General features: G+C 74.4%; 80 protein-coding genes and 1 pseudogene. 40 read left to right on the top strand and 41 right to left on the bottom strand.

Annotated features, from left to right (window positions below; all coding sequences use genetic code 11):
* Nucleotides 1–333 (bottom strand): hypothetical protein (locus ACFPZN_RS37830; protein ID WP_378287318.1); only part of this gene is annotated, 333 nt, incomplete at its 3' end.
* 478 nt (nucleotides 334–811) lie between these two features.
* Here ACFPZN_RS37830 and ACFPZN_RS37825 point away from each other — a divergent pair.
* Both ACFPZN_RS37825 and ACFPZN_RS37820 read left to right on the top strand, forming a co-directional pair.
* Nucleotides 812–2,368 carry a MutS-related protein gene (locus ACFPZN_RS37825; RefSeq protein WP_378287317.1) on the top strand — a complete coding sequence of 519 codons (1,557 nt, stop codon included), beginning with the start codon at nucleotides 812–814 and terminating at the stop codon, nucleotides 2,366–2,368.
* Nucleotides 2,365–3,867: a MutS-related protein gene (locus ACFPZN_RS37820; protein ID WP_378287316.1), complete on the top strand. Its 1,503-nt coding sequence runs from the start codon at nucleotides 2,365–2,367 to the stop codon at nucleotides 3,865–3,867. Before ACFPZN_RS37825 ends, ACFPZN_RS37820 begins: the two co-directional genes overlap by 4 nt.
* Nucleotides 3,868–3,890: 23 nt before the next feature.
* On the opposite strand, the gene ACFPZN_RS37815 is transcribed toward ACFPZN_RS37820, so the two are convergent.
* The 3 genes from ACFPZN_RS37815 to ACFPZN_RS37805 all read right to left on the bottom strand — a co-directional run bounded on the left by ACFPZN_RS37815 (nucleotide 3,891) and on the right by ACFPZN_RS37805 (nucleotide 5,476).
* Entirely contained in the window at nucleotides 3,891–4,316 is a 426-nt protein-coding gene (locus ACFPZN_RS37815) for a pyridoxamine 5'-phosphate oxidase family protein (protein ID WP_378287315.1), read from the bottom strand.
* 98 nt (nucleotides 4,317–4,414) lie between these two features.
* Complete coding sequence (locus ACFPZN_RS37810; protein WP_378287314.1) at nucleotides 4,415–5,095, bottom strand: CBS domain-containing protein; 681 nt, start codon at nucleotides 5,093–5,095, stop codon at nucleotides 4,415–4,417.
* Nucleotides 5,096–5,125: 30 nt separating this feature from the next.
* Nucleotides 5,126–5,476, bottom strand: a complete 351-nt coding sequence (locus ACFPZN_RS37805) for an STAS domain-containing protein (RefSeq protein WP_378287313.1) — start codon at nucleotides 5,474–5,476, stop codon at nucleotides 5,126–5,128.
* Between the two features lie 247 nt (nucleotides 5,477–5,723).
* On the opposite strand from ACFPZN_RS37805, the gene ACFPZN_RS37800 reads away from it, so the two are divergent.
* The gene (locus ACFPZN_RS37800) at nucleotides 5,724–6,770 is read left to right on the top strand and encodes an Acg family FMN-binding oxidoreductase (protein ID WP_378287312.1); all 1,047 of its coding nucleotides are present in this window, start codon (nucleotides 5,724–5,726) and stop codon (nucleotides 6,768–6,770) included.
* Nucleotides 6,771–6,808: 38 nt separating this feature from the next.
* On the opposite strand, the gene ACFPZN_RS37795 is transcribed toward ACFPZN_RS37800, so the two are convergent.
* Nucleotides 6,809–7,504, bottom strand: a complete 696-nt coding sequence (locus tag ACFPZN_RS37795) for a response regulator transcription factor (protein ID WP_378287311.1) — start codon at nucleotides 7,502–7,504, stop codon at nucleotides 6,809–6,811.
* A gap of 145 nt (nucleotides 7,505–7,649) precedes the next feature.
* Here ACFPZN_RS37795 and ACFPZN_RS37790 point away from each other — a divergent pair, with 145 nt between their 5' ends.
* Nucleotides 7,650–9,380 carry a sensor histidine kinase gene (locus ACFPZN_RS37790; RefSeq protein ID WP_378287309.1) on the top strand — a complete coding sequence of 577 codons (1,731 nt, stop codon included), beginning with the start codon at nucleotides 7,650–7,652 and terminating at the stop codon, nucleotides 9,378–9,380.
* On the opposite strand, the gene ACFPZN_RS37785 is transcribed toward ACFPZN_RS37790, so the two are convergent.
* On the bottom strand, nucleotides 9,377–10,345 hold the full coding sequence (locus ACFPZN_RS37785; protein WP_464044061.1) for a helix-turn-helix transcriptional regulator: 969 nt from the start codon (nucleotides 10,343–10,345) through the stop codon (nucleotides 9,377–9,379). The genes ACFPZN_RS37790 and ACFPZN_RS37785 overlap by 4 nt on opposite strands.
* A gap of 97 nt (nucleotides 10,346–10,442) precedes the next feature.
* Here ACFPZN_RS37785 and ACFPZN_RS37780 point away from each other — a divergent pair, with 97 nt between their 5' ends.
* Nucleotides 10,443–11,807, top strand: coding sequence for an FAD-binding oxidoreductase (locus tag ACFPZN_RS37780; RefSeq protein ID WP_378287307.1), 1,365 nt, complete (start codon nucleotides 10,443–10,445; stop codon nucleotides 11,805–11,807).
* A 26-nt stretch (nucleotides 11,808–11,833) separates the two neighbouring features.
* Here ACFPZN_RS37780 and ACFPZN_RS37775 read toward each other — a convergent pair whose 3' ends face one another.
* Nucleotides 11,834–12,526: a response regulator gene (locus ACFPZN_RS37775; protein ID WP_378287306.1), complete on the bottom strand. Its 693-nt coding sequence runs from the start codon at nucleotides 12,524–12,526 to the stop codon at nucleotides 11,834–11,836.
* Nucleotides 12,523–13,776, bottom strand: coding sequence for a sensor histidine kinase (locus ACFPZN_RS37770; protein WP_378287305.1), 1,254 nt, complete (start codon nucleotides 13,774–13,776; stop codon nucleotides 12,523–12,525). Before ACFPZN_RS37770 ends, ACFPZN_RS37775 begins: the two co-directional genes overlap by 4 nt.
* A 142-nt stretch (nucleotides 13,777–13,918) precedes the next feature.
* Here ACFPZN_RS37770 and ACFPZN_RS37765 point away from each other — a divergent pair, with 142 nt between their 5' ends.
* Together ACFPZN_RS37765 and ACFPZN_RS37760 are read left to right on the top strand one after the other, a co-directional pair.
* Nucleotides 13,919–14,845 carry an ABC transporter ATP-binding protein gene (locus tag ACFPZN_RS37765; protein WP_378287304.1) on the top strand — a complete coding sequence of 309 codons (927 nt, stop codon included), beginning with the start codon at nucleotides 13,919–13,921 and terminating at the stop codon, nucleotides 14,843–14,845.
* A complete protein-coding gene (locus ACFPZN_RS37760; protein WP_378287303.1) occupies nucleotides 14,842–15,711 on the top strand; it encodes a hypothetical protein in 870 nt (289 codons plus the stop codon). Before ACFPZN_RS37765 ends, ACFPZN_RS37760 begins: the two co-directional genes overlap by 4 nt.
* 92 nt (nucleotides 15,712–15,803) lie before the next feature.
* Here the strand turns inward: ACFPZN_RS37760 and ACFPZN_RS37755 are convergent, their stop codons facing one another.
* The 3 genes from ACFPZN_RS37755 to ACFPZN_RS37745 are packed head-to-tail and all read right to left on the bottom strand — an operon-like array spanning nucleotide 15,804 to nucleotide 19,892.
* Nucleotides 15,804–18,107, bottom strand: a complete 2,304-nt coding sequence (locus tag ACFPZN_RS37755) for an ATP-binding cassette domain-containing protein (protein WP_378287302.1) — start codon at nucleotides 18,105–18,107, stop codon at nucleotides 15,804–15,806.
* A gap of 40 nt (nucleotides 18,108–18,147) precedes the next feature.
* On the bottom strand, nucleotides 18,148–18,999 hold the full coding sequence (locus ACFPZN_RS37750) for an ABC transporter permease (RefSeq protein WP_378287301.1): 852 nt from the start codon (nucleotides 18,997–18,999) through the stop codon (nucleotides 18,148–18,150).
* The gene (locus ACFPZN_RS37745) at nucleotides 18,996–19,892 is read right to left on the bottom strand and encodes an ABC transporter ATP-binding protein (RefSeq protein ID WP_378287300.1); all 897 of its coding nucleotides are present in this window, start codon (nucleotides 19,890–19,892) and stop codon (nucleotides 18,996–18,998) included. The genes ACFPZN_RS37750 and ACFPZN_RS37745 overlap by 4 nt, the downstream gene beginning before the upstream one ends.
* 238 nt (nucleotides 19,893–20,130) lie before the next feature.
* Here ACFPZN_RS37745 and ACFPZN_RS37740 point away from each other — a divergent pair, with 238 nt between their 5' ends.
* The 3 genes from ACFPZN_RS37740 (at nucleotide 20,131) to ACFPZN_RS37730 (ending at nucleotide 22,344) form a co-directional block, all read left to right on the top strand.
* Nucleotides 20,131–20,934: a maleylpyruvate isomerase family mycothiol-dependent enzyme gene (locus ACFPZN_RS37740; protein ID WP_378287299.1), complete on the top strand. Its 804-nt coding sequence runs from the start codon at nucleotides 20,131–20,133 to the stop codon at nucleotides 20,932–20,934.
* Nucleotides 20,935–21,063: 129 nt separating this feature from the next.
* Nucleotides 21,064–21,720: a class I SAM-dependent methyltransferase gene (locus ACFPZN_RS37735; RefSeq protein ID WP_378287298.1), complete on the top strand. Its 657-nt coding sequence runs from the start codon at nucleotides 21,064–21,066 to the stop codon at nucleotides 21,718–21,720.
* Nucleotides 21,721–21,852: 132 nt separating this feature from the next.
* Nucleotides 21,853–22,344, top strand: coding sequence for an SRPBCC domain-containing protein (locus ACFPZN_RS37730; RefSeq protein WP_378287297.1), 492 nt, complete (start codon nucleotides 21,853–21,855; stop codon nucleotides 22,342–22,344).
* Between the two features lie 24 nt (nucleotides 22,345–22,368).
* Here ACFPZN_RS37730 and ACFPZN_RS37725 read toward each other — a convergent pair whose 3' ends face one another.
* The 3 genes from ACFPZN_RS37725 to ACFPZN_RS37715 form a co-directional block, all read right to left on the bottom strand.
* Nucleotides 22,369–22,731 (bottom strand): antibiotic biosynthesis monooxygenase family protein, encoded by a 363-nt coding sequence (locus tag ACFPZN_RS37725; protein ID WP_378287296.1) that lies wholly within the window; start codon nucleotides 22,729–22,731, stop codon nucleotides 22,369–22,371.
* 78 nt (nucleotides 22,732–22,809) lie between these two features.
* Nucleotides 22,810–23,955, bottom strand: a complete 1,146-nt coding sequence (locus tag ACFPZN_RS37720) for a winged helix DNA-binding domain-containing protein (protein WP_378287295.1) — start codon at nucleotides 23,953–23,955, stop codon at nucleotides 22,810–22,812.
* Nucleotide 23,956: 1 nt separating this feature from the next.
* Nucleotides 23,957–25,132: an epoxide hydrolase family protein gene (locus tag ACFPZN_RS37715; RefSeq protein ID WP_378287294.1), complete on the bottom strand. Its 1,176-nt coding sequence runs from the start codon at nucleotides 25,130–25,132 to the stop codon at nucleotides 23,957–23,959.
* Nucleotides 25,133–25,195: 63 nt separating this feature from the next.
* On the opposite strand from ACFPZN_RS37715, the gene ACFPZN_RS37710 reads away from it, so the two are divergent.
* Nucleotides 25,196–26,206: a helix-turn-helix transcriptional regulator gene (locus tag ACFPZN_RS37710; protein ID WP_378287293.1), complete on the top strand. Its 1,011-nt coding sequence runs from the start codon at nucleotides 25,196–25,198 to the stop codon at nucleotides 26,204–26,206.
* Here ACFPZN_RS37710 and ACFPZN_RS37705 read toward each other — a convergent pair.
* The 3 genes from ACFPZN_RS37705 to ACFPZN_RS37695 all read right to left on the bottom strand — a co-directional run bounded on the left by ACFPZN_RS37705 (nucleotide 26,193) and on the right by ACFPZN_RS37695 (nucleotide 30,540).
* Entirely contained in the window at nucleotides 26,193–27,110 is a 918-nt protein-coding gene (locus ACFPZN_RS37705; RefSeq protein WP_378287292.1) for an NADP-dependent oxidoreductase, read from the bottom strand. The two genes, ACFPZN_RS37710 and ACFPZN_RS37705, sit on opposite strands and share 14 nt — an antisense overlap.
* Nucleotides 27,111–27,186: 76 nt before the next feature.
* Nucleotides 27,187–29,931, bottom strand: a complete 2,745-nt coding sequence (locus tag ACFPZN_RS37700; RefSeq protein ID WP_378287291.1) for an ATP-binding protein — start codon at nucleotides 29,929–29,931, stop codon at nucleotides 27,187–27,189.
* A gap of 6 nt (nucleotides 29,932–29,937) precedes the next feature.
* Complete coding sequence (locus ACFPZN_RS37695) at nucleotides 29,938–30,540, bottom strand: TetR/AcrR family transcriptional regulator (RefSeq protein ID WP_378287290.1); 603 nt, start codon at nucleotides 30,538–30,540, stop codon at nucleotides 29,938–29,940.
* A gap of 84 nt (nucleotides 30,541–30,624) precedes the next feature.
* Here ACFPZN_RS37695 and ACFPZN_RS37690 point away from each other — a divergent pair, with 84 nt between their 5' ends.
* Nucleotides 30,625–31,665 (top strand): ATP-binding cassette domain-containing protein, encoded by a 1,041-nt coding sequence (locus ACFPZN_RS37690; protein ID WP_378287289.1) that lies wholly within the window; start codon nucleotides 30,625–30,627, stop codon nucleotides 31,663–31,665.
* Nucleotides 31,662–32,525: an ABC transporter permease gene (locus tag ACFPZN_RS37685; protein ID WP_378287288.1), complete on the top strand. Its 864-nt coding sequence runs from the start codon at nucleotides 31,662–31,664 to the stop codon at nucleotides 32,523–32,525. Before ACFPZN_RS37690 ends, ACFPZN_RS37685 begins: the two co-directional genes overlap by 4 nt.
* Before the next feature lie 13 nt (nucleotides 32,526–32,538).
* On the opposite strand, the gene ACFPZN_RS37680 is transcribed toward ACFPZN_RS37685, so the two are convergent.
* Nucleotides 32,539–33,345: a TetR/AcrR family transcriptional regulator gene (locus tag ACFPZN_RS37680; RefSeq protein WP_378287287.1), complete on the bottom strand. Its 807-nt coding sequence runs from the start codon at nucleotides 33,343–33,345 to the stop codon at nucleotides 32,539–32,541.
* Nucleotides 33,346–33,459: 114 nt separating this feature from the next.
* Here ACFPZN_RS37680 and ACFPZN_RS37675 point away from each other — a divergent pair, with 114 nt between their 5' ends.
* Nucleotides 33,460–34,407, top strand: coding sequence for an ATP-binding cassette domain-containing protein (locus tag ACFPZN_RS37675; RefSeq protein WP_378287286.1), 948 nt, complete (start codon nucleotides 33,460–33,462; stop codon nucleotides 34,405–34,407).
* Nucleotides 34,404–35,246, top strand: a complete 843-nt coding sequence (locus tag ACFPZN_RS37670) for an ABC transporter permease (RefSeq protein ID WP_378287285.1) — start codon at nucleotides 34,404–34,406, stop codon at nucleotides 35,244–35,246. The genes ACFPZN_RS37675 and ACFPZN_RS37670 overlap by 4 nt, the downstream gene beginning before the upstream one ends.
* 89 nt (nucleotides 35,247–35,335) lie before the next feature.
* On the opposite strand, the gene rsgA is transcribed toward ACFPZN_RS37670, so the two are convergent.
* From rsgA to ACFPZN_RS37655, 3 genes and pseudogenes are all read right to left on the bottom strand, one after another.
* Complete coding sequence (rsgA, locus tag ACFPZN_RS37665) at nucleotides 35,336–36,415, bottom strand: ribosome small subunit-dependent GTPase A (protein ID WP_378287284.1); 1,080 nt, start codon at nucleotides 36,413–36,415, stop codon at nucleotides 35,336–35,338.
* 223 nt (nucleotides 36,416–36,638) lie between these two features.
* The gene (locus ACFPZN_RS37660; protein WP_378287319.1) at nucleotides 36,639–36,944 is read right to left on the bottom strand and encodes a hypothetical protein; all 306 of its coding nucleotides are present in this window, start codon (nucleotides 36,942–36,944) and stop codon (nucleotides 36,639–36,641) included.
* 34 nt (nucleotides 36,945–36,978) lie between these two features.
* Nucleotides 36,979–37,434 (bottom strand): annotated as a pseudogene (locus ACFPZN_RS37655) (LLM class flavin-dependent oxidoreductase); the annotation flags it as partial.
* A gap of 276 nt (nucleotides 37,435–37,710) precedes the next feature.
* Between ACFPZN_RS37655 and ACFPZN_RS37650 the strand changes: the two are divergent.
* From ACFPZN_RS37650 to ACFPZN_RS37610, 9 genes are all read left to right on the top strand, one after another.
* The gene (locus ACFPZN_RS37650; protein ID WP_378287283.1) at nucleotides 37,711–38,709 is read left to right on the top strand and encodes a hypothetical protein; all 999 of its coding nucleotides are present in this window, start codon (nucleotides 37,711–37,713) and stop codon (nucleotides 38,707–38,709) included.
* 89 nt (nucleotides 38,710–38,798) lie between these two features.
* On the top strand, nucleotides 38,799–40,154 hold the full coding sequence (locus ACFPZN_RS37645) for a hypothetical protein (protein WP_378287281.1): 1,356 nt from the start codon (nucleotides 38,799–38,801) through the stop codon (nucleotides 40,152–40,154).
* Nucleotides 40,155–40,228: 74 nt separating this feature from the next.
* A complete protein-coding gene (locus ACFPZN_RS37640) occupies nucleotides 40,229–40,951 on the top strand; it encodes a response regulator transcription factor (RefSeq protein WP_378287280.1) in 723 nt (240 codons plus the stop codon).
* Nucleotides 40,951–42,426, top strand: a complete 1,476-nt coding sequence (locus tag ACFPZN_RS37635; protein WP_378287279.1) for a sensor histidine kinase — start codon at nucleotides 40,951–40,953, stop codon at nucleotides 42,424–42,426. Before ACFPZN_RS37640 ends, ACFPZN_RS37635 begins: the two co-directional genes overlap by 1 nt.
* Nucleotides 42,427–42,491: 65 nt before the next feature.
* Entirely contained in the window at nucleotides 42,492–43,811 is a 1,320-nt protein-coding gene (locus tag ACFPZN_RS37630; protein ID WP_378287278.1) for a bifunctional glycosyltransferase family 2/GtrA family protein, read from the top strand.
* Nucleotides 43,808–46,024: a glycosyltransferase family 39 protein gene (locus tag ACFPZN_RS37625; RefSeq protein WP_378287277.1), complete on the top strand. Its 2,217-nt coding sequence runs from the start codon at nucleotides 43,808–43,810 to the stop codon at nucleotides 46,022–46,024. Before ACFPZN_RS37630 ends, ACFPZN_RS37625 begins: the two co-directional genes overlap by 4 nt.
* 78 nt (nucleotides 46,025–46,102) lie before the next feature.
* Complete coding sequence (locus tag ACFPZN_RS37620; protein WP_378287276.1) at nucleotides 46,103–48,178, top strand: ArnT family glycosyltransferase; 2,076 nt, start codon at nucleotides 46,103–46,105, stop codon at nucleotides 48,176–48,178.
* Nucleotides 48,179–48,278: 100 nt separating this feature from the next.
* Nucleotides 48,279–48,578 carry a 4a-hydroxytetrahydrobiopterin dehydratase gene (locus ACFPZN_RS37615; RefSeq protein ID WP_378287275.1) on the top strand — a complete coding sequence of 100 codons (300 nt, stop codon included), beginning with the start codon at nucleotides 48,279–48,281 and terminating at the stop codon, nucleotides 48,576–48,578.
* An 18-nt stretch (nucleotides 48,579–48,596) separates the two neighbouring features.
* Nucleotides 48,597–49,070: a TIGR00725 family protein gene (locus tag ACFPZN_RS37610; protein ID WP_378287274.1), complete on the top strand. Its 474-nt coding sequence runs from the start codon at nucleotides 48,597–48,599 to the stop codon at nucleotides 49,068–49,070.
* A 64-nt stretch (nucleotides 49,071–49,134) separates the two neighbouring features.
* Here ACFPZN_RS37610 and ACFPZN_RS37605 read toward each other — a convergent pair whose 3' ends face one another.
* Both ACFPZN_RS37605 and ACFPZN_RS37600 read right to left on the bottom strand, forming a co-directional pair.
* Nucleotides 49,135–49,890, bottom strand: coding sequence for an ABC transporter permease (locus ACFPZN_RS37605; protein ID WP_378287272.1), 756 nt, complete (start codon nucleotides 49,888–49,890; stop codon nucleotides 49,135–49,137).
* The gene (locus ACFPZN_RS37600) at nucleotides 49,883–50,926 is read right to left on the bottom strand and encodes an ATP-binding cassette domain-containing protein (RefSeq protein ID WP_378287271.1); all 1,044 of its coding nucleotides are present in this window, start codon (nucleotides 50,924–50,926) and stop codon (nucleotides 49,883–49,885) included. The genes ACFPZN_RS37605 and ACFPZN_RS37600 overlap by 8 nt, the downstream gene beginning before the upstream one ends.
* 75 nt (nucleotides 50,927–51,001) lie before the next feature.
* On the opposite strand from ACFPZN_RS37600, the gene ACFPZN_RS37595 reads away from it, so the two are divergent.
* Entirely contained in the window at nucleotides 51,002–51,796 is a 795-nt protein-coding gene (locus ACFPZN_RS37595) for a TetR/AcrR family transcriptional regulator (RefSeq protein WP_378287270.1), read from the top strand.
* Here ACFPZN_RS37595 and ACFPZN_RS37590 read toward each other — a convergent pair.
* From ACFPZN_RS37590 to ACFPZN_RS37580, 3 genes are read right to left on the bottom strand one after another with little or no spacing between them, the layout of a single operon-like run.
* Nucleotides 51,793–52,611 carry an SDR family NAD(P)-dependent oxidoreductase gene (locus ACFPZN_RS37590; RefSeq protein WP_378287269.1) on the bottom strand — a complete coding sequence of 273 codons (819 nt, stop codon included), beginning with the start codon at nucleotides 52,609–52,611 and terminating at the stop codon, nucleotides 51,793–51,795. The two genes, ACFPZN_RS37595 and ACFPZN_RS37590, sit on opposite strands and share 4 nt — an antisense overlap.
* Before the next feature lie 10 nt (nucleotides 52,612–52,621).
* Complete coding sequence (locus ACFPZN_RS37585) at nucleotides 52,622–52,846, bottom strand: hypothetical protein (RefSeq protein ID WP_378287267.1); 225 nt, start codon at nucleotides 52,844–52,846, stop codon at nucleotides 52,622–52,624.
* Nucleotides 52,847–52,854: 8 nt separating this feature from the next.
* Nucleotides 52,855–54,744, bottom strand: coding sequence for a hypothetical protein (locus tag ACFPZN_RS37580; RefSeq protein WP_378287266.1), 1,890 nt, complete (start codon nucleotides 54,742–54,744; stop codon nucleotides 52,855–52,857).
* A 138-nt stretch (nucleotides 54,745–54,882) separates the two neighbouring features.
* Here ACFPZN_RS37580 and ACFPZN_RS37575 point away from each other — a divergent pair, with 138 nt between their 5' ends.
* Together ACFPZN_RS37575 and ACFPZN_RS37570 are read left to right on the top strand one after the other, a co-directional pair.
* Nucleotides 54,883–55,299 (top strand): cupredoxin domain-containing protein, encoded by a 417-nt coding sequence (locus tag ACFPZN_RS37575; protein WP_378287265.1) that lies wholly within the window; start codon nucleotides 54,883–54,885, stop codon nucleotides 55,297–55,299.
* A gap of 4 nt (nucleotides 55,300–55,303) precedes the next feature.
* A complete protein-coding gene (locus ACFPZN_RS37570) occupies nucleotides 55,304–56,671 on the top strand; it encodes a hypothetical protein (RefSeq protein WP_378287264.1) in 1,368 nt (455 codons plus the stop codon).
* Here the strand turns inward: ACFPZN_RS37570 and ACFPZN_RS37565 are convergent.
* Nucleotides 56,661–57,494 (bottom strand): hypothetical protein, encoded by an 834-nt coding sequence (locus tag ACFPZN_RS37565; protein ID WP_378287263.1) that lies wholly within the window; start codon nucleotides 57,492–57,494, stop codon nucleotides 56,661–56,663. The genes ACFPZN_RS37570 and ACFPZN_RS37565 overlap by 11 nt on opposite strands.
* 148 nt (nucleotides 57,495–57,642) lie before the next feature.
* The gene (locus tag ACFPZN_RS37560) at nucleotides 57,643–59,943 is read right to left on the bottom strand and encodes an ATP-binding cassette domain-containing protein (RefSeq protein WP_378287262.1); all 2,301 of its coding nucleotides are present in this window, start codon (nucleotides 59,941–59,943) and stop codon (nucleotides 57,643–57,645) included.
* Between the two features lie 63 nt (nucleotides 59,944–60,006).
* On the opposite strand from ACFPZN_RS37560, the gene ACFPZN_RS37555 reads away from it, so the two are divergent.
* Nucleotides 60,007–61,029, top strand: a complete 1,023-nt coding sequence (locus tag ACFPZN_RS37555; protein ID WP_378287261.1) for a helix-turn-helix transcriptional regulator — start codon at nucleotides 60,007–60,009, stop codon at nucleotides 61,027–61,029.
* Here the strand turns inward: ACFPZN_RS37555 and ACFPZN_RS37550 are convergent, their stop codons facing one another.
* Nucleotides 61,030–61,626, bottom strand: a complete 597-nt coding sequence (locus ACFPZN_RS37550; protein ID WP_378287260.1) for a TetR/AcrR family transcriptional regulator — start codon at nucleotides 61,624–61,626, stop codon at nucleotides 61,030–61,032.
* 195 nt (nucleotides 61,627–61,821) lie between these two features.
* On the opposite strand from ACFPZN_RS37550, the gene ACFPZN_RS37545 reads away from it, so the two are divergent.
* Nucleotides 61,822–63,216, top strand: coding sequence for an alkaline phosphatase PhoX (locus ACFPZN_RS37545; RefSeq protein ID WP_378287259.1), 1,395 nt, complete (start codon nucleotides 61,822–61,824; stop codon nucleotides 63,214–63,216).
* Here the strand turns inward: ACFPZN_RS37545 and ACFPZN_RS37540 are convergent.
* Together ACFPZN_RS37540 and ACFPZN_RS37535 are read right to left on the bottom strand one after the other, a co-directional pair.
* Nucleotides 63,194–63,751 (bottom strand): LysR substrate-binding domain-containing protein, encoded by a 558-nt coding sequence (locus ACFPZN_RS37540; RefSeq protein WP_378287258.1) that lies wholly within the window; start codon nucleotides 63,749–63,751, stop codon nucleotides 63,194–63,196. The genes ACFPZN_RS37545 and ACFPZN_RS37540 overlap by 23 nt on opposite strands.
* A gap of 283 nt (nucleotides 63,752–64,034) precedes the next feature.
* A complete protein-coding gene (locus tag ACFPZN_RS37535; RefSeq protein ID WP_378287257.1) occupies nucleotides 64,035–64,217 on the bottom strand; it encodes a hypothetical protein in 183 nt (60 codons plus the stop codon).
* 84 nt (nucleotides 64,218–64,301) lie between these two features.
* On the opposite strand from ACFPZN_RS37535, the gene ACFPZN_RS37530 reads away from it, so the two are divergent.
* A complete protein-coding gene (locus ACFPZN_RS37530; RefSeq protein WP_378287256.1) occupies nucleotides 64,302–65,426 on the top strand; it encodes an aminotransferase class V-fold PLP-dependent enzyme in 1,125 nt (374 codons plus the stop codon).
* 52 nt (nucleotides 65,427–65,478) lie between these two features.
* Nucleotides 65,479–66,153, top strand: a complete 675-nt coding sequence (locus tag ACFPZN_RS37525; protein ID WP_378287255.1) for a LysE family translocator — start codon at nucleotides 65,479–65,481, stop codon at nucleotides 66,151–66,153.
* A 61-nt stretch (nucleotides 66,154–66,214) separates the two neighbouring features.
* Here ACFPZN_RS37525 and ACFPZN_RS37520 read toward each other — a convergent pair whose 3' ends face one another.
* The 3 genes from ACFPZN_RS37520 to ACFPZN_RS37510 form a co-directional block, all read right to left on the bottom strand.
* The gene (locus tag ACFPZN_RS37520) at nucleotides 66,215–68,737 is read right to left on the bottom strand and encodes an FtsX-like permease family protein (RefSeq protein ID WP_378287254.1); all 2,523 of its coding nucleotides are present in this window, start codon (nucleotides 68,735–68,737) and stop codon (nucleotides 66,215–66,217) included.
* Nucleotides 68,734–69,504, bottom strand: a complete 771-nt coding sequence (locus tag ACFPZN_RS37515) for an ABC transporter ATP-binding protein (RefSeq protein WP_378287253.1) — start codon at nucleotides 69,502–69,504, stop codon at nucleotides 68,734–68,736. The genes ACFPZN_RS37520 and ACFPZN_RS37515 overlap by 4 nt, the downstream gene beginning before the upstream one ends.
* Nucleotides 69,505–69,671: 167 nt before the next feature.
* Nucleotides 69,672–70,250 (bottom strand): helix-turn-helix domain-containing protein, encoded by a 579-nt coding sequence (locus ACFPZN_RS37510; protein WP_378287252.1) that lies wholly within the window; start codon nucleotides 70,248–70,250, stop codon nucleotides 69,672–69,674.
* Between the two features lie 117 nt (nucleotides 70,251–70,367).
* Between ACFPZN_RS37510 and ACFPZN_RS37505 the strand changes: the two genes are divergently transcribed.
* The 4 genes from ACFPZN_RS37505 to ACFPZN_RS37490 all read left to right on the top strand — a co-directional run bounded on the left by ACFPZN_RS37505 (nucleotide 70,368) and on the right by ACFPZN_RS37490 (nucleotide 73,419).
* The gene (locus tag ACFPZN_RS37505; RefSeq protein ID WP_378287251.1) at nucleotides 70,368–70,568 is read left to right on the top strand and encodes a hypothetical protein; all 201 of its coding nucleotides are present in this window, start codon (nucleotides 70,368–70,370) and stop codon (nucleotides 70,566–70,568) included.
* Nucleotides 70,569–70,752: 184 nt separating this feature from the next.
* Entirely contained in the window at nucleotides 70,753–71,385 is a 633-nt protein-coding gene (locus ACFPZN_RS37500) for a TetR/AcrR family transcriptional regulator (protein WP_378287250.1), read from the top strand.
* A gap of 184 nt (nucleotides 71,386–71,569) precedes the next feature.
* Nucleotides 71,570–72,937, top strand: coding sequence for an aromatic ring-hydroxylating oxygenase subunit alpha (locus ACFPZN_RS37495; protein ID WP_378287249.1), 1,368 nt, complete (start codon nucleotides 71,570–71,572; stop codon nucleotides 72,935–72,937).
* An 11-nt stretch (nucleotides 72,938–72,948) separates the two neighbouring features.
* Nucleotides 72,949–73,419, top strand: coding sequence for a hypothetical protein (locus ACFPZN_RS37490; protein ID WP_378287248.1), 471 nt, complete (start codon nucleotides 72,949–72,951; stop codon nucleotides 73,417–73,419).
* A gap of 32 nt (nucleotides 73,420–73,451) precedes the next feature.
* On the opposite strand, the gene ACFPZN_RS37485 is transcribed toward ACFPZN_RS37490, so the two are convergent.
* Nucleotides 73,452–73,949, bottom strand: a complete 498-nt coding sequence (locus ACFPZN_RS37485) for an FBP domain-containing protein (protein ID WP_378287247.1) — start codon at nucleotides 73,947–73,949, stop codon at nucleotides 73,452–73,454.
* Between the two features lie 70 nt (nucleotides 73,950–74,019).
* Here ACFPZN_RS37485 and ACFPZN_RS37480 point away from each other — a divergent pair, with 70 nt between their 5' ends.
* Nucleotides 74,020–74,595 (top strand): TetR/AcrR family transcriptional regulator, encoded by a 576-nt coding sequence (locus ACFPZN_RS37480; protein ID WP_378287246.1) that lies wholly within the window; start codon nucleotides 74,020–74,022, stop codon nucleotides 74,593–74,595.
* A 24-nt stretch (nucleotides 74,596–74,619) separates the two neighbouring features.
* Here ACFPZN_RS37480 and ACFPZN_RS37475 read toward each other — a convergent pair whose 3' ends face one another.
* From ACFPZN_RS37475 to ACFPZN_RS37460, 4 genes are all read right to left on the bottom strand, one after another.
* Nucleotides 74,620–75,636: an SgcJ/EcaC family oxidoreductase gene (locus ACFPZN_RS37475; protein ID WP_378287245.1), complete on the bottom strand. Its 1,017-nt coding sequence runs from the start codon at nucleotides 75,634–75,636 to the stop codon at nucleotides 74,620–74,622.
* Between the two features lie 149 nt (nucleotides 75,637–75,785).
* On the bottom strand, nucleotides 75,786–76,196 hold the full coding sequence (locus ACFPZN_RS37470) for a VOC family protein (protein ID WP_378287244.1): 411 nt from the start codon (nucleotides 76,194–76,196) through the stop codon (nucleotides 75,786–75,788).
* A gap of 10 nt (nucleotides 76,197–76,206) precedes the next feature.
* Nucleotides 76,207–76,647, bottom strand: coding sequence for a helix-turn-helix transcriptional regulator (locus ACFPZN_RS37465; protein ID WP_378287243.1), 441 nt, complete (start codon nucleotides 76,645–76,647; stop codon nucleotides 76,207–76,209).
* Nucleotides 76,648–76,739: 92 nt separating this feature from the next.
* The gene (locus tag ACFPZN_RS37460) at nucleotides 76,740–77,774 is read right to left on the bottom strand and encodes a 3-oxoacyl-ACP synthase III family protein (protein WP_378287242.1); all 1,035 of its coding nucleotides are present in this window, start codon (nucleotides 77,772–77,774) and stop codon (nucleotides 76,740–76,742) included.
* 207 nt (nucleotides 77,775–77,981) lie between these two features.
* On the opposite strand from ACFPZN_RS37460, the gene ACFPZN_RS37455 reads away from it, so the two are divergent.
* The 3 genes from ACFPZN_RS37455 to ACFPZN_RS37445 all read left to right on the top strand — a co-directional run bounded on the left by ACFPZN_RS37455 (nucleotide 77,982) and on the right by ACFPZN_RS37445 (nucleotide 81,758).
* Nucleotides 77,982–79,058 carry an ACP S-malonyltransferase gene (locus ACFPZN_RS37455; RefSeq protein WP_378287241.1) on the top strand — a complete coding sequence of 359 codons (1,077 nt, stop codon included), beginning with the start codon at nucleotides 77,982–77,984 and terminating at the stop codon, nucleotides 79,056–79,058.
* A gap of 50 nt (nucleotides 79,059–79,108) precedes the next feature.
* Complete coding sequence (locus tag ACFPZN_RS37450; protein ID WP_378287240.1) at nucleotides 79,109–80,944, top strand: acyl-CoA dehydrogenase; 1,836 nt, start codon at nucleotides 79,109–79,111, stop codon at nucleotides 80,942–80,944.
* A gap of 238 nt (nucleotides 80,945–81,182) precedes the next feature.
* Nucleotides 81,183–81,758: a TerD family protein gene (locus tag ACFPZN_RS37445; protein ID WP_378287239.1), complete on the top strand. Its 576-nt coding sequence runs from the start codon at nucleotides 81,183–81,185 to the stop codon at nucleotides 81,756–81,758.
* 153 nt (nucleotides 81,759–81,911) lie between these two features.
* Here ACFPZN_RS37445 and ACFPZN_RS37440 read toward each other — a convergent pair whose 3' ends face one another.
* Nucleotides 81,912–82,343 carry a RidA family protein gene (locus ACFPZN_RS37440; protein ID WP_378287238.1) on the bottom strand — a complete coding sequence of 144 codons (432 nt, stop codon included), beginning with the start codon at nucleotides 82,341–82,343 and terminating at the stop codon, nucleotides 81,912–81,914.
* A 71-nt stretch (nucleotides 82,344–82,414) separates the two neighbouring features.
* Nucleotides 82,415–84,112 carry a class I adenylate-forming enzyme family protein gene (locus ACFPZN_RS37435; protein WP_378287237.1) on the bottom strand — a complete coding sequence of 566 codons (1,698 nt, stop codon included), beginning with the start codon at nucleotides 84,110–84,112 and terminating at the stop codon, nucleotides 82,415–82,417.
* 134 nt (nucleotides 84,113–84,246) lie between these two features.
* On the opposite strand from ACFPZN_RS37435, the gene ACFPZN_RS37430 reads away from it, so the two are divergent.
* Nucleotides 84,247–85,044: an HAD-IIA family hydrolase gene (locus ACFPZN_RS37430; protein WP_378287236.1), complete on the top strand. Its 798-nt coding sequence runs from the start codon at nucleotides 84,247–84,249 to the stop codon at nucleotides 85,042–85,044.
* Nucleotides 85,045–85,591: the final 547 nt, after the last annotated feature.

The following is an 85,591-nucleotide window of genomic DNA, read 5'->3' as shown; positions in this document are numbered from 1 at the left end:
GGTCATGTCCTTGTCCTTGCACTCCTCCACGGAGTACTTGGGCGGCTCGAACCGGTGGTCCCGGAACGACAGGGACATGGTCCCGGAGAAGTCCTCGATGGGACTGATCTCCTCGAAGATCTCCTCGAGACCCGACTGCGTCGGGACGCTCCTGCTTCCGGCCTGCTGGGCCGCCTCGACCCGGGACTTCCACCTCTCGTTGCCCAGCAGCCAGTCGAACGACTCTGTCTGCAGGGCGAGAAGGTCAGGGACTTCGAGCGGCTCCTTGATGCGCGCGAAAGAGACGCGACGGGGGCTGGCGGGTACTGCGGAGGCGTTGCGCGAGGCTGCCAACAAAAAGGTCCTTCCGAGGGATCGCGGCGGACTGACTGCGCGCGCCGGACGACGTCACTTCTACCTCGGAAGAGCGGGACGGCGAGGGTGCGCGCGGAAGGGCAGCTTAGTGCAAACAGATACAGATGTCCACGCGTACGACAGCGTCAAACCTCGATCCCGCAAGTAGGATCGCATGCCGGTGCGGAAAACGTCAAGCCGGATGCGCAAGGAACGTCCCTGCTGGACACCTTCTCCGGGCACATCGCGCCATGGAACCGGCCAAGCGCGAACACCTCTACGACGAGATACGGCGGCGTCTCGCAGCCCGCCCCGACGGGCGGCTCACGCGCCACTGGTCCGTCGTCCTCACCATCGGCCGCCGCCGATGACGCCTTGCCCCGGACGGCGACGGGCGCCCGTCTCTGTATCTTGATAACCGCCGAGGTGCGGCCGGGCGGGCTTTCCAGGTGAGCGCAGCGCGTCGAGGAGTGGGCGGATGGCCATTCGCAGCATCCTGTTCGGGACGTCCGACGGCGACGCCGGATCGGACGCCCGCGGAGAGCCGGAGCATTTCCAGGATCTGAACCTCGACCAGATCGTGCGGGCGGCGGCGAAGGCGGGCGGAGTGCCGGGGCTGCCCCGGTACTTCCACCGCCCGCTGCGCGATGCCGGCCTCGTCGGCTTCCGCCAGCAGATCTTCCGTGAGCTGGAGGACCCGGCGGTGCGCGAGGTCGCCGAGCGGTTCACCGCGTCGATGGCCGGGACGCGGCGGCGGCTGGAGGCGCTGGAGCGCAGGAAGCATCCGCCGCAGGCGCACCGCTGGTTCCTGGAGATCGTGCTGGACCACGCCGCGGCGGTGACCGGGCTCGTCGAGGGGCTGGAAGCGGCCGGGGCGACCGCAGCCGGTCTGCGGGCCCTGCGCGACGACGTGGCCGAGCACACCCGTACCGCCGCGTTCACCGGAGTCCGCGAGCAGGCGTTGCGGCTGCGCGAGCGGCTCGGCGAGGTCCGCTACGACCTGCTGGTTCGCGGCGACCGGATCACCGTCGCCGAACACGACCCGGACGGCCGCTTCGACTACGCCCAACGGGTGCTGGCGACGTTCGACCGCTTCCGGCAGCGGTCGCGGCAGGACCGGCGAGGCGAGCCGCGACCCGAGCCGGGGCTGGGGCTGGACTTCGTCGAGGCCGGCGTCCTGGACCTCGTCGTGGAGCTGTGCCCCGGAGTGTTCCGGGACCTCGCGGCGTTCTTCGAGGCCAACCGCGGCTTCGTGGCGGACGAGATCACCCGCGTCGATCACGAGCTGCGGTTCTACCTGGGCTACCTCTCCTACCTGGCGCCGCTGCGGGTGGCGGGGCTGCCGATCTGCTACCCGGTGGTGTCCGGGACCGACAAGACCCTGGTCGCGCGGGACGTCTACGACCTCGCGCTGGCCGCCAAGCTGACCGGGGAGGACGGGCAGGGCGGGCGGGTGGTGGGCAACGACCTGAGCCTCGACGCCGCCGAACGCGTTCTGGTCGTCTCCGGGCCCAACCAGGGCGGCAAGACGACCCTGTCGCGGGCGTTCGGCCAGCTCTACCACCTGGCCGCCCTCGGCTGCCCCGTCCCGGGACGCGATGTGCGGATCTTCCTCCCGGACCGGATCCTCACCCACTACGAGCGGGCCGAGCGGCACGACGCTCTGGCCAGCAAGCTGGAGGAGGAGCTGCTGCGCATGCGCGCGCTCCTCGACCGCGCGACCCCGGACAGCGTCATCGTGCTGAACGAGATCTTCACCTCGACGACCCCGGACGACGCCCGGGCGCTGAGCGAGCGGGTGCTCGCGGCGATCACCCGGCTCGACGTGCCGTGCCTGTGGGTGAGCTTCGTCGACGAGCTGTCGCTCCTGAGTCCCAAGGCGGTGAGCATGGTCGGCACCGTGGCCGACGACGGCCGGGCGACGAGGACGTACAAGGTGGTGCGCCGGGCCGCCGACGGGCGCGCCCACGCGCTCGCGCTCGCGGAGCGGCACGGCCTGACCTACGCGCAGCTGACGGAGCGGGTACGCCGATGAGACCTCACCTGATGTCCCCCGGCGACGACGCCCGCCCCGGGGAACCGCGGCAGGGGCTTCCCGGCGAGGTGATCGACGACCTGCGGCTCGAGCACCTGTGGACGGCCATGGCCCGTGGAGACGAACGCCTGCTGGCCGTGGCCCGGTCGGTGATCTCGGCGCCGCTCACCGACCCGGCCGCCATCGTCTACCGGCAGGAGGTGCTGGACGACTGCCTGCGCAACGCCTCGCCCGTCCGGGCGCTCTACGACCTGGCCGACGAGGCGGTCGCGGCGGAGGAGAAGATCTTCCGGAGCGGGGCGGCCGGGCGCCCGCAGGGCATGCTGAACCGGGCACTGCGCGTCCTGGAGGAGCTCTGCGACCATCTGCGCCGCCTGCGCGCCTTCGCGTCCGGGGAAGGACGGCGGTTCCGGTCGACCGGCTTCACCCGCCTGTTCGCGTCGATCCGTGCCGAGACGGACGAGGACTACCTACGCGAGGCGGAGGCGGTCGTCGAACAGTTGCGGTTCGAGCACGGCATCATCGTCAGCGTCCGCCTGGGGCCCGGGAACAAGAGCGTCGGCTTCCGGCTGCACGAACCTCCGGGGAAGGGCCGCTCGCCGTCCACCCGGAGGTTCCGCAGATCCGGACTGACCTACACTGTCCCGGCCGAGCACGAGGACAGCTGGCGTGCGATCGCCGCGTTCCGGGACCTCATCCTGGAGGACGTCGCCGGGGCCGCCGCCGAGTCCGCGGAGCACGTCCGCGACTTCTTCCTCGCCCTGCGGGACGAGCTGGGCTTCTACGTCGGCTGCCTCAACCTCGCCGAGGCCCTCTCCGGGGCCGGACTGCCCGTCTGCCTGCCCGAACCGCGGGCGCCCGCCGACCGCGCCCTCTCCGCGCGGGGCCTGTACGAGCCGTGCCTGGCGCTGTCGCTCGGCGGCGCGGTGGTGGACAACGACGTCGACGCCGACGGCGCCGGTCTGATCATGGTCACCGGCGCCAACCGGGGCGGCAAGACGACCTTCCTGCGCAGCGTCGGCCTGGCCCAGCTCATGATGCAGGGCGGGATGTTCGTCGCGGCGCGGAGCTTCGCCGCGTCGCCCGCCGACGGCGTCTTCACCCACTTCCGGCGGGAGGAGGACCGCTCGATGGCGCACGGCAAGCTGGACGAGGAACTGGCCAGGATGAGCTCGGTCGTCGACCGTCTGCGGCCCGGCGCGCTGGTGCTGTGCAACGAGTCGTTCGTCTCCACCAACGAGCGGGAGGGCTCCGACATCGCCGCCGAGATCCTGCGGGGGCTGGCCGAGGTCGGCGTCCGGGCGGTGTTCGTGACGCACCTGTACGCACTCGCGCACCGCGTGCACGCCGATCCGCCCGTCCGCTGCCTGTTCCTCACCACGGGGCGCGACGCCGGGGGCGAGCCCACCTTCCGGCTCGCCCCCGGCGCGCCGTCCCGCAGCGCGCACGCCATGGATCTGTACGCCCGCGTCTTCGGCGAGCCCGCCCGCGAAAACTGACGCTCTTCCGCGGAATGCGAGGCTCACACGGCTGGTGCGGAGTAGTCCGGGATGCGGCGGCCGGAGATCAGCTGGGGGTGGATGCGGATGAAGTGGTCGTGATCGCCGGGCGCCCAGGACCGCAGCGGCAGCGCGCGCAGCGCGGCCAGTTCGGCGCTGCCGGTGGCGGCGCGGGCGCGTCCGATCACGACCACGGACCAGCCGGTCCTGGACGCGGTGTCGAAGTCGTCGATCTCGAAGGCGACGACGGCGTCGCCCGCGGCGGTCGCGAGCCGGGAGGCGGGGGAGGTGCGGATGACCACGTCCCCGTCGGCGAGGACGTAGTTGACGGGCTGGACGGCGGGCAGCGCGCGGTCGGTGAAGACGATGCGCCCCAAGGGGGTGGTGGCGAGCAGGGACCGGCATTCCTCGGTGTCGAGGATCTCCAGCCCGCCATGGTCGAGTGGCATGGCCCCAGCCTGCCCGTCCTGGGATCCGCCCATCAGGGCCGAAAGTCCTCAATCCCTACCGGCCTGTTCTGCACGGCGCCGGGCCGCCGGGCCTTCCCTCACATGTACGGGTAGTGCCGGGTGATCAGGTCGTCGGTTCCCCATTCCAGGTGGGACTGCGCGGAGACGACCCCCTCGACGCGGCGGATGTCGTGCATCAGGGTCGGGATGCGCGAGCGGAGGTCGACGCTGCCGCGCACCTGAGCGCAGCCCTGCTCCACGGTGATCTCGAGCCGGGCCGGGTCGGGCCCGATGCTGCGGTCGGAGATCTCGGCGAGGATGTCGCGCCTGATCTCCTCGTCCGGGCGGTCGTACACGCGCAGCAGGTCCGACCGGGTCACGATGCCGGTCAGGGCGCCGGTGCGCGGATCGATCACGGGGAGCCGGCCGACCCGGCGGTGGCGCATCTCCCGGGCGGCGTCGCGGACGGTGACGTGCGGGCCGATGGTGTGCACGGGCGCGGTCATCAGCTCCGCCGCGGTCGCGGCCGCGCACTTGCGCCACTCGCGGTGCCGGCGCCTGGTGGCCAGCAGGTGCTCGCCCTCCGCGGCGGTGGGGTCGGCCTCTTTCAGGATCAGGTCTTCGGCGGAGACGATCCCGGAGACGCCGCCTTCGGCGTCGAGCACCGGAACCGCGTGCATGCGATGGTGGCGCAGTACCTCGACGATCTCCTTGAAGGAGGCCGTCTCCGGAACGGTCACCACATCGGTGGTCATCACTTTCTCAACGGTGGTCTCCATGGGCCCTCCTCCGGGCGGGTCCGGACCGGCTCAGCGCGGCGCGGAGCCGACGAAGCGCTCCTCCAGGCCGGTGATCTTCAGGATCTTCGTCACCAGCGGCCGTACGCGGGTCAGCCTGACCGTTCCGCCGCACGTCCCGGCGAGCGCGTCGGCCATCTCCAGGACGGCCAGCCCGTGGGAGTCGCAGAAGCGCAGCCGGGAGGCGTCGATGACGACGCTCGGCCGGTCGGGTGTGATCATGTCGGCCAGCAGGGCGCCGAACGCCCCGGCGGTCGCGAGGTCGAGCTCACCGTTCGCGCCCAGCCGCGTCACCGGGCCGCTCGAGCCCTTGATGGAGGCCGTCAGCTGCGGGAGCCCTCCCTGGGCGGCCGGTCGGGGCATGCTCATTGTCCTGCCTTCTAGGTGGAAATCCGTAAATCTCTCCATAACCTTCGTCGTCGTCACTCGCTGTGAGTAGGGACCAAGGTCCCGGTTGAGGCGTCCCAAGGTCGGTGGGCCGCCAGGACCGAGGTCGGGTCCCCGGCCATCGGCCGAGGCCCGCGTCCCGCGACAGAGGACCTTCGCCCCTGACCGTGCCCCGCGGCCGGGTGGTGGGCTGGTGGCAGGCCATCGAGGGGGAGGGATCGCCATGGGAACGGCCGACGTGGGGCGGGAGGCCGCGGAGGAGACGGCGCGGATCGTCCGGAAGGCGGTGGAGGCGGCGGTGTGGGCGCCGTCGGTGCACAACACCCAGCCGTGGACGTTCGGCGTGCGGGGTTCGCGGGTCAGCGTGCGCGCCGACGACGACCGCCGGTTGGGCGCCGCCGACCCCCGCGGCAGGGAGATGCTGATCAGTTGCGGTGCGGCGCTGTGCACGCTGCGGATCGCGATCCGGGCCCTCGGACGCGAGGCCGAGACCGACGTGCTGCCCGATCCGGACCGGCCCCATCTGCTGGCCGACGTCCGTCTGGGGACCAGAACCCCCGGCGACGAGCAGGACCTGAGGCTTTACGCGGCGGTCCACCGGCGCCGCGCCCATCGCGGGGCGTTCCGGGGCGCCGGGGCGCCGCCCTCGCTGCTGCCGGCTCTGAAGCGGGAGGTCGAGCAGGAGGGGGCGCAACTGATCCAGGCGGTCGAGACGCACACCCAGGAGGCGCTGGCCGGCCTCACCCGCGTCGCCGAGCACGTGCAGCGGCTCGATCCCGCCCATGCGGGCGAGGCGGCGCGCTGGGCCCCGGTGCCGGGCAGTGGACGCCGCGACGGAGTCCACGAGAGCGCCTATCCGGCAGGGTCCCCGCGGACCGAGCCGGACTTCCCCGGCCGCGACTTCGCCCGGGGGCACGGCTGGGGCGCCCAGGACATCGCCGATGAGGTTCAGGAGGTTCATGAGACCGGTGGGACACGGCCCGGGACCGGGGTCATCCTCCTGATCACCACGCCGGGCGACACGCCGCGCGACTGGATCCGGGCCGGCCAGGCTCTCCAGCGGATGCTGCTGCGGGCCGCCTCCGACGAGGGCCTGGCGGCCGCGTTCCACACTCAGGCGCTGGAGATCCCCGAACTGCGCGACTTCATCCGCGCCCGGTTCTGCAACGGGCGGTATCCGCAGATGCTGCTGCGGCTCGGCGTGCCGCTGGGCCCCGAGCTCGACTCGGTCCGGCGCCCGGCGGACGCGGTGATCAGCGAGGAGTTCTGAGCCTTCTGGCTTGATCTCCAGCCGGTCGCCCGGCCCGGCTAGCGTTCGTGATCGTCGCGTTTGGCCCGCTGGGCCTTGAGCTGGGCGGCGTAGGCGGCGGCCTGGGTGCGGCGGCTCATGCCGAGCTTGGCGAAGAGGTGGGAGATGTAGTTCTTGACGGTCTTCTCCGCCAGGAACATGCGTTCGCCGATCTGCCGGTTGGTGAGCCCTTCGCCGATGAGCTCGAGGATCTGGCGCTCCTGGCCGGTGAGGGCCTCGAGGGGGTCCTTGCGCTCGTCGCGGTCGCGGATGCGCTGGAGCATCCGGGCGGTGGAGCGGGGGTCGAGCAGGGACTGGCCCGAGGCGACGGTGCGGACGGCGCCGACCAGGTCCGAGCCGTGGATCTGCTTGAGGACGTAGCCCGCGGCGCCCGCCATGACGGCGTCGAAGAGGGCGTTCTCGTCGTCGAAGGAGGTCAGCATGAGGCAGGCGACCTCCGGCATGGCGGAGCGGACCTCGCGGCAGACGGTCACGCCGTCGCCGTCGGGCAGCCGCACGTCCAGGACGGCGACGTGGGGCCGGGCGGCGGGGATCCGGGCCAGGGCCTGCTCGGCGGTGCCGGCCTCGCCGACGATCTCGATGTCGTCCTCGGCGGAGAGCAGCGCGGCCACGCCGCGCCGGACGACCTCGTGATCGTCCAGCAGGAACACCCGGATCACGTCGCCGCCCTCCGTCCGCCGCCCTTCGGTGCCCACCGTTCCCCCCGATCTTGATCGGTGATGGAATTGACGTTAGCGGGCGGGGCGGCGCGCAGGAAGGACCGTGGGCCCCGCCGGCGGCGGGACCAAGGTCCCGGATCCGGTGAGGGGACGGCCGAGGGCATGTGAAGGGGTTGGGCCGGTGGCGCAGGAGCGGCGTTCGGGCGACGAGCGCGCCAGGGTGATCCTGCCGCAGATGCGGCTGGACGATCTGCTGGCCGAGCTTCAGTCGCGGCTGGAGGCGGCGCGGGGGACCCGTGACCGGGTGCACGCGCTGCTGGAGGCGGTGGTGTCGATCGGCGGCGAGCTGGATCTGGAGACGGTGCTGCGCCGGATCACCGAGGCCGCCACCACCCTGGTCGACGCCCGCTACGGGGCGCTGGGCGTGATCAGCGAGGAGGGGGAGCGGCTGGTCCAGTTCATCACGGTGGGGGTGGGCGAGGAGGAGATCGAGGCGATCGGGCACTGGCCGCACGGACTCGGGATCCTGGGCCTGCTGATCAAGGATCCGCGTCCGCTGCGGCTGCCGGAGATCGCCGATCACACCGAGTCGTACGGCTTTCCCGAGGGGCATCCGCCGATGCACACGTTCCTGGGCGTGCCGATCCGGGTGCGCGAGGAGGTGTTCGGCAACCTGTACCTGACCGAGAAGGCCGGTGGCGGGCGGTTCGAGGAGGAGGACGAGGTCATCGTCACGGCCCTGGCCACCGCGGCGGGCGTGGCGATCGAGAACGCCCGGCTGTACGAGGAGACGCGGCGGCGGGAGCGGTGGCTGGAGGCCTCCGCGGAGGTGTCGACCGCGCTGCTGTCGGGCACCGACCCGCACGAGGTGACCGCGCTGGTCGCGCAGCGGGCCCGGCAGATCGCCGAGGCCGACCTGGCGATGGTCGCCCTGGCGGAGGGGCCCGGGGGCGAGTTCGTCGTGGCGGGCGCCGACGGCGATCGCGCCGCCGAACTGGCGGGACTGCGCATTCCGATCGACCACGCCATCGCCGGGCACGTCTATTCGGGGGGATCGGCGGTGCGGCTGGAGGACGGCCGGGGCGTGGCGGAGGGGGTGCCCGCGCTCTCCGACCCGGAGCTCGGGCCGCTGCTGGTGGTGCCGCTCGGGCTGGGGGCCTCGGCGCGCGGGGTGCTGTCGGTGGTCAACCGGCCGGGCGGGGCGGTGTTCAGCGGTTCGGCGCAGCGGCTGCTGGAGGCGTTCGCCGCGCAGGCCGCGGTCGCGCTGGAGCTGGCCGACCGGCGCCGGGACGCCGAGCGGCTGGCCCTGCTGGAGGACCGCGACCGGATCGCCAAGGACCTGCACGACACCGTGATCCAGCGGCTGTTCGCCACCGCCATGACCCTGATGTCGGCGATCAAGATCACCGAGAAGCGGGACGTGGCGGGGCGCATCCAGCGCTCCGTCGACGATCTCGACGAGACCATCCGGCAGATCCGCTCCACCATCTTCGCCCTGCAGACCACCGCCGACGACCGGCAGAGCGTGCGCAGCCGCCTGCACGGCATCGTCGACGACGCCGCCGAACGCCTGGGCTTCGCCCCCTCCCAGCGCTTCGACGGGCTCCTGGACACCGACGTCCCCGAGGACATCGCCGAGCATCTGCTCGCCGTGGTCCAGGAGGCGCTGTCCAACGTCGCCCGGCACGCCCGTGCCACGCGGGCGGCGGTGACCGTCCACGTCGGCGGCGACGAGCTCGTCCTGCGGGTCGAGGACGACGGCGTGGGCGTCCCCGAGGACGTGCGGCGCAGCGGCCTGCGGAACATGGAGGAACGCGCCCATGGCCTGGGTGGGGCGTTCAGCATCGAATCCCGCTCCGGGGGCGGCACGGTGCTGCGCTGGAGCGTCCCGCTGAACCGGGACGCCCTCTAACCGGAGGATTCCTCTTCCGGCAGCCGGCTCCGGAGGCCGCGGAGCCGGGCGATGACCTCTTCGGAGGCGTCCTCCAGCGTGACATCGGCGTCGAGCGCGGTGAGCGCGGCGACGTACTGGGCCACGAGTTCGGCGGACTCGGCGCTGAGCCGGACGGTGCACGCCTCCCGCCCGCGCGGTTCGATCTCGCCGGGGACGTGGGCGAACAGCCGGACCCGCAGTTCCTCGGCGCCGAGCCCGACGGCGAGCCGGGCCGAGTACCGGTACGCGGCCGCCGCCAGCGACCGGGTGAGGTAGGCCGCCGCGTCGGGCGCGGGCAGGTCGCGTGGCGCGAAGCGGCCGTGCGCGGGCACGGGGCTCCCGATCCGGTCGACGCGGAAGGTGCGCCAGTCCGCGCGGCCGGGATCGTAGGCGATCAGGTACCAGCGTCCCTGCAGGGTCACCAGGTGGTGCGGCTCGACGCGGCGTGCGCTCGGCTCCCCGGCCCGGCTCAGGTAGTCGAAGATCAGCGGCTGCCGGTCCCGGCAGCACGAGGCCAGGACGGCCAGCACCCCGGGATCGACGCGGGGCGCGCCGCGCGCGGGGATCGCCTCCGCGGCGCCGCCGAGGGCCGCCAGCCGGGGGCGCAGGCGCGCGGGCAGGACGCGTTCCAGCTTGGCCAGCGCCCGCATCGAGCTGTCCTCGATCCCGGCAACGCTGCCGCCCGCCGCCGTGACCAGGCCGAGGGCGACGGCGATCGCCTCCTCGTCGTCCAGGAGCAGCGGCGGCAGGTTCCGGCCGGACGCCAGCCGGTAGCCGCCCGCGGTGCCGGTCGTGCTCTCCACCGGGTAGTCGAGCGCGCGCAGCCGGTCGATGTCGCGGCGCACCGTGCGGCCCGTGACGCCGAGCCGCTCGGCCAGCTCGGCGCCCGACCACTCGCGCCGGCTCTGCAGCAGCGACAGCAGGCGCAGCAGCCTCCCGGGCATGTCCTTGCGGGCCGAGTCCCTTTCCGCGTCCATGCCGTCCAAGAATGCCAGCCCTTGAGGACAAGATGTGTCCTCAAGGGCTCCTAGCGTGGGGCGCATGAACGACACGACACAGCGACTCGCCGCGCGCACCCGGGGCCCCGTCCACGCGCCGGGCGCCGACGGATACGACGAGGAGAGGATCGGCTTCCAGCTCCTCGACCCGCACCGACCCTCGGCGGTCGTGGCCGCGGCCGGCGAGGACGACGTCCGCGCCGCGGTCGCGTTCGCCGCCGAGCACCGCGAGCCCCTGGCGGTGCAGGCCACCGGCCACGGCCTCGCCCGCCCCACCGGCGGCGTGCTGGTCAGCACCCGCCGCATGACCGCCGTCCGCGTCGACCCCGAGGCCCGCACAGCGTGGTTCGAGGCCGGGGCGACCTGGCGGGACGTCATCGAGGCGGCCGCGCCGCACGGCCTGGCGCCGCTGTCGGGCAGCTTCCCCGGAGTCGGCGCCGTCTCCTACACGCTGGGCGGCGGCGCGGGTCTCATGGCCCGGCGGTACGGCTTCGCCGCCGACCACGTCCGCCGCGTCGACCTGGTCACCCTGGACGCCCGGCCCCACCGGGTCACGTCGGACTCCGACCCCGACCTCTTCTGGGCGCTGCGCGGGGGCGGCGGCAACCTCGGCGTGGTCACCGGCATGGAGATCGACCTCATGCCGGTCGACCGGATCTACGGCGGCGGCCTGTTCTTCGACACCGGGCAGGTCCCCGAGGTTCTGGACGCCTGGCGGCGCTGGACCGCCGGGGTCCCCGAGGAGATGAGCTCGGCGGTGTCGATGCTGCCCTACCCGGACCTGCCGATGCTGCCGGAGCCCCTGCGCGGACGGCACGTCGCCCAGATCCAGATCTCCTACCTGGGCACCGAGGACGAGGCGCGCCGCCTGGTGGAACCACTGCGCTCCCTCGGCCCGGTCCTGCGCGACACGCTGCGCGTGCTGCCGTACACCGAGTCCGGCGCGGTGTTCGACGAGCCCGACCAGCCGCACGCCTACCGTTCGCGGAACCTGCTGGTGCGCGATCTCGACGCCGGGGCGCTGGCCGGGCTGACGAAGGCGGCGGGCCTGGCGGCGCCTGTCATGTCCGTGGTGGGGCTGCGGCATCTGGGCGGCGCGCTCTCCCGCGCGCCGCGTACCGCCAACGCGGTCGGCCACCGGGACGCGGCGTACTCGGTGATGATCCTGTCGCCGGTGGAGCCGGGCGAGGAGCAGACTGTGCGCGGCCACCACGACGACGCGCTCGCGCCGTTCGCCCCGCACGCGCTCGGACGGTCCCTGAACTTCAGCTACGGCCCGCTCGATGAGGACGAGGTCCGGTCGGCGTTCGCGCCCGCCGACCACGCGCGGCTCGCCGGGCTCAGGGCGCGGTACGACCCGCACGGCCTGCTGCGGGCCAACCACGTGATCCCGCCCGCCCGCCGGTAACGCCGCACCGGCCGGATCGGCGCGGGTCAGCGGTTCGAGGGGGAGACCAGGCCCATCTCGTAGGCGATGATGACCAGGTGCACCCGGTCGCGGGCGTCGAGCTTGGCCAGCAGCCGCGTCACGTACGTCTTCACGGTCGCCGCGCTGAGCACGAGCCGCGCCGCGATCTCCGCGTTGGACAGGCCGCCGCCGATCAGCGTCAGCACCTCGCGCTCCCGCCCGGTGATGCCGGCTCCGCCGTCCGGCCGGTACGGCGGGACGATCCGGGCCGGGGAGGGGGCGGGGGAGGGCTCGGGCCGGGCGGCGAACTCCTCGATCAGCCGGCGGGTCACGCTCGGCGCGATCAGCGCGTCCCCGGCCGCCACCACGCGGATCGCCGCGAGGATCTCCGGCAGCGCCATGTCCTTGACCAGGAAGCCGGAGGCGCCCGCGCGCAGCGCGCCGTAGACGTAGTCGTCGTCGTCGAAGGTGGTCAGCACGACGACGCGGGCCGTCCCGGGACCGGCCGTGATGATCCGGGTGGCCTCGATGCCGTCCATGCCGGGCATCCGGATGTCCATCACGACCACGTCGGGCCGCAGCTCCCGCACCAGCCGCACGGCCTCGGCGCCGTCCCCGGCCTCCCCGGCCAGCTCCAGGTCGGGGGCGTCGGCCAGCACCATGGCCAGGCCCGCGCGCACCAGCGGCTGGTCGTCGGCCAGCACCACCCGGACGCTCATCCGACCCTCGCGGGCAGCGGCAGCCGGACCGCGACCCGGAATCCGCCCTCGGGACGCGGTCCGGCGGCGAAGTCGCCGCGCAGCAGCCCGACCCGCTCGCGCATCCCGACGATGCCGTACCCGGCTCCCGGCGTGCCGTGGCCGTGGCCGCGCCCGCCGCACCCGGGATCGACCACCTCGATGGACAGCTCCTCGTCCCTCCGGTCGATCGTCACCCGGCAGCGGCGGGCGCCGGCGTGCCGCACCACGTTGGTCACCGCCTCCTGCACGATCCGGTACGCCGACAGGTCGATCTCGGGCGGGAGCGGATCGCGGTCGCCACGCCAGCGCACCTCCACGTGGACGCCGGCGGCCGAGGTCGCGGCGACCAGCCGCTCCACGTCCGCCAGCCCGGGCGCGGACCCGGCGGGCGGCACCGCCGCGGTGGGGGAGGCCGGTTCTCCGGGGGCTCCCGGAGTGGCCGCGCCCGGTGCCGGCGCCTCCGCGCGGCGCAGCGCGCCGAGCATGCGGCGCAACCCCGCCAGCGTCTCCCGGCTGGCGCTCTCGATCGCGCCCAGCGCCTCGCCCGCCGCCGCGGGCCGGGTGTCGAGGACCATCTTGGCCGCGCCCGCCTGGATGGCGATGATGCCGATGCTGTGCGCCACCATGTCGTGCAGCTCGCGGGCGATCCGGAGCCGTTCGGCCGTGACCGCCTGGGCGTTGAGGGTGCGCGCGTGCTCCCGGCTCTGCCTCAGCGAGTGGCCCACCAGCCAGGCGATGACGGCCGTCAGCCCCACGGCCAGCTCGATCGCCGTCCCGATGGGGTAGCCGAGGAGCAGCCGCACCGAGGCGTACCCCGCCAGCGTGCCGAGCGCGAGGGCCGCGGCGGCGGCCGAGACACGGCGGGGACGCGTCAGGGCGATGTGGCAGAGGGCGACCTCGGCGGCCAGGAACTGCTCGAAGGTGATCTCCGTCGAGTTCAGCGCCATCGCCATGAAGACCGAGCCGGCGAGCAGCAGCGCCAGCGCGGGCAGCGGGCGGCGGCCCAGCAGCGCGCTGCCCGCCAGCGTCGTCACGGCGGCCGCCGCCAGGCTGTAGAGGTGCCCGGCCCACAGCTCGGAGAAGACCGGCGAGGGGCGCAGATCCTCCACCTCGCCCGGCAGCCGGACGCTCGTGACGTAGGAGTAGGCCAGCGCGGCGATCCAGGCCAGCGCCGTCCAGGTTCCCGGCGGCAGCCGCCTGATCAGCGGTGGAGGCGGCGTCACGTCCATGCCGTGATCGTAAGGGCCGGTCGGTGGCGGCGCATCGGACCGGTGGCCTACATCCGCGGTCGACGGCCGCCGCGCGGCCGCCGCCGGTTTGCCGACCGTGGTCCGATGCCCCGCCCCGGCGGCCTCCGGCACCGTGGGCCGGGTGATCGAAGCCCTTGAACTGACCAAGCGCTACGGCCGGGTGACGGCCGTGGACGCGCTGAGTTTCACCGTGCGCCCGGGGGTCGTCACCGGCTTCCTCGGCCCCAACGGCGCCGGGAAGACCACGACGCTGCGGATGATCCTCGGCCTGAACGAGCCCACCGCCGGGATTGTGACCGTCGGCGGCCGCCGGTTCCGGGACCGGCCGCGCGGGCTGCGGCACGTCGGCGCCCTGCTGGACGCGGCCGACGTGCACGGCGGGCGCAGCGCGCTGGCGCACCTGTCCGCGCTGGCCCGCGGCAACGCCGTCCCGCGCCGCCGGGTCGCGGAGGTCCTGGAGGAGGTCGGCCTGGCGGGCGCGGCGCGCCGCCGCGTGGGCGGGTTCTCGCTGGGCATGCGGCAGCGGCTGGGGATCGCCGCGGCGCTGCTGGGCGACCCGCCCGTGCTGATGTTCGACGAGCCGCTGAACGGCCTGGACCCCGAGGGCGTCCGCTGGCTGCGCGGCCTGCTGCGCCGGCTGGCGGCCGAGGGCCGGGTGGTGTTCGTCTCCAGCCACATGATGAGCGAGATGGAGCACACCGCCGACCATCTCATCGTGATCGGCCGGGGGCGGCTGGTCGCGTCCGAGCCGCTGGAGGAGTTCGCGGCCCGCGGCGCCCGAGCGGGCGTGGCCGTGCGCACGCCGGACCCGGCGGCGCTGGCCGCGCTGGTGACCGCGGAGGGCGCCGAACTGCGGCGCGAGGACGACGGGACGTGCGTGGTGAGCGGGATCGGCGCGGCGCGGATCGCCGAGCTGGCGTTCGAGCACCGGGTGATGCTGCACGAGGTCACGCCGCGCGGTTCCGGCCTGGAGCAGGCGTTCATGGAGCTCACCGCCGGCGAGGCCGAGTTCCGCGGCGCGGGCGGGGAAGAGGGGCGGAGCCGATGAGCACCGCGAGCATGCCGGAGGGCGGCGCGACGTCCACGGCCCGCCGCGAGGGCGCCGCCGAGCCCCGGGCCCGGTTCGGTCACCTCCTCTCCGCCGAGTGGACCAAGCTGTGGTCGCTGCGCTCGACCTACGGCGTGCTGGCGGCGGGCGCGCTGGCCGTCGTCGGGATCTGCGCCAACTCCGCGCGCTCCAACGTCCATCTCATCCAGGCCAACGGGACCGAGGAGCAGCGGCTGGCGATCGACCCGGCGCACGCCGCGTTCGTCCCGGACGCCTACCTGATCCTCATGATCATCGCCGGGGCGGTGGGCGCGATGGCGGTGTCGGGCGAGTACGCCGGCGGGCTGATCCGCACCACGTTCGCCGCGGTGCCGGCCCGCCGCCAGGTGATCGCGGCCAAGGCGGCCGTGGTGACGGCGGCCCTGCTGGTGTTCGGCGCGGTCGTGGCCGCCTCCTCGTTCGGGCTGACCCAGGCGTTCTACGCCGAGGTGCGCATCGGGCTGCCGTTCGGCGCCCCCGGAGCGCTGCGCGCCGTCGCGGCGTCCGCGCTGCTCGCGCCGTTGTGCGGGCTGGTCGGCATGGCCCTCGGCGCGCTGGTCCGGCACGTCGCGGGCACGGTGGTGGCCGTGGTCGTGGTGCTGGCGGTGCTGCCGAGGCTGTTCATGGGGGAGACCTACCGGTGGGTCAAGGAGATCGGCAACGCGATGCCGGTCTCGGCGTGGTCGGCGCTGGTGGAGAATCCGGCGGCACGGCACGTGCCCGCCCGCTATCCGGTGGGGATCGCCGAGGCCTGGACCGTGTACGGGGCGTGGGCGCTCGTCGCGGTGATCATCGCGGTGGCCGTCGTCCACCGCCGCGACGTCTGAGCCCCTCCCGCCGGCGCCGTGGTGCTCGGCTCTGACCTGGTGTGACGCGGTGGGCCTGCGGGGCGGTCGCCGCCGCCCCGCAGGCCCACCGTTCACGGCCGGTGCACGTACTCGCGGAGGTGCACGGCGGTCAGCGAGGTCCCCTCGTCGACCAGTTCGGCGGGGGTGCCGGTGAAGACGACCTGGCCGCCCTCGTGCCCGGCTCCCGGTCCCAGGTCGATGATCCAGTCGGCGTGCGCCATCACGGCCTGGTGGTGCTCGATGACGATGACGGTGTTGCCGTCGTCCACCAGCCGGTCCAGCAGGGCGAGAAGGTGGTCCACATCGGCCAGGTGCAGGCCGGTGGTGGGTTCGTCCAGGATGTAGGTGGACCCGTTGCGGGCCATGTGGATGGCCAGCTTGAGGCGCTGCCGCTCACCGCCCGACAGGGTCGTGAGCGGCTGCCCGAGGCCGATGTAGCCGAGCCCGACCGCGGCCAGGCGGTCGAGGATCACCCGGGGCTGCCCGGTGGTGAAGAACTCGCGGGCCTCGGCCACCGGCATGCCGAGGACCTCGCTGATGTTCTTGCCGTTCAGCCGGTACGACAGCACCTCCGGGGTGAACCTGCGGCCCTCGCACTCCTCGCACACCGAGGCGACCTCGGCCATCATCGCCAGATCGGTGTAGATCAGGCCGATGCCCTTGCAGGCCGGGCAGGCGCCCTCGGAGTTGGCGCTGAACAGGCCCGGCTTGACGCCGTTGGCCTTGGCGAACGCGGCGCGGACCGGGTCGAGCAGCCCGGTGTAGGTGGCCGGGTTGGACCGCCGCGACCCGCGGATCGGCGACTGGTCGGCGACGACCACGCCGTCCCGCCGCGGCAGCGAGCCGTGGACGAGGGAGCTCTTGCCGGACCCGGCCACGCCCGTGACCACGGTGAGGACGCCCAGCGGGACGTCGACGCTGACATCGCGCAGGTTGTGCAAGGAGGCGTTCTCGATCCGCAGGTGCCCGCTCGGGGTCCGCGGCTTGTCCCGCAGCTCCACCCGGTGGTCGAGGTAGTCGCCGGTGAGCGTGCCGGATGCGCGCAGCCCGTCCAGGTCGCCCTCGTAGCAGAGCCGGCCGCCCTGCGCGCCGGCGCCCGGCCCGAGGTCGACCACGTGGTCGGCGATCGCGATCATCTCCGGCTTGTGCTCGACGACCAGCACCGTGTTGCCCTTGTCGCGCAGCCGCAGCAGCAGGTCGTTCATCCGCTGGATGTCGTGCGGGTGGAGTCCGGCGGTGGGCTCGTCGAACACGTAGGTGACGTCGGTCAGGCTGGAGCCCAGGTGCCGCACCATCCGCACCCGCTGCGCCTCGCCGCCCGACAGCGTCCCGGACTCGCGGTCCAGGCTCAGGTAGCCCAGGCCGATCTCCACCATCGAGTCGAGGGTGTCGCGGAGGGCCTCCAGCATCGGTCCGACGGCCGGATCGCGGACCGTGCGGACGAACTCGGCCAGGTCGCTGATCTGCATGGCCGAGCACTCGGTGATGGTGCGGCCGTCGATCGTGCAGGACCGGGCGGCCTCGTTCAGCCGTGCGCCGCCGCAGTCCGGGCACGGGGTGAGCTTGACGGCCCGGTCGGCGAACTCGCGCGCCTGCGGCCGCATGGACTCGCGGTCCTTGGCCAGGTAGAGCCGCCGGACCTTGACGACCAGGCCCTCGTAGGTGAGGTTGTACTTCTCGATCTTGATCTTGGTGGCGGGCTTGTGGAGGAAGTCCTCCCACTCGGCGGCGGTGAAGTCCTTCAGCCTGCGGTCGGGGTCGAACAGGCCGGAGTTCGCCATCAGCTGCCAGTAGTAGGTGTCGACGCCGAAGCCGGGGACCTTGATCGCCCCCTCGTTCAGCGACAGCTCCCGGTCGACCAGCTCGTCGACGTCGATGTCGGAGACCCGGCCGAGCCCCTCGCACGCGGGGCACATGCCCTCGGCGGCGTTGAAGCTGAAGGCCAGCGGCGGTCCGACGTGCGGCGTGCCGATCCGGCTGAACATGATCCGCAGCATGGTGTGCGCGTCGGTGGCGGTGCCCACGGTGGAGCGCGAGTTGGCGCCCATCCGCTCCTGGTCCACGATGATCGCCGCGCTCAGGTTGCGCAGCGCGTCGACCTCGGGGCGGGCCAGGCTCGGCATGAAGTTCTGGATGAACGCGGTGTAGGTCTCGTTGATCAGCCGCCGTGACTCGGCCGCGATCGTGTCGAAGACCAGGGAGGACTTGCCGGAGCCGGAGACCCCGGTGAAGACGGTGAGGTGCCGCTTGGGGATGTCGAGGGAGACGCCGGTGAGGTTGTTCTCCCGCGCGCCGCGGACCTGGATGAGGTCGTGCGCGTCGGCGGCGCGGTGACCGGAGCGGCGGACGCCGCCCGGCTGCTGGCTGGAGACCACGAAGACCCTTCTGTCAAAGGTGGGGGAAACTCGGAGAACCCTACACTGTACGCTGTACGGCTTTTTCTATCCGGGCGGCGACGCTGGATCCGGACTCGCGCCGCGCCATCCGCCGCAGCACCGCCGGCGCCACGACCAGTCCCGCGACCGCCCACGCGCCGAGCACGCCGGCCGTCTCCAGGTGCCGCCAGGAATCACCGATCTCGGCCGCGGCCACCGCGTCCGGCAGCATCGCCGAACGCAGCCCGAGCCCCAGCCAGTAGAGCGGGAACGCCTGCGCGATCCACTGGAGCCACTCGGGCAGCGCCGTGACCGGGTAGAACACCCCGGAGATCACGGTCAGCCCCATCATCGGCAGCATGACCACGCCCATCCCCTGGGGGCTGCTGAACAGGGAGCCCAGGATCGCCCCGATCGGCAGCGCGGCGAGCAGCCCCAGCGCGAGCACCCACGCCAGCGTCGCCCACGACGACACCGCGCCCAACTCCAGCCCGTCGAACAGGAACGCCGCCGCGACCAGCGGCACCAGCAGCCCGGCGACCGTGATCCCGGCCCGTCCGAGCACCTTGCCGACGAGATAGCCGGTCATGCCGTTCGGCGTCGCCTTCGCGCGCAGCAGCGTGCCGTCCTCGCGTTCGGTGGTGAGCGTCATGGCCACCGAGACCATCCCGTTGAGGACGATGTTCATCGCCAGGATGCCGGGGACCGCCTGCGACCCGAGGGAGAAGTCGGCGCCCGGCACGGTGCCGCCGCTCAGCATGTACATCACGGCCAGCGCGACGACCGGGAAGAACAGCGCCCCCCACACCTCCTGCACGCTGGTGGCGCTCTGCCGGAACTCGATCCGCCCGCGCTCCAGCCCGGCCCTGAAAGCGACCGCCTGCCCGCTCACGCCGCCTCCCCGGCGGCTTCGGCGGTGAGCTCGGCGGGAGCCTGCGCGGCCTTGCCGGACTCGAACTCCCTGACCATCTCCATGTAGACGTCCTCCAGGCTCGCCCGGCGCACCTCCAGGTCGCCGACGGCGTCGCCGTGGCGCTCGAACAGCCCGCGCACGTAACCGGTGGCGTCCTCGACCGACCGGGCCCGCGGTTCGCCGTCGAGGCTGTAGCGGACCTCGGCCTCGCGGGAGACCTGCGCGGCCAGCCGCGCCGGGGTGCCGTCCGCCACGATCCGGCCGCCCGCCAGGATCAGGATGCGGTCGGCGAGCCGCTCCGCCTCGTCCAGGTCGTGGGTGGTGAGCAGTATCGCGGTGTCCTCCAGGTCCGACAGCCGCCGCACCAGGCCGTGGAACTCCCGCCTGGCCCGCGGGTCGAAGCCGACGGTCGGCTCGTCCAGGAACAGCAGGTCGGGACGGCCGACGATGCCGACGGCCACGTCCAGCCTGCGCCGCTGCCCGCCGGACAGGTCGGCGACCCTGGCGCCGGCCCGCTCGGCCAGCCCGACCAGGGAGAGCAGTTCGGCGACGTCGTGGGGGCGGGGGCGTCCCGGCGCGCCGTAGGGGGCGTAGTAGCGGCCCAGATGGGCGAGCAGCTCGCCGACCCGCCACCTGCCGTGGTCGCGCCACGACTGCAGCACGATCCCCAGCCGCGCCCGCCACGCCTCGTCGCCGCGTTCCGGATCGGTGCCGAGCACCCGCACCTCGCCCGCGGAGCGCCTGCGGAAGCCCTCCAGGATCTCGATCGTCGTGGTCTTGCCGGCGCCGTTCGGGCCGAGCAGGGCCACGACCTCGCCGCGCTCCACCCGCAGATCCACCGCGCCCAGCACGTCGGTGGTGCCGTACCGCATGCGAAGGCCCCGGACCTCGACGGCGGGCTCGGTGGCGGATTCTTGACGAACGGTCTTTTCCGGGCTGTCGTCAATATGCGCCCTTGTTCTCATACCTTCAAGCGTCTCATTGAAGTTTCCGTCTAGCCTTTTCGCTAGGTCTCCCTGGGGCTTTGCCGGTAGCTGCGGGCAAAAGTCTCAAGACGGGGAGGAAGCACGGTGAGATCGGGGCGGCGCCGCATCGCTAGCGTGGTGTGCCATGCCGCCACTGAGCTTCGACCGCCACCGCGCCGAGATCGTCCGCCAGACCGAACTGCTGAGGGAGACCGTCAAGGAACCCGACAGCGCGGATCTGACGGCACCGGTGCCCACCCGCCCGGACTGGACCCTCGGCCGGTTGCTCCGGCACCTCGGCGGCGCCCACCGCCGGGCCGAGGAAGTGGTCCGCACCCGAGCCGCCGGGACGCCGCCGGAGGGCCGGGACGACGACGAGTCCGCCCCTGCCGACGAGGATGCGGCCGCCCTGGACGGCCGGCTGGCCGAGGGCGCCGAACGGCTGGCGGAGACGCTGGCCGCGGCGGGCCCCGAAGCCGAGGTGTGGACACCGGTGCCGGGCGTGGCCTCAGCCGCGTTCTGGGCCCGCCGCATGGCGTTCGAGACCGCCGTGACCAGGGCCGACGCGGCACTGGTCACCGGCGCCGCGTACACACTCGACGAGGACGTCGCCCTCGGCATGCTGGACGAGTGGATGGAGTACGGCACGTCCCCGGAGGCCTACCGGGAGGCTCCGGGCCGTCCCGCGCTGCTCGGCCCCGGCCGCACGCTGCACTTCCACGCGACCGGCACCTCCCCGGGCGCGGCAGGCGAGTGGCTGGTCGACCTTACGGGGGACCGCCCGGTCTGGCGGCACGCCCACCAGAAGGCCGCCGTGGCCGCGCGCGGTCCACTGACCGACCTGGTGATGCTGCTGTACGGGCGTCCCGCCGGCGGTGTCGAGATCTTCGGAGACCGGACGCTGCTGGACCTGTGGCTCGATCGTTCGGCGTCCTGGCTGAACGAGTGAGGCCCGCCGGAGGCGGCCCCTTTTGCTGAAACGGCAAAGAAGTTTGTCGTTAGCGCGGATCTCGCGCAGGCTGTCACCCGGTGGGGCGCCGTGCCGGCGCCCCGGGTGTTCGAGCGGAGAGGGCGCACGATGACAGAGGGATCCCCGGCCCACGAGACGGCCGAGCAGACGGCCGAGCAGTTCTGGGAGGAGTTCTACGGCAAGAGCGACCGGATCTGGAGCGGCAGGCCCAACCCGCTGCTGGTCCGCGAGGTGGCGGACCTGCCGCCCGGCACGGCGCTGGACCTGGGCTGCGGCGAGGGCGGCGACGCGATCTGGCTGGCGGCGCGCGGCTGGCGGGTCACCGCGGCCGACATCTCCGCCGTGGCCCTGGAGCGGGCGGCCGGCCACGCCGCCGAGGCCGGGGTGGCCGACGCGATCGACTGGCAGCGGCACGACCTGGGCGATTCCTTTCCCGCCGGCTCGTTCGACCTGGTCTGCGCGCACTTCCTGCACTCCCCGGTGGAACTGCCGCAAGAGCGGATCATGCGGTCGGCCGCGGCGGCCGTCGCGCCCGGCGGCGTGCTGCTGGTGGCCGGGCACGCCGGATTCGCCTCGACGGAACGCCACCGCGACCACGAGGCGCACTTCCCGACGCTCACGGAGATGATCGACTCTTTCGACCTGGAGGAGGGCCGCTGGGAGGTCGAGGTGAGCGAATCGGTGACGCGCGAATGGACCGCCCCGGACGGAGAGCAGGGCACCCGCACCGACAACGTTGTCCGGATCAGGCGCTCGAAGGACTGAACCCGACCGTCACCGCCCCGGCCTCCGAAAGGGTCACGGTGACGCTCGGGACGATGACGCAAAGTTTTCCGTCCCGGCGCGTAACCGGGAGAGCCGCCGAGCAGGTCAGAGGGTGGACGGAAGGAGGGCACGATGGCGAGACATGAGCTGGGCGACGAGCGGACCGGTGTCGTCGCCGAGGGAGACGAGCTGATCGTCGAGCGGGTGTTCCCCGCGCCGCCCGCCCTGGTGTGGGCGGCGATGACCTCGGCCGAGCACATTCCGCACTGGTGGGGGCCGCACGGTACGACGGCCGAGGTCACCGAGATGGACGTGCGGCCCGGCGGCCGGTGGCGGATCGGCGACGGGGCCACCGTGGTCTTCACGGGCGAGTTCCTGGAGGTCGACCCGCCGGCCCGGTTCGTGCGGACCTCGGCCCCCGAGGCGGCGGCCGGGGCGGAGCCCGAGAAGCCGCCCGCGGTCGAGACCGTCACCTTCGAGGAGGTCGAGGGCGGCACGAGCATGCGCTACCAGGCCAGGTTCCCCTCGGAGGAGGTGCTCGACTACGCGGTGTCGGTCGGGATGACCAAGGGTGTCCTCGAGCAGTTCGACCGGCTCCAGGAACTGCTCACCCCCATGCCCTGACCGCCCGGGGCCGGCGGGTGCCCGTCAGGAGCCGGTCTTGCGCGGGCCCGGTCCCACCTCCCGCGCCACGGTGTAGCGCGGGGACTCGGTCATGCGCGGCTCGGCCTTCCCCTTGAGCCCGTTCAGGGCCTGCTGGATCGCGGCGATCCGGCCCTCGGTGTCGGAGACCTCCTCGAAGTGCCGGAAGTCGGCCTCGCTGGCCCAGTGGACCACGTTGTAGACGCGCGTGCCCTCCACGCCCACCAGGAAGCGGGCGGAACGGTAGCCCGGGTAGAACCGCACCCAGCGTTCCTGGATCTCGGCGAACGCCTCGACCAGGTCGCGCTGGGTGTCGGGGCCGTCGACGGTGTAGTCGATGATCGAGTAGAAGCCGGGGTCGGCGGTCACGGGCGCACCTCGTTCGGGACGGTGATCGGTGTCGACGGCCATCCTGCGACCTCAAGCGCCCTTGAGGTCAACCGGCGATCAGGCGTGGCCGCCCACGGTGACCGTGCCGATGGTCAGCTCGGGCCTGGCCTCGAGGATCTCTCCCACGCGCTCGACCTGGGCGTCCAGTTCCTCGCGCCGCGCGGGGGAGAGGGCGACCAGCGGCTCGACGGTGACGGCGAGCCTGCGCCCGGAACGGCGCTGGTGCCACAGCCCCGCCACCTCGCCGTCCAGCAGGAGCATCTGGAAGTTGCCGCCCAGGACCCGTTCGGCGGCCTTGCCGGGGTAGAGGAACTCGGGCGGCTGGTTGCCGACCCGGTAGGCGTAGGTGTCGAAGTAGGGCAGCAGCCGCACGCCGCTCGGGGAGGTGGCGGGCGCGGCGGTGTCCCCTGCGCTCACCCAGGCGGCGGCGCCCTCGACCTCGACTCGTTCGAGCCGCCCGCCCAGCGCGTCGAACAGCTCGTTCGCCCAGGTCACCGGCGTGCTCAGCCAGTGCGCGAAGCGTTGCGGCGTGGACGGCCCGTAGGCGTGGAGGTAGGCGTGCACGAGCTCGCCCAGTGCCGCCTTGGCGTCCATGGGCCGCAGGCCGGGCAGCCAGCGGTGCGGATTGGTGTAGGTGACCTTCCGGCCCCGGTTGGGGCCGAAGCACATGACGCCCCTGATGCCCGCCTCGTGGTGGGCCTGCCGCCAGCGCGGCCACATGCCCTGGAAGGCCGGCATCGTCAGTTCCCCCGCCCACGGGCCGGTGCGTTCGACGATCGCGTCGGTGAGCTCGTCCACGGTCAGCTCGGCGTCGGCGAGGGCGTCGCCGATCGCCGCGACGATCTCGTCGGTCTGCGCCCGCGTCAGCCGCTGATCGGGGGGAGGGGTGTTCGCCTGCGGCAGTGCCGTCAGCGCCCCCACCCACATGCCCAGGTCGCGGGCGGGCAGGAGGTGGACGGTGCCGCGCGGCCCGTAGGTCTTGACGAGGCTGCGGTCGCCCCACAGCGCCTCCCGCACGTCGAGCCGGGTAGCGCCTTCGATCCGGAGCGCGATCCCCAGCTCGGCCGCCGACAGCACCTGGGCGTGCACGCCCGCCATCGCGGTCACGATCCCGGCGGGCCGCGCCCCGGTGGAGGGGGCCGACAGCGCGTGCCGCTCCAGCCGCCGGGCGCGGACCTCGTCCCAGGTCATTCGCACGGTCACCTCAGCGGACCTTTCCGAAGAAGGCGCGGATCTCGCGGGCCAGGAGCGCGGGGGCGTCCATGGCGGCGAAGTGCGCGGCGGCGTTGCCCTCGGGCCAGTGGATGATGGTGTTGTCGCGTTCGGCGAGGCGCCGGATCGCGGGCGGTCCCTCGAACACTCCGGTCGGCACGGCGGTCTGCCCTTCGGGCCAGGCGAATTCGGTGGTGTCGTACATGAACCAGGATGACGTGCCCGAGGTGCCGGTGAGCCAGTAGACGGTGGCGTTGGTGAGGAACAGGTCCCGGTCGAGCGCCGTCTCCCAGGACAGGGCCTCTGCGCCGGCCTGCCCGGCCTCAGCCCCCTTGGCGGGCGACACGGACATGCCGAACTCCTTGAACTTGTGCAGCAGCCAGGCCAGCTGCGCGACCGGGGAGTCGTTCCAGCCGTAGGAGAAGGTCTGCGGTGCGGCGCGCAGCAGCGAGTGGTGGTCGACGCCGCCCATCCACTTCTGCATCTCCTGGTACTGGGCGAGTTCGTCGGGCGTCAGTTCCGGCACGTCCTTCTCGGTGGGCATGCCGAAGCCCGCGTTGATGTGCACGCCGACGACGTGGGCGGGGTCGGCCCTGGCGACCGCGGGGGCGAGGTAGGCGCCGAGGTCGCCGCCCTGGGTGCCGTACCGGTCATAGCCGAGCCGGGCCATCAGTTCCGCCCAGAGCCGGGCGGTGCGGTCAACGCTCCAGCCGGTCTCGCGCGGCGGCGCGGAGAAGCCGAAGCCGGGCACCGACGGCACCACCACGTGGAAGGCCTGCGCCGGGTCGGCGCCGTGGGCACGCGGGTCGGTGAGCGGGCCGATCAGGTCGGTGAACTCCACGAACGAGTTGGGCCAGCCGTGCGTGAGGACCAGCGGCAGCGCGCCGGGCTCGGGCGAGCGGACGTGCAGGAAGTGCACGTCCTGCCCGTCGATCTCGGTCGTGAACTGGGGAAACCCGTTCAGCCGCGCCTCCTGCGCCCGCCAGTCGAACCCGTCGCGCCAGTACTCGGCCAGTTCCCTGAGGACCCCGACCGGCACGCCCCGGCTCCAGTCCTCGCCGGGCAGGGCGCGCGCCCAGCGGGTCCGGGTGATGCGGTCGTGCAGGTCGTCGAGGTCGGCTTGCGGGATGTCGATGCGGAACGGGCTGACCCCGGTGTTCGTCGTCATGCCCGGCACGCTAGACGGCATCTAGGTCAGTTCCTGTCCGCGACTTCGGGCATCCTCGACGGCATGGGAAACACCTCGGCACGGCTGCTGAGCCTGCTGTCGCTGTTGCAGACACCGCGCGAGTGGGCCGGCGGCGAACTGGCCGAACGTCTCGGGGTCAGCCCCCGCACCGTCCGGCGCGACATCGACCGGCTGCGGGACCTGGGCTATCCGGTGCAGGCCACGATGGGCCCGGTCGGCGGCTACCGCCTGGTCGCGGGCACGGCGATGCCGCCGCTGCTGCTGGACGACGAGGAGGCGGTGGCGATCGCGGTCGGGCTGCGCACCGCGGCTGGGAACGCGGTCGAGGGCATCGGCGAGGCGTCGCTGCGGGCCATGGCCAAGCTGGAGCAGGTGCTGCCGTCGCGGCTGCGGCGGCGGGTCGCCGCGCTGAACGCGGTCACCGTCCCGCTGCCCGAGTGGGGGGACGGCCCCAGGGTCGACCCGCAGACGCTGGCGGTGCTGGCGGCGACCGCCGCCGGCCGGGAGCGGCTCCGCTTCGCCTACGAGTCGGTGGACGGGGCCGCGTCGCGGCGGCTGGTGGAGCCGCACCGGCTGGTGCCGGCGGGGCGGCGCTGGTACCTGGTCGCCTTCGACAACGACCGGGACGACTGGCGGATCTTCCGGGTCGACCGGGTCGCGGAGCCGCGTCCCGTCGGGCAGCGGTTCGAGCCGCGCGAACCGCCCGGGCGGGACGCGGCCGCCTTCGTCCTCGACCGGATCTACTCGCTGGCGCCCACCTACCGGGCGGTCGCGACCCTCCACCTGCCCGCCGAGCGGGTGCGCGGGCGGCTGGGCGACAGCCCCGAGGAGATCGAGCCGATCGACGCGCACCGCTGCCGCCTCAACGGGCACGCCGACACGCTGGAGTGGCTGGCCAGCCGCCTGATCATGCTGGGCTGCGAGTTCGAGGTGCACGAGCCGCCGGAGCTGATCGAGTACCTGCGCGAGCTGGGCGCCCGCGCGGCCCGCGCCGCGGGGGCGCCCGGCCCGGCCGGGCCGCCGGTGCCGCCGGGCGGTGTCAGTCCATCGTGAGGACGATCTTCCCGTGGATGTTCCCGGCCTTGTACGCGCGGTGCGCGTCGGCGGCCCGCTCCAGCGGGAAGGTCTCGCGGACGTGCACCGTCAGGTCGCCCCGCGCGTACAGGTCGGCCAGCCCGGCCAGCCGCGCGGCCGAGCGGGCGGGCGGGGTGACCCGGATGCCCAGTTCGCCCGCCTTGCCGTGCTCGACCAGGGTGAGGATCCGGGCGCGGTCCTTGACCAGGTCCAGGGACGCCTCCAGCGCGTGGCCGCCCACGCCGTCGAGCGCGGCGTCCACCCCGCCCTCGGGCGCCGAGCGCAGCACCCGTCCGGTGAAGCCGGGCCCGTAGCCGACGGGGAGCGCGCCCAGCGACCGCAGGTAGTCATGGTGCGCCTCGCGGGCCGCGCCGATGACGGTGGCGCCCGCCAGCCGCGCCAGCTGGACGGCGACGGTGCCGACCGCCCCGGCCGCGCCGTGCACCAGCAGCGTGTCGCCGGAGGCGACCGCCAGCTCTCCCAGCGCGATGTGCGCGGTCTGCGCCGCGGCGCTGAAACCGCCCGCCACCTCCCAGGGCATCGACGGGGGCTTGGCGGTGATCTGGTCGGCGGGGATGACGAGCCGTTCCTGGTAGGCCTGCAGCAGCCCGAAACCCAGCACCTCGTCGTCGGGCGCGAATCCGGCGACGCCTTCGCCCGTCCGTTCCACCACGCCCGCGAACTCGTTGCCGGGGATCCGCGGGTAGGCGGCCTCGGCCCCGGCGGGCAGCCAGCCCTCCACCACCGCGACGTCGAACGGCTGCACCCCCGCGGCCTTCACCCGGATCAGCACCTCGCCCGGCCCGGCCTGCGGGTCGGGCACCTCGATCAGCCGCAGTACCTCGGGTCCGCCCGGCTCGTGGAAAGCGATCGCCCTGCTCATTTCCGGCTCCTTCGTTCAGCGTTGAACCACTGGTGAGGAGGCTAGGAGGCGGGTCGGCACGGGCGAATCCGTGGAATCACGGTAGTGGCGGCACCGGGGCGGTGAAGCGGGACAGTTCGGCGCGGGAGGTGATCCCGAGCTTGGGATAGGCCTTGTAGAGGTGGTACTCGACGGTCCGGCGGCTGAGGAACAGCCGCGCGGCGATGTCGCGGTTGCTCGCCCCGCCCGCCGCGAGCCGCACGATCTGGAGCTCCTGCGGGGTGAGCGCGGCCAGCCGCTCCTCCGCGGCCGTGCTCTCGGGTGCGGTCTCGCCACTGGCGCGCAGTTCCGCGCGGGCGCGTTCGGTCCACGGTGCGGCACCGAGCCGCTCGAAGGCGGCCAGCGCGAAGCGCAGAGGCGTGCGGGCGTCGGTGCGGCGCCTGGCCCGGCGCAGCCATTCGCCGTGGAGCAGTTCGGTACGGGCGCGTTCAAAGGGCCTCCCGCCGTCTTCGCGGTGTGCCGCGGCCGCCTGCTCGAACAGCCCGCCCGCCTCGCGCGGCGGGGCGAGCAGGGCGCGGCAGCGCAGCGTGACGCCCCGGGCCCACGGCGGCCCGGCCGCCTCCGACCAGGCCGCGAACCGCCGGAACGGCCCGTCGGCCCGTCCGGGAGCCCCGGCCCGCACGGCGGCCTCCACCAGGTCCCCGGTCGCGAACCGGACGGCCGCGGTGTGCCGGGCGGGCCCCTGGACGATCTCCGCGAGCCGGTCCAGCGCCTCCTGGTACCGGCCCTGCGCGAGGTCGAGCAGGGCCAGCGCGCAGCCCGCGGCGGCCGCGGCCTCGTCATGGCCGTCGCCCCGGGCGAGGGCGCGTCCGGCCAGTTCACGGCAGCCCTCGGCATCGCCCTCGATGGCCGCGAGGCGGGCGGTGACCGCGGCGATCCGGCCTTCGCGGTGGCTCTGCCCGGTGTCGCGGGCGAACCCGAGGGCCTCGGCCGCGACCGCTCTGGCGTCGCGGTGCAGGCCGGCGGCGGCCTGGGCCTGGGCGAGCATCTGGAGGGTGAGCGGCAGCGCCCCGGCCAGCCCCAGGCCGCGGCTGCGGGCGGCGTCGCCGGAGGCCAGTTCCGCCGCGGCCGCGTCGTCGCCCAGCAGCAGGGCGAGGTTGATGACGAACAGGCGGACGATCAGGCTCTCGTGCGGCTCGGCCCGGGATCGTCCGACCAGGTCGCGCAGCGGCGCCAGCGCCGCGGCGTGGTCGCCGGCCGCCAGCCGCTCCAGCGCCACCAGGGCGGCGGCGACCGGAGCGGCGCCCGGAACCCGGGGCATCAGGTCCGCGGCCAGGCCGGCCACCCGGCGCAGCGCCGCCTCCTCCGCGGACGACCAGGCGTTGCCGGCCGCGATGACCAGCAGCGTCAGCGCCAGCCCGGGATCGTCGCCGGCGATCGGCTCGGCGCTGCCGGCCAGCAGCCGGGCGCTGCCGCCGGGGGTGCCGCGCTCGTGCTCGACGGTCGCGCGGACCATGGTCGGGCCGACGTGCAGCAGCGGGTCGCCGGTCATCGCCAGCGCCCGCTCCGCCAGCGCGCCGGCCTGCTCGGTGCGGCCGACGGTGATCGCGGCCTGAGCGGCGCGGGTCATGCGCCGGGCGCGGTCGCCGCCGCCGGGGCTCAGCCGCGCGGCCTCCTCGTACAGGGCGGGGGAGGAGGCCAGGGCGCCGCGGTCGCGGGCGCGCTGGGCGGTCCGCTCCAGCTCGGCGGCGACGGACTCGTCCGGGACGGGTGAGGCCGCGGCGCGGTGCAGGGCGCGGCGGTCGCCGTCGAGGACCGCGGCGAGGGCGCGGTGCGCGGCGAGGCGGGTGGCGAGCGGGGCGCCCTGGTAGGCGGCGGCGCGGACGAGCGGGTGCCGGAACGCGACCGACACGGCGGTGACCTGCACCAGCCCGGCCCGTTCGGCGAGGGCGAGGTCCGCGGCGCCGGCGCCCAGTTGCCCGGCGGCGCGCAGCACGGTGCCCAGCTCGCCGCCGCCCTCGGCCGCGGCGACCAGCAGGACCAGCCGGGACGGTTCGGGCAACCGGTCGATCTGAACGCCGAAGGAGGCCAGCACCCGGCCGGTCACCGGCAGCGCCGCCGGGGCGGACGCCCGCCCGGACCGCTCCTCCTCGCTCAGCCCGGCGGGCAGCTCGATGAGCGCGAGCGGGTTGCCGGCGGCCTCCTTCAGGATGCGGTCGCGCAGCGGCGCGGCCAGGCCCGGCGAGCGATCGGCGAGCAGCCCGGCGGCGGCCTCGCGGCCGAGGCCGTCCAGTTCCAGCTCGGGCAGGCCGGGCGCGTCGAAGCCGTCCCGGGCGGCGAAGACCAGCGCGACGCCCTCGGCGCCGAGGCGGCGGGCGGCGAACACCAGGGCGTCGGCGGAGGCGGGGTCGAGCCAGTGCGCGTCGTCGACCAGGCACAGCACGGGCCGTTCCGCCGCCAGCTCCGACAGCAGTGTCAGGACGGCCAGCCCGACGAGGAAGCGGTCTCCGCCCCCGGTCGCGGCCAGGCCCAGCGCTCCGCGCAGCGCGTCGGCCTGCGCGCCGGGCAGGGCGTCCAGGCGCGGCAGTACGGGCCGCAGCAGCATCTGCAGGCCCGCGAACGGCAGCGCCGCCTCGGCTTCGACCCCTGTGGCGCGCAGCACGCGCGGCACGTCCGATCCGCCGGAGTCCCGTCGCGCGGCCTGGCGCGCGGCCTCGTCGAGCAGGGCGGTCTTGCCGATGCCCGCCTCGCCGCGCACCACCAGCACGCCGCTGCGCCCGGCGCGGGCCGCCTCGGCGAGCCGTGCGAGCTCGGCGCGCTGCGCGTCGCGTCCCCTGAGCACGGCCGGTCAGGTCCGGACCCGGACGCCGTTCTCGAACGTGCGGATGATGGTCGAGGTGACGCCGTGGCGCGGCAGCACGCCGGATTCGGCGTCCTCGAACGCGGTGAAGACCAGGGACCAGATCACGTGCTGGATCCAGTGGGCGGGGACCTCGGGGTCGAACACGCCCTCGCGCTGGCCGCGCTCGATCAGCCGCAGCACCGGGTCGTCGACGGAGGGGACCTCGCCCTCGCACTCCGCGTCGGCGCTGGTGGGCGGGCCGTACTGCTCCAGCACCCGGGGGTCTCCCCAGAGGAACACGATCCGTTCGCCGACCCCGACCATGGCCGCGATGAGCCGGCGCATCGCCTCCACCGGAGGCCCGTCGTCGATCTGCGCCTCCTCGGTGGCGCGTTCGAGGGCCTCCAGGGAGTCGTCGACGACGGCCCTGATCAGCTCCCGGCGGTCGGCGAAATAGCGGTGCAGGGTGCTGCGCCCGACGTCCGCGGCGTCGGCGATGTCGGCCAGCGTCGCGCCGTGGTCGCGGGCCAGCACGGACGCGCCGGCCGCCAGGATCGCGCGGCGGGTGCGTCCGCGGGCGCCGGACTCGGGGATCTCGGTCGTGCTCATCGGCCAAAACGTATCACTTGACAACCATCATGGGATTCGTGCCACCCTAAATGGGACATCAATGTCCCAAAGAAGGAGCTCGCTGTGGAGCCAACGGCATCCGCGGTCGTCGCCGAGGGGGTCCGCAAGCGCTTCGGCGCGACCACCGCCCTCGACGGCTTCGACCTGGCGGTACGCGAGGGCACGGTGTGCGGCCTGCTCGGACCCAACGGCGCGGGGAAGACCACCGCCGTCCGGATCCTGAGCACGCTGCTGCGGGCGGACGGCGGCCGGGCGCGCGTCGCCGGGTACGACGTGGCCCGCCGGTCCGCCGAGGTCCGCCACCGCATCGGGCTGGCCGGCCAGCACCCGGCCGTGGACGAGATCCTCACCGGCCGGGAGAACCTGCAGATGTGGGGGCGGCTCTACCATCTGGACGCCCGTACCGCCCGCCGCCGGGCCGACGAGCTGCTGGAGCAGTTCGGCCTGGCCGAGGCCGCGCGCAAGCGCGTAAAGCACTACTCCGGCGGCATGCGCCGCCGGCTCGACCTGGCCGCCAGCTTCATCCTGGCCCCGCGCGTGCTTTTCCTGGACGAGCCCACCACCGGCCTGGACCCGCGCAACCGCAACGACGTCTGGCGCGCCATCCGCGCCCTGGTCGACGGCGGCACGACCGTGCTGCTGACCACCCAGTACCTGGAGGAGGCCGACCGGCTGGCGCACCAGATCGCGGTGCTCGACTCCGGCCGGGTGATCGCCGACGACACCCCCGGCCGGCTGAAGTCGCGGATCGGCGGCGACCGGATCGACCTGGTACTGCGCGAGCCGGAGGGTCTCGCGCGGACCGCCGAGGTCGTCGCCCGGGTCACCGGGGCCGAGCCGCGCGTCGACCCCGACGCCCGGCGCGTCGACGCCCCGGTCCGCGACCGCATCGGGGCGCTCACCGAGATCATGAGGACGCTCGCCGAGGACGGCGTCGCGGTGGAGGACGTGACGCTGCGCCGCCCCACCCTCGACGACGTGTTCCTGCGCCTGACCGGCCACGGCGCCGCCACGGCCCCGGCCGACGCGCCGCCGGACGGGCCGGACGGCGGCCCGGCGCCGGCCGGAGGCCCGGGCGGGACCGGACGGGAGGTGGCGGCATGACCGCGCTGACCGCGTCCAGCCCGCCCGTCCCGCCCGCGCCGCCCGTTCCGCCGTCCCCGCCCCGGACCGCACCGGACCGGCTGCGCTGGGCGGTCGCCGACGGCTGGACGGTGGCCCGCCGCGACCTGATCCACTGGCTGCGCAACCCCAGCGTGATCGCCTACCAGCTGCTGTGGCCGATCATGATGGTGCTGATGTTCGGCTACGTGTTCGGCAGCGCGATGGTGGTGGCGGGCGGCGGGGACTACCGCGAGTTCCTGATGCCGGGCATGTTCGGCCAGGCCATGATGTTCGGCGTCGCCACCACGCTCACCGCGGTCTCCACCGATGCCTCCTACGGGGTGACCGACCGGTTCCGCTCGATGCCGATGTCGTCGTCGGGGGTCGTGCTGGGACGCAGCCTGGCCGACCTGATCAACTCGGTGCTCGAGCTGGCCATCCTGGTCGGCTGCGGGCTGGTCGTCGGCTGGCGCTGGAACCAGGGCCCGGTCAGGGCGCTGGCCGCGGTCGGGCTGCTCCTGCTGCTGCGGTTCGCGCTGATCTGGGTCGGCATCCTGGTCGGGCTGATGATCAGGCCCGAGGCCGCCGCCGCGGCGTGGGCGCCGCTGTTCCCCCTGACCATGGTCGCCAACACCTTCGTCTCCCCCGAGCAGATGCCCGGCTGGATGGGGGCGATCGCCGCGTGGAACCCGCTGTCGGCCACCGTCGCCGCGTGCCGCGAGCTGTTCGGCAACCCCGGGATGGGCGGTGACTCCTGGGCGGCGCAGCATCCGATCCTGCTGGCCGTGCTCTGGCCGCTGGCGCTCGTCGCGGTCTTCCTGCCGCTGTCGGTGCGCCGGTTCCGCCGCCTGGACCGCTGACAGGTCTCCGCGGTCACGCGCCGCCGCCGGGTTCCGGTACGTCCGGCACCTCCGGTAGCTCCGGTACGGAGGGGAGTGCGGCCTGGACGCAGTCCAGGACCCGGTCCAGGCCGTACCGGAACCCGGCTTCGCGGTCCATGTGGGGCTGCCGCGCGTCCTTGACGACCCGGGTGAGCATGGGGTGCCTGCCGCTGTTGATCAGCTGGTGGACGTAGGCGGCGCTGCGCCCCATCCAGTGCTCCTTGCTGAGGCCGCTGCGGCGCCGTTCCGACTCCCAGGCCAGCTCGTCCTGGACGGCGTTGTCCACGTACCCCGTCACCAGGCCCATCAGGACCATGATGTCGTCGATCGGGACGCCGACGTCCAGCGCGCCCATCCCGAACTCCAGCATCCGCAGCTGGTTGGGCCCGAAGGAGGACCGCGCGCGCCGCATTCCGGACATCCACGGGTGGCGCAGCCGCATCGCCCGGGTGCGCTCGGCCAGCAGGGTCAGGTCGGCGCGCCAGTCGCCGGAGGGCCGGTCGGGCAGGTCGAGCTCGCCGAGGACGTGGTCGATCATCAGCTCCAGGAGGTCGTCGCGGCCGGGCACGTACCGGTAGAGCGACATCGCGCCGGTGCCGATCTCGGCGGCGATCCGGCGCATGGAGGCGGCCTCCAGGCCCTCGGCGTCGGCGATCCGCACCGCCGCCTCGGTGATCTGCGCGCGGCTGTAGGCGGGCCGCGGCCCGCGGGCCGGGCGCTCGGGGCGCATCCAGATGTTCACGTACTCGCTGCTGTCGCCGTGCGCGGTGTCGTCGCCCCGCTCGGTGCCGTCGGCCACCCGGCCCCACCTCCTCCTCCCCGAATCTTCCACCAATCCCAGTTGCGTACGTCGTACCCAGTTGTTTAGCCTACCGGCACTGAAACCGCGTACGACGTACCCAGTGGAGGGTCCATGACGGAACCGATCGTGGTGGCCGAGGGGCTGCGCAAGAGCTTCGGCGGCACCCACGCGCTGCGCGGGCTCGACCTGGCCGTGCCCGCCGGGCGGGTCTGCGGGGTCCTCGGCCCCAACGGCGCGGGCAAGACGACCCTGATCCGCATCCTGGCGACGCTGGCGGACCCCGACGGCGGCGCCGCCCGCATCGCCGGGCACGACGTCGTCCGGGACGCCGACCGGGTGCGGGCGCTGATCGGCCTGGCCGGGCAGTACGCCGCCGTCGACGAGAAGCTCACCGGGCGCGGCAACCTGCGCATGTTCGGGCGGCTCTACCACCTGTCCCGCGCCGACGCCCGCCGCCGGGCCGACGAGCTGCTGGAACGCTTCGGGCTGATGGAGGCCGCCGACCGCCAGGTGGCCGGATACTCCGGCGGGATGCGGCGCCGGCTCGACCTGATCACCAGCCTGATCCTGCGCCCCCGGGTGCTGTTCCTGGACGAGCCCACCACCGGCCTGGACCCGCGCAGCCGCAACGAGATCTGGGACAGCGTCCGCGACCTGGTCGCCGACGGCACCACCGTGCTGCTGACCACCCAGTACCTGGAGGAGGCCGACCGGCTCGCCGACTCGATCGCCGTGGTCGACCACGGCCGCGTGATCGCCGCCGGCACGCCCGACGAGCTCAAGGGCGGCATCGGCGACCGGCTCGACGTGGTGCTGGAGGACCGGGCCCTGGTGGGGCGGGCGGGCACCGTCCTGGGCGCGCTCACCGGCGGCGAGCCGGAGACCGAACCGGACACCGGCCGCCTCAGCCTCCCCCTCGCGGGGACGGTGCGGCTGGCCGACGTCGTGCGGGAACTGGACCGCGCCGGGATCGACGCCGCCGATGTGAGCGTGCGCCGGCCCACGCTGGACGAGGTCTTCCTGCGCCTGACCGGAAAGACCAAGGAGAGCGTGCGATGACCACCGTCCCTGCCTTCACCGCCCCGGCCGCCCCCACCGTCCTGGAACGGGTGCGGTGGACCTTCGCCGACGGGCTCACCCTCGTCGGCCGCGAGCTGAGCCGGATGCGCCAGGAGCCCGGCACGCTGGTCGGCGCGCTCGTCTTCCCGGCCATCATGGTCGTGCTGTTCGGGTACGTGTTCGGCAGCGCCATCCAGGTGCCCGGCGGCGGGAACTACCGCGAGTACCTGATGCCGGGCCTGTTCTCCATGGTCACCTTCACCTCCGTCATGGCCCTCACGATGCAGGTGGCCACCGACGCCTCCAAGGGCGTGATGGACCGGTTCCGCGCGATGCCGATGGCCAGGTCGGCGGTGCCGTTCGGGCAGACCGGCGCCGACGTCCTCACCGGCTTCCTGAGCCTGGGCATCATGGCGGCGGCGGGACTGCTGGTGGGCTGGCGGGCGCACCGCGGCGTGCTGCCGGCGGTGGAGGCGTTCGCGCTGCTGTGCCTGATGCGCTACGCGCTGAGCTGGGTGGGCTGCTACCTGGGGCTCGTGGTGAAGAACGAGCAGACCGCCGACCATCTGGTGCCGCTGTCGCTGCCGTTCACCATGCTGTCGAACTCCTTCGTGCCGACCGAGGGCATGCCGGCCTGGCTGAGGTTCCTGTCCGACTGGAACCCGGTCAGCGCGCTCACCGCCGCGTCCCGGGGGCTGTTCGGCAACCCGGGCGCGGCGACGGGCGACGCGGCGTGGCCGGTCGCGCATCCCACGGCGGCCGTGCTGCTGTGGTCGGCCGTGCTGCTGGCGGTGTTCGTCCCGCTGTCGGTCCGCACCTACCGGCGCAAGGGCCGCTGAGGGGCCCGTCCCGCCGACCGGACGGCCGGCGGGACGGGACGGGAACGGGACGGCGGATCAGACGCGGCCCTGCCGCTGGCTGCCGGGGGTCACCGCTTCTTCCCCTCGATCTTGTAGCGCTGCCGCAGCGACCTGCTGATCTCCTTGTACCGGCCCTCGCGTTCGGCGCGCAGCCGGGCGTCGCCGCGCGAGGCGATCCAGTCGTTCTCGCGCAGCAGCTTGCGGTAGCTGTCCAGCCGCCGCGAGGGCAGCTCACCCGCCTCGACCGCGGCGAGCACCGCGCAGCCGGGTTCGCTGTCGTGGGCGCAGTCGTTGAAACGGCAGTCCGACGCCAGATCCTCCACGTCCGCGAAGGTCTGCTGGAGGCCGTCGGCGGCGTCGATGAGCCCGACGCCGCGCAGCCCCGGCGTGTCGATCAGCACGCCGCCGCCCGGCAGCGGCAGCAGCTCGCGGCGCACGGTGGTGTGCCGGCCCTTGCCGTCCTGGACACGGACCGCGCCGGTGGCGAGCACGTCGGCGCCCAGCAGCGCGTTGCCCAGGGTGGACTTGCCCGCGCCGGACACCCCCAGCAGCACGACCGTGCCGGTGAGGACGGCGGTGACGACGTCGATGCCGGTGCCGTCGGCCGCGCTGCAGGAGACGACGTCGGCGCCGGGCGCGACCGCGGCGACCTCCTCCAGCCGCGCGTGCTCGGCCGCCGGATCGGCGAGCCGGTCGGCCTTGGTCAGCACGACCACGGGCCGGGCGCCGCTCTCCCAGGCCAGGGCGAGCAGCCGTTCGATCCGTCCCAGGTCGATGGGCTCGGCCAGGGAGACGGTGACGGCCACGGTGTCGACGTTGGCGGCCAGGACCTGCCCGCGTGACTCGCCCGAGGCCGCGGCCCGGACGATGGCGGTGCGGCGGGGGAGCAGCGCGGCGACGGCCGGGTGGTCCCCGGTCCGCAGCGCCGCCCAGTCCCCGGTGCACGGGGACTCCAGCGGGTCGGGCGAGGCCACCGGCGCGGTGTCGGCCCGCATCGGTCCGGCTTCGGTGATCACATCGCAGCGGCCGCGGTCGACGGCGGCGATGCGGGCGGGCACGAGCCCCGTCTCACGGTACGGGGCGAAGGCTTGCTCCAGGTCCCCGTCCCAGCCATAGGCGGACAGGGCCTGCGAAGATGCAGAGAACAACGGAGTGGAACCCTTGCGTGAAGGGGCCCGGCGACGGCCGTGAAGGCGTCAGCTCCGGGCCCGGGAAATGGGAATGGCCGGAGTGCTGCGCGCAGCAGTCACCGCCGCGACGGCCATACACCCCACCTCCCCTTCCCTCGGAGACCCGCAGTCCTTCCGCAGTTCCGTCCGCGACGCTACAGGCTCCTCCCTCGGCCCGCCACCGGTTTTCGGCCCCTGAGGTTCAGGCGAGCAGGGCGCGCACTTCCGCGAGGAGGTCGACCTGGGCGTGCCAGCCGGGGCCGGCGACGCCGATGACCGCGTGCCGGGCGCCCGCCGCCCGGTAGGCCGCGAGCCGTTCGGCCGCCTCCTCCGGCTTCCCGGTGAGCGGGACGTCCAGGACCTCCTCCAGCGGCCTGCCGTACGCGCCGCTGATTCCCGACGCCAGCTCCTCTCGGGAGGGCAGGCCGGGGCCGGTGCCCAGCGCGCAGGTCCCGCCGATCGCGACGACGGGCACCCGGCGGCCGTGCGCGTTCGCCTGCTCGGCCAACTGCGCGGCGCCCCCCGGCCAGCTCGTCCGGGGAGATCAGCGAGGGGAACCAGCCGTCGCCGAGCCGCGCGGCACGCCGGATCGCCGCGGCCGAGGCGTTCCCGACCCAGACCGGCGGCATGTCGACCGCGGGTTCGAGCCTCACCGGCGGCGCGCCGGACGCGTCGGGCAGCCGGACCTCCTCGCCCGCCAGCAGCCGCGGGAGCAGTTCCAGCGCGGTGTCGGTGCGCCGGCCGCGCTCGCCGTACGGGACGCCCGCGGCGGCCCACTGCCCGGGCCCGCCGCCCGACCCGACCCCCAGGACCAGCCGGCCGCGCGACAGGTGGGCCAGGGTCGCGATCTGCTTGGCCGCCCATGCCAGCGGGCGGATCGCGGGAACGAACACGCTGGTCCCGACCTTGATCCGGGTGGTGGCGGCCGCGGCGGCCGCCAGTGCGAGCGGGGCGTCCAGGACGGGGCGTCCCACGGCCAGGTGGTCGCCGTGCCACACACCGTCCAGCCCCGCGTCCTCGGCGTGCCGCGCCGCCGCGGCCAGGTCGACGCCCTCGTCGCGCTGGACGGCGATGCCGGGAAGGATCACGCCGATCTCGAAGGTGCTCACGTTCGTCCTCTCACGTCGCCGCTGCTGCGGGCGTCCCTGCCAGGGGCCCGGTGCAACGGTGCAACCTCAAGCGGAGTCGAGGTCAAGCGCGTTCCCCCGCGCGGGGGAACGAGATCGGCCGGTGCGGGGAGGAGCACGGGGCGCCGCCGCCGGAGGATCGAGCGCATGGCGTCGACGACGATGATCCCGCTGCGGCGGCCCCGGCCCCGAGACCTCGCGGCGATCGGCATTCCCTGGCTGATCGCCTACGGGACGCTGCAGACCTACTGGCGGCTCGGTCACCGTCCGGCGGAGCTGTCGCCGGTCGGCGACGACCTGGTGTTCCTCAACGGCTGGGGCGTGGTGGGACTGTGCGGGGCGGCCGTGCCGCTGCTGGCGGCACTGGCGGTGTCACGGCCGTCGAGGGCGGTACGGCGGCTGCTGCTGCTCGCGTCCTGGGCGACCGCGATCACGCTGGTCTCCGCCGCGGCGATGGTGCTGCTGGACGTGGTCGGCGGGATCCTGCCCGGGCTGGGCATCGAGTTCTTCCCGCTGGGGGCGCTGAGCCGGGCCGGATGCCTGGGAGGCGGCGTGATCGTCGGGATGGCCGCGCTGTCGTACCAGCGGGCCACCCGGGCCGGATGCGCCGCCTGCGGGCGCGCAGGGCCGTCGGAGGCACCGGAGCGGCCCGGACGCACGCCGGTCTGGGCGTTCGCGGCGGCCTACGGGGCGGTGGCCGGCTGCGCGGTGCGGATCGGTGCCCAGGCGGTGGTCGGCTTCGACGAGTCCCCGCTTGCCTCGGGTGTGTCCGTGCTGCTGTTCGAACTGGGGTTCCTGCTCGGCGGGACCCTGCTGCCGCTGTCGCTGGTCCACTCCTGGGGGCGGGTGTGGCCGCGCTGGGTGCCGGGCCTGGCCGGACGCCGGGTGCCGCGGCGGCTGGTGCTGTGGCCCGCGGCCGGGATCTCCGCGGGCCTGGTCGTGTACTTCGGGTTGATGCTGCTCCAGATGATCGCCGAGCGGCTGCAGGGCCGGAACCCGTTCCCGCCGTCGGGCGGGCTGGACCTGCCGGAGGCGTTCTTCTGGTTCGCGGTGCCCTCCTACCTGGCGTGGGGGGCGGGTATGGCGGTGGCGGCGTTCGGCTACCACCGGCTGACCCGTCGAGCCTGCGGGGAGTGCGGCCGGTGAGCCGGGGGCCTCTGCGGGTAAAGAGCGAAAGGGATGAATCACGTCAGGGCCGGTTAAGGTGATGTCAAAGACCCGACCATCGTGGGGGCGTGGCCGTGGAGGAACAGTCGGAGAAGCCCGGCGCGGTGGCGCCGCGCGACGTCGACCGCGCTGTCGAACGCGATGCCGACAGGACCACCGGCCGCGCCGCCGACCGCGACGTCGTCGACCCGGTGCCGCTGGCGGCCAGGCTCGACCGGGCGGCGGCCGAGCGCATGGAGGAGCTGTGGAACGGCGTCGGCCCGGCCGCCGTCGAGGCCGCCCGGCTGGCCACCACCGTCAGCGACCCCGTCCGGCAGGCCGCGCGCGAGGCCGCCGGCCGCGCCGCCGTCACCGTCCTGGACCAGCTCTCCGGCACCCCGGTGATGCGGGCGGTGGAGCAGGCCGCCCGCGAGGCCGCCGTGAAGATCGCCACGACGGCGGCGGAGAAGGCGGTCGCCGAGGCGCGGGCCGCGGCCGAGTCCAACGCCGTCACCGGCGCCGCCCTGGACGTCACCACCGCCGCCATGACCATCGCCGGGCAGGCCGCCTCGCATCCGATGGCCGTGGCCGCGGCGCGGCTGGCCGCCCGCAACCCCCTCGCCCGCGCCGCCACCGCGACCGCGCTCGACGTGGCGGGCCGCACGGTCGCCGCCCCGGTGCTGCAGACGGCCACCAAGGCGGTGGTCGACTCCACCATCGACACGGTCGCCGGCGTCGCCACCGACGTGGCGATGGACGCGGGCCGCGAGGTCGTGCTGAGGGTGGTGCGGGATACCGCCCGCGACACCGCCCGGGACCTGGCCGTCACCGTCGGCGGGCGGGCCCGCGAGGCCGCCGCGATGACGCCGGTGACCGCCGCCGCCGCCGAGGTGGCCGGCGAGGTGGCCGGCGAGGTGGCCACCGAGGTCGCCGCCCGGGCCGCCGGGAGCGACACGGTGCGCGACACGGTCCGGTCGGCCGGCGGGCTGCTGGCCGCGGTGGCCGGCAGCGCGGTCGCCCGTACCGCCCGCGACCTGGCCGGACGCGCCGCGACCGCCGCGGTCGAGGCGGTGCTGGCCGAGCTGATGCGCGAGGCGCTGAGGCTGGCGATGCGCGAGCGGCTCCGCGAGCTGATGTTCGAGGTGGCCCGGGACGTGGTGGTCGACGTCGCCAAGACCACCTGGACCACCGCGGCCGGGCCGGTGCCGCGCCCGGCGGAGCGGGAGGTCGAGGAGGCCGGGGAGGTGCTGGTGTCGTTCACCGGCATGCTCGGCCGGGCGGCCAAGGCCACCGCCGGCTTCATGACGACCGCCGGCCCGCCCCCGACCGCGCCCGCCTCCCGCGACGACGAACGCGAAGACGACGGCGACGGCGACGGCGAGCGCGACGGTGACGAAGGCGACCCCTGGGCGGCCGCCACCGCCCCGCCCGGCCCGGTGGCCTGAGAACTTCCTGAAATAACCATGAGAAACGGGCTCGCGCGGCATGACCGCACGTCAGCGCTGGTTACGTTGTGTTCATGGAGCCTGGGAGCACCGGTGCGGCGCCCGCCCGGATACTCATCGTGGACGACGAGCCCGCGGTGCGTGAGTCGCTGACCAGCAGCCTCGAGTTCGAGGGCTACCAGGTGGGCGAGGCCGCCGACGGGGTGCTCGCGCTGGAGCGGGTCGAGCGCGACATGCCCGACCTGGTGGTGCTGGACGTCCTCATGCCGCGGATGGACGGGCTGACCACCTGCCGCAGGCTGCGCGCCCAGGGCGCCACCATGCCGGTGCTGATGCTGACCGCGCGCGACATGGTCGGCGACCGCGTCACCGGGCTCGACGCCGGCGCCGACGACTACCTGGCCAAGCCGTTCGAGCTGGACGAGCTGCTGGCGCGCATCCGCGCGCTGCTGCGGCGCAGCGCGATGGCCGCCCCGGCGGGCCGCGGGCCGGGCGAGGTCCTGGCCTTCGACGACCTGCGGATGAACACCGCCACCCGCGAGGTCACCCGGGCGGGCAGGCCGCTGGAGCTGACCCGCACCGAGTTCATGCTGCTGGAGATGTTCCTGCTGCACCCCCGGCAGGTCCTCACCCGCGAGCAGATCCTGGAGACGGTCTGGGGGTTCGACTTCGAGCCCGCCTCCAACTCCCTGGACGTGTACGTGATGTACCTGCGCCGCAAGACCGAGGCTAGGGGGCTGGCCCGTCTCGTCCACACGGTGCGCGGGGTGGGGTACGTGCTGCGAACGGCGTCGTGATGAGGCGGCTGTCGCTGCGGGGGCGGTTGTCCCTGCTGGTGGCGGTGGCGGTCGCCGTGGCGGTGGCGGCGTGCGCCATCGCCAGCTGGTTCCTGGTGCGCGACCAGCTCTACAGGGAGCTCGACCGGCGGCTGGCGGCGATGGGCGGTCCGCTCGCCCCCAGCGGGCGGGGCTACCCGCTGCCGGGCGGGCCCGAGCCGGACGGCGCCGCCCCGCGCGACATGCGCCGTTCGTGGGAGCTGACGGGGGCGCTGGAGCAGTGCTCGCCGGCGGCGACGACCACCAGCGCCCAGCTGAGGCCGCCCGGCCCGTACGAGATCATGCAGCTGGTGAACTCCGCGGGCGGTCCCTGCACCGTGCCCAACGCCGGGTCGCTCACCGTCACCGCCGCCGACGCGCGGGTCGCCAGGGGCGGGTCGTTGCCGGCCGTGCACGACGGCACCGGGGTGACCGCCGACGGGGAGCGGGTGGACGTGCGCGTCCACACCCGCTCGTTCGTGGCGGCCGACGGCACGCGGGCGGCGGTGTCGTTCGCGCTGCGGCTCGACCAGGTCGAGGAGCCGCTGAACCGGCTGACGCTGGCGCTGGTGACGGTGGCCGCGCTGGGCGTGCTGGCCTCGGCGGGCACCGGGCTGCTGATCGCGCGGGCCTCGCTGCGGCCGGTGGACGAGCTGACCGCGGTCACCGAGCACATCGCCCGCACCCAGGATCTGGACACCCGCATCCCGGCCGAGGGCGCCGACGAGATCGCCCGGCTGAGCCGCTCGTTCAACACCATGACCGCGGCGCTGGCCGCCTCCCGCGACCACCAGCAGCAGCTGATCGCCGACGCCGGGCACGAGCTGCGCACCCCGCTGACCAGCCTGCGCACCAACATCGACCTGCTGCTGCGGGCCGAGGCGTCCGGGCGGGAGCTGCCGCCCGGGACCCGCCACAACCTGATGGTGAACGTCCGGACGCAGATGCGGGAGCTGTCCAGCCTGGTGGGCGACCTGCTGGAGCTGGCCCGTCCGGAGGAGGCCGAGCCGGCCCGCGAGACGGTGGCGCTGCACGAGGTCGCGGCCCGCGCGGTGGAACGGGCCCGGCCGCGCGGCCCCGGCCTGACCATCGACGCGCGGATCGAGCCGTGGTACGTGACCGGCGATCCGGCGTCGCTGGAGCGCGCCGTGGTGAACCTGCTGGACAACGCGGTGAAGTTCAGCCCGCCGGGCGGGGAGGTGGCGGTGCGGCTGGCGGGCGGCGAGCTGAGCGTCCGCGACCACGGCCCGGGGATCTCGGCCGAGGACCTGCCGCACGTGTTCGAGCGGTTCTGGCGCTCGCCGTCGGCGCGGAGCCTGCCGGGTTCGGGGCTGGGCCTGTCGATCGTCGACCGGGTCGTCACCGAGGGCGGCGGGAAGGTGCGGCTGGACCCGGCCGGGGGCGGCGGCACCGTCGCCCGGATCTGGCTGCCCGGCGGCCCCGAGCGGGACGACTGATCTTTCTCATCGGGGATTAATGATCGCCTTAGGCCGCTCCCACGCCGGCGGCCGAGGTTGGTCGCATGAGCCACTTGGTCACCGATCCGGCCGCCGCGGCCGGGGCGCAGCCGGACCGCCGCGAGGGCGGCGGGCGGCGGCGCCTCGTCGAGGTGGTCGTTCCCGTCTACAACGAGCAGCACGTGCTGGAGGCCAGCGTCGGCCGCCTGCACGACTATCTGGAGTCCACTTTTCCCTACCCGTTCCGGATCACCGTCGCGGACAACGCCAGCACCGATGCCACGTGGCGGGTCGCCGAGGAGCTTGAGGCGCGGCTGCCGCACGTGCGGGCGGTGCGGCTGGAGCAGAAGGGCCGTGGCCGGGCGCTGCGGCACGTGTGGAGCCACAGCGACGCCGACGTGGTCGCCTATATGGACGTGGACCTGTCCACCGACCTGGACGCGTTCCTGCCGCTGGTGGCGCCGCTGATCTCCGGGCACAGCGATCTGGCGATCGGCAGCCGCCTGTCGCGCGGGTCGGCGGTGGTGCGCGGTCCCAAGCGCGAGTTCATCTCCCGCTCCTACAACCTGCTGCTGCGGACGGCGCTGGCGGCGCGGTTCTCCGACGCGCAGTGCGGGTTCAAGGCGGCCCGGACCGAGATCGTGCAGGCGCTGCTGCCGGCGGTCGAGGACGAGGCCTGGTTCTTCGACACCGAGCTGCTGCTGCTGGCCGAGCGCAACGGGCTGCGCATCCACGAGGTCCCGGTGGACTGGGTGGACGATCCCGACAGCCGCGTCGACGTGCTGCGCACGGCGCTGGACGACCTGAGGGGCATGGCCCGGGTGGGGCGGCGGATGCTGACCGGCGCGTTCCGCGCCCCGGTGGGCGGGCGGCCCCGGCCGGGGGCGCGCGCGGAGCTGCCGGCGGGGATGGCGCGGCAGCTGCCCTCCTTCGCGATCATCGGGGTGGTCAGCACGCTGGCGCAGCTGGTGCTGTTCGTGCTGCTGCGCACGGTGACGGGCCCGCTGTGGGCCAACGCGCTGTCGCTGGTGATCACCGCGGTGGGCAACACCGCCGCCAACCGCCGGTTCACCTTCGGGGTCACCGGCCCCGAGCGGGCGTTCCGGCAGCAGCTCGAGGGCGGGCTGGCCTTCCTGCTCGGGTTGGCGCTGAGCAGCGGCGGGCTGGCGCTGCTGCACGCGACCGTGCCGGACGCCTCCCGCGCGGTCGAGGTGCTGGCGCTGGTGACGGCCAACGGCGTCGCCACGCTGGTGCGGTTCCTGCTCATGCGCGCGTGGATCTTCCACCCGCGCCGTCTGGGCCGCCGCGGCCGGGCGGGCGGGGACGCGCACGACGCGGCGAGCGGACGGAGTGGACAGGAAGTGACGGGAGGGCAGGTGCGATGAGTCTCACCGGCACCGACACGATCGGGAGCACGCGTGACGGGGCGGCCCGCGGCGAGTCCGCGGCGCACGCCGGACCCGCCGGACGGCCGGGACCGCTGGGGTCGCTGCGGCGGCTCGCGCTGGGCGGGCCCGAGGATCCGCGGTGGGCCAGGCCCGCGCTGTGGGCCGTGGTGCTGCTGGCCTTCGTGCTGTGCGCGTGGAACCTGTCGGCCAACGGATACGCCAACACCTACTACTCGGCGGCGGTGCGGAGCGGGACCGAGAGCTGGAAGGCGTTCTTCTTCGGCGCCCTGGACTCCGGGTCGTTCATCACCGTGGACAAGCCGCCGATGGCGCTGTGGGTGATGGGGCTGTTCGCCCGGGTGATGGGGTTCGGCCCGTGGAGCCTGCTGCTGCCGCAGGCGCTGGCGGGCGCGGCCGCCGTCGCCGTGCTGCACGCGACGGTGCGGCGGGCGTCCGGGCATCCGGCGGCGCTGATCGCGGCGGGGGTGCTGGCGCTGACGCCGATCACCGTGGCGATCAACCGCGACAACAATCCCGACACGCTGCTGGTCCTGCTGCTGGTTCTGGCGGCGTGGGCGTGCCAGCGGGCGGTGGAGTCCGGGCGGCTGCGCTGGCTGGCGGCCGCGGCGTTCTTCGTCGGCTGCGGCTTCAACACCAAGATGCTCCAGGCGTTCCTGGTCGTCCCCGCGCTGGCGCTGGCCTACCTGGTGGCGGCCAAGGCCCCGGTCCTGCGCCGGGTCTGGCATCTGCTCGCGGCCGGTGCCGCGCTGGCGGTCTCGAGCCTGTGGTGGATGGCCGTGGTCGACCTGATCCCGGCGGATCGGCGGCCGTTCATCGGCGGCAGCTCCGACGGCACGGTGTGGGACCTGGTCATCGGCTACAACGGCCTGGGCCGGATCTTCGGCGAGGGGGGCGGTTCAGGGGGCGTCCGCGGCGGTCCCGGCGGGGGCGGCGGCGGCTTCGGCGGTGCGGCGGGTGCCGGGCGGCTGTTCAACGACACGCTCGGCGGCCAGATCTCCTGGCTGCTGCCGTACGCGGCGATCGCGCTGGTGGCGGGGCTGCTCCTGCTGTGGAAGCGGCCGCGCACCGACCTTGGGCGGGCCGGGCTGCTGCTGTGGGGCGGGTGGCTGGCGGTGCACTTCGTGGTGTTCAGCTTCGCCGAGGGCACCTTCCACCCGTACTACGCCACGGCGATGGCTCCGGCGATCGGCGCGCTGGCGGGTGCGGGCACGGTGCTGCTGTACGGCGCGTACCGGCGCTCGGCCGCCTGGGCGTGGGTGCTGCCGGTGGGGGCGGCGATCACGGGGGCGTGGTCGTTCGCGCTGCTGGGCCGTACACCGGACTGGAATCCGTGGCTGCGCTGGGCGGTGGCCGCGGTGACCGTCCTGGCGGTGCTCGGCGTGGTCGCCGGGCGGGCGCTGCGCGGACGCGGGGGCCGGATGGTCGTCGCGGGGCTGGCGTTGACGCTGGTGGCGGGGCTGGCAGGTCCGGCCGCGTACGCGGTGTCGGCGGCCTCGTCGCGGGTGAACGGCACCAATCCGCTGGCCGGGCCCTCGACGGGGGCCGGCTTCGGCGGTCCGGGCGCTCGTCCGGGCGGCGGCCGCTTCCCCGGCGGTCCGATGCCCGGTGGCGGCCCGGCACCGGGCGGCCTGGCTCCCGGTGGCGCTGCTCCCGGTGGCGCTGCTCCCGGTGGCGCTGCTCCCGGTGGCGCTGCTCCCGGTGGCGCGATGCCGGGCGGGGCGATGCCCGGCGGCTTCCGGCCGCCGGGGTCCGCTCCCGGTGTCGGCGGTCGCACCGGCGGCGGTCCGGGCGGGCAGGTGAGCGACGGGATGCTGAAGTACCTGCGGGAGAACCGCGGCGGCGCGAGCTGGCTGGTGGCGGTGAGCAGCGCCCAGCAGGCGTCGTCGGTCATCGTGGAGACGGGGGAGCCGGTGATCGCCATGGGCGGCTTCACCGGCCGGGACCCGGCGATGACGGTGGCCAAGCTGCAGGAGTACGTCAAGAGCGGCAGGCTCCGCCACATCCTCATCGAGGGCGACGGCCGCCGTGGCCCGGGCGGGCAGGGCGGCGGTGGCGCGGAGGTCACCGCGTGGGTGCAGAAGAACGGCACCCTCGTGGACCCGAGCGCCTACGGCGGCTCCTCCGCCGCCTCGTCCGGAGCATCCGGTGCGTCCGGTGGCAGCGGAGCCCGGCTCTACAAGCTGGGCTGATCTTGAGACCGCGGGCCGGCGCGGCGTTCCACTTCGCCGCCCGGCCCGTCCCCTCCCGTACTCGCGAAGGAACTGACGATGACGACCACTCTGCCGGGCGCGCTGCCGGGCGGCCGGGACGAGGCGTCCGCCTCCGGAGGCCCGCGGGCGAGCCTGCGAAGCACGGCACGCAGGACGGTGCGCAGGACGCTGCGCGGGCCCGAGCACGACCCGCCGTGGGCGCGGCCCGCGCTGCTGGGGTTGCTGGCCTGCACCGCCCTGCTTTACCTGTGGGGGCTGGGCGCCTCGGGCTGGGCCAACTCCTTCTACTCCGCCGCCGTGCAGGCGGGCGCGACGAGCTGGAAGGCGTTCTTCTTCGGCTCCTCCGATGCCGCCAACGCCATCACCGTCGACAAGACGCCGGGCGCGCTGTGGCCGATGGCGCTGGCGGCGCGGGTGTTCGGGGTCGGCCCCTGGAGCATCCTGGTGCCGCAGGCGCTGATGGGCGTGGCGACCGTCGGCACGGTGTACGCGACGGTCAAGCGGCGGTTCCCGGCCGGTGCGGCGCTGCTGGCGGGCGGGGTGCTGGCGCTGACGCCGGTCGCGACGCTGATGTTCCGCTTCAACAACCCCGACGCGCTGCTGGTGCTGCTGCTGACGCTGGGCGCCTACGGTCTGGTGCGCGCGCAGGAGGGGGCGAGCACCCGCTGGCTGGTGTTCGCGGCCTGCTGCGTGGGGTCGGGGTTCCTGGCCAAGATGCTGCAGGCGTTCCTGGTGGTCCCGGTGTTCGCGCTGGTGTACCTGGTCGCGGCGCCGGGGCCGGTGCGGCGCAGGCTGTGGCAGCTCGTGGCGGCCGGGGCGGCGCTGGTGGTCTCGGCGGGCTGGTGGGTCGCGGTGGTGGCGCTGGTGCCGGCCTCGTCCCGCCCGTACATCGGCGGGTCGCAGGGCAACAGCGTGCTGGAGCTGGCGCTGGGCTACAACGGCCTGGGGCGGCTGAACGGCGACGAGGTCGGCGGTCTGGGCAACCTCGACCAGGACGCGGGGCCGCTGCGGATGTTCGGCGCGGTCATCGGCGGCCAGATCTCCTGGCTGCTGCCCGCGGCGCTCGTGCTGCCGGCGGCGGGTCTGTGGCTGACGCGGCGGGCCCCGCGCACCGATCCGGTCCGGGCGGCGCTGGTGCTGTGGGGCGGCTGGCTGCTGCTCACCGCCGTGATCTTCAGTTTCATGCGGGGGATCTTCCACGAGTACTACACGGTGGCGCTGGCCCCGCCGATCGCGGCGCTGGTGGGGATGGGCGCGGCGCTGCTGTGGGAGCGGCGCCGCGGCCTGGCCGCGTCGGCGGCGCTGGCGGGCGTGGTGCTGGTGACGGCGGTCTGGGCGTACGTGCTGCTGGGGCGTACCGGGGACTGGTATCCGGGGCTGGCCCCGATCGTGCTGGCGTCCGGGGTGGTGAGCGCGGGCGCGCTGCTGGGCGCCGGTCGCCTGCCGCGTTCGCCGGCGGCGGGTGCCGCGGTGGCGGCGGTGGTGTGCGGGCTCGCCGGGCCCGCGGCGTACGCGCTGGAGACCGCCGCGACCCCGCATACCGGTGCGATCGTCACGGCGGGTCCGTCGACGGGGTTCGGACCGGGTGGAGGGCGCGGGCCCGTGAACGTGCGGAGGCCCGGCGGCAACGGGGCGGGCGGCCGGTTCGCCGGGCCGCCGCCGGGAGGGATGGGCCAGGGCGGCATGCCGTTCCCGGGCTCCCGTCCGGGGCGCGGAGGGGGAATGCCCGGCGGCCCGGGAGGGGCCGGTGGTACGGGCGGGCTGCTGAACGCGGCCAAGCCCGCGGCCGAGGTGACCGCGATGCTCAACGCCGGCGCGGCGTCCTACACCTGGGTGGCGGCGGCGGTCGGCTCCAACAGCGCCTCGGGCTACCAGCTGGCCACGGGGAGGCCGGTGATGGCGGTCGGCGGATTCAACGGGACCGATCCGGCGCCGACGCTGGAGCGGTTCCAGGCGCTGGTGGCCGCCCGGAAGATCCACTACTTCGTGGGCGGCGGCTCGATGGGGATGATGAGGCGCGCCGAGAGCGGCAGCGACGCCGCCCAGCGGATCGCGGAGTGGGTGCAGCGCAGCTTCACCGCCGTCACGGTCGGCGGGACCACCCTCTACGACCTGACCGCCCCGTCCTCGTGATCGGGCCGGGCGTGAGGTAGAACTCGGAGGGAAGGGACCACGGGAAGGCACCACGAGCGAACAGCGCGAGCAAGCAGCGCGAGCGAAAGGGACGGAAACGATGGCAGAACTGCTCGACGACGCCGCGATCACCGCCCGTCTCAAGGACCTGCCCAACTGGACGCGGGACGGCGAGGAGATCCGCCGCCGGGTGAAGGCGCCGTCGTTCATGGCGGGGATCGAGCTGGTGACGGAGGTCGCCCGGGCCGCCGAGCAGGCCGATCACCATCCCGACATCGACATCCGCTGGCGGACGCTGACCTTCGCCCTGTCCACCCACAGCGCGGGCGGGCTGACCAGCCGGGACTTCGATCTGGCGGCGCGGATCGACGCGATCGCGTCCCGGCACGACGCCGCGTAGGGCCGGGCGGCGCGTCCGGTGGCGGTGCAGGTGGCGGTGTGCGGGCCGGGCGAGTGCACCGGGCGGGAGCGGGCGGAGGCGCGCGAGGTCGGCCGGCTGCTGGCCGGGCGGGGCGCGGTGGTGGTCTGCGGCGGCTACGGCGGGGTGATGGCCGCGGTGGCGGCCGGTGCCCGGTCGGCCGGCGGTGTGGTGGTGGGCGTGCTGTCGGGCGCCGACCGGGCCGGGGCCGCTCCCGATCTGACCGTGGCGCTGCCGACCGGGCTGGGGCAGGCCCGCAACGCGCTGATCGTGAACGCGGCGGACGCGGTGATCGTGGTCGGCGGGTCGTGGGGGACGCTGTCGGAGCTGGCGATGGCGATGCGCCGCGGCCGGGTCCCCGTCGTCCAGCTCGGGGGCTGGCGGGTGGTGGACGGGGACGGCCGGCCGCTCGCGGGCGTCCGGTACGCGGCCGATCCGGCCGAGGCGGTCCGCCTGACCGGCCTGTGGGACTGACCGGCCTGTGGGCTGGGCCGGGCGCCGGGCCCGGGCGGGCCCGGCGGATCGGTGGCGCGGCGGGTCAGCGGGTGCGGCGGCGGAACAGCACCCCCGAGAGCGCGGCGGCGACCAGCAGGATCCCGGCGCACCAGGCCAGTGCGGTCCAGGGCCGGTCGCCAACGGGCTGGCCGAGCAGCAGTCCGCGCACGCTCTCGATGATGGGGGTGGCGGGCTGGTTGCGGGCGAAGCCGTGCATCCAGTCCGGCATCGTCTCGATCGGGACGAACGCGCTGCTGGGGTAGGGCAGGAACAGTACGAAGAAGGTGAAGCCGCTGGCCGCCTCTGGGGTGCGGGCCAGGAGCCCGACGGTCGCGGAGATCGCCGACATGGCCACGATGAAGGCGGTGAGCAGGGCGAAGGTCGCCAGCCAGGCGGCGGGTCCGGCGCCCGGCCGGAAGCCGATGGCGAACGCGACGGAGAAGACCATGACGACCGAGAACAGGTTGCGCAGCGCGCTGGCGGTGACGTGGCCCGACAGCAGCGTCCGGCCGCCGATGTCCATGGAGCGGAACCGGTCGACGATGCCCTCCTGCAGGTCGGAGGCGACCATCACGGCCGTCATGGAGGCGCCGTAGGAGGCGCACATGACCAGCACGCCGGGCACGGCGTAGGTGACGTACTCGGGCGTTCCGGACTGGATGGCGCCGCCGAACAGGTAGACGAACAGCAGCAGCACCATGACGGGCAGCAGGACGGCGGTGAGCAGCGAGTCCAGGTTGCGGATGGTCAGGCGCAGGCTGCGGCCGGCCAGGACGGGCCAGGCGGCGAGTTCAGACAACGGTGGCCTCCTTGCCGGCGCCGGTGCTCGCGGCGTCCTGCTCGTCCGGGTGGTTCGGGTCGGTCGGGCCGCCGTCCGGGCCGGGGGTGCTGGTGGCGGTGCGGCCGGTGAGGGCCAGGAAGACGTCGTCGAGGGTGGTGTCGTGGACGGCGAAGCGTTCCACGTCCGTGCCGGCGGGGTCGAGTTCGTCGAGCAGGGCGCGCACGTGCGCGGCCGTGCCGTCGCTGGCGACTCCGACGGTGAGCCGGGCGGGGTCGCGGTGCGCGACGCGCGGCCCGAGGGCGGCGGCCAGCGCGTCGAACGCGCTCGGCCCGGTGGCGACCAGGTCGAGGCGCTGCTCCGCGACGCGGTTCTTGAGTTCGGCGGCGGTGCCCTCGGCGACGATGCGGCCGGCGTCCATCAGCGCGATGCGGTCGGCGAGCCGGTCGGCCTCCTCCAGGTACTGGGTGGTGAGGAAGACGGTGACGCCGCCGGCGGTGAGGTCGGTGACCACGTCCCACATGGCGCGCCTGCTGCGCGGGTCCAGGCCGGTGGTGGGCTCGTCCAGGAAGAGCACGGCGGGTTCGGTGACCAGGCCGGCGGCCAGGTCGAGGCGGCGGCGCATGCCGCCGGAGTAGGTGCCGACGCGGCGCCCGGCGGCCTCGGTGAGGTCGAAGCGCTCCAGCAGTTCGGCGGCGCGGCGGCGGGCCTGGGCGCGTGAGAGGCGGCGCAGCCGTCCCATCATGCGCAGGTTCTCCTCGCCGGTCTGCAGCTCGTCGACGGCGGCGTACTGGCCGGTGAGGCTGATGGCGCGGCGCACCCGCCTGCGCTGGGCGACGACGTCCAGGCCGGCGACGCGGGCGGTGCCGCCGTCGGGCGGGGTGAGAGTGGACAGGATCCGCACGGTGGTGGTCTTGCCCGCGCCGTTGGGGCCCAGCAGCGCGTACACGCTGCCCCGGGTGACGTGCAGGTCGATGCCGTCCAGGACGGTCATCGAGCCGTAGGACTTGCGCAGCCCGGTCGTCTCGACGGCGGTCTGGGCTGGTGGTTCGCTCATGGGCGGCCTTCCGTGTATGGCGTACGCTTTATTGTGTATGGGCTACGCGGTACTGCGTAGGGTATACACGCACAGGTGGGCGCGGTCAACTCCGATCCGAAGGACGCGATGGGCGAGGACAACGGCGCAGGGCTGCCGGAGGGCATCGAACTGGCCTGGGGGCTGCGGGAGCGTCCCGGCAAGGGGCCCAAGCGCGCGCTCACGCTGAAGGGGATCATCGACGCGGCGGTGCGGATCGGCTCGGCCGAGGGCCTGGAGGCGGTCTCCATGAGCCGGGTCGCGGCGGAGGTCGGCGTGTCGACGATGGCGCTCTACCGGTACGTGCCGTCCAAGAACGACCTGCTCGCGCTGATGACCGACGAGGTCTTGGGCGCCCCGCCGCCGCTGCCGGACCCCGAGGCGGGCTGGCGCGAGGCGCTGTCGGCCTGGGTGCGGGCGCTGCGCGAGGCGCTGGGGCGCTACCCGTGGTTGCTGCGCGCGCCGATCACCGGCCCGCCGATCATGCCCAACAACGTGCGGTGGATGGAGGCCGGGCTGGGCGCCATGCGCGGCATGGGCCTGCCCCCGGGGCCGCGGATCTCGCTGCTGATCCTGCTGAGCAACTTCGTCCGGTCGGAGGTCTCGCTGTTCCACGACCTGCAGTCGTCGTTCCAGGCGGCGAGCACCACCGAGGCGGAGGTCATCGGCGACTACGGCGCGATGCTCACACGGCTCGCCGACCCCGGGCACTTCCCGGAGCTTCGCGCGATCGTCGCGGAGGGGGTGTTCTTCGAGGGGGTGGGAGGGCCCGACGAGGACTTCGTCTTCGGCCTGGAGATCCTGATGGACGGCCTGGAGGCGCTGGTGCGCCGCTGCGGAGGCGGGGGTTAGTGGACCGACAGCCCGCCGTCGACGAACAGCGCCTGCCCGGTGATGTAGCCGGAGGCCGCACCGGCCAGGAACACCGCCGCGCCCGCGAAGTCCTCGGCCAGCCCGTTGCGTCCGACCATGGTGCGGGCGGCCAGCGCGGCGACCGTCTCCGGGTCGTCGGAGAGCCGGGCGTTGAGCGGGGTCATGACGAAGCCTGGCACCAGGGCGTTGCAGGTGACGCCGTGGGGCGACCACGCCTCGGCCTGGGAGCGGGCCAGCGCGGCCAGGCCCGCCTTGGACACCCCGTACGCGCCGCTCTGCACGAACGCCCGGTAGGCCTGCTGTGAGGTGATGTGGATGATCCTGCCGAAGCCGCGCTCGGCCATGCCCGGCCCGAACCGCTGCCCGAGCAGGTAGGGGGCCTGCAGGTTGACCGCCATGGTGGTGTCCCAGACGTCCTGGCCGAGCTCGCCCATCGGGGGCCGCAGGTTGACCGCGGCGGAGTTGACCAGGATGTCGGGCTCGCCGAAGACGCCGGCCGCCTCCTCGGCCGCCCGGGCCACCCCCTCCCGGGTGCCCAGGTCGGCGCTGACCCAGGCGGCACGGCAGCCGTGCGACTCCAGGTCGCGGACGGTCGCGGCCAGCTCGGCCTCCCGCCGCGCGACGATCACGACGCCGGCGCCCGCCCGGGCCAGGGCCTCGGCGATGGCCCGGCCGATCCCCGAGCTTCCCCCGGTGACGAGGGCGACCCTTCCCTCCAGGGAGAACAGCCGCGCCAGGTAGGCGGACGAGGCGGACGACGGGGACGAGGCCGGCGGCGGGGAGGGCGCGGTCATGGCCCCGACCCTAGCCGTCCGCGCCCGCGTGATCGGCGCCGTCGCCGTGCCCGCTCCCGCGCGCGTCCGGCTCCGGCGTCGGGTCGGGATCGCCGTCATCGCCGTCATCGTCGTCGCGGTGGCGGTCGCGCCAGACGATGACGGCGATCACGGCGACGACGACGAACGTCGGGACGAAGAACGGGACGGCGCTGACCAGCGGGTGCGTGGCCAGCACGCCGCTCGCGCCGCTCACGCCGCCGGTCATGCGCCGGCCCGTTCCCGTGTCCCGGGGGAGCGCGGCGCGGGCGGCTCGGGCCGCAGCGACCGGGAGACGCGGGCCACGCCCCAGCCCAGCGAGAGGATGAGCGCGAGGGTGCAGGCGAGCACGACCGAGGAGCAGGCCAGCCAGAGCCAGCCGGGCACGCCGGTCTTCAGCTCGCGCTGCAGGATCGTCCGTTCGCTCTGGGCGGGGCGGTCGAAGGACTGCGGGGCGGGCAGCGCGCGGGCGCCGATGGCGGGGTCGGCGGGCATGTAGAGGGGGACGCCCGCCATCGAGCGGCCGTCGTGCAGCCGGATCAGGGTCTTCCACTGGCCGTGCAGTGGCATGGGGGCGCTGGTGCGGTAGACGCCGCCGCCCTCGCTGACCAGGGGCTCGACGTGCAGGCCCTCGCCCTGCCAGCCGGTGATGACCGCCCACGCGGGTCCGTCGGCGGCGCGGGGCGGGGAGAGGACGATGCGGGCGTGCGCGGTGCGGTCGGCGGCGGTGCCCTGCACGGCGGTGAGTTCGACCTGGGCCCGCACGTTCTGGGGGACGTCGATGACCAGTCCGTTGGCGACGGCCGCCGCGACGCCCACGAGGGAGGCGGCGAACGCGGTCCGCGACACCGCGGGCCGGGGCAGCCGTCCTTCCAGTCCCTCGGCCAGCATCGCCCCGCACAGGCCGCCGGCGACGCCGCCGGCCACGGCCATGATCATGCCCTCGGCGAGGATGTCGCCCGTCCAGGGCAGGCGGAAGGCGGCCTGGCTCCAGGCGTACTCCCCGGCGAACCCGGCGGTGCCGATCAGCACGCCGCTCACCGCGCCGAGCGCGAGCGGGCGGCGGGCCAGGGCGAGTGCGGCCAGCTCGACGCACAGCGCCTCGGCGAAGTAGAGCGGGACCGAGGCGAGCAGTTCCCCGATCACCGCGGGGCCGACCAGCACCGACACCCCGCCGCGGATCAGCATGTAGAACAGCACCGCGAAGATCGCGCCGCCCCGGCCGACCCACAGCCGCGCGGCGACCAGCGCGCACCCGGCGGCCAGCGCGATCAGCAGCGGCTGGTGGACGAGCCGGAACTGCGGGACGCCGAAGTCGTACTCGGCCTGGAACACCGACAGCCCGATCAGCAGGCCGCCCGCGTGCATACCGCGCCGCACGTACCGGGCGGCGCCGGAGGGCTGGTCGGCGGCGGGGCCGCGCCAGGCGCGGCGGCCCTCGCGTTCCAGGATCATCATGGCGACCAGCGACAGTCCGGCGCCGCCGATGAGCATCAGGTGGGTGGGGCCCCACAGGGTGACGTCCTGGCCGAAGACGCGGTGCCACAGGTCGTCGAGGGGGAAGCCGAGCAGGGCGTAGAACCCGGCCCCGGCCAGCAGGACGCCGCCGGCGGGGGCGTACCAGTCACGGGTGATCCGGACGGCGGCGCGGCCGGGGCGCTCGCCGCGGGGCAGCACCATCGCCAGCACTCCGGCGGTGAAGATCCCGAACAGGCCGATGAGGATGGGGTAGTGGGCGATGTTGGCCAGCGGGCCCTCGTCCCGGCCGTGCGAGATGTGCAGGGAGATGTCCCAGTACATCCCGAGCAGGGCGGTGACCAGCGACAGCAGTGACACGGTGGCGGGCAGCGCGGCCCAGCCGGGCAGGCCCCGGCCCACGCCGCGCTCGGACAGGGCGGCCAGCCGGGTGAGGAGCGTGATCCGCCCGGTGCGGTGCCCCCAGCCCAGGACGAGCAGGGCGGCGGTGAGCAGCGCGGCCCCGCCGGAGGCGATGAGGATCTGGTCGAGCGCCGCTCCGCCGGCGGGCTTGGCCTCCTCGCGGAGGGCCTGGACGGGGGCGGCGGCGAGCCACAGCGCGCGGCCGTCCCCGCCGGTGTACGTCGCTCGATCCCACACGGATGCTCCTCCTGCCGTCCTACGGTCCTGCGGTCGGAAGCGGTGTGGACCGCCCCTGGCCGGAGTATGTCATCTTTGAATGTGTCATTGTCTAGTGTCACGTTTTGTGGTGTGAAACACCCGGCCGGGAGGAGAGGCATGAGGGCGGCTGTGCGACGGGTACTGGTGGCCGCGGTGGCCGCGGCGACGTTGCCGGGGGCCGCCGCGGCATGCGGCGAGCCCGCCGGGACCGGCTCGAGCCCCGCGGCGTCGCCGACGGCCGGCCGGTCCACCGCGAGCGCGAGTCCCGCCGAGGTCACGCGGATCGCGGTCACCGTGGCGGACGGGAAGGCCCGCACCGCCTCGGGCCGGGTGAAGGTCCGCCGCGGCGCCACCGTGGAGATCACCGTGACCAGCGACGCCGCCGAGGAGTTCCACGTGCACGGCTACGACCGCACGCTGGCGCTGCGGCCGGGCCGGGCGGGCACGCTGCGGCTGGTCGCCGACACGCCGGGGGTGTTCGAGGCCGAGCTGCACCATTCCGGCGCCCGCGCGTTCGAACTGCAGGTGGGCTGACGCCGTGCCGGTACTGACGGAGGCGGCGACGCCGTCGGGGGCGGCGGGCCCCGCCCTGGTGGAGGGCGTGCTGGCGCACGGGCTGGGCGGGCGGACCGACCTCCCGCTGGACGCGGTGGCCGCGATCATCGGCGGCGGGACGGCGGTCGCCGCCTCCTTCCTGGTGCTGACGGTCGCCTGGAAGCGGCCGCGGCTGCGCTCGGACGGCGGGCGTCCCCTGCCGCCCGGTCCGGCGCGGGTCCTGGACTCGGCCGCCCTCGCCCGCGCCGGACGGGCGGCGGCGCTGGCGGCGGCGGTGTTCGTGGTGGCCGTCGCGCTGGGCGGGCCGCCCGGCGAGAAGGCCAACCTGGCGCCCTGGGCGCTGTACGTCACGTTCTGGGTCGGGCTCGTGCCCGCGAGCGTCCTGCTGGGGCCGGTGTGGAGGCGCGTCAACCCGCTCCGCACGCTGCACGCCGTCCTGTGCCGCCTCACCGGGACCGACCCGGTCGGCGGGCGCCGCACGCCGCCGGCCCGGCTGGGGTACTGGCCGGCGGCCTGCTGGCTGACGGCGTTCGTGTGGCTGGAGCTGGTGGCGCCCGGCCGTTCCGATCCCCGGCTGGTGGGGTGGCTGATCCTGGCGTACGCGGCGGTCAACCTGACCCTGGCGCAGGTGTACGGGCGGGAGTGGTTCACGCGCGGCGACGGGTTCGAGGTCTACTCCAGCCTGCTGGCGCGCATGGCCCCGCTGGGCCGCCGCGGTGACGGCGCGCTGGTGCTGCGCACACCCCTGACCGGGCTGGTGGGCGGCGCCGCCGAGCCGGGGCTGGTGGCGGTGGCGTGCGTGCTGATCGGCTCGACCGGGTTCGACGGCGTCACCCGCACCACCTTCTGGCGCGACAACGTCGACCCGGGCGGCGTGGCGGCCGGGTCGCTGGGGCTGGCGTGCTCCATCGGCGCGGTCGCCGCGCTGTACGTGGCGGCGATGCGCTTGAGCGCCGCGCTGACCGGGGAGCCGGAGGGGGCGGCCGTGCCGGGGCGCTTCGCCGCGACATTGCTGCCGATCGCGCTGGGCTACAGCCTCGCGCACTACTTCTCGTTCTTCGTGCTGGAGGGCCAGATGACGTTCATCCTGGCCAGCGACCCGTTCGGCGCCGGGTGGAACCTGCTGGGCTCGACCGGGCACCGCATCGACCACGACCTGGCCGGGCCGACGCTGACCGCGCAGGTGCAGGTGAACGCGATCGTGCTGGGGCATATCGCGGCGACCATCGCCGCCCACGACCTGGCGCTGCGGATCCGGCCGCGCGAACGCGCGCGGCCGGGTCAGGCGCCGGTGGCGGCGGTGATGGTCGCGCTGACGTGTGCGGGCCTGTTCGCGCTGCTCAGCGGTTGAGGTTCCGGGAAGGCGCGGTCTCCCGTTCCCCTTCCTGTTCCCCTTCCCGGTCCGTCTCGCCTTCGTCGTCCTTGCCCGTGTCGGATTCGCGCTCGCCGGGCTGCCCGCCCGCGGGGTCCTGAGCGGCGGCGGCGCGTTCGGCGGCCTTCTCGCGCTGCTTCTTGCGGCGCTGGTACTCCTGGACGGCGATGAACACGGCCGCCGTGATCGGGCCCCAGTACTTGGCGGTCTCCAGGATCGCCTGGACCCAGCCGGGCAGGGTGAGGTCCGGCCACGGGATCGAGGGCAGGTCGATGTCGGGCCACGGGATGCGGGGCCGCGGCAGGTCCGGCGGGTCGGGCAGGTTCACCTCGGGCAGGTCGATGTCGGGCTTGGGGATCCGGATGAGCGCGGCGATGCCCAGCAGCGGGAGGAGGACCTTGGCGACCGCGGCGGCGACGTGCCGCGAGGCGTACAGGCGGGGGTAGCGGCGGGCCAGGCGCTCGCGGCGGGCGGCGCGGCTGCCCTCGGGCGGGGTGAACCAGGTTTCGCCGGCGCGGGCGACCAGGTCCTTGACGTCCTGGACGTCCTTGACCTCCAGGTCGGTGGAGGCGGGCACGAGCGCGACCATGCCGAGGTGGCCGAGCCAGTCCCAGGTGGCCTTGACGGTGAGGTCGTCGTGGGTGAGTTTGGCGGCCTTCTTGCCGGAGACGTGCTCCTCGGCGACCTGCTCGCCGTCGACGAACATGCGGATCTCCCGCTTGGAGCCGCCCGGCGGGCTCTCCACCTCCAGTCGTCGCCCGTTGTGTTCGAGCACCCAGCGTTCCCGGGCGTTGGCGGCCATCGAAGTCGTCCCCCTGGTGCGGTGGCTGCGTACGGGCCCGTACGCGGGCCCTGTACGCAGCCTGCCCGGCGGCGGGCGGGGCGGGCATCAGCCCATGTGCGACCGTCGATAGACCAAAGTCGACTCTCGACCCGCCGGCCGGCCGGCGTCAGCCCCCGGCGGACGGGACGGCCTTGCGCAGGTGGGCGGCGGTGATGGAGTCGGGTGATTCCAGCAGGCGGGCGGGGGTGCCCTCGAACACGACGCGGCCGCCGTGCTCGCCGCCGCCGGGGCCGAGGTCGATGATCCAGTCGGCGCGGCGGATGACGTCCAGGTCGTGCTCGATGACGATCACGGTGTTGCCGGCGTCCACCAGCCGGTCCAGGAGGGCGACCAGGGTGTCGACGTCGGCCATGTGCAGGCCGGTGGTGGGTTCGTCCAGGACGTAGATCTGGCCGGTGCGGTGCAGCTGGTCGGCGAGCTTGATGCGCTGCCGTTCGCCGCCGGACAGGGAGCTGAGGGGCTGGCCGAGGGTGAGGTAGGTGAGGCCGACCTCGTTGAGCGTGCGGATCCTGGTGTGCAGGGTCTTCTCGGGGAAGAAGTCCAGGGCCTCCTCGGCGGTGAGGGCGAGCACGTCCACGATCGAGCGGCCGCGCAGCCGGTGCCGCAGGACCTCGGGGCGGTAGCGGGTGCCGTGGCATGCCTGGCAGAGGGTGGTGACGGGGTCCATGAAGGCCAGGTCGGTGAAGATGACGCCGTTGCCGTCGCAGTCGGGGCAGGCGCCCTTGGAGTTGTGGCTGAACAGACCGGGGTCGGCGCCGGTGGCCTTGGCGAACAGCCGCCGCAGCGGGTCCATGATCCCGATGTAGGTGGCGGGGCTGGAGCGCCGGGAGGTGCCGATGGCCGACTGGTCGACCACGATCGCCTCGGGGTGGGCGGCGGTGAACACCCGCGAGACCAGGGTGCTCTTGCCCGAGCCGGCCACGCCGGTGACGGCGGTGAGCACGCCGGCGGGGAAGCGCGCGGTGACGTCCTTGAGGTTGTGCAGGGCGGCGCCGGTCACGGTGAGCCAGCCGGACGGCTCGCGGAAGTCCGCCTTGACCGGTGCGGATCGGCGCAGGCAGCGCCCGGTGAGGGTGGCCGAGGCGCGCAGCTGCTCGACCGTTCCCTGGAACACCGCCTCGCCGCCGCGGGTGCCGGCGCCCGGGCCCATGTCGATGACGTGGTCGGCGACCTCGATCACGTCGGGGTCGTGCTCGACGACCAGCACGGTGTTGCCCTTGTCGCGCAGCTGGCGCAGCAGGTCGTTGAGGCGGCCGATGTCGCGGGGGTGCATGCCGGTGCTGGGCTCGTCGAAGATGTAGGTCATGCCGGTGAGGCTGGAGCCCAGGTGCCGGACGACCTTGAGCCGCTGGGCCTCGCCGCCGGAGAGGGTGGAGGTCTGCCGGTCCAGGCTCAGGTAGGACAGGCCGATCGCCTCCAGGCGCCGCAGGCGTTCGACGGCTGCCGCGGCGATGGGCCGTCCGACCGGGTCGCCGATCCCGGCGAGGGCGCCGATCAGGTCGCCGACCTCCAGGGCGCACAGGTCGGCGATGTTGCGGCCGCCGATGCGGCTGGCCAGGGCCTTGGCGTTGAGGCGGGCACCGACGCATTCGGGGCAGGTGCGCTCGGACACCACGCCGGCCGCGGCCTGCCGGCTGCGTTCGGACAGGGCGGACAGGTCGCGTTTGATGTAGAGGCGCTCGAAGCGTTCGACCAGGCCCTCGTAGGCGTTGTGGCCCATCGAGCCGGTGTGGTTGAGGCGCGGCACCCGGAAGCCCTTGCCGTACAGGAACAGGTCCCATTCCTCCCGGGTGTAGTCGCGCAGCGGCTTGCCGGGGTCGAACAGGCCGGATTCGGCGACCAACTGCCAGGGGTAGGTGCCGGTGGCGAAGGGCGGGAAGAGGATGGCGCCGTCGTCGAGCGACTTGGTGGTGTCCAGGAACTTGTCCAGGTCGACGCGGACGACGCGGCCGAGGCCGTCGCATTCGGGGCACATGCCCTGGGGGTCGTTGAAGGAGTAGACCGAGGAGTCGCCCGCGCTGGGCTCTCCGCACCGGGAGAACAGCACCCGGATGACCGAGTAGATGTCGGTCATGGTGCCGACGGTGGAGCGGGAGTTGCCGCCGATGGGCTTCTGGTCGACCACGATGGCGGGGGCGAGGTGGTCGATGACGTCGGCGTCGGGGCGCTCGTACTTGGGCAGCCGGTTGCGGATGAACCAGGTGAAGGTCTCGTTGAGCTGGCGCTGCGACTCCACGGCGACGGTGTCGAACACCACCGAGGACTTGCCCGAGCCCGACACCCCGGTGAAGACGACGATCTTCTCCTTGGGGATGCGCAGTGACAGGTCCCTGAGGTTGTTCTCGCGCGCGCCCTTGATCACGATGTGGTCGCGGTGCACGGCGGGGGCGTCGCTGGTCGGCGTCATGACCGTCACGCTAGGAGGCAAGCAGGTCAGGATCGGTCCTGTTTCGATCGCATACTGGTGGGCGTGACCGACACCTCGGCGCGGCTGCTCCAGCTGCTCTCGCTGTTGCAGGCCCGGCGCGAACAGACCGGCCCCGAACTGGCCGCGCGGCTGGGCGTGACCGTCCGCACCGTGCGCCGCGACGTGGAGCGGCTGCGCGGGCTGGGCTATCCGGTGCGCGCCGAGCTGGGCGCGCTGGGCGGGTACCGGCTGGAGGCGGGGACGGCGCTGCCGCCGCTGCTGCTGGACGACGAGGAGGCGGTGGCGATCGCGCTGGGACTGCGGGGCGCGGCGGCGGGCGGCGGCGTCGACGGGATCGAGGAGACCTCGGTGCGCGCGCTGGCCAAGCTGGAGCAGGTGCTGCCGGACCGGCTGCGGCGCCGGGTGGGGGCGCTGGCGACGGCCACGATGCCGATCGCGGCGCCGCCGGCGGGGCCGAGCGTGGCGCCCGAGACGCTGACGGTGCTGGCGGCGGCGTGCCGCGACCGGGAGCGGCTGCGGTTCGCCTACCGGGACAAGGGCGACGCCGAGAGCCGCCGGCTGGTGGAGCCCTACGGGCTGGTGTCGGCGGGGCGGCGCTGGTACCTGGTGGCGTGGGATCTGGGCCGGGGGGACTGGCGGACGTTCCGGGTCGACCGGCTGGAGGAGCCGCTGCCGACCGGGGTGCGCGGCGGGGAGCGGACGCTGCCGGCGCCGGACGCGGCGGCGTTCGTGAAGCGGTCGCTGGCGGCGGCGCGGCCCGTCCGGGAGGCCGTGCTGACGGTGCACGCCTCGGCGGCGGAGCTGGCCGACCGGTTCCGGGTGGCGGGGACGGAGCTGGAGCCGGTCGACGAGCGCACCTGCACGCTGCGCACCGCGGCCGACTCGCTGGAGTGGACGGCGCTGCGGATCGCGTTCCTGGAGATCGAGTTCACGGTGCGGGAGCCGCCGGAGCTGGCCGGGCGGCTGGGCGATCTGGGCCGCCGCCTGCAGCGCGCCGCCGAGCGTTCCGCGGAGCGCTCCGCCGCGTCCGAGGGGCCCGCCGGGGCTGATCAGGGGCGGGGCTGATCAGGGGCGGTGCGGGGCCAGGAGGCGGTCGAGGTCGGTGCGCAGGGCCTCCCGCAGGGTGCCGCCCTCGCCGGTCATCGCCCAGACGATCAGGACGCCGTTGTAGGCGACGTGGACCGAGCGGGCCAGTGCGGCGGTGCCGGTGCCGGGGGCCAGGCCGCCGGTCGCGGCGGCCTCCCGCAGCAGCGCGGTGATCTCCTCGCGGACGATGCCGAAGTGGACGGCGGCCGGCTCGCGGAACTCGGGGTCGGCGAGGTCGAGCTGGAGGAAGGCCAGGCTGTTGGCCATCTCCTCGGGGGTGCGCACGGTGGCGGCCATCGCGCCCAGCGCCGCGTGCAGGATCTCCAGCGGCGCGTCCCCCGGGGCGGCCTGGCGGCGGGCGTCCTCGAAGTAGCGGCGGACGCCCGGGCCTGCCTGCCGGGCCAGCGCCAGCAGCAGCCCGCGTTTGGAGCCGAAGCGCTGGACGATCGTGGCGGGGGCCAGCCCGGCCTCGGCGGCGACGGCGGCCAGGGTGAGGCGGCCGGGGCCCAGGCGTCCCAGCACGCGGGCCGCCGCGCGCAGGATCGCCTCGTCGCTGGTGGTACGGGGGCGCGCCACGGCCGGGCTCCTCACGGGGTTGGACCGGCAGGTTTGTGAATGCCGGTTCGGTAACTGTAGCGGGCCCGGCCGGGGCCGCCGCGCGTTCGGCCGGGGATCCTTCGGCCAAGATCTACAAAGCGGCTCGAGGGCGGTTCACACGCAGTGAAGCATGTGTTACAAACTCCCTGTTACAGCCTGGCGCAAGGAGGGGCCATGTCCGTCACGCGACGTCAGATCCTGGGCCGCGGCGGCGCGGTAGGGGCGGGCATCGCCTTCACCGGAGCGTTGGAGCAGCTCTTCGCCGGCACCGCGTCGGCCGCCCCGGCGGCGGCCCCGGCCGGGAGGCCGGCGGGCGGCTGGGCGGGGTACGGGCCGCTGCTGCCCGACCCGGCCGGGATCCTGGACCTGCCCCGCGGCTTCCGCTACAGGATCTTGTCGCGTGAGGGCGAGCCGCTGCGCTCGGGCGAGGGCCCGGTGCCCAGCCACGCCGACGGCATGGCCGCCTTCCGCGGCCGTTCGGGCGGTGTGCGGCTGGTGCGCAACCACGAGAACCGCCCCGACGCCGAGCATCGCGTCCCGGCGGTCGAGGGGCTGACCTACGACCCCGAGGGCAAGGGCGGGTGCACGGCCCTGGAGGTCTCCGCCGCCGGCCGGGTCCGCGGCGAGCGGGTGGCGATCGCGGGGACGGCGGTCAACTGCGCGGGCGGCCCCACGCCGTGGGGGACCTGGCTGACGTGCGAGGAGAGCGAGGACAAGGCCGGCACCAACGGCTACACCAAGGATCACGGGTTCGTCTTCGAGGTCGATCCGGCCCGCCCCGAGCGCGGCGGCGCGGTGCCGCTGACGGCGCTGGGCCGCTTCCAGCACGAGGCCGTGGCGATCGACCCGCGCGACGGCGTGGTGTACGAGACCGAGGACGCCTTCGAGAAGCCGTTCGGGCTGTTCTACCGCTTCCTCCCCGACAAGCCCCGGGGCGGCTTGGGCAGCCTGCGCGCCGGAGGACGGCTCGAGGCGCTGCGGGTGCCGGGGGTGACCGACCTGGCGGTGGTGCAGGAACCGGGCACCACGTTCAAGGACGTGCGGTGGGTCCCGGTGCCCGACCCGCTGGCCAAGCAGACCCCGATCCGCTTCCAGGACTTCGGGCCCGGCGGCATCACGCACGGGCAGAAGCTGGAGGGCTGCTACTGGGGCGGTGACCGGCTCTACTTCGTGTGCAGCTTCGCGCGCAGGAGCGAGGGGTCGCAGGCCGACCACTTCGGGCAGGTGTGGTCGTACGAGCCGCGCTCGCGGCGCCTGACGCTGGTGATCGTGTTCGGGCCGGACACCGATGTGAACACGCCGGGCGAGTCGCCCGACAACATCGCGCTGGCCCCGCAGGGCGGGCTGATGGTGTGCGAGGACGGCGGCGGCGCGCAGCACGTGTACGGGGTGACGCGGGGTCGCACGGTGTACCCGGTGGCGCGCAACCGGCAGAACACCGGCACCGAGCAGGAGCCGGAGTGGGGCGAGTTCGCGGGGGTGACCTTCTCCCCGGACGGGCGGACGATGTTCGTCAACGTCTACGACCCGGGCACGACCTTCGCCGTCACCGGCCCCTGGCACCGCTGACCGCGTCCCCCGCGCCGTCCCCGGCGTCCCCGGTGTCCCCGGTGTCCTCGGTGTCGCCCGGGTCCGCCGCGGTCGGCGGGGCGTCGCGGGCCACGGTGACGATCTCGTCCAGCAGCGCGGCCACGGCCGGGGGGACGGGCCCGGCGGCCACCAGCGCGGTGATGCGGCGACGTCCCAGCCCGGTGCAGGGCGGCGGGGCGACCCCGGGCTCGCGGTGCAGGGCGAAGGCCAGCGCGGGCATGGCGGTGACGGCCAGGCCGCGGGCGACCAGGCGCTGCACGGCGATGTGGTCGTCGGTGGCGAAGGCGATGCGGGGGCTGAACCCGGCGCGGGCGCAGGCGCGCAGCAGGTGGCCGCGGCAGCGTTCGCAGCCCGAGGCCCAGGTGTCCTCGGCCAGGTCGGCCAGGTTGGGGCGGGTGGCGCCCGCCAGCGGGTGCGCGGCGGGGACGGCGAGCCGGACGGGGTCCTCGCGCAGCGGGATCTCGCGGAATCCGGCGTCGTGTGAGGTCGGTTGAGTGAAAACGCAGGCGATCAAGTGATCCGACTTGACGGCTTGTGTTCAACCCCGTACTTTCAGTAGCGCGATCTGGGACGCCGGGTTCGATGTCAGCGTGCGGGGCCCCTTTCCACCGGAGTGATGGTCTGGGGCCTCCCCGTCGCCTCTTGTCGAGCCCACATGGCCAGGTCGCATAGGGAACCGGCCTCCCGGGAACGGACCACGCACGCGATGCGTGTCGCCGGCCCGGGGTCGAGTACGCCGGGGACCAGTGCGCCCAGCACCGTTCGGGGCGCGCGGCTGAGCAACTCATGCACAGTCCCTAGGAACGGTAGGCGAACACCAGGGCCAGGTCGCCGGCGCGCCGTGCGGCCAGGGCAGGCGGTTCGGCCTCGGTGAGGGAGACGGTGACCGCGGGCGCGCAGGGCGGCCAGCGCGCCGCGGCGGTCATCGATCCCAGCCGGGCGACCTCGCGCAGGACGCGGGCGCGGTTGAGGTCGAGCATGGCGGCAAGGTATCAATCATTTCTGGGTCGGCCCTAGAAGATAGTCGTTTGTGCTATGGGTCCGGATTCGCCGATGATCGGGCCATGACCGACACGAGCAGCGCTTCGTCCAGCGCTCTGTCCAGCGCTTTGTCCAGTGATCCGGCCGGCGGGAGCCTTTCGGCGCGGGAGGCGCGGCGCGAGTTCGCGCCCCGGGTGGCCTATCTCAACACCGCCTCCTACGGGTTGCCGCCGCGGGCGGCGCACGAGGCGATGCTGGCGGGCGAGCGGGACCGCGCGGCGGGCCTGCTGACCACGGCGACGGGGGACGAGGCGGTGCGGCGGGCGCGGGAGCTGTTCGGGCGGCTGGTGGGGCTGCCGCCGGAGCGGATCGCGTGCGGGTCGCAGGTGTCGTACTTCGTGGGGCTGGTGGCGGCGTCGCTGCCGGCGGGGGCGAGGGTGCTGGTGGCCGACGGCGATTTCACCTCGCTGCTGTTCCCGTTCCTGGCCCGTCCGGATCTGGTGGTGCGGTCGGTGCCGCTGGAGGAGGTCGCCGGGTCGGTGGACGGCGGGGTGGACCTGGTGGCGGTGTCGGCGGTGCAGTCGGCCGACGGCCGGGTCGCGGCGATGGAGGAGCTGATCGGGGCGGCGCGGGCGCACGGCGCGCGGATCCTGCTGGACGCCACGCAGGCGGTGGGCTGGCTGCCGGTGCCCGCCGACCGCGTGGACCTGCTGGTGTGCGGCGGCTACAAGTGGCTGCTGGGCCCGCGCGGCACGTGCTTCCTGGCCGGGACGCCCGAGGCGCTGGCGGCGCTGCCCGCGGTGGGGGCGGGCTGGTACGCGGGCGAGGACGTCTGGGACTCGATCTACGGGGGGCCGCTGCGGCTGGCCGGTGACGCGCGCCGGCTGGACCTGTCGCCGGCGTGGCAGAGCTGGGTGGGCCAGGTTCCGGCGCTGGAGCTGCTGGTGCGGGTCGGGGTGGAGGCCGTCGGCGCCCACGATCTGGCGCTGGCGAACCGGTTCCGGGCGGGGCTGGGGCTGGGGCCGGGGGATTCGGCGATCGTGTCGGTGCCGGTGGCGGAGGGGACGGCGCAGTCGCTGGCCGCTCAGGGGGTGGTCGCCTCGGTGCGGGCGGGGCGGTTGCGCTGCGCGTTCCACCTGTCGACCTGCGAGGCGGACGTGGACCGGGCGCTGGAGCTGCTGGCGGGCCGGGTGCTGCCCGGGGGGTGAGGGATGATCGCCCCCGCTAGCCTGTTTCGGGGCGGACCGGGAGGACCGGGAGGTGCGCGCGTGGCGATGCGGAAGGGACGGCGGGATCGCGATGGCGGATTCGGCGCAGCTGGTGGCGTTCGCGGTGACGATGGGGCTGGGCGCGATGTCGCCGGGCCCGGATTTCGCGATCGTGGTCCGGCACGCGGCGGTGGGCGGGCGGCGCGGCGGGATGGCCGCGGCGCTGGGCGTGGCCCTGGGCGTGCTGGTGTGGGCGGCGACGGCGGCGCTGGGGGTGGCGGCGCTGCTGGCGGCCTCGGCCACGGCGTTCACCGCCGTGAAGATCGTCGGGGCGGTGTATCTGCTGTATCTGGGGGTGCGGTCGCTGCGGGCGGCGGCCCGGGGCGGCGGCGCCGGCCCCGGTGAGGGGCCGGGTGAGCGCGCGGCGGTGCCGTGGTGGGCGGCGTTCCGCCAGGGCCTGCTGTGCAACGTGCTGAACCCGAAGGCGGCGGTGTTCTTCGTCGCGCTGATGCCGCAGTTCCTGGGCGATCACCCGGCGGTGACCGACACGCTGCTGCTGTCGCTGGTGGCGGCGGCGGTGGCGTGCGTGTGGTTCATGGCGGTGGCCAACGTGGTGGGGGCGCTGCGGCGGGTGTTCTCGCGGGAGCGGGTGCGGCGCGCCATCGACGGGCTGACCGGGGCGGCGCTGATCGGCCTGGGCGTGCGCCTGGCCGTCACCCGCGCCTGACCCCGGTCCCTTCTCCCGTCACGCCTTTCCGCTCACCTGTCTGGGTGCGCCCGGCGCCGGGTCATTCGCGGGAGCCGATGACCTCGGCGGGGTGCTCGCGCAGCGCCAGGCGCGCGGCCAGGGCGAGCGCGGTGACGGCGGCCAGGATGCCCAGGCACGCGAGCGGCGGTGCGTGGGGCGGTGCGCCCCGGGTCATGCCGGCGGCGAACGCGGTGAGGGTGGCGGCGGCGATCGCGGTCCCGGCGGCGGCGCCGGTGGCCACCAGGATGAGGGTCTCCCAGCGCAGCATCCGCATGATCTGGCGGCGGGTGGCGCCGGCCAGCCGCAGCAGCGCCAGTTCCCGCGCGCGGTCGCCGGTGGCCATCGCCAGGCTGTTGACCAGCGCGATCGCGGTGAAGGCGATGATCAGTCCCATGGCGGCCAGGTTGACCTGGGCGGCGCCCTGCCGGGCGGCGCGGCGGCGGTCGGCGGGGGCGCCCGCCTCCAGCAGCCGCGGCCCGGGGCCGGCGGCGGCCAGTGCGGCCAGGCCGCGGCGGGCAACGGGCGCCGCGCCGGGCCGCGGGGTGATCAGGACGGTGTCGGCGCGGGGGTCGTCGACATGCCCGGCTACCTGCTCGAAGGGCAGGGTGACGTCGCCGAACCCCAGACCGCGCCGGTAGATCGCCACCAGCCGGGCGGTGGCGCGGGTGCCGTCGCCCAGGATGAGGGGGATCCGGTCGCCGAGGCGGGCGCCGCGGTGGTCGGCGGCGGTGGCGCTGAGGGCCAGCGCGCCGGGGGCCAGGCGGTCCAGGGAGCCTTCGCGCACGTCCAGGTCGAGGGCGGCGGAGGGCCTGCCGGGGGTGACGCCCTGGGCGGGGTACTTGTCGACGCCGACGCGCAGGGTGGTGCGCACGATCTGGGTGACCTCGCCGACCCCCTCCAGGCGGCGCGCGGCGTCGGCGACCCCGGCGGGGACGCCTGCGGGTCCGGCGAGCGCGTAGGGGGCCAGGGTGCCCTGGTCGGCCTGCCTCCCGGCGGCGTGGCCCAGGGTGGTCTGGACGAACAGGATCGTGCCGGTCATGGCGACGGCGAGGGTGAGCGGGGTGGTCACCGAGGCCAGCCGCCGGGCCGCGGCGCGGGTGTTGGCGGCGGCCAGGAACCCGGCGGCGCGGGAGGCCCGCAGCGGCACGCCCAGGATCGTGGCGGCGGCGTGGGTGATCGGCGGCCCGAGCAGGGCGGTCGCGACGGCGGCGAGGACCACGCTCAGGAAGGTGACCGGTGAGGCGGCGGCCTCGGTGTCCAGCCGGGCCAGCACGGCCAGCAGCACGACATGGGCTGCCAGGACGGCCAGGCCCGCCAGGGCGCGGGCGGGTCCGGGACGGGCGGAGGGCACGGCGGCGTCCTGCAGCGCCTCGGTGGGGCGCGGGCGGGCGGTGCGGCGGCCGCTGATGCGGGCGGCGATCCACGCCGCGGCCAGGGTGGCGGCCACCGATCCCAGGACGGGGAAGGGGCTGAAGGAGGGCCGCAGCACCTCGGGCATCGCGCCCAGGTCCACGAACCGTCCGCGCAGCCAGGCGGCCAGCGCGAGCCCGGCGGCGGCGCCGGGCGGCGTGGCCAGCAGGCCCACCGCCAGGGCCTCGCGGCCGATCATCGCGCGGATCTGGCGGGGCGTGGCGGCCACGGCGCGCAGCACGGCCAGTTCCCGGCGGCGCTGCTGGATCGACAGCGCCAGGGTGCCGACGACGACCAGGATCGCCACCGCCAGCGCGGTTCCGCCCAGCGCGCCGCCCATGCTGATGAGCATCGTGCGGGCCTGGGCGGCGTCGCGGAACTCCAGCGGGCCGCGCTCCTCGCCGGTGTGGACCTTGGCGGGGGTGCCGTCCAGGGCGGCCCGTACCGCGCGGGCGAGCGCGGCGGTGTCGGCGCCGGGTTCGGGCAGGACGCCCAGCGCGGTGATCTGGCCGGGGCGCCCGGCCAGCCGGCGGGCCTCGGCGTCGGAGAAGAACACCGCGGCCTGGTGGCGCGGCCCGCCGCCGCGTGGGGCGGCCAGGCCGACGACGCGGTGGAGGGCGGCGGGCGCGGTGGTCTGCACGGTGACCTGGTCGCCGACCTTGGCGCCCGCGCCCGACAACACGTCTAGGACGATCTCGCCGGGCGCGGCGGGCGGGCGGCCGGCGCGCAGCGTGTAGGGGGTGAGGGCGGCGGAGGACCAGCCGTACCCCCGGGAGGGGACGCCGGAGGGGCGTGGGGTGCGGTCCAGGACGTCGGCGGGGAAGGCGACCTCGGGGACGAGGGCGGCCACGCCGGGAAGCGGTTCCAGGCGTGCGGTCAGGCCCTCGGGCAGCCAGGCGCGTTCGGTGAGCGGCTTGCTCTTGACCTTGGTCGTGTCGTCCTTCTTGTTCCGGGTCCAGTGGGCGTTCTGGTCGGCGGCGACGACGATGGGCGTGCCGGCGTAGCGTTCGGCGGGGATCGCGCCGCGCAGGCCGGTCTCCATGAGCACGCCGCAGGCGGTGAGGAGCGCGGCCGCGCACAGCAGCGCCAGGTAGGCGCCGGCGAAGGCGGCCTTGCGGGTGCGCAGCGTGGCCAGTGCCAGGGAGCCGATCACGAGCGGGCTCCCAGGGTGGTCATGCGCGCGGCGACGGTGTCGGCGGCGGGCGAGCCCAGCGTGTCGGCGACGCGGCCGTCGGCCAGGAACACCACGGTGTCGGCGTAGGAGGCGGCGACCGGGTCGTGGGTGACCATGACGACGGTCTGGCCGGTGGTGTCGGCGGTCTCGCGGAGCAGGGCGAGCACCTCGCGGGCGGTCACGGTGTCCAGCGCGCCGGTGGGCTCGTCGCCGAAGACCACGTCGGGGCGGGTGATGAGGGCGCGGGCGATGGCCACGCGCTGCTGCTGCCCGCCCGACAGGCGGGCGGGGCGGTGCGCGGTGCGGCCGGTGAGGCCGACCCGGTCGACGACCTCGGCCAGCAGGGCGCGGTCGGCGGGCCGCCCGGCCAGCCTCAGCGGCAGGGTGATGTTCTGCTCGACGGTGAGCGAGCCGATGAGGTTGAAGGCCTGGAACACGAACCCGGCGCGGGTGCGGCGCAGCCGGGTCAGGGCGGTCTCGCCGAGGCCGGTGAGGTCGGTGCCGCCGAGCCGCACCGTCCCGGAGGTGGCCCGGTCGAGGCCGGCGGCGCAGTGCAGCAGGGTGCTCTTGCCGGACCCGGAGGGGCCCATGACGGCGGTGAAGGACCCGCGCGTGACCTGCAGGGTGACCTCGCGCAGCGCGGTGACGGCACCGTGGCCGCGGCCGTAGGTCTTGGTCACCGCCTCCAGCCGCACGGCGGGCTCGGGCGGGCGGTGGGGGAGTGTCGGGTTGTGCTCGGACGGCATGGGCTGCTGTCCTTTCCGGTGGAGGGACGTCGCGCGTGAGAGCACCCCGGGCAGGGGTGGGTGCGCGTCTTTCCGATCCGGGCCGCCGAGTTGCCGCTCGGCGGCCCGGCCCGGGCCCGCCTCGGGGAGGCCGGGCCGGTCTGCGGTCGTGGCGTGCGCCGGGTGGTTCAGGGGTCCTCGGCGGGCGGGGCGGGGAAGGCCAGGAACCGGGTGAGCATCGTGCGCGCTCCCGGCGGGAGGCTGCCTTCGGGGCGTTTGTAGCGGTTGAGCAGCGCGATGTAGTCCTCGAAGAACTCGCGCAGCTCCTGGGGGGTGACCTGGATGGTCCCGCGCGAGTAGGGCAGCGCGTCGTCCCACTCCTGCCCGCCGGTGGCGTTGTCGGCGTTCAGCTGCGCCTGGGCGAACAGCTCGAGGTCGGCGGCGAAGGCCAGCCGGTTCATCTCGTCGACGACGGCGCGGGTGGCGGGGTCCTGCTCGGAGCGGCGGGGGAAGCGCAGGTCGCGGCGGGCGGCGCGCCACCAGCGCTCGCGGCCGCGGGCGCGCTCGGGGACGTCCTTGACGAACCCGTGCCGGGCCAGTTCGCGCAGGTGGTAGCTGGTGGCGCCGGTGTTGAGGTCCAGGGCGCGGGCCAGGGTGGCCGAGGTGGCGGGCCCGTGCAGCTGCAGGTGCTGCAGCATCGCCTGGCGGCGCGGGTGCGCCAGGGCCTTGAGCGCCTCCAGGTCGCTGATCTCCTCCGGTGCCGGCATGCATGCAAAGGTAATTGTGCACAGGAGATTGTGCAAGCCTGGGCGGCAACCGAAGCGGCCCCACGCGCGTCCTCTTTGCCGGAGGGAACGGGGGCGGGCGCGGTGGTGTGGAGCCTGGTGTATCTACTGGCGGTCTTCGGCGGCATCTGCGCCGTCGGCCTGCTGATCGCGTGGATCGACGGCGTGCTGGTGCGGCGCGCCGCGGTGCGGCGGCGGGCGGCGTCCCGTCCGGGGCCGCGCTCGTCGCTGGTGGGCTGCGGGCGCGGCAGCAACGATCCCGACGCCGACCCCGACCGCCGCCCCGCCGGAACGGCCTGACCGTCCCCGGACCCGAGGCGTCCTCCCAGATGACCCGGCCCGGCCGCGCCGTCTTCGTGCGCGAAGGGGAAGCCGCCGTCGCGGGCGGCACTGAAGGCCCCCTCGATCCAACGGCTGAGGTTCGCGGGCCGCCGGACATGAGAAACTGGTCCGGGAGTTGTCCGCCGAGTTCGGAGGGGGCGCCGTGTCGACCGGTCAGCCGGTTCTGGGACGACCGGCGGGCGCCCGGGGCGAGCAGACTCGGCGGCGCGTCATCGCGGCCACCATGCGGTGCGTGTCCGAGGTCGGCTACTCGCGCGCGACCATCCGCGAGATCGCCCGTATCGCCGGGATGACCAGCGGCAGCCTCTACCACTACTTCCCCAACAAGTCCGAGCTGATCAAGTCGACGTTCCTGGAGATCGCCGCGATCACCGTTCCCCGGCTGTCGGCCGCGGCGGAGGGGGCGGACGGCGTCCTGGACAAGCTGATGGCCGTGTTCGACGAGAGCGATCGGCTGATGCGCGAGTACCCGTACGCCGCGGCGTTCGACCGCGCGATCCGGGCGGAGAGCGCGGGGCACCTGCGCCTCGCCGAGGAGAGCGACACGATCTTCTCCTCGTTCGACGAGGTGATGGCCGGCATCATCGAGCAGGCCGGCCGGGAGGGCATGCTGGGGCCCGGTGTGGACGTCGCGACCGCCGCGGCCGCGATCCTGGCGCTCATGCGCGGCCTGTACGACCACGCGGCCGCCTCGCCCGGCGACTACCACGCCACGATGGGCGCGGTGAAACTCCTCGTCCGGGGCACCCTCTTCGACTACACCAGGCTGACCTGACCGGGCCGTCTCCGCCCCGGCCGTCCTGACCCGCCCCCCGCTCATCGCACGCCCGGACCCCGTCCGGACTGGACCGATCCATGCCCGGAGGGGCCTTGACGGGCCCCGATGTGACCCAGATTATTAATTAATCGATTGATTGATTCTTGGCGGGGCGAGATCGGCACCTCCGAAAGGAGTCGAGATGGTGCAGCAGGCCGCACGACCGGGAGAGTGGTTCGACACGGGGTTGAGCCTCGCGGAGATCGGCGCCGACGATTTCGGCTCGCGCATCCCGACCGACCGCTACACCTCCCGCGAGTTCCAGGAGCGCGAGCGGGACCTGGTCTGGACGAAGACCTGGCAGATCGCCGGGCGCGTCAGCGAACTGCCCGGGACCGGTGACTGGAAGACCTACCGGCTCTTCGACCAGTCCTACATCCTCGTCCGCGGCAAGGACGGCGTGATCCGCGGGTTCGTCAACGCCTGCCGGCACCGCGGGAACCTGATCTGCGAGGGCGGCCGGGGGAACGCCAAGCGGTTCCTGTGCCGGTACCACCTGTGGTCCTACGACCTGGCGGGGAAGCTGCGCGGCGTGCTGCGGGAGAACCTCCAGGGCCCGATCGACAAGGACGGCAACTCGCTGCTGCCGGTATCGGTCGGGACCTTCGCCGGTTTCATCTTCCTCAACCCCGACCCCGGCGCCGAGCCGCTCGCCGACTACCTCGGGGACGAGGTCGCCGAGCTCCTGGCGCCCTACCGTCTCGAGGAGATGACCACGGTGATGGACGTCCGTGAGGCCCTGGAGTGCAACTGGAAGGTCGTCATGGACGCCTTCCAGGAGGGCTACCACGTCTCCGGCGTGCACCCGCAGCTGCTCAACCAGATCGACATCGACCCGGCCAGGAGCCGCTACCGCTTCCTCGGCAGGCACAGCGTGGCCTGCGCCCCCTTCGACGTGGCGAACGCCGGCGGCTCCGGCCCGGAGCAGCACGTCGAGGGAATCCGGGCGCTCGGGGAGACCTTCCCGTCCCTCCCGATGATCCTGCCCCGGTTCGACGAACTCGTCGCCGCCCACCGCGACACGAACGGCGGGCTCGCCTTCGGTGAGGGCGTCACCGCCCGGACGATCCTGCAGCGGGCCGCCCGCGACACCCTCACCGGCATGGGCCTGGACGTGAGCGGGCTGACCGACGCCCAGATGAGCGACAACCAGGGCTGGACCCTCTTCCCGAACTTCTTCATGACGATCCGCGCGGGCGAGTGCCACGTCGTCATGGCCGTGCCGCACCCCGGCGGCGACCCCAACAGGTGCGTCTGGCACGTCAGCAGCCACATGTGGCTCCCCGGCGGGCTGGCCGACCAGTACCGGGCCGAACCGGTCGAGGTCACCGAGCCGGGAAGCCACGAGTACTTCCTCGCCCTCCAGCAGGACTACGAGCAGATGCAGCGCCAGCAGGCGGGCCTGCGCAACGAGCGGCTCGATCACCTGACCCTGGTCAGGGAGGAGGTCGTTCTCGCCCACTTCCATGCCGTCCTGGACCGCCACCTCGCGGCGGCGGCACGATCCTGAAAGGCAGACCGTTGGCCCTCCGCCAGATCAGCGAAGTCATCGACGGCCACACCGGCAACGCGCGCACGGTGCTGGAGTACGGCATGACCACCAAGCGCATCGTCGACGGCGCCAAGCGGCCGGGTTTCACCGCCGGGGACTGGGCGCCGCTCGCCGCGCTGGTGGCGGTCGAGGAGTTCGAGCGCGTCGGCACCTTCAAGGAGGTGATGACCTGGGAGGAGTACGTCGGCTTCCTGACGGGCTGGGCGCCCTCCGCCGAGTGGGCCTGCCTGTTCAGGCGCATCACCGAGACTCCGGACCGGATCTTCCTCGAACTGGAGGAGCGCAGTACCGTCGGCGGCCACGAGAGTGTCGCCAACTCGGTGTCGGTCTATGAGTTCGACGGCACCGGCAAGATCCGGCACATCGACGTCTACCTGCAGATGGCGCCGCCCCCGCCGGAGATGCTCAAGGGCTACGAGGGCATCGACCTCACGCGGTGAGCCGGATCACGCGGTGAGCCGTCCGCGCGCCCTCACCTGGTGATCTTCTCCAGGAAGGCGTCCAGGTTGGCGTGCAGGCGGGCGACCTTCTCCTCCAGGGTGAGGGTCTCCTCCAGGTCCCGCCCGGCCACCGACTCCTTGCGGCCCCGCAGGAACAGCGAGCAGTGCAGGTCGCCGCACACGTACTGGCCGACGGTGTTGCCCTGGCGGCCGGCCTCGCCGGTGCGGCGCGCGGTCATCAGCGCCACCCCGCCGCCGGTGCGCGTGGTCAGGCACAGCGAGCACATGCTGCGCGCGGTGAAGCCGCGCCCGCCGCCGGAGGTCGCCCGCAGCGCGATCCCGATCGGCCGGGCGTCGCGTTCGGCGACCAGGTAGGCGCGTTCGGGGGCGCCGGGGTCGCGCCAGCCGAGGAAGTCCAGGTCGTCCCATGACAGGTCGGCGAGGTCTCGTGGCAGGCCGAGCCGTCTGGCCTCCCCCTTGGAGCAGTTGACGAAGGATGCGCGGATGTCACCCTCGGTGATTGCCTTCATGGGGGCGAGGCTAGCCAGGCTGTGGTTATTATGCAAATTCCTAAACGATTTAGCTTTGAGGGGATGGTCGATGGCACGCGCGGGGGTGACCGTCGAACGCCTGACCCGGGTGGCGGCGGACCTTGCCGACGAGATCGGCTTCGACAACGTCACGGTCACGGCGCTGGCGCGCAGCTTCGGGGTCAAGGAGGGCAGTCTCTACTCCCACATCCGGAACATGCGGGACCTGCGGGCCAAGGTGGCGCTGTTCGCGCTGGACGAGCTGGCCGGCGAGGCGGGCGAGGCCCTGGCCGGGCGTTCGGGCAAGGAGGCCCTGGTGGCCTTCGCCAACGCCTACCGGGACTATGCCCGGAGGCATCCGGGACGCTACGCCGCCACCCGCTTCCGGCTCGACCCGGAGACCGCGGCGGCCAGCGCGGGCGCGCGGCACGTGGAGCTCAGCCGCGCGATCCTGCGCGGCTACCCGATCCCCGAGTCCGACCAGATCGACGCGATCCGCCTGCTGGGCAGCACCTTCCACGGGTTCGTGAGCCTGGAGACGGCGGGGTCCTTCGCGCACTCGGCCGCGGTGCGCGACGAGGACGCCTCGTGGTCGCGGATCCTGGACGTCCTGCATGCGGCCCTGTCCGGCTGGCCCGCGTCCTGACCCGCCCCCTGACCCGCCCCCGGGTCAGTTGCGCGCGGGCTGGTGGGGCCGCCGGGCGCGCAGGGTTTCGCGCAGTTCCTCGGTGAGGGCCTGGGCGAGGTGGGGGCGCCCGTGGAACTGGGCGGGGGTGTTGTGGAACACCGCCACCCGCCACACGCCCATGGTCTGGGCGGCGGTGATGGTCTGGACGGAGTTGAGGTCGGGGCGCAGGTCGTCCCCTCCGGGCGGGACCATGCCCGCGACGGCGCGCAGCACGGCCGCGCCGGGCCCGACCAGCCGCACGTCCTGGATCTTGCCGACGTAGGAGCCGGTGGCGTGGTCGGCGAAGGTCGCGCCGATCTGCTCGGCGATGGCGGCGCGCCCGGCGTGCACGGTGCCGTCGAAGCCGACGGTGAAGCCGTCCTGGCGGAAGGGGGCGGCGAAGGCCTGGGCGTCGCGGGCGTTCCAGCCCTCCAGGACGCGCCGGTACAGGTCCCGCACGGCCTCCAGGGCGCCCAGGCTCTCGGCGTAGCGGTCGTGGTGGACCTGCCAGCGGTCGGTGGTCCAGTTGGGCCAGTCGACGCGGGCGCCCTCCAGGGCCTTCTCCAGGTAGTCCAGGTGGACGTGCCAGCCCGCCAGGGTCTGCGGGATGAACTCCTCGGGCGCCTCCAGGTCGCTGGTGAACACCAGCAGGGTGGCCGGCGGGGGACCGGGCAGCGGGACCAGCTCCCAGCGCAGCGTGCCGTGGATGTCGGAGTCCAGTTCCAGCAGGCGGGGCGGGTCGAAGGCGGTGACGGTGCCGCGGGCGACGGCGGGCTCCTGGTCGCCGGCGTTGAGCCAGCGCAGCTGGAAGCGGCTGCCCACGCGCGGTTCCAGCTGCGCCTCGGCCAGCCAGGCGGAGATCTCGCCGGGGTCGGTCAGGGCCCGCCAGACCCGCTCGGCGGGGTGGCTCAGGCGGCGCTCGAAGCGCAGCAGCGCGCGCCCCTCCCGCACGGTGGCGGTGCCGTCGGGCGCGGGCCCCTGGTCCCCGGATCCGGATGTGCCGTTGGTCGCGTCGTCCATGTCCTGGTCCTGCCCTTCCTCGGCGCGATCACCTCTTCACATAACCTAGCAGGAATATAACTCTGCAGGCATGTTCGCGGGCGGGGACCTCGGACGCGGCTCCGGCGGCCGTCTCCGGGTGCGGTCTCCGGGTGCGGTCTCCGGGCGGGCTAGGCCTTGGGCTCCTGCGTGATGCGCACCATGTTGCCGGAGGGGTCGCGGAAGGCGCAGTCGCGCGGGCCCCAGGGCTGGTCGATGGGCTCCTGCAGTACTTCGGCGCCCGATCCCCGCACCTTCTCGAAGGTGGCGTCGAGGTCGTCGGTGCGGAAGACGGTCATGGGCAGGACGCCCTTGGTCAGCAGTTCCTGCAGGGCGTCGCCGTCGGCCTGGGACCGGCCCGCGTGGGGCTCGGACAGCACGATCTCCAGGCCCGGCTGGGTGGGGCTGCCGAGGGTGACCCAGCGGAAGCCGTCGGAGGCGACGTCGTTGCGTACTTCGAGGTCGAGCGCGTCGCCGTAGAAGGCGAGCGCCTGGTCCACGTCGTTGACGGTGATGTGGCAGTACTGGAGTGCGATGGTCATAGGACCAACGCTAGGCGGCGGGGCGGCGGGCCGCTTCTCCGATCCTGCTCGTAGAGTCCCTGGTCGGCCGGGTGCGCGCCTTGGCCACGCAGGGCGGCATCGCCGTCACGGCGCTGTGCTCGCGGGCGCGGTAGGCGCTGGGAGTCTCCCCCACGATCTCGGTGAACCGCGTGCTGAAGGAGCCGAGCGAGGTGCAGCCGACCGCCATGCACGCGTCGGTCACGCTCATGCCCGCGCGCAGCAGCGCCATGGCCCGCTCGATGCGGCGGGTCATGAGGTAGCTGTAGGGCGTCTCGCCGTAGGCCGCCCGGAACCGCCGCGAGAAGTGCGCCGGGGACATGAGCGCGTGGCGGGCCATCGTGGGCACGTCGAGCGGACGCGCGTACTCCCGGTCGATCAGGTCGCGCGCCCGCCGCAGGTGCGCGAGGTCGGCGAGCTCTTGCGGGGTCATGAGGGCAGCGTATCGGCTCCGCGAAGCACGCTGACCTGCGGGTACGGGTCCGGCGGGGGTGGCCCCGGGGCTCGGGCGGTTCGCGTGCGGTGTCAGGCGGGCGGCCAGGTGATGAGGGTGTGGCCCCAGGTCAGCCCGGCGCCGAACCCGGCGAGCAGGACCAGTTCGCCGGGCGCTATGCCGCGGGTGCGCACGGCGCGGTCGAGGGCGTAGGGGAGGCTGGCGGCGCCGATGTTGCCGACCTCGTGCCCGGCGATGACCATCTGGCCGGGCTCCAGCCCGGCCCGGTCGGCCAGGGAGGTCACCAGGCGGGGGTTGGGCTGGTGGGGGACGACCAGTGCCAGGTCGGCGGGTTTGAGGCCGGCGTCGCGGGTGGCCTCCTCCACCAGGCGGGGGAGGATCTCGGTGATGAAGTCCCGCACGGCGGTGGCGTCCATGTGGATGGTGTGGCCGCGGGAGGCGAGGGTGGCGGGCCCGGCGGGGAGCCGGCTGCCGCCGGCGGGGATGAGCACGTCGCCGGCGCGCGAGCCGTCCGAGCCCAGGGTGACGGGGCCGATGCCGTAGGGGGCGGGGACGGGTCCCACGACGGCGGCCGCGGCGCCGTCCCCGAACAGCGCGCTGGTGGCGCGGTCGTGCTCGTCCAGGAAGCGGGAGTAGACCTCGACGCCGATGACCAGGGCGTAGGGGGACGAGCCGCGCTGCAGCGTCAGCCAGCCCAGGGCGGCCTGCAGCCCGTAGACGAACCCCGAGCAGGCGGCGGCGACGTCGAAGGCGGCGGCGTTCGGCGCGCCCAGCAGGGCCTGGACGCGGCAGGCGGTGGAGGGGCCGAGCTCGTCGGGGGTGGAGGTGCCGACGACGATCAGGCCGATGTCCCGCGGTTCCAGGCCGCCGGCCTCCAGGGCGCGCAGGGCCGCGGCCGCGGCCAGGTCGGAGGCCGCCTGGTCGGCGGAGGCCACGTGCCGGTGGCGGATGCCGGTGCGCCGTTCGATCCAGGCGGGGGCCAGGCCCAGCGCGCGGGAGAGGTCCTCGCTGGAGACGCGCTTTTCGGGCAGGAAGGATCCGGTCCCGCGGATCGCCCAGTGCCGGTGCCGGTGTTCCTGCCGTTCCCCTCGTGACCTGACGGGCATGCCGCGCCCTCCTCGCCTCGATCCCATCCACCGGTCCCTGACCTGGGCCGATGGCGCGGGGAGCGGGCCGACCGCTCGCGCACGGTTGTCAGTCCGATCCCTTGCGTGAATAATCCCATTTCAATAGTTTTTTTCCATGTCGGCATACCAAGCGCACTTTATCCACGAAGCCAGGAGTTTCTTGCCCGTTGGTAAGGAGAACCCCCCATGTCCGCTTCTGACGAGGTTCCTTCCGGGTGGGTGCGAGAGGCGGGGGCGGGTGGCCCGTGCGCCCTGCTGTTCCCGGGAACCGGCTCGGCCGGTCCGCCCGACCTGCGCGCCCTGCCGGCCGCCCATCCCGCCGCGGCAAGCGCCGTCGAGGAGGTCCTGGACGCGGTCGACACGGCCGCCCGACAGGCCCTGGCCGAGGGAGCGGAGGTCCCCGAGGGGGCCCCGGGCGCGTCGGCGCGGTGGCCTTCCATGCGGGAGATCCTGTGGACCGACCCGGACCGGTACGCGGCCGCGTCCACGGTCGCGGGAGTGCCGCAACTGGCCGCCTACACCGCCTCGGTGGCGGTGGACCGGGCGCTGCGGGCGGCGGGCGCGGTGCCCGCGTTCGCCGTGGGGCAGAGCTTCGGGGAGATCGCGGCGCTGGTGAGCGCGGGGGCGTTCGGGGTGGCCGAGGGCGCGCGGATGGCCCTCAGCCTGGTAGGGGTGCTGGGCCGGGCCGGCGCGGGCGGCGGGATGGGGCTGCTGCTGGCCGGCGAGGACCGCGCCCGGGTGCTGATCGAGGGTGCGGGGGCCGGCGCGGAGGTCGTGGTGGCCTGCGTGAACGCGCCGTCGGTGACGGTGGTCAGCGGCCCGGAGGGGCCGCTGGAGAAGGTGCTGGCCTTCGCGCGCGGCGCGGGGGCGCGGCCGGTGCGGCTGGCGGTCCCCTACCTGGCGCACCATCCGGCGATGGCGGGCGCGGACGCGCAGTGGTACGAGATCATCCGGGCGTTCCCGCAGGGGCCGCTGCGGATGCCGGTGCACTCCCCGGTCCGCGGCCGCGCCTACCGCGACTCCGACGACCTGCACCGGGCGCTGGCCGACTGCATCGTCAAACCGGTGCGGCTGCCAGGGGTGCTGCGGGAGGTGCACGCGGCGGGCGCGCGGGTGTTCGTGGAGGCGGGCGCGGGGGACGCGCTGTGCCAGTGCGCGCGGGCGTGCGTGCCGGACGCGCGGACGCTGGTGCCCCTGCCCGACAGCCGCCGCTCCCGTCCGGGCCCCCGGCAGGAGCGGGTCCCCGCGCCGACGGCTCCCTGACCCCTCGCTGACCTCTCTGGCAGTCCCCCCGACCGCGACAGGAGCGCGTGATGGGCACCGATCCCCGGCCCGATCCCGATCTGCTGCGTTTCGTGCGCGGCCCGTCCCTGAGCGAGGAGATGCGCGAGCGGGTCGCCCGGGCGGTCCCGGGAGAGTTCTTCGTCCACCCTGACGGGCTGACGCCGCGCGAGCAGCAGGCGCTGACCTACCGGCGGCTTCGGGCGGCGGGGCTGAGCGCGCCGCCGGCCGCCGAGCTGCTGGCCGATCCGCCCGCGCTGTGCGCGCTGCTAGAACGTGCCGCGATCGCCGATCCGGCACTGTTCCACGTGATGCTGCTGCACTACACGCTGGTGCTGGGCCCGATCCTGCGCTTCGGCACCGACAACGACGGCGACGGCGGTGTGGGCGCCGAGCGGGCGGGGCTGGAGTCGATGTCCTCGTTCGGGGCGCTGCTGATGACCGAGCTGGGCCGCAGCAACAGCCACCTGTCGCCCCGCACGATCGCGCGGCACGACCCGGCGACCGGCGGGTTCGTGCTGGACTCCCCGGACGCGCAGGCGGCCAAGTTCCCCACCAGCACCGCGCATCCGCGCGTCCCCAAGACCGCCGCGGTGTACGCCACGCTCGTGCAGGGCGGGCGCGAGCGCGGGGTGTTCGTGTTCGTGGTGGCGTTGCGCGGGCCGGACGGGGCGCCGGCGGAGGGGGTGGAGATCGTCGAGGCGCCCGACACCACCGGTCTGCAGGTGGACTACGCGGCGGTGCGGCTGCGGGGGCTGCGGGTGCCCCACCGGGCGTGGCTGCGCGATGGCGCGCGGATCGGCGCCGACGGCTCCTTCCACGATCCGGTGGGCGGCGCGGCGCAGCGGCTGACGCGGTCGATGGGGATCGCCCCGGCGGTGTGGCGGGCGGTGATCTCGGTGTCGGCGGCGATCACGCGGGCGTCGGCGGGGATCCTGCTGGCGCATTCGGCGGGCCGGGTCACGCTGGGGCGGCTGGCGCCGCTGCGTCCGCTGACCGACTACCGCAACCAGCGTGACGCGGTGCTGGGGTCGCTGGCCTCGGCGTACACGCTGACCGCGGTGGCCGGGCGGGTGAAGGCGGCCGGCACCTCCAGCGGCGGCGGGGCACCGGCGCCAGGCCCGGATCCGGGTGCGGGCGGTCCGTCGACGGCGTGGGCCCCGTGGTCGGCGGTCGACCGGGACCTGGCGCTGCTGAAGGCGGCGGCGACGGTGGAGGCGCAGGAGACGGTGTCGCTGTGCCGGGTGCACTGCGGGGCGCCGGGGTTCACCGCCACCGACCGCCTCAACGCCTACCGGGGGCTGGCGCACGCGTACCTGAACGCCGGCGGCGACAACCAGCTGATCCTGTTCGACACTGCGCGGGCGATGGCCGCCGGGGACCGCTACGAGCCGCCGCCGGTGGAGGCCGCGCCGGCGGGGGGCGGTGATCTGCTGTCGCCGGGCGAGTGGCTGCGGATGGCGCGCGCGTGCGAGGCGCGGATGGGGGCCCGGCTGGCGGATCGCGTGGGCGCGGCGCGGGCGGCGGGCCTGGACGGTTTCGATGCCTGGAACGGCAACCTGGTGCTGGCGGCGCGTACCGCGACCGCGTGCGCGGACCGGATGGTGCTGGAGACGCTGGCGGGGGTGTGGGAGCAGGCGCCCGAGCCGCTGCGGGCGCTGCTGCGCTTCTACGCGCTGGGGTGGATGGACCGGCGTGCGGGGCAGCTGCTGGACGAGGGGGTGCTGGCGCCGGGGTCGCTGGAGCGGGTGTGGGCGCTGCGGGGCGAGGTGGGGGACGTGCTGGCGCCGCGGGCGGCGGAGCTGGCGGAGGCGTTCGAACTGCCCGCCGAGATCACCGCGCCGACCTCGTTCGTGCCGGGCATGTGACCCGGCCCCCGCCGCGGCAGGCCCCACCGGGCGGGGCCTGCCGGGGCCTGCCGGGGGTTTCGCGCGGCGTGGAGGGCCTGCGGGTGCGGGGGATGTTCCCCTACGGTGTGGTGAGGCGGCATTTGCCGCCGCCGAGTAGCGGAAGCGGCGGTGGGAACCGGTACCGGTTGACTACCGTTCTCGTTACAGACCGTACGGGTGACAGGCGCCCGCGCGGAGTCGATACGGAGGTAGCACAGTGGGAGTCAGTCTGAGCAAGGGCGGCAACGTCTCGTTGACGAAGGAGGCTCCCGGACTGACCGCGGTCGTGGTGGGTCTGGGCTGGGACGTGCGGACCACGACCGGCAGCGACTTCGACCTGGACGCCAGCGCCCTGGTGTGCTCGCAGGAGAACAAGGTCCTGTCGGACAAGCACTTCATCTTCTTCAACAACCTCAAGAGCCCCGACGGCTCGGTGGAGCACACCGGTGACAACCTGACCGGTGAGGGCGAGGGCGACGACGAGCAGCTCAAGGTGAACCTGGCCTCGGTGCCGGCGGAGGTCGCCAAGATCGTGTTCCCGGTGTCGATCTACGACGCCGACAACCGGCAGCAGAGCTTCGGCCAGGTCCGCAACGCCTTCATCCGGATCGTCAACCAGGCCGACAACAACGAGATCGCGCGCTACGACCTGTCGGAGGACGCCTCCACCGAGACCGCGATGGTGTTCGGCGAGCTGTACCGGCACGGCGCGGAGTGGAAGTTCCGCGCGGTCGGTCAGGGCTATGCCTCGGGCCTGTCGGGGATCGCCTCGGACTTCGGCGTCAACGTCTGAGATCGGGGTCCCCGGGACGGGTGCCGTCGTCCCGTGCGGGTGCGCGCGGGCGTGTGACCGCGACCAGGAGGGCGCCATGCCGGACGGCCCGGCGCCCTCCTTTGTCGTGTGCGCGCCTGCCGCCTGCCGCCCTGCCGTCGGCGGGCGGAGGGGTCAGGTGCTGAAGGGGACGGCGGCCAGGGCCTCGACCTCGATGAGCAGGTCGTCGCGGAAGAGGGCGGAGACCTGCACGAGGGTGCTGGCGGGGGCGGTTCCGGCGGGCAGGAACTCGTCGCGGACGGCGCGGACGGTGGCGACCTGGCCGGCGTCGCGGACGAAGTAGCCGAGTTTGATCACGTGTTCCCAGCCGGCTCCGGCGGCGTGCAGCGCGGTGGCCAGGTTGGTGAAGACCTGGCGGGCCTGGGCGGCCAGGTCGCCGGGCCCGACCAGGGCGCCGGAGGCGTCCAGGGGCACCTGGCCGCTGACGACGACCAGGCGGCCGGGCGCGTCGACGGAGATGACGTGGCTGTATCCGGGGCCGGGGGCCAGCCCGCCTGGGGCGAGCCGGCGGATGTGGGGGCCGGGGCGGGTCTCGCTGTCGCTCACATGATCCACGCTAGCGGCCCGGGCGCGGCCGGCGGCCGGGTGGCCGGTCGGGTGGCCGGTCAGGTGGCCGGTCAGGTGGCGAGGAGCTCGGCGCGCAGCCGGGTCTTCAGCAGCTTGCCGCCGGGGTTGCGGGGCAGTTCCTCCTCGCGGAACCAGACATGCTCGGGGATCTTGAACGGGGCGATCCGCCCGGTCAGGAAGGCGCGCAGCTCGGCGGTGGTGAGGGTGGTGCCGGGGCGCAGCCGCACCACGGCGCCGACCTCCTCGCCCAGGGCGTCGTGGGGGACCCCGATGACGCCGCAGTCGGCGACGGCGGGGTGCTCGTAGAGGGCGGCCTCGACCTCGGCGCAGTAGATGTTCTCGCCGCCGCGGATGAGCATGTCCTTGGCGCGGTCGACGATGTAGACGAAGCCGTCCTCGTCCAGGCGGGCCAGGTCGCCGCTGTGGAACCAGCCGCCGGCGAAGGCGCGGGCGGTCTCCTCCGGGAGGCCCCAGTAGCCCTTGATGACGTTGGGGCCGCGGATGAGCAGTTCGCCGACCTCGCCGCCGGGCAGTTCGGCGCCGTCGGGTCCGGCGATCCTGACGTCGCAGACGGCGACGGGCGGGCCGACGCTGTCGGGGCGTTCCAGGTAGTTGACGCCGCCGTTGTAGGTGGTGACCGAGGAGGTCTCGGTGAGCCCGTAGCCGTTGCCGGGGGTCCGCTCGGGCAGCCGCTGCCTGATCTTGTCGACGAGGGTGGGCGGGGCGGGGGCGCCGCCGAAGCTGACGCCGGTGAGGCTGGAGGTGTCGTAGTCGTCGAAGTCGGGCGAGGTGAGGACCTGCCAGGCCATGGTGGGGACGCCGCCGAAGCCGGTGACGCCCTCGCGCTGGATGAGCCGCAGCGCCTCGCGGACGTCCCACTTGTACATCAGGACGACGGTGCCGCCCTGCAGGGCGCTGCTGACCAGGGCCGAGTGGCAGCCGGTGGCGTGGAAGAAGGGGACGCTGAGCAGGGTGACGCGGCGGGATGGCGCCGGGGGCCGGTCGGGTGCGCCGCCGGCGCGCACCCCGGCCGAGGCCAGGCCGTAGGCGAGGCTGAAGGGGTTGGTGGCGATGTTGCGGTGGGTGCCCAGTGCGCCTTTGGGGCGGCCGGTGGTGCCGGAGGTGTAGAAGATCGTGGCGTCGTCCTCGGGGTCGAGGGGGACCTCGGGCGGCGCGGTGGCGGGGTCGACGGCGCCCAGGGCGTCCTCGAAGGAGTGCGTTCCGGCGGGGAGGGGGCCCTCGGCGCGGGCGACAAGGGTGGGCAGCGCGAGCCGGGGCAGGGCCTGGGCGAGGCGTTCGGCGCGCTGGGCGTCGGCGACCAGGAGCTTGGCGCCGCTGTCGGTGAGGCCGTATTCGAGTTCGGCGGCGCTCCACCAGGCGTTGAGGGGGACGACGACGGCGCCGGCGAGGGCGGCGCCGAAGAAGGCGACCGACCATTCGGGGTAGTTGCGCATGGCGATGGCGACGCGGTCGCCCTTGGCGATGCCGTGGCGGTCGATGAGCAGGTGGGCGAAGGCGGCGGCGCGGGCGTGGTGGTCGGCGAAGGTGAGGCGGTCGTCGCGGTAGACCAGGAAGTCGGCGTCGCCGTGGGCGCGCGAGAGGTCCAGGATCTGGCGCAGGTCGGTGGGGGCGTGCTTCCACACGCGGGTGCGGGCGCCGCGGATGTCGATCTCGTCCATCTCGAAGAGCCGCCCGGGCGCGGTCAGCGCCGCCCGGGCCTCGGCGATGGTCGTCACCGCGCCGTTCATCGCGCCACCTCCGCTCACCGAACAACATTCGGCCGATCTGGGGTGAATGTACGACCGGTTCGGCGGGCCGGTCAACGGTGCCGCCGGCCGCGCGCGTGGTCGTGGAGGGGGTGCGGGGCTGCGAGAATGGGCGCATGACCGAACGCAGGCCGATCGAGTGCTGGCTGTCGGACATGGACGGCGTCCTGGTGCACGAGGGCCACCCGATCCCGGGGGCCGACGAGTTCATCCGGCGGCTGACCGAGTCGGGCAGACGCTTCCTGGTTTTGACCAACAACTCCATCTACACCCGGCGCGACCTGTCGGCGCGGCTGGCCTCGATGGGGCTGATGGTGCCGGCGGAGGCGATCTGGACCTCGGCGCTGGCGACCGCGCAGTTCCTGGCCGACCAGCGGCCGGAGGGGTCGGCGTATGTGATCGGTGAGGCGGGGCTGACCACGGCGCTGCACGAGGCAGGGTACGTGCTGACCGACATCGAGCCCGACTACGTGGTGCTCGGGGAGACCCGCACCTACAGCTTCTCGCAGATCACCCGGGCGATCCGGCTGATCGAGCGGGGCGCGCGGTTCATCGCGACCAACCCCGATCCGATCGGGCCGTCCACCGAGGGGTCGCTGCCGGCGTGCGGCGCGGTCGCGGCGATGATCACCAAGGCGACCGGGGTGGATCCCTACTTCGTCGGCAAGCCCAATCCGCTGATGATGCGGACCGCGCTGAACCGGGTGGAGGGGCACAGCGAGTCCACGGCGATGGTGGGCGACCGGATGGACACCGACGTGGTCGCGGGCGTGGAGGCCGGGCTGGAGACGATCCTGGTGCTGAGCGGGGTGACGCGCAAGGAGGAGGTCGAGCGGTTCCCGTTCCGGCCCTCGCACGTGCTGCCCTCGATCGCCGACGTCCTGCCCATGATCGGGGAACGTTCCGACCCCTGACCCGCCCCTCGTCGTGGCCGTCCCGCCCCGGGCGTCCGGCACGTCCGAACGTGTCCGGCGCGGCACGCCGATGTCGCGGTACGTCACCCGCGCCGCATTTCCCGTTACGCTTCGTGTTGATCATGGGTTTTTCGGGGTGCGTCGCTTCGGGGGGCGGGCATGGACGAAAGCTTGGGCATCGGCACCGGTTCCGGTGCGTGCATCGGTGCGGTCGGGGGTGTGGCGCGCCGCCGCAGGGGGCGGGGCGCGGACGGGCCGGCCGTCTGAGGGCGGCGCGGCATGCATCGACTCCAGGAGCGGGCGAGCGCCCTCGAGGGCCCGCGGGGCCCCGGGCGGCGGGGGCCGCGGCGGCGCGGTGCCGGGCCGCGGTGGTGGTGGACGGCCGGGGTGTGCGCGGCGTGCGTGGCGGTGGGTGCCGGGCTGGCGGTGTGGAGGCGCGCGGACTGGGGCTGGTATCACGCCGCTTCGGTGGAATGGCCGCCCGCACCATGACGGCCGGCAGGTCCGTCCCGAAGGTCCTGTCTCGTGACCACGCCGCTTCCGCGGT

The organism is Actinomadura rugatobispora (assembly GCF_042656285.1).
GTDB lineage: Bacteria > Actinomycetota > Actinomycetes > Streptosporangiales > Streptosporangiaceae > Spirillospora > Spirillospora rugatobispora.
The sequence above is the reverse complement of the archived record's forward strand: the minus strand, read 5'-3'. Positions and strand labels throughout refer to the sequence as shown.

Bases quoted from the DNA above. Each gene is read 5' to 3' on its own strand.
- ACFPZN_RS37825 (WP_378287317.1), top strand. From the start codon at position 812: ATGGCCATTCGCAGCATCCTGTTCGGGACGTCCGACGGCGACGCCGGA.
- ACFPZN_RS37820 (WP_378287316.1), top strand. From the start codon at position 2,365: ATGAGACCTCACCTGATGTCCCCCGGCGACGACGCCCGCCCCGGGGAA.
- ACFPZN_RS37815 (WP_378287315.1), bottom strand. From the start codon at position 4,316: ATGCCACTCGACCATGGCGGGCTGGAGATCCTCGACACCGAGGAATGC.
- ACFPZN_RS37810 (WP_378287314.1), bottom strand. From the start codon at position 5,095: ATGGAGACCACCGTTGAGAAAGTGATGACCACCGATGTGGTGACCGTT.
- ACFPZN_RS37805 (WP_378287313.1), bottom strand. From the start codon at position 5,476: ATGCCCCGACCGGCCGCCCAGGGAGGGCTCCCGCAGCTGACGGCCTCC.
- ACFPZN_RS37800 (WP_378287312.1), top strand. From the start codon at position 5,724: ATGGGAACGGCCGACGTGGGGCGGGAGGCCGCGGAGGAGACGGCGCGG.
- ACFPZN_RS37785 (WP_464044061.1), bottom strand. From the start codon at position 10,345: ATGCCCGGGAGGCTGCTGCGCCTGCTGTCGCTGCTGCAGAGCCGGCGC.
- ACFPZN_RS37780 (WP_378287307.1), top strand. From the start codon at position 10,443: ATGAACGACACGACACAGCGACTCGCCGCGCGCACCCGGGGCCCCGTC.
- ACFPZN_RS37775 (WP_378287306.1), bottom strand. From the start codon at position 12,526: ATGAGCGTCCGGGTGGTGCTGGCCGACGACCAGCCGCTGGTGCGCGCG.
- ACFPZN_RS37770 (WP_378287305.1), bottom strand. From the start codon at position 13,776: ATGGACGTGACGCCGCCTCCACCGCTGATCAGGCGGCTGCCGCCGGGA.
- ACFPZN_RS37760 (WP_378287303.1), top strand. From the start codon at position 14,842: ATGAGCACCGCGAGCATGCCGGAGGGCGGCGCGACGTCCACGGCCCGC.
- ACFPZN_RS37745 (WP_378287300.1), bottom strand. From the start codon at position 19,892: ATGCGGTACGGCACCACCGACGTGCTGGGCGCGGTGGATCTGCGGGTG.
- ACFPZN_RS37740 (WP_378287299.1), top strand. From the start codon at position 20,131: ATGCCGCCACTGAGCTTCGACCGCCACCGCGCCGAGATCGTCCGCCAG.
- ACFPZN_RS37735 (WP_378287298.1), top strand. From the start codon at position 21,064: ATGACAGAGGGATCCCCGGCCCACGAGACGGCCGAGCAGACGGCCGAG.
- ACFPZN_RS37730 (WP_378287297.1), top strand. From the start codon at position 21,853: ATGGCGAGACATGAGCTGGGCGACGAGCGGACCGGTGTCGTCGCCGAG.
- ACFPZN_RS37715 (WP_378287294.1), bottom strand. From the start codon at position 25,132: ATGACGACGAACACCGGGGTCAGCCCGTTCCGCATCGACATCCCGCAA.
- ACFPZN_RS37710 (WP_378287293.1), top strand. From the start codon at position 25,196: ATGGGAAACACCTCGGCACGGCTGCTGAGCCTGCTGTCGCTGTTGCAG.
- ACFPZN_RS37705 (WP_378287292.1), bottom strand. From the start codon at position 27,110: ATGAGCAGGGCGATCGCTTTCCACGAGCCGGGCGGACCCGAGGTACTG.
- ACFPZN_RS37695 (WP_378287290.1), bottom strand. From the start codon at position 30,540: ATGAGCACGACCGAGATCCCCGAGTCCGGCGCCCGCGGACGCACCCGC.
- ACFPZN_RS37685 (WP_378287288.1), top strand. From the start codon at position 31,662: ATGACCGCGCTGACCGCGTCCAGCCCGCCCGTCCCGCCCGCGCCGCCC.
- ACFPZN_RS37675 (WP_378287286.1), top strand. From the start codon at position 33,460: ATGACGGAACCGATCGTGGTGGCCGAGGGGCTGCGCAAGAGCTTCGGC.
- ACFPZN_RS37670 (WP_378287285.1), top strand. From the start codon at position 34,404: ATGACCACCGTCCCTGCCTTCACCGCCCCGGCCGCCCCCACCGTCCTG.
- ACFPZN_RS37650 (WP_378287283.1), top strand. From the start codon at position 37,711: ATGGCGTCGACGACGATGATCCCGCTGCGGCGGCCCCGGCCCCGAGAC.
- ACFPZN_RS37640 (WP_378287280.1), top strand. From the start codon at position 40,229: ATGGAGCCTGGGAGCACCGGTGCGGCGCCCGCCCGGATACTCATCGTG.
- ACFPZN_RS37635 (WP_378287279.1), top strand. From the start codon at position 40,951: ATGAGGCGGCTGTCGCTGCGGGGGCGGTTGTCCCTGCTGGTGGCGGTG.
- ACFPZN_RS37630 (WP_378287278.1), top strand. From the start codon at position 42,492: ATGAGCCACTTGGTCACCGATCCGGCCGCCGCGGCCGGGGCGCAGCCG.
- ACFPZN_RS37625 (WP_378287277.1), top strand. From the start codon at position 43,808: ATGAGTCTCACCGGCACCGACACGATCGGGAGCACGCGTGACGGGGCG.
- ACFPZN_RS37620 (WP_378287276.1), top strand. From the start codon at position 46,103: ATGACGACCACTCTGCCGGGCGCGCTGCCGGGCGGCCGGGACGAGGCG.
- ACFPZN_RS37615 (WP_378287275.1), top strand. From the start codon at position 48,279: ATGGCAGAACTGCTCGACGACGCCGCGATCACCGCCCGTCTCAAGGAC.
- ACFPZN_RS37600 (WP_378287271.1), bottom strand. From the start codon at position 50,926: ATGAGCGAACCACCAGCCCAGACCGCCGTCGAGACGACCGGGCTGCGC.
- ACFPZN_RS37590 (WP_378287269.1), bottom strand. From the start codon at position 52,611: ATGACCGCGCCCTCCCCGCCGCCGGCCTCGTCCCCGTCGTCCGCCTCG.
- ACFPZN_RS37575 (WP_378287265.1), top strand. From the start codon at position 54,883: ATGAGGGCGGCTGTGCGACGGGTACTGGTGGCCGCGGTGGCCGCGGCG.
- ACFPZN_RS37565 (WP_378287263.1), bottom strand. From the start codon at position 57,494: ATGGCCGCCAACGCCCGGGAACGCTGGGTGCTCGAACACAACGGGCGA.
- ACFPZN_RS37560 (WP_378287262.1), bottom strand. From the start codon at position 59,943: ATGACGCCGACCAGCGACGCCCCCGCCGTGCACCGCGACCACATCGTG.
- ACFPZN_RS37545 (WP_378287259.1), top strand. From the start codon at position 61,822: ATGTCCGTCACGCGACGTCAGATCCTGGGCCGCGGCGGCGCGGTAGGG.
- ACFPZN_RS37535 (WP_378287257.1), bottom strand. From the start codon at position 64,217: ATGCTCGACCTCAACCGCGCCCGCGTCCTGCGCGAGGTCGCCCGGCTG.
- ACFPZN_RS37530 (WP_378287256.1), top strand. From the start codon at position 64,302: ATGACCGACACGAGCAGCGCTTCGTCCAGCGCTCTGTCCAGCGCTTTG.
- ACFPZN_RS37515 (WP_378287253.1), bottom strand. From the start codon at position 69,504: ATGCCGTCCGAGCACAACCCGACACTCCCCCACCGCCCGCCCGAGCCC.
- ACFPZN_RS37510 (WP_378287252.1), bottom strand. From the start codon at position 70,250: ATGCCGGCACCGGAGGAGATCAGCGACCTGGAGGCGCTCAAGGCCCTG.
- ACFPZN_RS37495 (WP_378287249.1), top strand. From the start codon at position 71,570: ATGGTGCAGCAGGCCGCACGACCGGGAGAGTGGTTCGACACGGGGTTG.
- ACFPZN_RS37485 (WP_378287247.1), bottom strand. From the start codon at position 73,949: ATGAAGGCAATCACCGAGGGTGACATCCGCGCATCCTTCGTCAACTGC.
- ACFPZN_RS37480 (WP_378287246.1), top strand. From the start codon at position 74,020: ATGGCACGCGCGGGGGTGACCGTCGAACGCCTGACCCGGGTGGCGGCG.
- ACFPZN_RS37475 (WP_378287245.1), bottom strand. From the start codon at position 75,636: ATGGACGACGCGACCAACGGCACATCCGGATCCGGGGACCAGGGGCCC.
- ACFPZN_RS37470 (WP_378287244.1), bottom strand. From the start codon at position 76,196: ATGACCATCGCACTCCAGTACTGCCACATCACCGTCAACGACGTGGAC.
- ACFPZN_RS37465 (WP_378287243.1), bottom strand. From the start codon at position 76,647: ATGACCCCGCAAGAGCTCGCCGACCTCGCGCACCTGCGGCGGGCGCGC.
- ACFPZN_RS37460 (WP_378287242.1), bottom strand. From the start codon at position 77,774: ATGCCCGTCAGGTCACGAGGGGAACGGCAGGAACACCGGCACCGGCAC.
- ACFPZN_RS37455 (WP_378287241.1), top strand. From the start codon at position 77,982: ATGTCCGCTTCTGACGAGGTTCCTTCCGGGTGGGTGCGAGAGGCGGGG.
- ACFPZN_RS37450 (WP_378287240.1), top strand. From the start codon at position 79,109: ATGGGCACCGATCCCCGGCCCGATCCCGATCTGCTGCGTTTCGTGCGC.
- ACFPZN_RS37435 (WP_378287237.1), bottom strand. From the start codon at position 84,112: ATGAACGGCGCGGTGACGACCATCGCCGAGGCCCGGGCGGCGCTGACC.
- ACFPZN_RS37430 (WP_378287236.1), top strand. From the start codon at position 84,247: ATGACCGAACGCAGGCCGATCGAGTGCTGGCTGTCGGACATGGACGGC.